Below are 113,063 nucleotides of genomic sequence, written 5' to 3' on the forward strand. Positions count from 1 at the left end.
GTCTGCTGGCCCAGGAAGTAGGGCACGAACTGCACCATGCCCGCGTTGATGAACAGCAGGTTCGGGTCGCTGATGGCGGGCAGCGGAGCGGACGGCACCACGGTGTGCCCGTTCGCCTCGAAGTGGGCGAGGAACCGCCGCTTGATCTCCGCCGTCTTCATCGCTGGTGGTCCTCCGGGAAAATCTCTCGATCACCGATCCGCGGGTCCTCCCGCAGCTCGGCGAACTGGTCGTCGTACACCTCGCCGCGGGCGAAGGCCTCGTGGATCTCCTGCTCACGCTCGGCCATGCCGACCCGGACGTCGTCCACGAACGCCCGGAGCGACTCGACCAGACCGCCGGCGGACTCGGACAGCCCGCTGGCGATGCCGGCCGGGGTGTACGCCTGCGCGGTCCGGGTGGCCTTGCGCACCACCAGGACGCCCACGGCCAGCCCGATGCCCAGCCAGAACAACCGCCTCATGTTCTCATCCTTCCCGCGTACGCCGGTCGGGGTCAGCGGTTGCCGCGCTTGGCGGCGCGACGCTGCTGCTTGATGGTGTCGCGCACCTCGCGCTCGGTCTCGGCGTGCCGGCGGGCGGAGGCGGCCCGGCGCACGCCGTAGCCGAACGCCGCCACCTTGACCAGCGGGTTCGCGGCGGCGGCGGAGACCACGGTGGCCAGGTTCGCCACGTTCGCGGTGACGTTCTGCGCGTGGCTGGTCATGGTGTCCACCTTGGCGAGCTGGAGGTTCACCCCGTCCAGCGAGGTCTGCACCTGCTCCAGCGCCACGTTGACGTTCTTCACCGTGGTGTTCACGTCACCGAGCAGCGGCGCGGTGCGCTCGTTCACGTCGGTGATCATGCGGGTCGTCGCGTCCACGGTGTGCCGCAGCCGCAGGATCGGCACCGCCAGCACGAGCACCAGCATCAGGAACGCGCCGGCCGCGATCAGCGCAGCGATCTCTCCACCACTCACGCGAAAGTCCTCCTCAAGCAGTGTCCCGGAACCCGACGCCCCGGAACGCGCGACCGTACCTACCCACTTCGCGCCACGCCGACCCGGTCACCGGGCACGGACGGGCGTGCCAGCCCCAGACCCTACCGTCCGTGATGGAAGTCGGCTCACGACGGTGAGGGGGTCACCTCGCCCAGCGGGTCGTCGGTCAGCGTCGGGTACGGATCCTCACCGGTGAGTGACGGATCGGTGGTCGGTGTCGGTCCGGTGCGCTCGTCGTCGATCGCGTTGCGCACCTTCACCGACACCAACGAGCCGGTGCAGTCCGCCGCTGCGGGCGCGGCCGGTGCGGTCGGCGCGGGCGCGCCGTCCACCGGTGGGGGCGTGCAGGTGCGGTCGCGTACCCACAGGTCGAGCGTCAGTTCGTCCCGGCGCCAGCAGGTGTAGCTGCCAGGGACCTTCTCGTCCGGGCAACGGTCGACCTTCCAGCGCCGCCACCCGTCCCCGGCCAGCGCCTTCTCGTAGACCGCGACGGTCTCCTTCCACCCCTGCTCCGACTCGACGGACCGTTCCCGCAGGCGGCAGTCCTGCAGGCACCAGCGGCTGCCGCTGACGTTGTCCACCGCGTTGCTCTGCGCCCAGGCGGGCACCGAGAGCTCGTCGAGGGTGTCGAAGACCGGGTCGCGGCTGAGCGTCCGCATCCCGAAGTAGAGCGGCACCGCACCCAGCAGCACGAGGCTGACCAGGGCGAGGATGCCCAGCCGCAGCCGGCTGCGCTCGCGCATCTGCCGGCGCAGCTCGGACCGCGCACCACGCAGCCCACCGGCCTCCGCGCCGCTGTCGGCCGGTCCGGGACCGCCGGGCCGTGGCCCCGCCGGCTCCCCCGGGGGTACGACCACAGCCGCCCGGGCCGCCGCCGGTGTCGCCGGGCCACCCGGTCCGGGCCGGACCGTTTCCGGTCCGGGTGGTGTCGCCCGCCCGGCGGACCGCTCGTCCGGCGCGACCGGGCGGGCCACACCCGCCGCCGCGCGGGCGGTCACCGGGGCGCCGGGCAGCACCGGGGTGTCGCCCGCCGGCCCTCGGGCGCCGGGAGGCACCGGCGGTCGGGGTCCGGCACCGGGCCGGGAGATCTCGTCGGGGCGGGCCACCCCACGGCCGTCGCCACCGGGCCCGGCCGGGCCGGCCGGTCCGCCACCGGGGCGAGCACCGCCCACCGGAATCCCGCCCGTGCGCTCGGTATCGCCACGCGGGCCAGGCCCGGCCGGGCCGGCCGGAGCACCACCGGGACGGCCACCGCCGGCCGGAATCCCGCCCGTGCGATCGAGGTCGCCACGCGGGCCAGGCTCGACCGGGCCGGCCGGTCCGCCACCGGGGCGCCCACCGACCGGAGTTCCGCCCGTGCGGTCGAGGTCACCGCGCGGGCCGGGCCCGGCCGGGGCGCCACCGGGGACGGCGGCGACACCGGGACGGGCAGCGCCGCGGGCCGGGCCGGGCCGGGTGGACGCCGGGTCGGACGGCTGAGGCCGGGCCGGGGGCATGCCCTGGCCGGACTGGTCGGGGCGGACCGCCGGTTCGGCGCGCGCCGGCACATCGGGGCCGGGCTGCCCCTGTCGCCGGGACGGCGTACCCGGTTCGGGACGCACCGGCGGCACGGCGACACCGGCCCGGCCGGCGGGGCCACCGGAACGGCCGGGCGGCTCCTCGGCGGGTGGGCCGGCCGGACGGCGGGTGACCGGCATGGCGGGGTCGGTGTGCGGCGAACGACCGGCCTGCCGCAGCCAGTCGGCGGGCCGTTCGGGCCGTTGCGGCCGCTGCTCACCGGCATCGTCACGGGCGGCCCGTCGGCCGGGCGTCTCGGCGGCGGCACCGGGGCCACCCGGCTCGTCGGACGCGGCCCGCCGGGCGCCGGGTAGCTCGGGTGCGGCCCGTCGACCGCCTGCCGCGTCGGGTGCGCCGCTGCGGCCGCCGGCCGTGTCGGGCGCGGAGCCGCGGCCGGCGGGCGCGCCGCGACGGCCGGTGGGCGGCGTCGGGCCGGTCGCCGGGCTGCCGGACACGGGCGCGCCCGGCACGTCCGGTGCGTTGCCGCTGCGCGGCACGACCGGGGAGCGATCCGGGGTGGCCCGCCGGCCGGGCGTGGCTGCGGGTTCGGCGCCGGGAGCGGCCAGGTGGTGACCGCCGGTGGGCTCGTCGTGCCGGGCACGGCGCCCGCCACCGGAGACCGGGGCGGCGTCCGGAACGGCTCGCCCGGCCGGCGCGCCGGGCGCGACGCCTTCCGGCGCGGCGCGGCGGCCGGCACCGGAGACGGGCCGGGTGCCGGGCGGAACGCCGTCGGCACGCGCCCGGCGGCCCGCACCCGACACCGGCTGGGTACCGGGTGGCATGTCGTCGGGTCGCGCCCGGCGCGCTCCACCGGGGACCTGCTGGACGGCGCCGGTGTCCTCGGTGCGGGCTCGGCGGGCGGCACCGGAGACCGGCTGGATGCCGGCGGTGTCGTCGGGGCGGGCCCGTCGTCCGGCGGGCGGCGGGGTCGCCGATTCGGCCGGGTGCGGGCCCTCAGGTCCGGCGCCGTGCCGGCCGCGGGGCGCCGGCGGTACGCGGGTGTCGCCGTCCGCGGAGGGCCGGCCCGCGTCGGCGGGTACGCGGCCGGGCGACGGCGCCCCGGACGGCGTGCGGGTGCCGGTGACCGGTGGCTGCTGACCGGTGGGTCCGTCCGCGCGGCGGCGGTACGGCGCATCCGGCGGACGCGGCGCCTCGGGCACACCGGGCCACGGACCGTCGACCGGGCGGCGCGGGGCGGCGGCTTCGGGGCCGCCGGGCCACGGACCGTCGGCGGCCCGGCGCGGGGCACCCGGCTCGGGACCGCCGGGGCGTACCGGCGGGGCGGCGGGACCGGGCGCGTCGGGGCGGCGCATGACCGGGGGACGCGGACCGGGGCGGCCGCCGGGCGGCGTCTCCGGGCCGGGACGGCCGGCAGGCGCGTCCTCGACCGGCGGGCGGGCTCCCGGCGGCATCGCCGCCGCCGGACGCCCGGCGGCCGGGGGCGTGTCCATGCCGGGCCGGCCGGCCGGTGCGGCGATGTCCGCACCGGACCGTCGCGGCGGAGGAGGGGTGTCCACGCCCGGACGGCCGGGGGCCGGAGGGAGGTCGTTACCGGGTCCGCCGGTACGGCCCCCGGCCGGGGGCGCCGCCGGTCCGGCACGGCCGGTCACGGGCGGCATCGTCGGGTCGGTGCGGCCGCCCGGAGCGGGCCCGCTCGGATGAGGCCGGCCGGGAGCCTGGGGCGCGGCGGCCGGTGGCGGCACGGGACGGCCTGGGGCCTGCGGTGCGCCGGCCGATGGCGGAACGGGACGGCCGGGAGCCTGGGGCGCGCCTGCCTGTGGCGGCACGGGACGGCCGGGCGCCTGCGGGCCTGCCGGCGGCGGACCGGACCGGCCTGCGGGCGGCGGCGCAACCGGTTGACCGGCCGAGGGCGGCTGCGGGCCCGGTGCCGAGGGCGGCGAAGCCGGTCGGCCGGCGGGCGGCATGCCGAGGGCGGGACCCGGAGCGGCGGCCGGATGGCGCGGCTCGGCGGCCGGCCAGGACGGGTCGGGGCCGGGGTGCGGCGCCGGGACGTCACCGTCCGGCCCGAGTTCACCGCCCTGGTGCTTGGCGGTGCGCAGGTCGTCGATCCAGCCGAGTTCCTCGCCGACGACAGTCGGGTCCAGCTCGGGCTCGGCCCGGCCGCGTCCCCACCGGCGGCCCTTGCCCCGCGGGTCGCGCCGCTCGTCGGGGCCGTCCGCCGGCCGCTCCGGACCACGCGCCATCACTACTGACCCCCCTCGGCGGCGTCGCTGCCGCCCTCACTCGCCCCGCTGGCCTGCTCGCCGCCCCCCGCCCGGGCCCCGTTCGCGGCGGCCGGGGCGCCGGCCTCCGCCCGGGTCGCCGGAGCCGGCAGCCCGCGTACGATCCGGCGCAGCAGCGGCAGCCGGGTGGCCACCGCCCGCTCCGCGCCGTGCCCGCTGGGCTGGTAGTAGTCGGTGCCGACGAGGTCGTCCGGAGCGTACTGCTGGGTGACCACCCCCCGGTGGTCGTCGTGCGGGTAGCGGTAGCCGCGGCCGTGACCGAGGCCCCGCGCGCCGGAGTAGTGGGCGTCGCGCAGCCCGCGCGGCACCGGACCGCCCCGACCCGCGCGTACGTCGGCGACGGCGGCGCCGATCGCTGTGGTGGCCGAGTTCGACTTCGGCGCGGTGGCCAGGTGGATGACCGCCTGGGCCAGGTTGAGCTGCGCCTCGGGCAGGCCCACGTACTCGACCGCGTGGGCGGCCGCGGTGGCCACTGTCAGCGCGGTGGGATCGGCCATGCCGACGTCCTCACTGGCGAAGATCACCAACCGGCGGGCGATGAACCGGGCGTCCTCACCGGCCACCAGCATCCGGGCCAGCCAGTGCAGTGACGCGTCCACGTCCGAGCCGCGCATGCTCTTGATGAACGCGCTCGTCACGTCGTAGTGGGCGTCGCCGTCGCGGTCGTATCGCACCGCCGCCACGTCGACCGCCTGTTCGGCCACTGCGAGGTCGATCCGGCCGGTGCCGAGCGCGGTCGCGGTGGCCGCGGCCGCCTCCAGCGCGGTGAGCGCCTTGCGCACGTCGCCTCCGGCGAGCCGGACCAGGTGGTTCTCCGCCTCCTCGGCCAGGACCAGCGCGCCGCCGAGTCCGCGCTCGTCGGCGACCGCGCGGCGCAGCAGGCCGCGGACGTCGTCGTCGTCGAGGGCCTGGAGGGTGAGCAGCACGCAGCGCGACAGCAAGGGCGAGATGACCGAGAAGTGCGGGTTCTCCGTGGTCGCCGCCAGCAGCGTGACCGTACGGTCCTCGACCGCGGCGAGAAGCGAGTCCTGCTGGGTCTTGCTGAACCGGTGCACCTCGTCGATGAACAGCACCGTCGGCGGGCCGCCGGACCGGCGTTGCCGGCGGGCGGTGTCGATCACGGCGCGGACGTCCTTCACGCCCGCGGTCAGCGCGGACATCGCCACGAACCGACGGTCGGTGGCCCGGGCCACGAGGTGGGCGATGGTGGTCTTGCCGCTGCCCGGCGGACCCCAGAGGATCACCGACATCGGCGCCGCGCCCTCGACGAGCTGACGCAGCGGCGCTCCCGGCGCGAGCAGGTGTTCCTGCCCGACCAGCTCGTCGATGCCGGCCGGCCGCATCCGCACCGGCAGGGGCGAGTCCGCCCGGGCGTCGGTGAAGCCGTCGGCGCCGCCCGCGCCCGCGGGTGCGCCGGCCGGCTCGCCGAGGCTGAAGAGGGCGTCCGATTCCATCACGAAGACAGTACCGGGCCGGGCCGACGACGCCGGAATCGCGCCGCCGCCCCGGCCCGGGGTGGTCTTTTCCGGTCAGCCGCGACCCGGCCGCCGGCCCCGGTACCACCGGCCGCCACCGCCGCCGCGGGGGCCGGAGCCGACCCCGGCCAGGTAGAGCGAGAGCAGCAGGAAGCCGATGAGCATGAGGGTCGAGGTGCTGAACAGATCGGGGGCGCCGAGGTCGGTGTTCATGAAGTCGAGCAGCAGCGCGAAACCGAACACGATGGCCGCGAGAATGGCGAGCATGTCGTTCCTCCGGTGGGGGTTCCCAGCAGGTCGGCGACGGATGTACCCAATCGGTCTGTTCGTCAATCTCCACCGTGGAACAGGCGGTGCCTCGGCCCTCGGTACCAGCGGGGATGCTCGTACGCTGGCGGAATGATCACTGTCGACGAGGCGCTGACCGGGCGGGACGCGCTGCTCGACGCGACCGGCGGCCACCCGTACGCCCGGCACGCGCTGCGGCGCGACCAGGCCGCGCGCGGATGGCGGCACGGCGGCGCGGTCGGATGGCTGCTCCCGCCGGGCGAGTGGTCGGCCGGCGGCGCGGTCGGCGAACCCGGCCCGGCGCTCGACGTCTTCGCCGCCCACCGGGCGGACGGGACGCTGCGAGCCGGTCACTCGATCAACGTGTCGCACGCCGATCCGGACGAGGTGGCCGCGCGGCTGCCGGTGGCCCGGCTGATCGAGTGGGACTTCCTCTGGACCACCGCGCCGCCGCCGCACCAGCCGGAGCAGGAGCGGGTGGTACGCCTCACCGCCGCCGACCACCCCGCGCTGGCCGCGCTGATCGAGGAGGCGTTCCCGGCCACCACCTCGCGGCCGGGCGAGCCGGGCATCGTCGACTGGTACGGCATCCGCGACGGTGACCGCCTGCTCGCCTGCGGAGCCGATCGCAGCCGCGGCGACATCGGCTTCCTGGCCGGGTTGACAGTCGCACCGGGGCATCGCGGGCGTGGGCTGGGCGCGGCGCTGACCGCCGGGATGACGTGCGCCCTGTTCGGCAGGTACGACGCCGTGGCGCTGGGTGTCTACCCGGACAACGTGGGCGCGATCCGGCTGTACCGCCGGCTCGGCTTCACCGCCGCCGAACGCCGCACCTCCGTCAAGCTCGCCTGACACGCGGCGCCCCGACCGCGTGGGTGGAACGCCATGGGTGTCAAACGACGTCCGAGACACCCATGACGTTCCACCCGGCCGGTCGGCTCAGTCGCGGCCGGCGGGAGCGGGCGCGGCCACCGCGGGGGCGGGGTCGAGGGGCGGGCCGGCGTGGCCGGGGCCGCCCACCGCCGACTCCGGTTCCACGGTGACGTCCTGCGGGGCGCGGCGGGCGGCGCGCCAGGCCGGCAGGTAGAGCGGCGCGGCCACGGCGAGCACCACCCCGCCGACGATCATGGCGAGGCTGACGCTCGTGGCGTCGGCCAGCGCGGTGAGCGCGACCGCGCCGAGCGCGCCGGCCGGCTGGGCGGCCATCGAGTTCAGCGAGAGCACGCTGGTCCGGTACGGGCCGTCGACCTGCCGGTGCAGCAGTCCCATGTGCAGCGGGTTCGACGCGCCGTGCACGGCGTAGCAGGCGAGGTACGCGATGAGGATGCCGACCGGGCCGGCCAGCAGGCCCATGCCGACCACAGTCACGCCCTGGAGGATCCGCATCAGCGCGGCGGCCGGGGCGGCACCGAGGCGGCGCAGCAGGAACGGGGTGAGCGCGGCGCCGGCGGCGTTCGCGAGCCAGGCCGCCGTACCGGCGGGGCCGAGCAGCGCCGCGGCGCGGGCCGGGTCGTCGAGCACCTCGGCGAGGCGTACCGGGAGCAGCGACTCGAAGGTGACCATGCCGAAGCCCCAGAACAGCTCGACGGCGACCAGGGCCGCCAGCACCCGGTTGCGGCGCAGCAGCCCGACGGCCTGCCCGACCATGCGGGGCGCGTCGATGACCGAGGCGCGCAGCGCGGCCGGGCCGGATGCCGGCCGCCGCTCCGCCATCAGCGCGAGCAGCGCCACGATGGAGACGGCCTGGAGCACGGCGGCGACGATCACCGGCAGGGCCAGTGCGCTGACCGGGCCGACCGGGCCGAGCGCGACCAGGCCGCCGCTGATCAGCGCGCCCGCACCGATCGCGACACCGATCACGGTGCCGGCCCAGCCGAGGCCGCGCTCGTACTCGGCCTTCGGGTCGACGGCGAGCGTGGCGTCGACGTACCAGGATTCCATCGGGCCGCTGTCGAGCGCCCGGTAGACGCCCTGCAGCGCCCAGACCAGGAAGAACATCCAGAACGAGTCGGCCACCGCCATCAGTGCCAGCGAGCCCAGGCCGAGCACCCAGGCGACGACCAGCACCGGTTTGCGGCCGAGCGCGTCGGCGAAGCCGCCGGTGGGCAGTTCCAGCGCCAGCACGACGAGGCCCTGCGCGGTGGCGACCAGGCCGATCTGGGACAGCGTGAGCCCGCGCTCCTGCATCAGCAGGATCATCACCGGCATGAGCAGGCCGCTGGGTAGCCAGCGCAGGCCGTACAGCGTGAGGTAGCGGATCCGGATCTGGCGTACGGACAGCGCGGTCACGGCTTCTCCTCGGTGGGGTCGGGAGCCAGCGGCACGACCGGTGCCAGCGGGAAGGCGGCGAGGTAGAGCTGCACCATCTCGGCGTCGGGATCGTCGGGGTCGGTCTCGTCGCGGTGCCGCTCGAAGACCGCGAAGACCTCCTCCTTGATCGCCTCCAGGCGGTCGACCGGGATGCGCATGAAGAAGTCACCCATGCCGAACGCGTCGCGCCAGGCGGGCGCCCACTGGTGCCGCTGGGCGAACCAGCGGTCGGCGTGGTGGGCGAAGAAGCGGACGTAGTCCGCCTCGATCCACTCGATCGCGGCGCGCGCGTCCGGGTCGTCGTCGAAGTCGCTTGATTCCCAGTTGGTGACGTCGTGCGCGGCCCGCCAGTAGCGCTGCCGCCCGGTGCCGAGGTCGGGGTCCTCGACCACGAGACCGACCTCGGCGAGCTGCCGCAGGTGGTAGCTGGTCGCGCCGCTGTTGGTGCCGAGCAGCTCGGCGAGGGCGGTGGCGGTGGCCGGGCCGCCCACGCGCAGCGCCCCGATCAGCCGCATGCGCAGCGGTTGGGCCAGGGCACGAACCTGGCGGTGGTCGATGCGTACAGTGCGCTCCTTCTTCTCCTCCATGAGATGCACAATATCTGTGCACACTTTCCATGCACAAGATGCTTGCAAAGATTCTGTGCAACTAGCCGTACAGCTCGGTGATCCCGCGCAGCCGGGTCCGCAGCAGCCCCGCGGCGCGGGTGGAGTCCAGCACCACCTCGCCCGGCCGGTGCAGCCCGGCGGCGGCGATCGTGGTCGTCCGCAGCCCGGAGGCGTCCACCCCGTCGTGCCGGGCCACCAGCAGCCCCAGCTCGGCGCGGCTCACCGCGTCCGGCCCGGCCACGTTGAGCAGCCCGGCGTAGTCGCCCGGCACCAGCTCCAGCACCGCGGCGGCGAGGTCGGCGACGTGCACCGGGCAGCGCAGCTCGTCGGTGAACAGCGTCGCCCGCCCGGCCAGCGCGTCCCGGCAGAGCTGGATCTGCTTGCTGCCCTCCCCCACGATCAGCGAGGTGCGCACCAGCGCCGCGCCCGGATCGACCGCCCGCACTGCCGTCTCCGCCGCCGCCTTCGCCGCCCCGTACGGGTGCAGCGGTGTGGGCACGTCCTCGTCCGCGTACGGCTTCGGACGCCCGGCGTGCAGCGCGTCGCTGGACAGGTGCACCAGCCGGCCACCCACCTCGGCGGCGGCGACCGCGATGTGGGCCGCCCCGTCCGCCGTGACCGCCCAGTCGTCGTACCGATAGGGGGTGGCGACGACCGCATCGGGGCGTACCCGGATCAGCAGCTCACGCACGGCGGCGCGGTCGGTCACGTCGAGCCGGTGCGGCGCGACGCCCGGCACCGCGACGGCGGTGGAGTGGTACGTGCCGGCCACCCGGTGCCCGGCGACGACCGCCTGCCGGCACACCTCGGCGCCGAGGAAGCCGCTGGCTCCCACCACGAGCAGACGCATCAGTCCCCCTGAAGATCGAAAAGGCCCGCGTCATCATGACGCGGGCCTTTCGACGAGGCGAGGATCAGGTCGGGTCGGCCACCGGTGCGGCCGGACCGGCGGTGCCGGCGTGCGGGCCGGTCGGCGCCTTCGGCTTGGCGTCGATGCCGGCCTCGGCGCGCTGCTGCCCGGTGATCGGGGTGGGCGCGCCGGTCAGCGGGTCGAAGCCGCCCCGGGTCTTCGGGAACGCGATGACCTCGCGGATCGAGTCCGCGCCGGCGAGCAGCATGCAGACCCGGTCCCAGCCGAACGCGATGCCGCCGTGCGGCGGGGCGCCGTACTTGAACGCCTCCAGCAGGAAGCCGAACTTGTCCTGCGCCTCGTCGGCGGTGATGCCGAGCAGGTCGAACACCCGCTGCTGCACGTCGCCGCGGTGGATACGGATCGAGCCGCCGCCGATCTCGTTGCCGTTGCAGACGATGTCGTACGCGTAGGCGAGCGCCCGGTCCGGTGCGTCCTCGAACCGGTCCACCCACTCGGCGTTCGGCGAGGTGAACGGGTGGTGCACGGCGGTCCAGCCACCTTCGTCCGTGCGCTCGAACATCGGCGCGTCGACCACCCAGCAGAACGCCCAGGCGCTCTCGTCGATCAGGTTCGCCCGCTTGGCGATCTCGATCCGGGCCGCGCCGAGCAGCTCCTGCGCCTCGCGGGTGTTCGTGCTCGCGGCGAAGAAGACCGCGTCGCCGGGCTTCGCGCCGACCGCGTCGGCCAGGCCGGCCAGGTGCGCCTCGGACAGGTTCTTCGCCACCGGGCCGCGCGCCTCGCCGGTCTCGGCGTCCAGCACCACGTATGCCAGGCCGCGCGCGCCGCGCGCCTTGGCCCAGTCCTGCCAGCCGTCCAGTTCCTTGCGGGTCTGCGAGGCGCCGCCGGGCATGACCACCGCGCCGACGTAGCCGCCCGCGTCGATCGCGCCGGCGAACACCCGGAACTCGGTGCCGCGCAGGTAGTCGGTCAGCTCGGTCAGCTCCACGCCGTAGCGCAGGTCCGGCTTGTCCGAGCCGTAGCGGGACATGGCGTCGTGCCAGGTGATGCGCGGGATCGGCCGGGCGATCTCGTAGCCGGCGAGGTCCTTCCACAGCGCCGAGACGATCGCCTCGCCGAGGTCGATCACGTCGTCCTCGGTGACGAACGACATCTCGATGTCGAGCTGGGTGAACTCCGGCTGCCGGTCGGCGCGGAAGTCCTCGTCGCGGTAGCAGCGGGCGATCTGGTAGTACCGCTCCATGCCGCCGACCATCAGCAGCTGCTTGAACAGCTGCGGCGACTGCGGCAGCGCGTACCAGCTACCCGGCTGCAGCCGCACCGGCACCAGGAAGTCGCGGGCGCCCTCCGGGGTGGAGCGGGTCAGCGTCGGCGTCTCGATCTCCAGGAAGTCCCGCTCGTGCAGCACGCCGCGGGCGATCTGGTTGGCCCGCGAGCGCAGCCGCATGGCCTTGGCCGGGCCGCCCCGGCGCAGGTCCAGGTAGCGGTACTTGAGCCGGATGTCGTCGCCGGCCTCGATCTGGTCGTCCACCGGAAGCGGCAGCGGCGCGGCCTCGGAGAGCACCTCCAGCTCGGACGCGGTCACCTCGACCTCACCGGTGGGCAGGTCCGGGTTCTCGTTGCCCTCCGGGCGGCGGGTCACCTCGCCGGTGACCTTGACGCAGAACTCGTTGCGCAGCGCGTGCGCGTCCTCCTCGCGGAAGACCACCTGCACGACGCCGGAGGCGTCGCGCAGGTCGACGAAGATGACACCGCCGTGGTCGCGCCGGCGGGCCACCCACCCGGCGAGCGTCACCGTCGAGCCGGCGTCCGCGGCGCGCAGGCTTCCGGCATTGTGGGTACGGATCACGGCTGGCGTCTCCTCAATCTGGTCCACTCACTGCTCCCCCGCATTCTGTCAGGACGGGCGGGCCCGCTCCCCGGCACCCGTCGAGCCGGGCCACCCCGGGTGCGTGGCGAAAGCGCGGTGCGGGCCGGGTCCGGCGGTCTACCGTGGCCGGGTGCGTGCCGTACCGAGCTGGGCCGTCGCCACCGCGGCCGCCGCGCCCGCGCTGCTGGTGGCGGGTTGGACGGTGGCGGGTGCCCGCCAGGGGCCGGGGTACGACCCGGTGCGGGACACGATCAGCGAGCTGGCCGGCGAGGGCGCCACCGATCCGTGGCTGATGGGCGGCGCGCTGGTGCTGCTCGGCTGCTGCTACTGCGCCACCGCCGCCGCGCTGCACGCCGCCGGGCTGCCGAGCCGCTTCCTGCTCGCGGTGGGTGGGATGGCCACCGTCGCGCTCATCGCGTTCCCCCGGCCGCAGGTGGGTGGCTCCCCGGCGCACGGCGTGGTGGCCACCGTGGCGGTGCTCGCGCTGGCGCTGTGGCCGGCCGGGACGGCGCTGCGTTTGCCCCGCAGGGTGCCGCGCGAGGTGGCCGCCTCCCCGGCGGGCCGGCCGCCGTGGGCGTTCCGCCGGCCGGTGGCGCTGGCCGTCACGGCGGTGCTGCTGGCGTTGTTCGGCTGGTCGGTGGCCGAGGTGACCGGCGGCTCCCGGACCGGGCTGGCCGAGCGGGTGGCGGCGCTCGCGGTGACGCTCTGGCCGCTGGCGGCGGTGCTGTCCGCGCGGCGGGCCCACCGGCACTGGACGGCCCGGCCGACCGAGCCGCCGCGCCCGGACGGCCCGCCGGTCGGTCCGGGCCGCCTCGGAGCGGGCGCCTGAGCCGGTACGCGGAACGGGCCGCCGGTCGCCCGGCGGCCCGTTCACTGCGGTGCGCGGATCAGAAGACGCTCACGCCGTAGCGGCTGAGGGCCTCGGTGACCGGCTGGAAGTAGGTGGTGCCACCGGTGCGGCAGTTGCCGCTGCCACCGGAGGTGAGGCCGAGCGCGACGGTGCCGGCGAACAGCGAGCCGCCGCTGTCGCCCGGCTCGGCGCAGACGTTGGTGCGGATGAGGCCGGAGACGCTGCCCTCGGCGTAGTTCACGGTCGCGTTCAGGGCGCTGACGCTGCCGCTGCGCAGGCCGGTGGTGCTGCCGGAACGGCGGACGGACTGGCCGACGTACGCGTTGCCGGCCGAGGTGATGTCCTGGAAGCTGCCGTTGTAGAGCGACACGTTGCCGGCCGCGTTGGCCGAGTTGTTGTGCCGGACGATGCCGTAGTCGTTGCCCGGGAAGCTGGTGCCGGTCCGGGTGCCGAGCAGGCTGGTCTGCGCGGAGTTGCTGTACCAGCTCGACGAGATGTTGGTGCAGTGACCCGCGGTGAGGAAGTAGTAGGTCGAGCCGCTGCGGACGTTGAACCCGAGCGAGCAACGGCCACCGCCGCCGGCGTAGATCGCCTGGCCGCCGGAGATCCGGGTGCTCAGCGTGCCGGCCTCGGCCTCGATGCGGATCGCGCCGTTGTGGCGGGCGGCGGCGGCCTTGACCCGCTCCAGCTTGGCGCCGGTGACGGTGCTGTCGACGGAGACGACGACCTGGTTCGTGGCCGGGTCGGTCCACCAGGCGGTGCCGGGGATCTTCGCGGAGCGCTCCAGCTCGCTGGTGGCGGCGTTGAGCTTGTCCGCGCCGCGCGCCACGATCTTCGGGATGGCACCGGCGTTGCGCACCTGGCGGGCGGTGGCGGTGTCGGTCACCGTGACGACCATCTTGCCGCTGGCGTCGGCGTACGTGCCGGCCGCGCGGTCGCCGAGCTTCTCGACGAGGGTGGCGGCGGCGTCCGGCGAGAGGGCCGTGGGGGCGGCCTGCGCGGGTGCGCCGAGCAGCGAGCCGGTGACCAGGGTGCCGGCGACGGCTACTGCGGCGGCGCGGCGGAGCGTGGACCTCGTGGGTCGCATGTAACAACCTCCGAATGGGGGTGAACGGGCGCTGTCATGGGGGCGCGCCCGAGGACAACCCGGGCGACCTGGGGAAACCGTCCGGGTGACCAAAGTATTCACACATTTAAGATCGTAAACAAGACATGGCTTTGCCCGGATTCGCACCGGCGCCCGATGTAACGCCGAAGCAACAACATCGACACCATCTGTCAGAGTCGGTCAGGGGTTGCGGCGGCGGGCCCCCGGACCCGGACGGGGCAGCACGTCGCGCGCCTCGGTGATCTCGTGCCCCTCGGCGCAGCGCAACGCGACCCGGACCTCGGCGCCGCAGTCGCGGTGCGCGACGCTCAGCGGCGAGCCCTCCGGGTCGGCCAGGTAGCGATCACCCCAGCCGAGCACCGCGACGAGCACGGGCCACAGGTCCAGGCCCATCTCGGTGAGCCGGTACTCGTGGCGCGGCCGGCTGCCCGGCTCCCGGTACGGCTCCCGGCGCAGCACACCACGCTCGACGAGCATGGCGAGCCGGTTCGTGAGCACCTGACGCGGGATGCCGGTGCGCACCCGCATGTCGTCGAACCGGCGTACGCCGTTGAAGACCTCACGGAGCACGACGAGGGTCCACCGCTCGCCGAGGATCTCCATGGCGCGCGCGATGGTGCAGTTCTCCACCGACCAGTCCAGTGCCGCGGGTCTCATGCCGACAGGCTAGGTCTGATTGACAGACTCAGCAATGCGCTGCGAGGCTGAGTCCATGACACAGACGCAGGAGCGCACCCGCACGTTCACCTGGTCCGACCCGGCGGCCGGCGCCGCGCACCTGGGCCGCCGCAGCGGCCTGGACCTGATGCGGGCGATGATCGCCGGCGAGCTGGACGCGCCACCGATCATGCACCTCGTCGACATGTCCCGGATGGAGGCCGAGGAGGGGCGCGTCGCTGTCGAACTGCTGCCGCAGGAGTTCCACTACAACCCGCTCGGCACCGTGCACGGCGGCGTCATCTCCACGCTGCTGGACACCGCCGCGGCGTGCGCCGTGCACACCACGCTCCCGGCCGGCGTCGGCTACACGTCGCTGGACCTCAGCGTGAAGTTCCTGCGCCCGGTGACAGTCGACACCGGCACGCTGCGCTGCGAGGGCACCGTGGTGCAGCGGGGCCGCCGTACCGCCCTGGCCGAGGCCCGCCTGACGGACCCGGCCGACCGCCTGGTGGCCCACGCCACCTCGACCTGCCTCATCTTCCCCCTCCCCTGACCCCCCTTGTGCTCGGCGGGAGCGGGAGGAGGGGCGGGCGTCAGGCCTTGGCGGCGGTGCGGGCGGCTCGGGCGGCTCGGCGCTCCTCGAAGCGGGACGCCTGGGTCTCCAGGGTGTCCAGGTGGGCGGCGATCTGGTCGCGGGCGGTCTCGCCGTCGGCGTTCAGCCCGGTCACGTCGAACAGGTTCCACTGGCGCAGCACCGGCATCACCACCTCGTCACGGTGCTGGCGCAGGTCGTAGATCCCGGCCAGCGCGATCGCCACCGACTTACGGGCGAAGCCGTCGATGCCCACACCCGGCATCTGGAAGTTGGCGAGCACGTCCGCGACGGCGCGCATCGCCTGCGACGGCGCCAGCTCGAACGCCGCGCCGAGCAGGTTGCGGTAGAAGACCATGTGCAGGTTCTCGTCCGCCGCGACCCGGGCCAGCAGCGCCTCGCACGTCGGGTCGCCGGTGGCCCGGCCGGTGTTGCGGTGCGAGATGCGGGTCGCCAACTCCTGGAACGACACGTACGCCAGCGAGTGCAGCATCTCCTGGTCGTGGACGTTCTGGTAGCCCGCCGACATGTGCACCATGCGGGCCCGCTCCAGCGCCACCGGGTCCACCGCCCGGGTCACCGTGAGGTAGTCGCGGATCGCCGTGCCGTGCCGCCCCTCCTCGGCGGTCCACCGGTGCACCCAGGTACCCCACGCGCCGTCGCGCCCGAACAGGGTGGCGATCTCGTGGTGGTACGAGGGCAGGTTGTCCTCGGTGAGCAGGTTGACGATCAGCGCGGTCCGCGCCACCTCGGGCAGCGTCGAGTCCTCCGGCGACCAGGCCTCGCCGCCCAGCGGGCCGTCGAAGGTGCGGCCCTCGCTCCACGGCACGTACTCGTGCGGGAACCACTCCTTGGCCAGCGACAGGTGGCGGTCGAGGTTCTTCTCGACCACCGGCTCGAGTTCGGTGAGCAGAGCGGTCTGGCTGAGCACGGTCACGACGTTCTCCCTACGGTGGCGTAACTTACGCCACCGTAGGTCGAAACGCCGTCAGACGCCAGTGCCGGCCGGGCCGACCAGCGGCTTCAGGTCCGCCCGGGGCGGCGTCCACTCGCCCGCCGCGGCCGGCACCTGCTCGCCGGAACGGATGTCCTTGACCTCGTCGCCGTCCGCGCCGGGGAACCAGACGTACGGGATGCCGCGCCGCTCGGCGTACCGGATCTGCTTGCCGAACTTGGCCGCCGACGGGGACACCTCGGTCGGCACACCGCGCGAGCGCAGCGCCGCCGCTACCGCGTCGCTGGCCGCCCGGTCCTCCTCGGCGGTGACCGCCACCAGCACGCAGGTCGGCACCGAGCGGGACACCGACAGCGCCTCGGCGCCGAACAGCAGGCCGAGCAGCCGGGTCACCCCGATCGAGATGCCCACGCCGGGGAACCGGACGTTGCCCGAGCTGGCCAGGTTGTCGTACCGGCCGCCGGAGCAGATCGAGCCGAACCGCTCGTAGCCGATCATCTGCGTCTCGTAGACCGTACCCGTGTAGTAGTCCAGGCCCCGCGCGATGCGCAGGTCGGCCGCGCAGAGGCCGGGCGCGTGCGCGGCCGCGGTCTCCACCACCGCGGTCAACTCAGCGACGCCCTCGTCAAGCAGCGGGTCGCTCACCCCGAGGCCGCGCACCGCGTCGGCGAAGGAGGCGTCCGGCGCGGAGATCTCGGCCAGCGACAGCACGGCCTTGGCCTGTGCCTCGCTCGCCCCGGCGGTGCTCGCCAGCAGCTCCGTCACCCCGGCCGGACCGATCTTGTCGAGCTTGTCCACGGCACGTAGCGCCGCCTCCGTGTCGGTCAGCCCGATGCCCCGGTAGAACCCCTCGCAGATCTTGCGGTTGTTGACCTGGATGCGCACCGGCGGGATCGGCAGCGACCGCAGCGCGTCGCCGATGACCAGCGGCATCTCGGCCTCGTAGTGCGCCGGCAGCGTGTCCCGGTCGACGATGTCGATGTCGGCCTGGAGAAACTCGCGGTACCGGCCCTCCTGCGGGCGCTCGCCCCGCCAGACCTTCTGGATCTGGTAGCGGCGGAACGGGAACTGCAGCTTGCCGGCGTTCTCCAGCACGTACCGCGCGAACGGGACGGTCAGGTCGAAGTGCAGGCCGAGCGCGTCGTCACCGGCCGGGCCGTCGGCGTCGGCCTGCAACCGGCGCAGCAGGTAGACCTCCTTTGCGGTATCCCCCTTCCGCAGCAACTGATCCAGCGGCTCGACCGAGCGGGTCTCCAGTGGCGCGAAGCCGTACAGCTCGAACGTGGCGCGGATGCGATCGAGAACGAACTGCTCGATCATCCGCTGGGCGGTGGTCCACTCCGGGAAGCCGGAAATGGGCGTGGGCTTGCTCATCACGAACTCCTTGAGAACCCGCGCGGGCGCGGGCGAGGGTCTAGAGGCCTCGGGTGGGCGCGGCCGGGCGCGCGCCGCCGGTGCCCGCCACCTCGACGAGGAACGGGTTTGTCGCGCGCTCGCGGCCGATCGTGGTCGCGGGGCCGTGGCCGGGCAGGACGACCGTGTCGTCGGCCAGCGGGAGCACCTTGTCCCGCAGGCTGGACAGCATCCGGGGCATGCTGCCGCCCGGCAGGTCGGTACGGCCGATCGAGCCGGCGAACAGCACGTCACCGGAGAGGCAGATCTGCTCCGCCTCCCAGGGCGAGCCGGCGCCGGGCAACCGGAACAGCACCGACCCGCCGGTATGGCCGGGGGCGTGGTCGACGGTGATCTCCAACCCGGCCAGCGACAGCGTCGCGCCGTCGGTCAGCTCGGCCACGTCGTCCGGCTCGGCGTACGGCAGCCGGCCGCCGAACAGCTGGGTCAGGTCCATCGACAGCGCCTTGCTCGGGTCGGCCAGCAGCTCCCGGTCGTCCGGGTGGACGTAGGCGGGGATGCCCCGCGCGTCGCAGACCGGGGCGACGGAGAACGTGTGGTCGAGGTGGCCGTGGGTGAGCAGCACGGCGGCCGGGTGCAGGCGGTGCTCGGCGAGCACGGCGTCGAGCCGGTCGAGCACCCCGATGCCGGGGTCGACCACCACGCACTGCTCCCCCGGAGCGGTCGCCACCACGTAGCAGTTGGTGCCGAAGGCGTCCGCGGGAAAGCCGGCCACGAGCACGTCGCTCCCCTTTCCGTCCGGTCGTCGTCCCTCTGCAGCCTAGTCGCAGGGGCCAGCGGGTTCCGTCCGCCACCGGCCCGTCCGCCCCGGCCGGTCTGAGACGGCGGGACCTCGTACACCACATTCACAGTCGCTACCCGTACACTCTGGCGGGCGTGTGGCGTGGCGCACCCCGATCGGAACGGCGGACGGCGCCCGGCGCCGGCGGCGATCAGGCAGAGGAAGGGGAGCGCGCGTGGCTTCCAGCAGGGACCGGCAGCGCAAACTGGCGCGCGCCAAGCTCGACCGGCAGCTCGCCCGGCGGGCGGCGGCCGCGAAGCGGCGCCGGCAGATCCGGGCCGGCGTGGGCGCCGCGGTGGTGCTCGTGCTGATCGTGGCCGGCTCCGCCTGGGCGCTCGGCGCGTTCGACTCCGAGCCGGAGAAGAAGGCCGCCGACGACGTCTGCCTCTGGACCGCACAGGACGGCGCCGTCAACACCAACCTCAAGGACGTCGGCGAGCCGCCCACCACCGGCCTGCCCACCTCCGGCACCCGCCCGATGACGATCACCACCAACCAGGGTGGGCCGATCACCGTCGAGCTGGACCAGACCGACGCGCCGTGCGGCGCGGCGAGCCTGAGCTACCTGGCCGGCCGGTCGTTCTTCGACAACACCACCTGCCACGAGATCACCGCCGAGGGCGCGCTGCGCTGCGGTGACCCGACCGGTACCGGCCTCGGCGGCCCGACCTACTCGTTCTACGACGAGAACGTCCCGGCCGCGGCGGAGCCCAGCCCGTCGGCCTCGCCGGCGCCCGGGCAGCCGGCGACGTACCCGAAGGGCACGGTCGCCATGATCGGCAACCCGCCCGGCAGCAACGGCAGCCAGTTCCTGATCTTCTTCAAGGACGCCAGCCCGGCCAAGCCGGCCTACTCGGTGGTCGGCAAGGTCACCGGCGGGCTCGACGTGGTGGAGAAGATCGGCGCCATGCCGACGGTGGACAATGGCAACGGCGCCAAGGTCAAGCCGAAGACGCAGGTGCTGGTCCAGAGCGTCACCGTCGGCGAGCCCGGTGCGGCGCCGGCCGGCAGTCCCGCGCCGTCGCCCAGCGCCAGCGCGGGCTGAGAACACAGGCGAGCAGGCGGCGGGCCGTCGGCTGACCCGGCGGCGCGCGTGCCGAACCCATATGCAGCAGGTGAGGAGTGACCGTGACGTCCACCAGAGACCGCCAGCGCGCGGCGGCGCGGGCCAAGCTCGAGCGGGAGATGGCGGAACGGGCCGGCCGGGCCCGCAAGCGCCGGCAGACCCAGGCGATCGTCGGGGCCGCGGCGGTGCTGGTGCTCGTCGTAGCAGGCACGGTCTGGCTCGTCGCCGCGCTCGGTGACGACGACGACAAGCAGGGCACCACCGCCGCCGCCGGGGCCGTCCAGTGCGCGTACACGGAGGTGCCCAAGGAGGGCCGTCCGGCGCAGATCAAGGACGTCGGCCTGCCGCCGGCCCAGCAGTCGGGCAAGGGCACCCAGACGATGACCATCGACACCAACCTGGGCCCGATCACCGCCAAGATCGACCGCGCCAAGGTGCCCTGCACCGCCGGCAGCTTCACGCACCTGGCGAGCAGGGGCTTCTTCGACAACACCAAGTGCCACCGGCTCGTCACCGAGGGCATCAAGGTGCTCCAGTGCGGCGACCCGAGCGCCACCGGCAAGGGCTGGCGGGACACCGACGGCACCGGCGGCCCGTCGTACAACCTGGCCGAGGAGAACCTCCCCACCGACAAGCGCCCGCCGTACCCGGAGGGTGTCATCGCGATGGCCAACTCCGGCCAGCCGGGCAGCACGGGCAGCCAGTTCTTCATCGTGTACGGCGACTCGCCGCTCGACCCGAACTACACGGTGCTGGGCACCATCACCGGTGGCATGGACGTGGTGAAGCAGGTCGCCGCGGCCGGTGACGACGGCGCGTTCGCCAAGCAGGCCGGCGGTGGTCACCCGAAGAAGGAGATCACCATGACCAAGGTGACGATGAGCCCGGTCGAGGGCGGCTGACCGCACCCGCACGACGACGAAGCGCCCGCCGGCTGCGATCAGCCAGCGGGCGCTTTCGCGTGCGTCGGTGGTTCAGGCTCCCGAGGTGACCCGGTACGCGTCGAACACGCCGTCGACCTTGCGGACTGCGGCCAGCAGGTGCCCGAGGTGCTTCGGGTCGGCCATCTCGAAGCTGAACCGGCTGACCGCCACCCGGTCGCGGGTGGTGGTGACGGTCGCGGAGAGGATGTTGACCCGCTCCTCGGACAGCACCCGCGTCACGTCGGCGAGCAGCTTGTGCCGGTCCAGCGCCTCGACCTGGATGGCGACCAGGAACGTGGAGGCGGACGTGAGCTTCCAGCTCACCTCGACCACCCGCTCCGGCTGGGCGCGCAGGTCCTCGGCGTTGGCGCAGTCGTCCCGGTGCACGCTGACCCCGCCGGAGCGGGTGACGAACCCGAACACCGAGTCCGGCGGTACGGGCGTGCAGCAGCGGGCCAGCTTGATCCAGACGTCGCTGACGCCGCGGACCACCACACCCGGGTCGGCGCTGCTCTGCCGGCTGCGCGGCGGCCGGGTGGCGACGGCGGTCTCGGCGATGTCCTCCGCCGCGCCCTCCTCGCCGCCGTAGGACGCCATCAGCTTCTGCACCACCGACTGCGCGGAGACCTGGCTGTCGCCGACCGCCGCGTAGAGCGAGGCCACGTCGGCCAGGTGCAGGTCCCGGGCGATCGCCATCAGCGCGTCCGAGGTGAGCATCCGCTGCAACGGCATGCCCTGCTTGCGCATCGCCTTGACGATCGAGTCCTTGCCGGCCTCGATCGCCTCCTCGCGCCGCTCCTTGTTGAAGTACTGGCGGATCTTGGTGCGCGCCCGCGGGCTCTTGACGAAGCCGAGCCAGTCCTGCGTCGGGCCGGCCGTGTCGGACTTCGACGTGAAGATCTCGATCACGTCGCCGTTCGACAGCGTCGACTCCAGCGGCACCAGCTTGCCGTTCACCCGCGCGCCGATGCACTTGTGCCCGACCTCGGTGTGCACCGCGTACGCGAAGTCCACAGGCGTCGACCCGGTCGGCAGCGGGATGACGTCACCCTTCGGGGTGAAGACGTACACCTCCTGGCTGGACAGGTCGAACCGCAGCGCGTCCAGGAACTCGCTCGGGTCGGCCGCCTCACGCTGCCAGTCCAGCAGCTGCCGCAGCCACGTCATCTCGTCGATGTGCGCCGGCGGGCCCACCACCGGGGTGCCCTTGTGCTCCTTGTACTTCCAGTGCGCGGCGATGCCGAACTCGGCGGTGCGGTGCATCGCGTACGTGCGGATCTGCATCTCCACCGGCTTGCCGGTGGGCCCGATGACAGTCGTGTGCAACGACTGGTACATGTTGAACTTGGGCATGGCGATGTAGTCCTTGAACCGGCCCGGCACCGGCTGCCAGTTGGCGTGGATGACCCCCAGCGCCGCGTAGCAGTCCCGCACCGTGTCGACCAGGATCCGCACACCCACCAGGTCGTAGATGTCGTTGAAGTCGCGCCCCCGCACGATCATCTTCTGGTAGATCGAGTAGAGGTGCTTCGGCCGGCCGGTCGTCTCCGCCTTGATCTTGGCGGCCTTCAGGTCGGTGGACACCTTCTGCGTCACCTGACGCAGCAGCGCCTCGCGCTGCGGCTGGTGCTCCCCGATCAGCCGGTTGATCTCCTCGAACCGCTTCGGGAACAGCGTGCCGAAGGCCAGATCCTCCAGCTCCCACTTGATCGTGTTCATACCGAGGCGGTGCGCCAGCGGGGCCAGGATCTCCAGCGTCTCCTTGGCCTTCTGCTCCTGCTTGGGGCGGGGCAGGAAGGTGAGGGTCCGCATGTTGTGCAGCCGGTCGGCCAGCTTGATCACCAGAACCCGCGGGTCCTTCGCCATCGCCACGACCATCTTGCGGATGGTCTCGGCCTTGGCCGCGTCGCCGAGCTTGACCTTGTCGAGCTTGGTGACGCCGTCGACGAGCAGCGCGACCTCACCGCCGAAGTCGGCGCGCATCGCATCGAGCGTGTATTCGGTGTCCTCGATGGTGTCGTGCAGCAGCGCCGCGACCAGCGTGGTGGTGTCCATGCCCAGGTTCGCCAGGATGGTCGCCACGGCGAGCGGGTGCGTGATGTAGGGGTCGCCGGACTTGCGGTACTGCCCCGAGTGCCACCGCGCGGCCGTGTCGAAGGCGCGCTGCAGCAGCCGCGCGTCGGCCTTGGGGTGGTTCTCCCGGTGCGTCGCGATCAGCGGCTCCAGCACCTCGCTCACCTGCGAGGTCTGCCAGGGCGCGTTGAACCGGGCCAGCCGGGCGCGTACCCGTCGGCCGGTGGGTGCGTTGGAGAGGGCGAAGCCGCTGCCGGGCGTGGATTCGGTGGAACCCTCGGTGGGGAACGGCACCACGACCGCCCCGCCGTCGGCCGTCGCGTCGGACGCGCCGCCGGTGGCGCCGGTCGCCCGGGCCGGCGGGTTGCCGCTGCGCTCGGTCACCGAGCCGTCCGCGTCGCCTGTCGGGTGCACCGTGCCCTCCACCGGAGGGACGACATCGTGGGACACCGGCCTCCTCACCGCTCGCCGGGATGCGCCGGCCGTCCGGCCGACGTCTGGTTCAACCGGCCCGGAGGCCGGTCTTGTTCCACGCGGTCACCGGGGCCGGGCCCCGGCGCCTTCGCCGCCCCGGACAGCTCGGCCGGGGCGGGCAAAGGGCAATGCTACCCGTACGCAGGGTACGCCACCGCTCCCCCGGACGGTCGGCGCCGACCGGCCCGACCGGGCCGGCCTGGTCAAACGGTCAACAGGGCATGGACCGGACGCTGGGCCAGCCGCTTACGGCCCTCGAGGAAGCCCAGTTCCAGCAGCACGGTGAAACCGGCGACCGTTCCGCCGGCGCGTTCCACCAGGTCGAGCGTGGCCTCGGCGGTGCCGCCGGTGGCGAGCACGTCGTCGAGCACCAGCACCCGGTGGCCGGCGGTGAAGGCGTCCTGGTGCACCTCCAGCGTCGCCTCGCCGTATTCGAGGGCGTAGGACGCCGAGTGCGTGGCCCGGGGCAGCTTGCCGGCCTTGCGCACCGGCACCACGCCCACGCCGGTGGCGTACGCGACTGCTGCCGCCAGCACGAACCCGCGCGCCTCGATGCCGGCGACGGTGTCGAACGAGTCCGGCCCGTGGTACGCGATGATGCCGTCGATCACCGCCCGGAACGCCTCACCGTCGGCGAACAGGGGCATCAGGTCCTTGAACACGACACCCGGCTTGGGGAAGTCCGGCACGTCCAGCAGCCGGCTGGCGACGAGCTGGGCGACCTCCGGGCCGCTGTCTCCCCGTACCCCTGTGGTGTGGGTCTCCGTCACGGTGCGTCCCATGTCCTCTCGAAACGACGACGGCGTCCGTCATGCCGTGACAACAGCATGACGGACGCCGTCGGACCGATTCCGTCCGGCCCTGCGGTCAGCGGCGCTTGCCGCCGGGCCGGTTGCCGCCGCCCCCGGCGGGACGGCCGCCGCGGGCGCCGCTGGGGCGCTTGCCCGCGGGCCGGGCGCCCACCTTGGGCGCGGCACCGGCCAGCGCGGCCGCCTCCGGGTCGATCGGCGCGTCGGCGTCCGGCGCGGTGGCCGGCCGGCCCTTCGGCGTGATCTCGCCCTTGGCGATCGCGGCCCGGCGGGACAGCACGCGCTTGTTGTGCGCGCTGATCCGCGGGTCCATGTTCTTCAGCAGCACCAGCAGCGGCGTGGCCAGCAGGATCGAGGTCAGGAACGCCACCGCCATACCGACGAACAGCACCAGGCCGAGGTCCTTCAGCGTGCCCGCGCCGAGCAGGCCGGCGCCGATGAAGAGCAGACCGCCGACCGGCAGCAGCGCCACGACCGAGGTGTTCAGCGACCGCATGAGGCTCTGGTTGAGCGCCAGGTTGGACGCCTCGCCGTAGGTGACGTTGTTGTTCGCGGTGATGCCGCGTGTGTTCTCCTGCACCTTGTCGAAGACCACCACCACGTCGTAGAGCGCGAAGCCCAGGATCGTGAGGAAGCCGATGATCGTCGACGGGGTGACCTCGAAGCCGACGAGCGAGTAGATACCCGCGGTGAGGACCAGGTTGGTCAGCAGCGAGACGATCGCGGCGACCGCCATCCGCCACTCGAAGCGCAGCACCAGGTAGATCGACACCACCGCGATGAAGATCACCAGACCGAGGAAGGCGCGCGAGGTGACCTGGCTGCCCCAGGCCTCGGAGACCTGGCTGCCGCTGATCTGGTCGGCCTGGATGCCGAACTCCTGCGCCATCGCGGTCTTGGCCGCGTTGGCCTGCTCCGCGGAGAGCTGGCCGGTCCGCATCTCGTAGAACTCGCCGCTGGTGCCGCCGACCTTCTGCGCGCTGACCACCTCGACGCCGGGCGCCTCGTCGGCCAGCACCTCGTCGACGACCTGCTCGGCGCGGTCCAGGGTGCCGACGCTCGCAGGCACCTGGAACGAGTTGCCGCCCGCGAACTCGATGCCCAGCTTGAAGCCGCTGATCGCGAAGCTCAGCACGGCGATCAGCATGAGCACGCCGGCTACGCCGAACCACAGCTTGCGCCGCCCGACGATGTTGAGATCCGCCTCGCCCCGGTAGAGCCGGGCGGCCAGACCGCTCTTAGCCATCTCAGGCCTCCTTCACACGCGGGTTGCGGGCGGTGCCCGGCTCGGCCGACCGGGCCGGCAGCGCCCGGCCCAGACCGCTGACCCGCGGCGACAGGAACGCCCGGGTCCGGGCGAACATCGTCATGATCGGGTGGCGGAAGAGGAACACGACGACCAGGTCGAGCACTGTGGCCAGGCCGAGCGCGAAGGCGAAGCCCTTCACCGCGCCGACGGACACGATGTAGAGCACCACCGCCGACATCAGCGTGATGGCGTTCGCCGAGATGATCGTCCGGCGGGCCCGGATCCAGGCGCGCGGCACCGCGCTGCGTGGACTGCGGCCCTCCCGGATCTCGTCCTTCAATCGTTCGAAGTAGATGACGAACGAGTCCGCCGCGACGCCCAGCGAGACGATCATGCCGGCGATGCCGGCGAGCGTGAGCGTGAAGCCGATCGACCGGCCGAGCACCACCAGCGCGCCGAACACCAGCAGCGCGGAGAGCACCAGGCTCAGGAAGATGACCGAGCCGAGCAGCCGGTAGTAGAAGAACGAGTAGATGATGACCAGCAGCATGCCGATGCCTGCGGCCAGCAGACCCGCCTTGAGGTGGCTGTCGCCGAGCGTCGCGGTGACGTTCTGCTGCTCCTGCGGCTCGAACGTCACCGGCAGCGCGCCGTAGCGCAGCTGGCTGGCGAGCGCGTTCGCGGCCTTGTTGTCGAAGCTGCCGGTGATCTGCGAGTCGCCGGTCAGCACGCCCTGGATCTCCGGGGACGAGACGATCTTGTTGTCCAGCACCACGGCGACCCGGCACTTGCCGTCCTGGCCGAGCGCGGTCTGGTCGCAGGCCTGGCCCTCGTTGGTGAAGGCCTCGCGGGTCAGCGCGGTCCACTTCTCCTGGCCGCTGCCGGTGAAGTTCAGGCTGACCACCCAGGAGCTGGTCTGGTCGAGCTGGGCGGAGGCGTTCTTGACGTCGGTGCCGAGCACCTTCGCCACGTCGAGCAGGTATTTCGCGCCGGACTCGCAGGCGACCGCCTTCTGCTTCTCGTCCTTGATCGAGGCGGCGGGCCGCGCGTCGAGCTGGGTGCAGGTGATGGTCGGGACGTTGAACTGCATCTCCACCGGCAGGACGGCGATCTCCTGCGGGGTGAGCGTGCCGAACGGCTTGAGCTTGTCGGCCAGCGACGGGTCGGTGGTCAGGTCCGCCGGGGCCTGCAGGCCCGAGGCGGCGGCCCAGGCGGCCGCGCCGACCTTCTGCTCGACGGCCTTGCGCTGCTGCTCGATGCTCTGCGGCACCGGCTCGGCGCTGGCGCTCGGGCTCGGCGCGGCGGCGCTCGGGCTCGCGCTCGGCGCGGCGGCGCTCGGCGTCGCCGACGGGGAGGCCGGGGCCATGCCGCCCTGGCCGCCGGCGCTCGGCGATCCGCTCACCTTGGGGCTGGCGCTCGCCTTCGGCGACGCGCTGCCCGACGGCGTCGGGCTGGCGGCACCGGACGGGGTCGCGCTCGGGACCGGCGCGGGCGCGGCGGCGGCACCGCTGCCGTCGGTGGCCTTGAGCACCTTGCGGAAGCGCAGCTCGGCGGCCTCACCGACATCGGTCAGGTCGCGGTTCTGGCCGGGCAGGGAGATCACGATGTTGCGGTTGCCCTCGGTGACCACCTCGGCCTCGGCCACGCCGTAGGCGTTGACCCGGCTCTCGATGATCTGGCGGGCCTCCTCGAGGTTGTCGGCGGTCGGGGGCTTGCCGTCCACCGTGTTGGTGGCCTCGAGCGTCAGCCGGGTGCCGCCGACGAGGTCCAGGCCGAGCCGTGGCTCCAGCCGGTCCTTCCAGCCACCGCTGGCGCCGCCCGAGAAGAACACCAATAGATAGAGGACGACGAAGATGAGCCCGAGCACGGCGAGCTGCCGTCCGGGCCGCATCTGTCCCTGAGGTGGTGCCACGGCTGTCCTGTCTCCCTGTACGGTCGCGCCGCTTCCACGGCGGCGACAACTGTCGGGCCGGGGGTGTCCGCCCGACTGCTCCGGCGGGTCGGCACCGGAGGACGGCACGCCGACTGGTGCGCGGCGCGGGGGCGCCGCACGGCCCGGCCGGATGCCGGCGCCGCGCGCCGACCCCAACTATCCACTTGTACGGATGAATCCGCTGCCCCGTCCGGGACGGGTGGTCACTCCTTGACCGGCTCGGCTTCCTCGGTGATCGTCTCGGCCGCCGGCGCCTCGGCGCGCTTGATCACCCGCGCGACGGCGGGGCGGGCGTACCGGGTCTGCACGCCCGGGGCGACCTCGAGCAGAACCGTCTCGTCCTCGACCGCGGTGACCGTGCCGTGCAGGCCGCCGATGGTGACCACCTCGTCGCCCGGGGAGAGGGCGGCCTGCATCTGCTCGGCCTCGCGGCGGCGCTTCTGCTGCGGACGGATCATCATGAAGTACATGACGACGAAGAGCAGAGCGATCATGAGGATCGGCGTCAGACTGCCGGCTCCCCCGCCACTCGCTGCTGCGTAAAGCACGGTGTAGACCTTCCGGTTGGCGTCCGCCCCGGCGCCGGAGGGCGCCGCAGCGGAAGCGGATTCTCACGTCCTGTACAAACCGCGGCGAAGTCTAGTCCCTGCTCCTGAGAAGACCGAATGCGGCACAGATCACGAACGGATCACGGCTGATCGGGCTGCACCGAGAACAGATCGGGCCCCGGAGGGGCATCCGCACCAAATGTACCATTCGGGGGCGTACGGCCCAGATGGCGCCAGGCGGCCTCGGTCGCCACCCGCCCGCGGGGCGTCCGGGCCAACAGCCCGGCCCGGACCAGGAACGGCTCGCAGACCTCCTCGACCGTGTCCGGCTGCTCACCCACCGCCACGGCGAGCGTGGACAGGCCCACCGGGCCGCCCCGGAACGAGTCGACGAGCGCGGTCAGCACCGCCCGGTCGAGCCGGTCCAGGCCGAGCGCGTCCACGTCGTAGACGGTCAGCGCGGCCCGTGCGGTCTCCAGCGTGACCACGCCGTCGGCGCGCACCTCCGCGTAGTCGCGGACCCGGCGCAGCAGCCGGTTCGCGATACGCGGGGTGCCCCGGGACCGGCCGGCGATCTCCGCCGCCCCCTCGGCGGTGATCGGCACGCCGAGGATCCGGGCCGACCGGTGCAGCAGCGTCTCCAGGTCGGCCGGCGCGTAGAAGTCGAGGTGCGCGACGAAGCCGAACCGGTCGCGCATCGGGCCGGTCAGCAGGCCGGAGCGGGTGGTGGCGCCGACGAGCGTGAACGGCTCCACGTCGAGCGGGATGGCGGTGGCACCCGGGCCCTTGCCCACCACCACGTCGACGCGGAAGTCCTCCATGGCGCTGTAGAGCAGTTCCTCGGCCGGCTTGGCGATCCGGTGGATCTCGTCGATGAACAGCACGTCGCCCTCGGCGAGGCCGGTCAGGATCGCGGCCAGGTCGCCGGAGCGCTCGATGGCCGGGCCGCTGGTCACCCGGATCCCGGTGCCCAGCTCGGCGGCGACGATGTTGGCCAGGCTGGTCTTGCCGAGGCCGGGCGGACCGGAGAGCAGGATGTGGTCGGGCGGGGAGCCGCGCCGCATCGCGCCCTGCAACAGCAGGTCGAGCTGGTCGCGGACGCGGTCCTGGGCGATGAACTCGTCCAGCCGCTTCGGCCGGACGCTGGCCTCCGCGTCCAGCTCGGCGTCGCTGACGTACGCCGAGACCAGGTTCTCCCCGCTCATCGGCTGCGGCCCAGGAGGCGGATCGCCTGCTTGAGCAGCACCGGCACCGGCGGGGTCTCGCCGTCGACGGTCTCCGCCACCGCGGCCACCGCCTGCTCGGCCTGACCGGCCGTCCAGCCGAGCCCGACGAGGGCCTGGCGGACCTGCTCCGGCCAGGCACCCGCGGTCACCCCGGCCGCGCCGTCGGCGCCCACCGGCACCGGGCCGACCCGGTCGCGCAGCTCCAGCACCAGCCGCTCGGCGCCCTTCTTGCCGATGCCGGGCACCCGGGTCAGCGCGGCGGTGTCGGCGTTCGCGATGGCCTTGCGGACCGCGTCCGGCGTGTGCACGGCGAGTACCGCCTGGGCCAGCCGGGGACCGACCCCGCTGGCGGTCTGGAGCAGCTCGAACAACTGCTTGGCGTCGTCGTCGGCGAAGCCGTAGAGGGTGAGCGAGTCCTCCCGGACCACAAGGCTGGTGGCGAGCCGGGCGGGCTGGCCCACGCGCAGGTCGGCGATCGTGCCGGGGGCGCACTGCACGGCCAGGCCGATGCCGCCCACCTCCACCACCGCGTGATCCGGGCCGGTGGCGGTCACCGTGCCGCGTACGCTCGCGATCATCGCGTCCCTCCTCGTCGGGCCCGTTGCGCGGCCTCGGCCAGCTTGGACCGGGTGCCGCCGCGCCACACGTGACAGATGGCCAGCGCCAGCGCGTCGGCGGCGTCGGCCGGCTTCGGCGGCTCGGGCAGCCGCAGCAGCCGGGTGACCATGGTGGTCATCTGCTTCTTGTCCGCCTGCCCCGACCCGGTCACCGCGGCCTTGACCTCGCTCGGCGTGTACGTCGTCACCGGCAGCCCGGCCCGGGCCCCGGCGAGCACCGCGACGCCGCTGGCCTGCGCGGTGCCCATCACGGTGCGGACGTTGTGCTGGCTGAACACGCGCTCCACCGCGACCGCGTCCGGCCGGTGCTCGGCGACCAGGTCGGTCAGCGAGCGGTCCAGGTGCAGCAGGCGCAGCGCGAGGTCGTCCTCCGGGTCGGTGTAGACCACGTAGTAGGCCACGAGCGTGCAGGGACGGCCCGGCACGCCCTCGACCACGCCGACCCCGCACCGGGTCAGCCCCGGGTCGACGCCCAGCACGCGCACGCCGCCTCCTCCCCGAGCCGCCAGCAGTACGTGTGTTCGACACACCCTACTGGTGCCCGCCGACGCCGGGACCGCCGGACACGCCGGGTGCGGGCGGTGACGCGGCGCACCACACAGGCGGGCGGTGGAGTATGTGTCGCCGCCCCATGTGCCAGGGGGCAACCGGCTCGTACGTTCATGCGCCATGACGGCAGAACCCGTGGCGGTCCCCCACGTCGTACACGTCGACCTGACCGGTCGCACCGCGCTGGTCACAGGTGGTGGCGGCGGCATCGGACGGGCCTGTGCCCTGCGCCTGGCGGCGGCCGGCGCGACGGTCGTGGTGCTGGACCGCGACGTGACGGCGGCCGAGGCGGTGGCCGCCGAGGCCGGCGGCCGGGCGGTCGGGATCGACCTGGCCGACCCGGCGGCGGTGGACCGGCTCGGCGTCGACGCCGACATCGTGGTCAACAACGCCGGGCTGCAGCACGTCGCACCGGTGCAGGACTTCCCGGTCGAGCGCTTCGAGTACATCCAGCGGGTGATGGTGGAGGCGCCGTTCCTGCTGATCCGCCGCGCGCTGCCCCGGATGTACGCGAACGGCTGGGGCCGGATCGTGAACATCTCCTCGGTGCACGGGCTGCGCGCCTCGCCGTTCAAGGCCGCGTACGTCTCGGCCAAGCACGCGCTGGAGGGCCTGTCCAAGGTGGTCGCGCTGGAGGGCGCCGCGCACGGCGTCACGGCCAACTGCATCAACCCGGCGTACGTGCGCACCGCGCTGGTGGAGAGCCAGATCGCCGACCAGGCGGCCACCCACGGCATCGGCGAGGACGAGGTGGTCGAGAAGATCATGCTGGCCCGGGCGGCGATCAAGCGGCTGATCGAGCCGGAGGAGGTGGCCGAACTGGTGGCGTACCTGTGCTCCCCGCCCGCCGCGTTCCTCACCGGCACCTCGATCGCCCTCGACGGGGGCTGGACGGCGAACTAGTGGGCCCGCGCACAATGTCGGTCATGTCGTCGCCGGTGGAGTTCCTGGAGCTGCTGGCGCGCGAGGCCGCCGCGGTCGAGTTCGAGGGCCCGCTGGTGGCCGCGCGCGCCGCCGGCCTGCCCGCCGAACGGCTCGCCGAGCTGGAGCAGGCGAAGGTGGTGGCGCTGCGGGTACGGGCGCTGCTGGCGCGCCGCCGGCGCCGGGAGACCGAGCTGTCCGGCCTGTACGACACCGCGAGCGACCTGGCCGGGCTGCGCGACCTGGACGACGTGCTGCGCGCCATCGTGCACCGGGCGCGGATCCTGCTCGGCACCGACGTGGCGTACATGACGCTCAACGACGACGAGCGCGGCGACACGTACATGCGGGTCACCGACGGCTCGATCTCGGCCCGGTTCCAGCGGCTGCGGCTGGAACTGGGCGACGGCCTGGGCGGGCTGGTCGCGCAGACCGGCACCCCGTACGTCACCTCGAACTATCAGGAGGACGAGCGGTTCCGGCACACCGGGGAGATCGACGGCGGTGTGGGCGAGGAGGGCCTGGTGGCCATCCTCGGCGTGCCGCTGCGGCTCGGGTCCAGCGTGATCGGCGTGCTGTACGCGGCCAACCGCTCGGCCCGGCCGTTCGCCCGCGAGGAGGTGTCGCTGCTGGTGTCGCTGGCGGCGCACGCGGCGGTGGCGATCGACACCGCGCGGCTGCTCGCCGAGACCCGGGCGGCCCTGGCGGAGCTGTCGGCGGCGAACAGCACCATCCGGGCGCACAGCAGCTCGGTGGAGCGCGCCGCCGCGGCGCACGACCGGATGACCGCGCTGGTGGTGCGCGGCGGCGGGATGGAGGACGTGGCGGCGGCGGTCACCGAGGTGCTCGGCGGCGCGCTGCTGGCGCTTGATGCCGAGGGCCGGCGGCTGGCCCGGGTCGGTGAGATCGAGGAGCCGGACCGGGCGGACATCGTGGAGGCGGTGGCCGCGTCCCGCACCGAGGGGCGCAGCGTGCGCCGGGGTCCGCTCTGGTACGCCGCGGTGGTGGCCGGCGCGGAGAACCTGGGCGCGCTGGTGCTGCGCCCGGACGACGAGCTGGTCGACGCCGACCAGCGCATCCTGGAGCGGGCGGCGCTGGTGACCGCGTTGCTGCTGCTGTTCCGCCGTACCGTGGCCGAGGCGGAGGGGCGGGTCCGCGGCGAGCTGCTGGACGACCTGATCGCCCGGCCGCTGCGCGACGCGGACGCGCTGCGCGCGCGGGCCCGCCGGATCGCTGTGGACCTGGACGCGCCGCACGTGCTGGTGGCGGTCGGCGACGACGCGTTCGCCGAGACCGGCTCGGCCCGGCAGCGGGTGCTGTCCTGGGCCACCACGTACGCCTCGACCCGGGGTGGCCTGGCCGCGGCGCGTGACGGACGGGTGGTGCTGATGCTGCCCGGCCGGGACGCGGGCGGCGCGGCCCGCGCGGTGGCCCGGGACCTGTCCCGGGTGACCGGCCGTCCGGTGACCGCCGGGGCGAGCGGGCCGTCCACCGGGCCGGCGTCGCTCGCGGTCACGTTCGCCGAGGCGGAGCGCTGCCTGTCCGCGCTGGGTGCGCTGGGGCGGGCCGGGCAGGGGGCGAGCACCACCGAGCTGGGTTTCGTCGGGTTGCTGCTGGGCGCGGTCGGTGACGCCGGGGACCGGGACGTGGCCCGGTTCCTCGCCACCACTGTGGGACCGGTGCTGGACTACGACGCCCGGCGGGGCACCGCGCTGGTGAAGACGCTGGAGGCGTACTTCGGGGTGGGCGGCAGCCTGGCCCGGGCCGCCGAACAGCTGCACGTGCACGTCAACACGGTCACCCAGCGGCTGGAGCGGGTCGGTCACCTGCTCGGCGCGGACTGGCAGCGGCCGGAGCGGGCGCTGGAGGTGCAGCTCGCGCTGCGCCTGCACCGGCTGCGCACGCCCGGCCGATGAGCGGCCGGGCACGGCGACCCGGGATCAGCGCACGCGCAGGCCGTCCAGGACCGTGTCCACGATCCGCTCGGGCAGCAGCCGCTCGTCGCGCTCAGGGTGCCAGCGCAGCATCCGCTGGGTGAGCATCGGCGCGGTGAGCAGCGCCATCGCCACCTCGATGTCGAGGTCCGCGCGCAGCTCGCCCCGGTCGATCGCGCGGAGCAGCACCTCGCGCATCGCCGCCCGCCGGGGCTCGATGATCGCCTCGTACGCCTGCCGGTGCGCCGAGCTGCGGTTCACCTCCGGCACCAGGCAGGGCATGATCTTGCGGGCGCGGGCATCGGCGTGCTGGCCCACCGCGCCGACGAGCACCACCAGGTCGTCGCGGACGGAGCGCCCGTCGGTGCGCGGCGCGGGCCCCTTGAGCGTGCGCAACGCGTCCAGCAGCAGCGCGTCCTTGCCCGGCCAGCGGCGGTAGATGGTGGCCTTGCCGACTCCGGCGCGGTTCGCGATCGCCTCGATCGACAGCGACTCGACGGTGCTGCCCTCGGCCAGCAGGTCGAGGGTGGCGTCGACGATCGCCTCGTCCGCGCGGGTGCTCCGCGGTCGCCCGGGCGACCGCGGAGCATCCGCCGTGGAAGTCATGTCAGACATTGTCCACGAACCTATGCGGTACCGGCCAATTCCCGGTCGGTGACCGGCGCCGCGTCGGGGGCGACGACCGGCCGGCCCGGCATCCACCGCAGCACGATCACGATGCCGAGCGCGGCCACCACCGCGGAGGCGCCCGCCGCCCAGTGCATGGCCGAGACGAACGAGTCGTTCGCCGCGTCGATCAGTCGCGGCCCGTCGGGGCCGAGCCGGCCGGCGACCGCGTACGCCCCGGACACCGACTCGCGGGCCGCGTCGCGCACCGGGGCGGGCAGGGCGGCCACCGCCGGGCCGACCTGGTCGCGGTAGACGGCGGAGAGCACCGATCCGAGCACAGCCACGCCGAGCGCGCCGGCCACCTGCCGCACGGTGTTGCTCACCGCGGAACCGACGCCGGCCTTCTCCCGGGGCAGCGACGACATGATCGACTCGGTGGCCGGCGGCATGATGTTCGCCATTCCGGCGCCCTGGAGGAAGCCCAGCGCCGAGAAGATCCAGATCGGGGTGTCCGCGTCGATGAAGACGAACGCGGCGAGCGCCACGGTGGTGAGCAGCAGCCCGGCGGCCGCGACCGCCCGGCCGCCGTAGCGGCGGACCATCGCCGCGCTGCGCGGCGCGAAGATCAGCTGGGCCGCGGCGAACGGCAGGAACAGCAGGCCGCTCTCCAGCGGGCTGTAGCCGCGCACGAGCTGCAGATAGAACGCCCCGAAGAACATCACGCCCATGGCGGCGAAGAAGACCAGCCCGACCAGGGCCACCGGCGCGGCGAACCGGGGCACCCGGAACAGCCGTACGTCAAGCGACGGGTGGTCGCTGCGCAGTTCGTGGGCGACGAACCAGCCGAGGACCGCGAGGCCGCCGAGCACCGCGACCCACACCTGCGGGCGGCCGAAGCCGTGCTCGCCGCCGTCGATGATGCCGTAGGTGAGCGCGACCAGGCCGACCACCGAGAGCAGCACGCCGAGCAGGTCCACCCGGCCGGGCTTGGGGTCGCGGGACTCGGGCACCAGCGCCGCGACGAGCACCACGCCGAGCACCACCACCGGCACGTTGATCAGGAAGACCGAGCCCCACCAGAAGTGCTCCAGCAACGCGCCGCCGAGCACCGGGCCGATCGCCACCGCGAGGCCGACCGCGCCGGCCCAGACGCCGATCGCCTTGGCACGCTCGCGCGGGTCGAAGACGTTGGAGATGATCGAGAGCGTCACCGGCATGATGGCCGCGCCGCCGACGCCCATCAGCGCGCGGGCCGCGATCAGCTGGCCCGGGTCCTGCGCGTACGCGGACAGCAGCGAGGACAGCCCGAACAGCGCCAGCCCGAGGATCAGGAAGCGGCGACGGCCGAGCCGGTCACCGAGCACGCCGAAGGTGAACAGCAGCCCGGCGAAGACGAGCGTGTAGGAGTTGATCGCCCATTCCAGCTCGCCCTGGGTGGCGCCGAGGCCGTGCACCGGGTCGGCCAGCGTGCGCAGCGCGACGTTGAGGATGGTGTTGTCGAGGACGACCACGAGGAGGCTGATCACCAGCACCCCGAGGATCGCCCACCTCCTCGGGTGTCCGGTGTTCTCGTGTGGTTCCACGTCCGTGCTCCCCCCGGTTTCCCCGCGTCGGAATACGATACGGGTCAGACTCGTAACGGAGCCGAGCGTAGGTGAGCGGGTTTCGATACGGAACCGGTTCGTATCGAATGTGTCTCAGGTCACGCGGGCGGCCCGGCGGCCAGGGCCAGCCGCAGCACCGCGTCCCGCACCGGCAGCAGCCGGCGCACGCCGGACAGCCGCCCCGCCCACCGCGCGCCGGCCGCGATCCGCTGCGTCGGCCGCCGGCGCCTCCCGTCGTACGTGCGCAGCGCGGCCGGCAGGTCGCCTGCTTCGCGTACGCAGGCGGCGAGCGCGACCGCGTCGATCAGTGCCTGGCAGGCGCCCTGCCCGAGGTCCGGGGTCATCGCGTGCGCGGCGTCGCCGAGCAGCGCGGTCCGGCCGGCCACGTACGACGGCAGCGGTGTGAGGTCGTGGATCTCGTGCCGCAGGATGCCGTCCGGGGTGAGCGCGTCGAGTACCCGCGGCACCGGCGGATGCCAGTCGCCGAAGAGTCGGCGCAGCTCGGCGCGGTCGTCCGGCGGCGCCGGGTGCCCCTCGGGCAGCCGCACCGCGGCGTACCAGTTGGTGCGGCCCGGCCCGGCCGGGGTCAGCCCGAACTTGCGCCCCCGGCCCCAGGTCTCGCCGCCCTCGGCCAGATCCAGGTCGACCACGCCGCGCCAGGCCACCGCGCCCGCGTACCGCAGCGGGTACCGCCGCCCGTACATCTGCGCGCGCACCACGCTGTTGATCCCGTCCGCGCCGACCACCAGGTCGTACGCGTCGCGCAGCGACCCCGGATCGGTCACCGGGGCACCGAGGCGCAGCGCCGGTCCGGGCAGCGCGCCGGCCAGGACGGCGAGCAGCACCGGCCGGGTGACCAGGTGCACCGGCTCGCCGTGCCGGCGCTCCATCCGGTCGACGTCGATGGTGGCGATCCGGCTGCCGTCGGGGCGCCGGATCGACCCGCCGGCCTGACGGCTGCCCCGGCGGCGCACCTCGTCGCCGACGCCCAGGGCGTCCAGGGCGCGCATCGCAGCGGGCCAGATGCCGAGCCCGGTACCGGTCTGCGGCAGTGCGGCCGACCGCTCCAGGACGGTCACCTCCCAGCCCGCCGCCCGCAGGCCGATGCCCGCCGCGAGCCCGCCTATCCCGCCCCCGACCACCACCGCCCGTCCGCCCATGCCGTCACCGTACTACAGATGTAGTCGGCCGCACTACGCCTGTAGTCTGGCCGGGTGACCGATCGCCGGCGACTCCTGCTCGACGCCGCCATCCGGGTGCTCGGCACCGGCGGGCCGCGACAGCTGACCCACCGGGCCGTGGACGCCGAGGCGGGCCTGCCCGAGGGCTCCGCCTCCAACCGGTTCCGCACCCGGGAGGCGCTGGTCACCGGCGTCTTCGACCGGCTGGTGGAGGTGGAGACGGCGGCCTGGCAACGGCTCGCCGCGGACCTGCCGCCGGGCGACGTCACCGCGTTCGCCGCAGTGGTCGGCCGGCTGGTCCGGGAGTTCACCGACCGGCAGCGGGTGGTCACGCTCGCCCGGTACGCGTTGTTCGTCGAGGCGGCCGTGCGGCCCGACCTGCGCCCGGCGATCGAGGCCGCCCGGGCACGGCTGGCCGGCTGGGGGGAGCCGCTGCTCGCCACGCTCGGCTCGACCGATCCGCCGGCCCACTTCCGGATGCTGCTCGCGCTCGTCGACGGACTGCTGAGCAACCAGCTCGCCGCCCCGGACGACGACGTCGACCCGGAGGCCGCCGTCGCCACGTTGCTGCACGGCTTCCGCGCCGGCCCGTCCGCCTAGCTAGCTCCGGCGGCGCGGCGCCCGGCCGCGGCGCGGCAGGTGCGCAGCGCGTCGGACAGGGTCGTCAGGTGCCCGTCCGGTGGCATGATCCAGCCCGGTCCGGCGCTGTGCACCCACACCGACGGGAACTCCCGCGCGAACCGGGCCATCCGGTACGCCCGGCCGGTCACCGGGGTCTGCGACCACACCACCACCGTGTGCGGCCGGCTGCGGCGCACGGCGCTGGCCAGCGCCGGCCAGGGCAGGGCGGCGCCCAGGAGCAGGCTGCCGAGGTCCGCCTCCCGCAGCGCGGCGGCGAGCGCGTGCAGGCCGAGACAGTGCAGTTCCTGTTCCGCCGCGGCGAGCAGGATGCCGCCGCCCGGCGACGTCCGCCCCGGCTCGCGCACCAGTGCGTCCAGGCCGGACCGGATCCCCTCGGAGAAGGCGTGCTCCACCGCCACCTCGACGGCGCTGTGCCCCGGAAGCGCGGCCAGCATCGGCGCGCAGACCCGCTCCCACACCGCCGTCACGCCCCACCGTCCCGCGGCCTCGACGACGAGCGCGGCGACCCGATTGCCGTCCAGGTCCTCCGCGGCGAGCGTGAGGTGCTTGCGGATGTCCTCGACGGCGTCGCCGGGCATCGCCTCGGTCACCAGAAGCACCTCCCGGGTAGACGGTCACTACCCGGGGTTCGGCCCGACGGCACGGTTTGGATGCGCTCGGACCGGACCGGTCCGGCTCGGATGCGATCCCGGCACCGGGCCGGTGGGCCGGATCACACCGGCTCGCGCTCCGCCGGGACGGGCTCCGCCGCGGCCACGGGGCGACGACGACGGCGCAGCGACAGCCACACCGCAGCGATCAGGCCCAGGGCAAGCACCGTCAGCAGGTACGCGTCGACCGCCAGCGTCTTCGCCGTCCCCTCCAGGTGGGCCGCCTTCCAGATCAGGCCGCGCGGGACCGTCGCGCCGGTGCGGTCGCGGCCGGGCCACAGCAGGAACGGCAGCACGGCGGCCACCGCGAGGGCGGCTGCGGGCACCCGGGCCGGGCCGCGGGCACGCCGCGCCAGATCGATCAGGACCAGCGCCGCCGGGCCGATCCAGAGCCAGTAGTGCGACCAGCTCACCGGGGAGACGGCGAGCGTGGTGAACCCGACCACCACCATGGCGGCCGCCTCCTCGCCCTGCCGGTGCAGCGCGACGGCGAGCGCCAGGCCGGCCATCCCGGCGAGCGCCGCGGCCAGCATCCACGGCCGGCTGTTCAGTTCGTCGCTGCCGAGCAGGCGCGCCACGAAACCCTGGAGGGACTGGTTGGCGGCGTACCGCGGGCCGGAGGTCGCGAGCGGCCGGGACGAGTCGAACGCGCGACCGGCGATCCAGTAGTCGTACGAGCCGCCCGGCTGGATGATCGCGCCCAGCACGGTGAGCCCGGCGAACGTCGCCCCGGCCACCAGGGCGGCCCGGATCCGGCGGGTCAGCAGCAGGTAGACCACGAACAGGCCGGGAAGCAGCTTGACCGAGGTGGCGACGCCGATGCCGACACCCTTGAACCGGCTCCGGTCCGGCCGCGCCAGGTCCGCCACCACCAGCAGAAGGACGAAGACGTTGATCTGGCCGAGGTAGAAGGTGCGGTGCAGCGGCTCGGTCCACACGAGCACGGCGAGTACCGCCGCGGCGAGGCCGAGCCGGCCCGGCGCGCCCCGGTATCCGAGCATCCGGGTGGTGAACCACAGCGTCGCGAGCATCGCCAGCAGGCCCGCCACGGTCCACACGTACAGGGCGGCCCGGTCGTCGAGCAGCGTCAGCGGCGTCAGGAACGGCAGCGTGATCGGCGGATAGGTGTAGGGCAGGTTCAGCGTGGTGTAGCCGAGCCGGTAGACCGGCTCACCGTGCAGGAAGGACCGCGCACCACCGATGTACATCGACAGGTCGGTGCCGCGCAGCGGGTCGTGGTCCAGGAAGACGGCGTACGCGGCGAGGGACCCGGCCAACGCCAACAGACCGGGCAGGAGCAACCAGGACGGCAGGGTGACCGGCGGTGGCGCCGGCCGGTCGGCGGGGACCATGGTGGTGAGCGCACGCAGACGCGAGACGGCCATGAATCGGGAAGCGTAGCGTCGCTCCGCGTCACGTGGGGGGCGCTGCCGCCCGCCCGCACCACGGCCACCGCCGTGCCGGAGGGGTCATTCGGGGAACGTGACCACCCAGCGGGCACCCTCGCCGCGGGCCAGCCGTTCCAGCGCCGCGGGCGCCTCGGTCAGCGGCACCGTGCCGCTCACCAGCGGGCCCAGGTCCAGGTCACCGGCGGCGAGCGCGACGGCCAGTTCCGGCACCTCCCGGTCCGGGTCGGTCGAGCCGTACACCGAGGAGCGCAGCGTCCGCGCGGAGTGGAAGATGTCCAGCGCGGAAAGGCTGAGCATGTCGTCACGGGCGCCCATGCCGACCACGGTGACCGCTCCCCCGCGCCGCGTCGCCCGCCAGGCGGCGCGGATGGTGGCGGACCGGCCGACGCACTCGAACGCGTGGTCCACGCCGCGCCCGTCGGTGCGGGCCCGGATCTCCTTGCCCAGCCGGTCGTCGGAGCGCAGGAAGTCGGTGGCCCCGGCGGCGAGTGCGAGATCCCGCTTGGCCTCCACCACGTCCACGGCGAGGATCGGCGACGCGCCGGCCCGCCGCGCGGCGGTCAGCACGGCCAGGCCCACCCCGCCGAGCCCGATCACCGCGACCGACTCGCCGGGTGCGACCCGCGCGGTGTTGCGGACCGCGCCGACGCCGGTGAGCACCGCGCAGCCCAGCACCGCGGCCTGCTCCGGCGGCAGTCCGGCGGGCACCGGTACGGCGGCGCGCTGCGGCACCACCACCTCCTCGGCGAGCGCGCCGAGCCCGAGTGTGACCTCCAGCGGCTCACCGGCGGCCGTCTCGCCCCGTGGCGTGGACGGGTTGGGGTTGGCCGCGCAGAGCCACGGCTCGCCGTGCCGGCAGTGCCAGCAGTCCCGGCAGGCGGGCGCCCAGTTCAGCACCACAGGCGTGCCGACCGCGATCGTGGTGCCGGGCCCGGCCTCGGCCACCACGCCGGTCGCCTCGTGCCCGAGCACCAGCGGGTACGCGGGCGCCAGCGTGCCGTCCACCATGGCCAGGTCGGAGTGGCAGATGCCGGCGGCGCGGATGCGGACCAGCAGCTCACCCGGGCCGGGCGCGGGCAGGCGTACGTCCTCGACCGCCGGTGTCTCGCCCCGGCCGCGCACCACGAGCGCCCTCATCGCTGGATCGCCTTCAGCTCGGTGAACTCCTCCACGCCGTACGCGCCGAGTTCCCGGCCGAGGCCGGACTGCTTGTAGCCGCCGAACGGGGCGAGCGGGTTGAACGCGCCGCCGTTGACGTCCACCTGGCCGGTACGCATCCGCCGGGCCACCGCCAGCGCCGCGTCGGAATCGGCGGACCAGACCGCGCCGGCCAGCCCGTACCGGGAGTTGTTGGCGATGGCGACCGCCTCGTCGGTGTCGGCGAACGGGATGACCGCGAGCACCGGACCGAACACCTCCTCCTGGGCCAGGGCGCTGTCCGGGTGGACGTCGGCGAAGACGGTGGGCGCCACGAAGTGGCCCCGCGGCGGCAGTGGCGCGTCCGGGCCACCGGCGACGAGCCGGGCGCCGTCGGCGAGCGCGCGGTCCACGTGGTCGCGTACCCGTTGGGCCTGCGCGGCGGAGGCCAGCGGGCCGAGCCGGGTGCCCGGGTCGAAGGGGTCGCCGAGCCGGTAGCCGGCCACCGCCGCCGCGACCAGGTCCAGCGCCTCGGCGTAGCGGTCGCGGTGCACGAGCATCCGGGTCCAGGCTGTGCAGGTCTGCCCGGAGTTGAGCAGCGCGTTGCCGACGCCGACCTTGACCGCGGTGGGCAGGTCGGCGTCGGCCAGGACGACGTTCGCCGACTTGCCGCCGAGTTCCAGCGACACCCGGGCGATCCGCTCGGCGGCCAGGTGGGCGATGCGGCGGCCGGTGGCGGTGGAGCCGGTGAACGAGACCAGGTCGACGTCGGGGTGCGCGGCGAGCGCCTCACCGACCACCGGGCCGGTGCCGGGCACCAGGTTCACCACGCCGGGCGGCAGGCCGGCGTCGGTGATCGCGTCGAACAGCAGGTACGCCGTCAGCGGCGTCAGCTCGCTGGGCTTGAGCACCACCGTGCACCCGGCGGCGAGTGCGGGCGCGACCTTGGCGACCACCTGGTGCAGCGGGTAGTTCCACGGGGTGATCGCGCCGACCACGCCGACCGGCTCCCGGACGACGAGGGAGTTGCCGACCGTGTGCTCGGTGGCCGGGCGGGCGGCCAGGTCGACCATGCTCCGCAGCACTGTCAGCGGCAGGCCGGTCTGGACGCGGGTGGCGAGCTTGAGCGGCGTGCCCAGTTCGGTCGCCACGGTGCGGGCGATCTCGTCGGCGCGGGCGGCGAGCGCGGTGTGCAGCCGGTCCAGGTGCGCGGCCCGCTGCTCGGGGGCGGTGGCGGCCCAGCCGGGGAACGCGGCGCGGGCGGCGGCGACCGCGCGGTCCACATCGGCCGGTGTGCCGGCGGGCACCTCGCCGACGACGCTGCCGGTGGCGGGGTTCTCCACCGGGACGGTGTCGCCCGAGGTCGGGTCGGCCCAGTCACCGGCGACGTACAGGTGGCGGCGCGTCAGCAGGGCGGGAGGGGCGGCGGCGAGATCCATGGCGTCCTTCGGGGGCGGCGGAAACTAGCGGTGGGAGTTTTGACGCTACTCCGGACGGCCGGTCCGTTCCAGCGGGGCGACGGTGGCGGCGTACTCGGCGGCGAGCCCGTGCAGCAGCGCGTCCAGGCCGAGCGCGAACGCGCCCTCGTCCACGCTGCGCTGGTGGCCGGCGAGCCGGTGCGCCTGGTTGAGGTGCGGGTGCGCGGCATAGAGCGAGGGGTCCTCGACGAAGCCGCGGGCGAACGAGCCGAGTGCGGACCCGGCCACGAAGTAGCGCATCGCGGCGCCGATGTGGGTGGCGCGCGCGGGCGGCCAGCCGGCCCGGACCAGCGCGCCGTAGACCGCGTCGGCCATGGCGAGCGCGGCCGGACGGCGGCCCGGCCCCTGCGCCAGGTACGGCACGATGTTCGGGTGCGCGGCCAGCGCGGCGCGGTACGAGCGCGCCCAGCGGCCGAGTGCGTCGAGCCACTCGTACTCGTCGAAGACGCTGATGTCGACTGTCGCCGCGACGCCGTCGGCCACCGCGTCGAGGATCTCCTCCTTGGTGGCGAAGTGGTTGTAGAGCGACGGGCCGCGGACGCCGAGCGCGGCGGCGAGTCGCCGGGTCGAGAGCGCGTCCAGCCCGTCGGCGTCGATCAGCGCCAGCGCGGTCTCGACGATCCGGTCGCGGGTGAGCAGGGCCTGTCGGGGTCGGGGCACCTGGTCATCATCCTCCCTTCGACATCGGGTCTGGACGCGGTAAAACTTACAGCGCTAGTTTAGAGGCAGTCGACCTGAGGGGGCACCGTGGACTTCGCACTGTCCGACGAGGAACGCGCGATCCGGGACACCGTTCGCACGTTCGTCACCCGTGAGGTGATGCCGCTGGAGGCGGAGGTGCTGCGCCGCGAGCGCGCCCACCAGCCCGGCCTGGACCGCTCCGAGCTGCGCGAACTCCAGCTCAAGGCGAAGAAGTTCGGCTTCTGGGGGCTGGCCACGCCGGAGGAGTACGGCGGGATGGCCCTGCCGGCGGTCATGCAGTCGCTGATCTGGACCGAGCTGGGCCGCAGCTTCGTGCCGTTCCGCTTCGGCGGCGAAGCCGACAACATCCTGTTCCACGCCACCGAGGAGCAGAAGCGCGAGTTCCTGATCCCCACCATCGAGGGGGAACGGATCTCCTGCTTCGCCATCACCGAGCCCGGCGCGGGCTCCGACGCGGCGAACATCAAGCTGCGCGCCCGTCGCGACGGCGACGACTGGGTCCTCGACGGCGAGAAGACGTTCATCACCAACGGCAACGACGCCGACTTCGCCATCGTGGTCGCGGTGACCGACCCGGAGAAGGGCGCCCGCCGCGGCGGCGCCACCGCGTTCCTGGTGGACCGCGCGATGGGCTGGCGCTCGGAGTTCATCCAGACCATGGGCGAGGGCGGCCCCGCCTCGCTGATCTTCGACGGCGTACGGGTGCCGCACCGCAACATCCTCGGCGAGATCGGGCAGGGCTTCACGCTCGGCATGGAGTGGATCGGCAAGGGCCGCTACACCATCCCGTCGCACGCCGTCGGCATCGCCGAACGAGTCCTGCAGATGGCGATCGACCACGCCAACACGCGGGAGACGTTCGGCGCGCCGATCGCCACCAACCAGGCCATCCAGTGGATGATCGCCGACTCGGAGACCGAGCTGGAGGCGGCCCGCTGGCTGATCCTGCGCTCGGCCTGGACGGTCGACCAGGGCCTCGACCCCCGGCACGCCTCCTCGATGGGCAAGCTCTACGGCGCCGGCATGGTCAACCGGGTGGTGGACCGGGCGCTGCAGATCCACGGCGGCATGGGCTACACCCGGGAACTGCCGATCGAACGCTGGTACCGGCAGGTCCGGCTGTACCGGATCTTCGAGGGCACCGACGAGATGCAGCGGCTGATCATCTCCCGGGATCTGCTGCGCGGCTACACGAAGATCGGCGGCCACCTGGCCTGAGCGGAGCGGTCAGCCGGTCAGCGCCTCGACCGCCCGGTCCACGTCCGCCTCGGTCGTGTAGAGGTGGAACGAGGCGCGGACCCGGCCCGCCCGTACCGCCGCGCGCACCCCGGCGCGGGCCAGCCGCTCCTGCGCGTCCGGCACGTCCACGCTGACGATCGCGCTGTCGCCCGGCGGCCGGCCCAGCCCGGTCAGGAACCGGTTGGCCAGCCCCACGTCGTACGCGCGCACCGCCTCCGGGTCGAGGTCGGCGAGCAGCTCCAGCGCCGGCGCCGCCCCGACGTAGCACAGCCAGGACGGGGAGATGTCGAACCGCCGGGCGTCCTCGGCCAGGCGCAGCGGCGTCCCGTAGTAGGAGGCGTGCGGGTCCCGGCCGGCGTACCACCCGGCCGCGTCCGGGCGTATCCGCTCGCGCAGCGCCGGCGCCAGGTAGGCGAAGGACGCGCCGCGCGGCGCCATCAGCCACTTGTACGCCCCCACCACCACCGCGTCCGCGCGGTCCGCCGCGAACGGCAGCCAGCCGCACGCCTGCGTGGCGTCGACCACCACGACGGCGCCGTGCGCCCGGGCCGCCGCGACGATCTCGTCGTACGGGGTCACGGTGCCGTCGGCGGACTGCACCACGCTGAACGCCACCAGGTCGGTGTCGGCGTCGATCGCGTCGACCAGGCCGTCCAGCGGCACGGTGCGGACCCGCACGCCCCGCTCCCGCTGCACCAGCCAGGGGAACAGGATCGAGGTGAACTCGCTCTCGGGCACCACCACCGTCGCGCCCGCCGGCAGGCTCGCCGCGATCGGCGCGACCAGCTGCGACACGGCGGAGCCGACGCTCACGTCGGCGACGTCCACACCGGTCAGCCGGGCGAACGCGGCCCGGGACCGGTCCACCGACTCGTCCCACACCTCGAACGACACCCGCCCGGTCCGCCAGTCGGCGAGCACCTGCTGCACGGCGTCCCACACCGGCTCGGGCGGCAGCCCGTAGGTGGCGGTGTTCAACCAGCCCGGTTCCGGCTGCCACAACTTCTGCGCCTGCTCCAGCTCCATGCCACCGACGCTAACCACCCCCACCCCACCCCCGACACCGCCAATCCCACCCCCGTGGCCCACCCCAACCCCGACCCCGGCCCCGGCCCCGGCCCCGGCCCCGGCCCCGGCCCCGGCGATCTTGCACTTTCCGCCCCGGCAAATGGTGCAAAGCCCCGAATCGCAGGGCCGAAACTGCAAGATCGCGCAGCGGGGAGCAGGGGGGGCGCGGGGCGGGCGGGGCGGGGCGGGGCGGGGCGGGAAGTGCAAGATCGCGGGGGTCGGGGCGGTGAACCGGGGCGCGGGTGTCCGCGCCACCGCACCCGCCCCGCCGATCATGAAGTTGGCGGTGCCTACGGTCCGATTTGTCCGCCGCTAACTTCATGATCGCCAGGCCGGGGGGGGGGGGGGAGGTGAGGTGGGGCGGAGGGGCGGGGGTCAGGGTGGTGGGGGGAGGTCGGTCAGGGCGGCGGCGATCTCTGTGCGGACGCGGGGCAGGGGCCAGGTGGCCAGGTCCGGCAGGGTGTGGTGGCGGCGCAGGTGTCGTACCGCGGTCAGGCCGACCAGGTAGCCGCAACGCTTCGGCAGGCCACCGGCCAGCGGCGAGTCCCGCATCAGGAAGTACGGGGCGTGGTGCTCGGCGTCCGTGGCGTCGAGGTCGGCGCGGACCCGGCGCAGGATCTCCGGCCACCGGCGGCGGCACTCGTCGAGCCACCGCCGGTGGCCGGGGCGGCCGAACCAGAGGTACTCCTCGTCCGTCCGGCCGGAGTCCAGCTCCGCCGTGACCTGGGTGGCGAGCCCTTCGGTGAACAGGGCGTTCGCCACCCCGTACTCGGGCCAGTCGCGGATCGCGGCGCCGCGGTCGTGCACCACGTGCGCGGCCTCGTGCCGCACCAGCAGCTCGAGGTCCTCCGGCGGCCCGAGCTGTTCCACGGCGAGGAAGAGCGCGTACCTGCCGTTCAGCTCGCCGGCCCAGCCGTTGGCCTGGTTCAGCCCGACCAGCACCACGCACTCGACCGGCCCGCCGTCGCCGGACCAGCCCAGCGCGTCCGCCACCGCCGCGACGCCGCCGGGCAGCAGCGCGCGTACCGTCTCGGCTCGTGCCGCCAGGTCCGCGGCGCGGTCGCGGAGCCCGTCCAGGGTGGCGGCCACGCCCGCGGCGTCGGACCAGTCGCCGTCGCGGCGCAGCGCCCGGACCACGTCCGGATGACCGGCCAGATACCGGGAGGACCACGGTTCCGGCGGCGCGGACCGCTCGGCGCAGGCCAGGAAGTCGGGCACCAGGTCACGGACGCGCAGCAGGTCGGTGGGCGGCATCCGCCCGATACTGCCCGGCCGTGGCCCGCCGGGCAACACCGCGACGGTACGGGGGCAGCTCCGCATCTGAAGGAAGTCTTCAGCATTGAGCCCGTCGATGCAAGCTATCGACATAGACGAACGTCACGCTATAGGGTGCGGCGAACCGGCGACGTGAGCCCCGTCGCCCCGTGTAGTGGACGAGGAGTGCCTGTGACGATTCGGAGACCCTCGCGTCGGGTGAGCCACCTGCTCGGCGGCGCCATGATCCTCATGATCGGCCTGACCGGCCAGCCGGCCCAGGCCGCGCCTGCGCACGGCGCGCAGCCGCTCGCCGCGGCCTTCGACCGGGCCGCCGCCGACTCCGACGTGCCGCGCGACGTGCTCGCCGCGCTCGGCTACGCCGAGACCCGCCTGGACGGCCACGGCGGCGAGCCCAGCGTCTCCGGCGGCTACGGCGTGATGCACCTGACCAGCAACCCGAAGGTACGGACCCTCGACGAGGCCGCGCGCCGGACCCGGCTGGACCGCGCCGACCTGCGTACCCGGGACGCGGCGAACGTGGCCGGCGCGGCGGCGGTGCTGCGCTCCTACGCCGACGAGGCCGGGCTCACCGCGGCGCAGCGCGACGACGTCAACCAGTGGTACGGCCCGATCGCCCGCTACGGCGGCTCGGCGGACGCGGCCACCGCCCGGCTGTACGCCGACTCCGTGTACGACCTGCTCGCCAGGGGCTTCATCGCCACCACGGCCGGCGGCGAGGTCAGCGTGGACGGCCGTCCGGTCGCGCCGCAGCGGGGCCGGTACACCGACGTGGCGCCGCTGGGCACCGGCGACTTCGGCACCCTGAGCACCGACTACGGCCCGGCGGCCTGGGTGCCGGCCAACTCGTCCAACTACACGGTCTCCAGCCGCGAGTCGGCGTACCCGATCAACTACATCGTCATCCACACCATGCAGGGCAGCTACGCCGGCTCGATCAGCTGGTTCCAGAACGCCGCCGCCGGCACCAGCGCGCACTACCTGCTCCGCTCCTCCGACGGCGCGGTGACCCAGATGGTGCGCGACAAGGACATCGCCTGGCACGCCGGCAACTGGACCTACAACACCCAGTCGATCGGCATCGAGCACGAGGGGTACGTCGACAACGCCTCCTGGTACACCGACGCGATGTACCGGTCGTCGGCGGCGCTGACCCGGTACCTGTGCGACAAGTACGGCATCCCGAAGACCCGCACCAACATCATCGGGCACAACCAGGTGCCGGGTGCCACGCACACCGACCCGGGTCCGAACTGGAACTGGACCTACTACATGCAGCTCGTCACCGGCGGCACCACGCCCCCGCCGACCGCGTGGTCGACGATCGTGGACAACACCACCGCCGGGCGGTTCACCGCGAGCGCCAACTGGAGCACCTCGACGTACTCGGCGCAGCGCTACGGCGCCGACTACCGGTACGCCAACCCCGTCGCGGCCAGCGACACCGCCTGGTACAAGGTGAACATCCCGGCGACCGCCACCTACCGGGTGGAGGTCTGGTATCCGGCCGTGGCCGGCTACAACACCTCCACGCCGTACATCGTCGCGACCACCAGCGGCAACCAGACGGTCTCGGTGAACCAGAGCGCCAACGGCGGTGCGTGGCGGTCGCTGGGCACCTTCACCCTGGCCGCCGGTGACGCCAACAAGGTGGGTGTCAGCAGGTGGTCCGGCAGCACCGGGTACGTGATCGCCGACGCCATCCGCGTCACCCGCGTCTAGCTCGCTGCGCCGGAGGCGCGCCCGGCCCGGTCAGCTCACGTTGGCCGGGCCGAGCACGCTCTTCAGGTCACCCATCAGCGCGGTGGTCGGCGCGACCCGGAACGGGCCGAGGCGCAGCGTGGTGACCTTGCCGCCGTTGAGCAGCTTGACGTGCACCTCGGTGTCGCCGGGGTGCAGCACGAGCGTCTCCTTGAGCCGTTCCACGAGCGGCGGCGTGCACCTGTGCACCGGGATGGTCAGCGTGACCGGCTTGTTCGCCGGGTTGCTGGTGACGTCCGGCATGGACATGTCCATCGCCATGATGCGCGGGGTGTCGTCGCGCCGGTCGACCCGGCCCTTGACCACCACGATGGCGTCCTCGGCGATGTACTGCCCGATCACCTCGTACGTGTTCGGGAAGAACAGCGTCTCCACGCCGCCGGCGAGGTCTTCCAGCGTCGCCGACGCCCAGGCCCGGCCCTGCTTGGTGACCCGGCGCTGCACGCCGGAGAGGATGCCGGCCAGGGTGACCACCGCACCGTCGGGCACCGTGCCCTCCTCGGACAGCGCGGCGATAGTGGTGTCCGCAGCAGCGCCGAGCACGTGTTCCAGGCCGAACAGCGGGTGGTCGGAGACGTACAGGCCGAGCATCTCGCGCTCGAACGCGAGCTTGTCGCGCTTGTCCCACTCCCCCTCGCCGATGACCGGCATGACCGTGGTGGTGCCGCCGGTCTCCGCCTCGCCGAAGCCGGCGCCGAACAGGTCGTACTGGCCGACCGCCTCCTTGCGCTTGACGTCGGCGTACGCGTCGATGGCGTCGGCGTGCACTGCGAGCAGGCCCTTGCGCGGGTGGCCGAGCGCGTCGAACGCACCGGCCTTGATCAGCGATTCGATCGTCTTCTTGTTGCAGACCACGGCGTCGACCTTGGACAGGAAGTCGTAGAAGTCGGTGTAGTCGCCCTTCTCCTCACGGCACCGCATGATCGAGGCGACCACGTTCGCGCCGACGTTGCGTACCGCGCCGAGACCGAAGCGGATCTCCTTGCCGACCGGCGTGAACGGCCCGGCCGAGGTGTTGACGTCCGGCGGGAGCACCTGGATGCGCATCCGGCGGCACTCGGACAGGTACATGGCCATCTTGTCCTTGTCGTCACCGACGGAGGTGAGCAAGGCGGCCATGTACTCGGCCGGGTAGTGCGCCTTGAGGTATGCGGTCCAGTAGGAGACCAGGCCGTACGCGGCGGAGTGGGCCTTGTTGAACGCGTAGCCGGCGAACGGCACCAGCACGTCCCACACGGCCTGGATGGCCTCGTCGGAGTAGCCGCGCTCGCGGCAGCCGTCCCGGAACGGGATGAACTCCTTGTCGAGGATCTCCTTCTTCTTCTTACCCATCGCCCGGCGCAGCAGGTCGGCCTGGCCGAGCGTGTAGCCGGCGAGGATCTGCGCGGCGCGCTGCACCTGCTCCTGGTAGACGATCAGGCCGTACGTGGGCGCGAGGATCTCGCGTAGCGGCTCCTCCAGCTCCGGGTGGATCGGGGTGATCTCCTGGAGGCCGTTCTTGCGCAGCGCGTAGTTGGTGTGCGAGTCCACGCCCATCGGGCCGGGCCGGTAGAGCGCCAGGACGGCGGAGATGTCCTCGAAGTTGTCCGGCTTCATCAGCCGCAGCAGCGAGCGCATCGGCCCGCCGTCGAGCTGGAACACGCCGAGCGTGTCACCGCGGGCCAGCAGTTCGTACGCCGGCTTGTCATCAAGCGGCAGGCCGAGCAGGTCCAGCTCCCGGCCGTGGTTGAGCTGGATGTTCTTCACCGCGTCGTCGATGATCGTCAGGTTCCGCAGGCCGAGGAAGTCCATCTTCAGCAGCCCGAGCGACTCGCAGGTCGGGTAGTCGAACTGCGTGATGATGACGCCGTCGGAGTCGCGCCGCATCAGCGGGATGTGCTCGATGATCGGCTCGGCGGACATGATGACGCCGGCGGCGTGCACACCGGTCTGCCGGATCAGGCCCTCGATGCCCTTGGCGGTCTCGATGACCTTCTTGACGTCCGGGTCGGACTCGTAGAGGCCGCGGATCTCGCCCGCCTCGGCGTAGCGGGGGTGCTTCGGGTCGAAGATGCCGGACAGCGGGATGTCCTTGCCCATCACCGCCGGGGGCATGGCCTTGGTGATCCGGTCGCCGACCGCGTACGGGAAGCCGAGCACGCGGGCCGAGTCCTTGATCGCGGCCTTCGCCTTGATCGTGCCGAACGTGGCGATCTGCGCGACCTTGTCCTCGCCCCACTTGTCGGTCACGTACTTGATGACCTCGCCGCGCCGGCGCTCGTCGAAGTCGATGTCGACATCCGGCATGGAGACGCGCTCGGGGTTGAGGAACCGCTCGAAGATCAGGCCGTGCGGGATCGGGTCGAGGTCGGTGATGCCCAGCGCGTACGCCACGAGCGAGCCGGCCGCCGAGCCACGCCCCGGGCCGACCGCGATGCCCTGGCTCTTGGCCCACTGGATGAAGTCGGCGACCACGAGGAAGTACGACGGGAAGCCCATCTGGATGATGACGCCCAGCTCGTACTCGGCCTGGACGACGTGGCCCTCGGGGATGCCGTTGGGGAAGCGGCGCTTGAGCCCGGCGAAGGTCTCCTTGCGGAACCAGGACTCCTCGGTCTCACCCTCGGGGATCGGGAACCGCGGCATCAGGTTGTGGAACGTGAACATGCCGGCCGGGTCGACCTTCTCGGCCACCAGCAGCGTGTTGCGGCAGCCCTGCTGCCACAGCTCGGAGGAGTCGACGGCGCGCATCTGGTCGGCGGACTTGACGAAGTAGCCGCCGCCCTCGAACCGGAACCGGTTCGGGTCGGCCACGTTGCTGCCGGTCTGTACGCAGAGCAGCACGTCGTGCGCCTCGGCCTGCGCCTCGTGGGTGTAGTGCGAGTCGTTCGTGACCACCGGCGGGATGTCGAGCTTGCGGGCGATCTCGGTGAGCCCGTCGCGGACCCGGCGCTCGATGTCGAGGCCGTGGTCCATGATCTCCAGGAAGTAGTTGTCCTTGCCGAAGATGTCCTGGTACGCGGCGGCGACCTTGAGCGCCTCGTCGAACTGGCCCAGCCGCAGGCGGGTCTGCACCGCGCCGGAGGGGCAGCCGGTGGTGGCCATGATGCCCTCGGCGTGCTCGGCGATCAGCTCCATGTCCATCCGGGGCCACTTGACGTAGTGGCCCTCCATGGAGGCGCGGGAGTTGAGCTTGAACAGGTTGTGCAGGCCGTCGCGGTTCTTGGCCCACATGGTCATGTGGGTGATCGCGCCGTTGCCGGAGACGTCGTCGCTCTTCTGCTCGGGGCGCCCCCACTTCACCCGGGCCTTGTGGAAGCGCGACTCCGGTGCGACGTACGCCTCGACGCCGAGGATGGGCTTGACCCCGGCGTCCATGGCCTGCTTGTAGAAGTCGTTCGCGCCGTGCATGTTGCCGTGGTCGGTGATCGCCACCGCCGGCATGCCGAGCCGCGCCGCCTCGGCGAAGAGGTCCTTGAGCCGGGCCGCCCCGTCGAGCATCGAGTACTCGGTGTGTACGTGCAGATGCGCGAACGAATCGCCCATGCGTGGCGCCCCCCGGGTTGTGGATCAAGCTGCGTCGGAGTCGACCGACCCACCCTACCGAGGTGATCTCGCGGGCTCCACCGTCCACACCGAGGGTGGTCCGGGTCTCTCCGACCGGCCGGTGTGCGGCACGCGATGTCCCTGCCTGTTGCAATGGTGTGTGGCACACAGTATCGTGTTGGGCATGGTCAGCGAAGAGGTCCTCCGGACCCATCTCCAGGAGCTACGACGCGGCACTGTCGTGGTGGCCAGCCTGGTCGCCCTGCGCCGCCCCGACTACGGATACGCCCTGCTGCAACGGCTGGCCGCGCACGGCTTCGCGGTCGACGCCAACACGCTCTACCCGCTGCTGCGCCGGCTGGAGGACCAGGGCCTGCTGACCAGCGAGTGGAACACCGAGGAGAGCCGGCCGCGCAAGTTCTACCGGACCAGCGACGACGGCCAAGACCTCCTGAACCGCCTGCTCGACGACATGACCGCGGTGCGGACGTCCGTCACCGAACTGATCGAAGGAGCGGAACGATGAGTTCCCTGACCGACCGTTACGTCGCCGCCACGATGCGGGCCGTGCCCGCCCAGCGCCGCCTGGAACTCGCCGAGGAACTGCGCGGCTCCATCGCCGACATGATCGACGACCGGACCTCGGGCGGGCAGGACCACGCCTCCGCCGAACGCGAGGTGCTCACCGAGCTCGGCCACCCGGAGAAGCTCGCGGCCCGCTACAGCGACCGCACCCTGCAACTCATCGGCCCGCGCTACTACCTGACCTGGTGGCGGCTGCTGCGGCTGCTGCTCACCTGGATCCCGGCGATCGTCGGCGCGCTCTCCGGCGTCACGAAGGCGCTCGTCGACGGCGAGCCGGGCGCGGCGATCGGCACGGCGGTCGTGGCCGCGATGCAGACCGCGGTGCAGATCGCGTTCTGGGTCACGCTGGTGTTCGCCGTGCTGGAACGCACCCGAACCCCGCTCGGCCTGCCCGAGTGGACCGTCGACCAGCTCCCCGAGGAGACCCGGGAACGGCAGATCAGCCACTCCGACAGCATCGCCTCCGTGGTGTTCCTGCTCGCCACCATCGGCCTCCTGGTCGGCCAGCACTTCCAGCGCTGGACCACCGACGACGGCACCCGGCTGCCGGCACTCGACCCGGCGCTCTGGAGCTTCTGGCTGCCGGCCCTGATCGTGGTGCTGCTGGCCACCGTCGGCCTGGAGATCGCCAAGTACCGCTCCGGCCGGTGGACCTGGCCGCTGGTGGCGGTCAACGCGGTGCTCAACGTGGCGTTCGCCGCCCCGGTGCTCTGGCTGCTCGCCAACGACCGGCTGCTCAACCCGGAGCTGGTCGAGCGGTTCGCCTGGCTGCGCGACGGCGGGACCGTCGAGTTCGCCCGGGTGGCGGGCGCGGTGGTCGTGCTGGTCGCGATCTGGGACGTGGTCGACAGCGCGGTCAAGGCCCGCCGCGCCGCCTGAAGCCCCGCCCGGCCCGGCACGCCCCGTCGAGGGCGTGCCGGGCCCTTTCGGGTACGCGGACAGTCAGGCCGCCGCGCGCCACTCCCGGGCCAGCAGCGCGTAGACCACCTCGTCGGTCCACTCCCCCTTGACGAACTCGTTCTCCCGCAGGTGCGCCTCCCGGCGCATGCCCAGCCGTTCCAGCACCCGGGCCGACGCGGTGTTGCGCGCGTCCAGCCGGCCCACGATCCGGTGCAGCCCGAGCCCGTCGAAGCCGATCCGCAGCAGCTCCCGGGCCGCCTCGGTGACGTACCCGCGGCCGGTGTGCGCGGGGTGCGCCACGTACCCGATCTCGCCCTGCCGGTGCTCCCCGCTGGTCCAGCTCAGCAGCACGTCGCCGAGGAAATCCCCGGTGTCCACCAGCGTCACCGCCAGGTTGAGCACGTCGCCGGGGGCGCGCAGCGCGGTCCGCCGGACCAGCCGGTCGATCGCGGCTCGAGCGGCGGCGTCGTCGTACGGCCCGTGGTAGAGGTAGCGGGTCACCTCCGGGCGGCCCCGGTAGTCCCGGACCACGGCGAGGTCCTCGGCGGTGAAGGCGCGCAGCAGCAGGCGCTCGGTACGTAACGGCAGATCGGGCACGAACACCCCGGCAGGCTACGTCCCGGCTGTCGTCCGGCCCACCCGTTTACGCCCCGGGCACCGCATCGGCGGCAGCGGTGGCATGGTCGTACGGTGAGCACCGCACCCACCACCGCCTGGCGCCGGCCGGCTCCCACAGCCTCGCAGTTGCGCGCCGACCTCTGGGTCGGGCTCGCGGTCACCGTGCTGGCCCTGTTCGAGCTGACGCTGGCGCACAGCACCGGGGCCTTCCTGCTCGGGCCACCGCCGAGCGTCGCCGAGCAGATCTGGTGGACCGTGGCGGTGACCGCTCCGCTGGCCGTACGCCGGCGGTGGCCCGCCACCGTCGCCGTGCTCGTCTCGATCGCCTTCGTCGCGGGGCAGGCGCGGGCGGTCCCGCTCGCCCAGCTCCCGTCGGGCGCGCTGTTCGCCGCCCTCTTCACGCTCGGCGCGTGGGGCACCGACCGGCGGCTGGCCGGGCGGCTGCGGGCCGGCATCATCGTGGCGATGTTCGGCTGGCTCGCGCTGTCCCTCGCGCTGCGGGCCGACCAGATCACCGCCGCCTCCTTCGCCGACGCCGCCGGCCCGGTGCCGCCGGTGCTCGCCGCCGTCGTGAACGGCGTGCTCTACAACGTGCTGTTCTTCGGGTTCGCCTACTACTCCGGGCAGACCGCCTGGGTGGCCGCGCGCCGCAGGCACGAACTGCGCGAGCAGGCCGAGCAACTGCGCCGGTCACAGGTCGAGGCGCGCGAGCGCGCGGTGATGGGCGAGCGGGTCCGCATCGCCCGCGAACTGCACGACGTGGTCGCCCACCACGTGTCGGTGATGGGCGTTCAGGCCGCCGCGTGCCGGCGCGTGTTCGACAGGGACCGGGACAAGGCGCGTACCGCCCTGGCCGCGATCGAGGAGACGGCCCGCACCTCGGTCGACGAGCTGCGCCGGATGCTCGGCGTGCTGCGCGACCCGGACGCCGCTGCCGGCGCGGCCACCGCGCCGGAGGACACCGCCGGCATCGACGAGGTCCGCGCGCTCGTCGACCGGGCCCGGGAGACCGGCCTGCGGGCCGACGTCGGGGTGTACGGGGAACCGGTGCCGCTGCCGCGCTCGGTGTCGCAGGCGGCGTACCGGATCGTGCAGGAGGCGGTGACGAACGTGGTCAAGCACGCCCACGCCACCACGCTGGACGTGCGGATCCGCTATCTGGCGAGGGACCTGGAGATCGACGTGAGCGACGACGGACACGGCGCCGTGCCGGCTGCCGGGGCCGGGCTCGGCCTGATCGGCATGCGGGAGCGGGTCGCCGCGCACGGCGGTGAGGTGGAGGCCGGGCCACGTCCCGGCGGCGGGTTCCGGGTCCGGGCCCGCATGCCGCTGCCGGTCGAGGCCACCGGGCGGGCGGCGTGACCGCCCCGGTGCGGGTGCTGCTCGTCGACGACCAGCACCTGGTCCGGACCGGTTTCCGGGTGATCCTGGAGGTCGAGGACGACATCGAGGTGGTCGGCGAGGCCGCCGACGGGCAGCGCGCCGTGTCGATGGCGGCCGCGCTGCGTCCGGACGTGGTGCTGATGGACGTGGAGATGCCGGTGCTCGACGGGCTGGAGGCCACCCGCCGGATCACCGCCGACGCGACGCCGGGCGGCCCGGCGGTGCTGATCCTCACCACGTTCGACCACGACGACTACCTGTTCGCCGCGCTGCGCGCCGGGGCGAGCGGCTTCCTGCTCAAGAACGGCACCCCGGAGGACCTGATCGAGGCGGTCCGGGTGGTGGCGCGCGGCGAGGGACTGATCGCGCCGGCGCTCACCCGGCGGGTGATCTCCACGTTCGCCCGGCCCGGCGCGGTGCCGCCGGACCCGCGGCACGACGCGGCCACCGCGGACCTGACGCCGCGCGAGCGGGAGGTGCTGGAACTGGTGGCGCGCGGGGCCAGCAACGCCGAGATCGCGGACGTGCTGCACGTCGGCGAGGCGACGGTGAAGACCCACGTCAGCCGCGTACTGGCCAAGCTCGGGCTGCGCGACCGGGTGCAGGCGGTGGTGTTCGCGTACGAGCACGGGGTGGTCCGGCCCGGCGGATGAGGCCCGTCCGCCGTGCGACGGACCCGATGATCGCTCCGTGGTGGGACGACGGGAACGACGGCCGGCCGTAGCGTCGGGATCATGACCAGCGTGCTCCGCCTCGACGGCGTCGACCGCAGCTTCGGCGGCCGTCAGGTGCTCAAAGACGTCTCCTTCGACGTGACCGCCGGGCGCATGACCGGATTCGTCGGCGGCAACGGCGCCGGCAAGACCACCACCATGCGGATCGTCCTCGGCGTGCTCGCCCCCGACGCCGGGCAGGTGACGTGGCGGGGGCGACCGCTCACCCGCGAGGCCCGCGCCCGGTTCGGCTACATGCCCGAGGAACGCGGCCTCTACCCGAAGATGACACCCCGCGAACAGGTGGTCCACCTCGGCCGCCTGTACGGGCTGGACGCCGCCGGGGCGCGCCGGCGTACCGACGCGCTGCTGGAGCGGGTCGGTCTCGGCGAGCGGGCCGACGACCTGCTGGAGACGCTGTCGCTCGGTAACCAGCAGCGGGCGCAGATCGCCGCCGCGCTGGTGCACGACCCGGAGGTGCTGATCCTGGACGAGCCGTTCTCCGGGCTCGACCCGCTCGCCGTCGACATGGTGGTCGCCGTGCTGCGGGAACGCGCCGCCGCCGGAGCGCCGGTGCTGTTCTCCAGTCACCAGCTCGACGTGGTGGAGCGGCTCTGCGACGACCTGGTGCTCATCGCGGGCGGCACGATCCGGGCCGCCGGCGCCCGCGAGGAGCTGCGCGCCGCGTACACGCTGCCCCGGTTCTCGCTCGTGGTGGACGGCGACGCCGGCTGGCTGCGCGACCAGCCCGGCGTGCGGCTGGTCGACCTCGACGGCGCGCGCGCCGTGTTCGAGGTGGACCCGCCCGCCGACGACCAGTCGGTGCTGCGCGCGGCGCTGGACCGCGGCCCGGTGCGCGCGTTCGGCCCGGTCACCCCGTCCCTCGCCGAGATCTTCCGAGAGGTCAACCAGTGAACACGTTCCAGGCCACCAGGCTGGTCGCGGCCCGCGAGATCAAGGTCAAGGTCCGCGACAAGACGTTCCTCTACAGCACGCTGATCTTCCTGCTGCTCGCCGTCGTCGCCACAGTCGTGCCGGCGTTGATGAGCAGCGGTCCGTCCACTGTGGCGGTGACCGCGGCCGGCGCCGAACCGCTGCGCGCGGCCGGGCTGGACGTCATGCTCGTCGCCGACGACGGCGCCGCCGAACAGGCGGTACGCGACGGCGACGCGGACGCCGCGGTGGTGGCCGGTCCGCTGGTGGTCGCCGACGAGCGGGCCCCGGACGACGTGGTCGCCGCGCTCAGCGCGGCCCCGCAGGTGAAGCTGCTGGACCCGGACGCGGTGGATCCGTTCGTCGCGTACCTGGTGCCGTTCGCCTTCGCGTTCGTCTTCTTCTTCATGTCCCAGACGTTCGGGTTGCAGATCGCGCAGAGCGTCACCGAGGAGAAGCAGACCCGGATCGTGGAGATCCTGGTCGCCGCCGTGCCGGCCCGGGCACTGCTGGCCGGCAAGATCCTCGCCGCGGGCGCGCTGGCGCTCGGGCAGATCACGCTGATCGCGGCAGTCGCGCTGATCGGGATGCGCCTGACCGACGGCGGTGACCTGCTGGGCCTGATCGCGCCCGCAATCGGCTGGTTCGTACCGTTCTTCCTGTGCGGCTTCCTGCTGCTGGCGGCCATGTGGGCGGCCGCCGGTGCGCTGGTGAACCGGCAGGAGGACATCGCCGGGGCGTCCACCCCGGTGCAGCTCGCGGTGATGGCGCCGTTCTTCGCGGTGGTGTTCCTGCACGACAACGCCACCGCGATGCGGATCCTGTCGTACCTGCCGATCTCCGCGCCCACAGCGATGCCGGTACGGCTGTTCACCGGTGACGCGGCGGCGTGGGAGCCGTTCGTGTCGCTGGCGCTGCTGCTGCTCGCGGCGGCCGGCTTCCTGCTCGCCGGGGCCCGGGTCTACGAGGGCTCGCTGCTGCGCACCAACGGCCGGACCTCGGTACGGGCGGCGTGGCGGCAGCGGGAGCCGATCGGCTGACCGGGCGAGACGCCGAGCGCCGGCCACCCCGGGATCCGGGGGCCGGCGCTCGGCACGTCGGGCGGGTCAGCCGACGGCGGCCATGACCTCGTCGGAGACGTCGAAGTTGGCGTAGACGTTCTGCACGTCGTCGCAGTCCTCCAGCACGTCGATCAGCTTGAAGATCTTGCGCGCGCCCTCCTCGTCCAGCGGCACGTTCACGCTGGGGATGAGGGAGGACTCGGCCGACTCGTACTCGATGCCGGCGTCCTGCAGCGCGGTGCGGACCGCGATCAGGTCACCCGGCTCGGAGACCACCTCGTACGCCTCACCGAGGTCGTTGACCTCCTCCGCGCCCGCGTCGAGCACGGCCATCATCACGTCGTCCTCGCTGGTGTCGCCCTTGGGGACGATCACCACGCCCTTGCGGGAGAACATGTACGACACCGAACCCGCGTCGGCCAGCGAGCCGCCGTTGCGGGTCAGCGCGGTGCGCACCTCGGTGGCGGCACGGTTGCGGTTGTCGGTGAGGCACTCGATCAGCATCGCCACGCCGTTCGGGCCGTAACCCTCGTACATGATCGTCTGCCAGTCGGCGCCGCCGGCCTCCAGGCCGGAGCCGCGCTTGACCGCGCGGTCGATGTTGTCGTTCGGGACCGAGTTCTTCTTCGCCTTCTGGATGGCGTCGTAGAGAGTCGGGTTACCGGCCGGGTCACCGCCGCCGGTACGGGCGGCCACCTCGACGTTCTTGATCAGCTTGGCGAACATCTTGCCGCGCTTGGCGTCGATGACCGCCTTCTTGTGCTTGGTCGTCGCCCACTTTGAGTGGCCGGACATCTGTTACCTCCGTTGCTACCCGCCGTCTGCATCGACCGCACCGCACACGCCCCGCTCCCCCACCGGCGCACGTCGAGGTGCTGTGATCTTCGCTGGGAGCCGCGGCGGGCTGATGGCCCTGCCGAATCTCGGCAATCCTACCGGCGGCGGGCGGGTCACTGTCACGCGCCGCACGGCACCGGCCCGTCCCAGCCCACCCGAACCGGTACAACCAGGGACGGACCGGCCGCTCAGGAGGCGGCCCGGACCAGCTCCACGAAGTGCCGGTGCAGCCGCAGGTCGCCGGTCAGCTCGGGGTGGAACGACGTGGCCAGCAGGTTGCCCTGCCGCACCGCGACGATCCGGCCCGCGGCCGGGCCCCCGGTCACCCGGCCGAGCACGTCGACGTCCGGGCCGACCCGCTCCACCCAGGGCGCCCTGATGAACACCGCGTGGAACGGGCCGCCGTCGACGCCGGTGATCGACACCGGCGCCTCGAACGAGTCGACCTGGCGGCCGAACGCGTTGCGCCGCACCGTCATGTCGACGCCGGCGAAGCCGCGCTGGTCGGGGCGGCCGTCCAGCACCTCGGCGGCCAGCATGATCAGGCCGGCGCAGGAGCCGTAGACCGGCATGCCGGCGGCGATCCGCTTGTCGATCGGCTCGCGCATCTCGAAGATGTCCACCAGCTTGCTGATCGTCGTGGACTCACCGCCGGGCACCACCAGGCCGTCGACCGCGTCCAGCTCACCCGGGCGCCGCACCGGCCGGGCGTCGGCGCCCGCGCCGGTCAGCGCCGCGACGTGCTCGCGTACGTCGCCCTGGAGGGCGAGCACGCCGATCACCGGTACGGTCACGCCCGGCTCACCAGCCGCGCTCGGCGAGGCGGTGCGGCTGCGGGATCTCGTCGACGTTGATGCCGACCATCGCCTCGCCCAGCCCGCGGGAGACCTTGGCGAGCACGTCCGGGTCGTCGTGGAACGTGGTCGCCTTGACGATCGCGGCGGCCCGCTGGGCCGGGTTGCCGGACTTGAAGATGCCGGAACCGACGAAGACGCCCTCGGCGCCGAGCTGCATCATCATGGCCGCGTCGGCGGGGGTCGCGATGCCACCCGCGGTGAACAGCACGACCGGCAGCTTGCCCTGCTCGGCGACCTCCTTGACCAGCTCGTACGGGGCCTGCAACTCCTTGGCCGCGACGTACAGCTCGTCGGAGGGCAGCGTCTGGAGCCGGCGGATCTCCTGCCGGATCTTCCGCATGTGGGTGGTGGCGTTGGAGACGTCACCGGTGCCCGCCTCGCCCTTCGAGCGGATCATGGCGGCGCCCTCGGTGATCCGGCGCAGCGCCTCGCCCAGGTTCGTCGCCCCGCACACGAACGGGACGGTGAACGCCCACTTGTCGATGTGGTTGGCGTAGTCGGCCGGGGTGAGCACCTCGGACTCGTCGACGTAGTCGACGCCGAGCGCCTGGAGGATCCGCGCCTCGACGAAGTGGCCGATGCGGGCCTTTGCCATCACCGGGATCGACACGGCGGAGATGATGCCGTCGATCATGTCCGGGTCGCTCATCCGGGACACGCCGCCCTGCGCGCGGATGTCGGCCGGTACGCGCTCCAGGGCCATCACGGCCACCGCGCCGGCGTCCTCGGCGATCTTCGCCTGCTCGGGGGTGACCACGTCCATGATCACACCGCCCTTGAGCATCTCGGCCATGCCGCGCTTGACGCGGGCGGTGCCGACGGCGGTGGCGGGGGTCGGGGCTGCGGATTCAGACACGGGACATCGCTCCTCGGCGTGCTCGGGAGGTGACTGCGCAGGAATGCTACGACCGGCGCGACGCCGGTCCGAGCGCCAATCGAACCCCCGGTGGCCTGCCGTGTGGCCCCCGTCACGGCCGGTGCGTCAGCCGGTGGTCACGTCCGCGTGCGACGCCAGCGTCGGGTCGTCGATGTCGAAGTAACGCGGCCACTCCCGCCCGCGTCCCATCCGGAACAGCCGCACCACCGGACGCCCCCGCGCCGAACGGGCGTCCCGGACCAGGTCGGTGTGCACCTGCCGGGCCAGCGCCAGCCGCCGGCTCGCCGCGATCACCGCCGCGCAGGCCGCGTCGTCCGGGTCCAGCCGCACCGCCCGCAACTGCCGGGTCAGGTCGTTCTCGGCCGCCTCGCGCTCCTCCGGAGCGGCGTCCAGCGCGATCCGGGCGGCGGCGTACAGCTCCACGCCGTACCGCTGCTCGGCCAGGACCGCGGCGGCGGCCGCGCGGCGCAGCAGGTGCGCGTCCAGCGCGCGGGCCGCCGAGTCCGCGCGGACCTGCAGCCGCTGCACACGGCCGGAGGTCCAGATCAGGTACGCCGAGAGCAGCCCGAGCACCGCGACCGCGCCCACCACCCACCACATGCCCGGCATCGTAGTGCTGCTCCTCATCCCGGCCGGCCGGCGCTCGCACCGGCAGACGCGCTCGTCACAGCGGCCGCAGCGGCCACAGCGGTCAGCCCAGTCCCGCCCACTCCTGGTCCATGACCCGGCCGTCGGTGGCCTCGATCGCGGCTGCGTATACCTCCAGAACGCGGCGGGCAACCACGGGCCAGTCGAAATTCGCCACCACCTGGTCGCCGCAGGCGGTGAGCCCGGCGCGGCGGCCGTCGTCGTCGAGCAGCTCGGACAGCGCGGCCGCCAGCGCCGTCGCGTCGCCGGTGGGGAACAGCCGCCCGGCCCGTCCGCCGTCGAGCACCCGGCGGAACGCGTCCAGGTCGCTGGCGACCACGGTGGCCCCGGCGGCGAGCGCCTCGGTGAGGATCATCCCGAAGGACTCCCCTCCGGTGTTCGGTGCGACGTAGAGGTGCACGCTGCGCAGCATGCGTGCCTTGTCCGCCTCGGAGACCAGGCCGAGGAACGTGACCCGGTCGCGCAGCCCGGCCGGGAACCGCCCATACAGCTCGTCGGCGTCGCCCGGCCCGGCGACCAGCAGACGCAGCCCGGGGCGGTGCGGCGCCAGCGCGACGAACGCGTCCCGCAGGATCGGGAAGCCCTTGCGCGGCTCGGTGAAGCGGCCCAGGAACCCCAGCGTGCCGCCGGTGCCCGGGGCGCACTCCCCCGGCCAGCCCGGCAGCGGCGGCACCCCGGCGAACTTCGCCACCGCCACCCCGTTCGGGATCTCCACCGCGCCGCCGTCCATGTGCTCGACCTGCACCTTGCGGGCCAGCGCGCTGACCGCGATCCGGGCGGTGATCCGCTCCAGCACGATCTGGAGCACGCCCTGCGCGGCCGACATCACCCGGGAGCGGGTCATCGCGGTGTGGAACGTGGCCACCACCGGGCCGCGGGCGCAGAGCACCGCCAGCATCGACAGGCTCGGCGTGAGCGGCTCGTGCACGTGCAGCACGTCGAAGTCGCCGCGGGTGATCCAGCGCCGCACCCGGGCGGTGGAGACCGGGCCGAAGGCGATCCGGGCCACCGACCCGTTGTACGGCAGCGGCACCGCCCGCCCGGCCGACACCACGTACGGCGGCAGCGCCGATTCCTCGTCGGCGGGCGCCAGGACGCTCACCTCGTGGCCGAGCCCGAGCAGCGCCTCGGCCAGGTCCATGACGTGGTTCTGCACGCCGCCCGGCACGTCGAACGAGTACGGGCACACGATGCCGATACGCACTGCGCCCCCCCTAGACCGTCCCGGTGGTGGCCGGTGGCCGCGGCGACGTGGGCGTACCGTCCCGGTCCTGGTCCAGCCACATCCGCTGCAACATGTGCCAGTCTTGCGGATGCCGGGCGATGCCCGCCGCCAGACCGTCGGCAATCCGCTGCGTCACCGCGCGCACCCGCTCGTCGAGCGGGGCGCTGTCCGGGTCCGGCAGCGGCAGCGGGCCGTCGATGGACGCGCACGCCGCGTCCGGTTCGTACCACATCGAGGCCACGTAGAGCGGGGCGCCGGTGCGGATGGCCAGCAGCGCCGGCCCGGCCGGCATCCGGGTCCGGCCGCCGAAGAAGTCCACCTCCACGCCCCGGGCGGACAGGTCCCGGTCGGCGAGCAGGGGCACCACGTAACCGGCACGCAGCCGGTCCACCAGCACGTCGAACGCCGGACGCGGGCCACCGCGGTTGGGCAGGATCTCCATCCCCAGCCCCTCCCGGAACCCGACGAACCGCTCGTAGACGCCGTCCGGGAGCCGCTCCGCCACCGTGGTCATCGGCCAGCCGGTGGCCGCCACCCAGGCGCCCGCGGCGTCCCAGTTGCCGGCGTGCGGCAGCGCCACCACGGCGCCCCGCCCGGCCGCCACGTCGGCGGCGAGCAGTTCCTGCCCGTCCAGGCGGAACCCGGCGAGGATCTCCGCCCGGCTCAGGCCGGGCAGCCGGAACGCCTCCATCCAGTACCGGGCGTACGAGCGCAGCCCGTCGCGCACCAGCACGTCCAGCTCCGCGTCGGACATCTGCGGGCCGACCACCCGGCGCAGGTTGGCGCGCAGTCGACGCGTACCCCCGCCGTCCTTGCGGTGGGCGCGGTCGGCACCCGCCCGGAAGGCCGCGGCCGCGACGGGCCGGGGCAGCGCCCGGATCAGGCGCCAGCCCGCGACGAAGCCCGCCTCGGTGAGATTCACTCGACGCCGACCTGCTGGGCCTGGCGGTACACGTGGGCCATCCGCTGCCCCACTGTGAAGATCGAGACGGCGGCGAGCAGCCAGAGCGCGATCTCCAGCGCGGGACGCACGCCGACGCCGGTGAGCAGGCCGCCGACGCCGACGATGAGCAGCCGCTCGGTGCGTTCGGCGATGCCCACGTTGCAGGTCATCCCGAGCCCCTCGGCGCGGGCCTTGACGTAGGAGACCAGACCACCGGCGGCCAGGCAGATCAGCGCCGCCGCCACGCCCGAGTAGTCGTGCTCGGTGGCCAGCCAGTACGCGACCGCGCCGAACACCGCGCTGTCGGCGATCCGGTCCATGCTCGAGTCGAGGAACGCCCCGAACCGGGTGGACCCGCCGCTCATCCGCGCCATCGTGCCGTCGAGCAGGTCGGTGAGGGCGAAGACCGTGACGATCAGCGCACCGGCGACCAGATGGCCGCGCGCGCCGAAGCCGAGCGCGCCGACGAGCACGCCGGCGGTACCGGTCACGGTGACCGCATTGGGGGACACGCCCGCACGCAGCAGCGCGCGGGCGACCGGCTCCACGACGCGGGTCATGCCCGCGCGGGCCGTCACTTGGAAGATCTTCGCCATGGCGGTCCCACGATAACGGCCCGCAACCGCCGGGGACACAGCCGGGCGTACGACCCGCCCGGCGGCCCTTGTGCGGGCACCCGTGCGGGTGTGAGATCGAGCCAGGAGGTGAGCCAGTTCACCGGAGCACCGGTCCGCGTTCCCGTCCAGCAGGAGATCACCGGAAGATATCGCCGCGGCGCCCGTCCCGGGTCCGCTCCCCCGTCGCCCGCGGCGGTCGCCACCACCACCGGTTGAGGGAGGTGCGCCGCGATGGCGCAGAAGAACGAGAAGGGTGTCACCGGCGGCGCGCCGGTGGTGACCGAGCCCGGCAGGGTTCGCAACGTGGTGCTCGTCGGGCACTCCGGCGCCGGCAAGACGACGCTCGTCGAGGCGCTGCTGGCCGCCAGCGGCACGATCGGCCGGGCCGGCGCCGTCACCGAGGGCACCACCGTCTGCGACCACGACCCCGCCGCCGTACGCCAGCAACGCTCGGTGAGCCTGGCCTGCGCCCCGCTGACGCACCGCGACGTCAAGGTCAACCTGCTGGACACCCCGGGGTACGGCGACTTCGTCGGTGAGCTGCGCGCCGGGCTGCGCGCCGCCGACGCGGCGCTGTTCGTGGTCTCCGCCGTCGACGGCATGGACGCCGCCACCGCCGCCCTGTGGGAGGAGTGCGCCGCCGTCGACATGCCCCGGGCCGTGGCGGTCTCCCGGCTGGACCACCCGCGCGCCGACTTCGACGAGGCGGTCGCGCTGTGCCAGCGCGTCTTCGGCGACAACGTACTCCCGCTCTACCTGCCCATGCTCGGCGACGACGGCGAGTCGGTGGCCGGGCTGATGGGGCTGATCACCCGCCGGGTGTACGACTACTCCGACGGGCTGCCGGCGGCGGTGCGCGAACCGGACCCGCAGCACCTGCCGGCCATCCAGGAGTCCCGCGACGAGCTGATCGAGGGGATCATCGCGGAGAGCGAGGACGAGACCCTGATGGACCGCTACCTCGGCGGCGAGGAGATCGACCCCGAGGTGCTCATCACCGACCTGGAGACCGCCGTCGCCCGCGGCCACTTCTACCCCGTGGTGCCGGTGTGCGCGGAGACCGGCGTCGGCCTGGACGCGCTGCTCGACGGCCTGGTCGCGGCGTTCCCGTCGCCGCTGGAGCACGACCTGCCCGCGGTCACCGGCGTGGACGGCTCGCCCCGCCCGCCGCTGACCTGCGACCCGGACGGCCCGCTGGTCGCCGAGGTGGTCAAGACGACAGTCGACAGGCACGTCGGGCGGGTCTCGCTGGTGCGCGTCTTCTCCGGCACGCTCCGCCCCGACCAGGTGATCCACGTGTCGGGTCACGGAATGGCCGAGCGCGGCCACCCCGACCACGACGCCGACGAGCGGGTCGGTCACGTCTACAGCCCGCTCGGCGCGACGCTGCGCGAGGTGGCCGCCTGCGTCGCCGGTGACCTGTGCGCGATCACCAAGTCGGGCAGCGCGGAGACCGGCGACACCATCTCCGCCAAGGACGACCCGCTGCTGATCGCGCCGTGGGAGATGCCCGAGCCGCTGCTGCCGGTGGCGATCACGGCGCGCAGCCGGGCCGACGAGGACGCGCTGGCCCGCAACCTGTCCCGGCTGGTCGCCGGCGACCCGACGCTGCGGCTGGAACGCAACGCGGAGACCCACCAGCTGGTGCTCTGGTGCATGGGCGAGGCGCACGCCGACGTGGTGCTCGACCGGCTGCGCGGCGGCGGCGTCGAGCTGGACACCGAGCCGGTCCGGGTGCCGCTGCGCGAGACGTTCACCGCCGCCGCGCGCGGGCACGGCCGGCACGTCAAGCAGTCCGGCGGCCACGGCCAGTACGCGGTCTGCGACATCGAGGTGGAGCCGCTGCCCCGGGGCTCCGGCTTCGAGTTCGTCGACCGGGTGGTCGGCGGCGCGGTCCCGCACAACTACATCCCGTCGGTGGAGAAGGGCGTCCGGGCGCAGATGGAGCGCGGCCTGGTCGCCGGCTACCCGGTGGTGGACCTGCGAGTGACGCTGGTCGACGGCAAGGCGCACAGCGTCGACTCCTCCGACGCGGCGTTCCAGACCGCCGGCGCGCTGGCGCTGCGCGACGCCGCCGAGAAGGGCCAGCCGGCGCTGCTGGAGCCGGTCGACGAGATCACCGTACGGGTGCCCGACTCGTCGGTCGGCGCGGTGATGGGCGACCTGTCCGGGCGGCGCGGCCGGGTGCTCGGCACCGAGCCGGACCCGGACGCCGAGGGGCGGACGCTGGTCCGCGCCGAGGTGCCCGCTACGGAGCTGCTGCGATACGCGGTAGAGCTGCGCTCGATGACGGCGGGCACCGGCACGTTCCGGCGCGAGTTCGCCCGCCACGAGCCCATGCCGGCCCACTTGGCCGACCAGGCCCGCAAGGAGTCCACCACCCACTGACCCCGCCCCAGTCCCCGCCTCGGCCTTCACCCCGCCTCGGCCCCGCGATCTTGCACTTACGGCCCCCGCAAATGGGGCATTCCCGACATCAGGAGGGGTCAGGGGCGGACGGCGGGGACCGGGGGCATCGGCCAGTGGGGGCGGTCGGCGTCGCGGAGGGCGGCCGAGCGTACCGCCGCCAGTTGCCGCTCCACCTCGGCGAACTGGTCCGGCGCGAGCGGGCCCCGGGCCAGCGCGGCCGCGTTCTCCTCGACCTGGGCGACGGTACGGGCACCGGGGATCGGCACGGCCCGGTCGCTGCGCGCCCAGATCCACCCGATCGCCCCCTGCGCCAGGGTGCGCCCGTCGGCGGTCAGCGCGTCGCGCACGGCGGCGACCCGGCGCAGCCACTCCGGGGCGGGCCGGCCGCTGCGGAACCACTCCAGCCAGGTCGGCCCGAGTCCGCGTACGTCGTCGCGGGGCAGCGTGGACTCCGGCGTGTACTTGCCGGTGAGCAGACCCATCCCGAGCGGCCCCCGGGCCAGGCCGGCGAGATCGTGCTTGTCGCAGGCGTCGAGCATGGCCGGGGCGTCCCGCAGCACCGACAGCGCGTGCTGCACGGCGGCGGCACCGCGGGCGACCTGCGCGAACGCGGCGGCCCGGTCGGCCCGGTCGGTGCTCCACCCGTACGCCCGGATCAGGCCGGCGCCGACCAGGTCGTCGAGCGTGCCGATGAGCGCCTCGGCCCGGGGCAGGGGCAGGTCGCCCAGGTGCAGCTGGTAGAGGTCGATGCGGTCGGTGCCCAGCCGGCGCAGCGACTCGGTCACCGCCCGGCGCAGGTAGTGCGGCGAGGCGTTCTCGCCGGTGGCCTGCCGGGTGCGCTCGTCGAACGTGTAGCCGAACTTCGTGGCGATCACCGCCTCGTCACGCCGGCCGGCGAGCGCCCGTCCGAGCACCCGCTCGCCGTGGCCGGCGCCGTACGTGTCGGCGGTGTCGAACAGGGTGACGCCGAGGTCGAGCGCGCGGCGGATCGCGCGTACCGACTCGTCGTCGTCGACCCGGCCCCAGCCCAGCGGGCGGGCGCCCTCGGCCCACGGGCCGCCGATCGCCCAGCACCCCATGCCGAGGGCGCTCACCTCGATGCCGCTGCGCCCCAACTGTCGCTTGTCGACTGCCACCGCCGCATCCTGTCATCTCCCCGGCGACCGCGGGCCGGTTCGCAGCCGGAGAGTCCGGCCGCAATCACTCCGCGTGACGCCAAGCGGTGGACGATCGTGGCGAAGCGATATGCCTCAGAGTCATGAATATGCCTCTGAGGCATATCGGTGCGAGGCCGTCCCTTCGATCCGGCCTCCGACGCAGCAGGCCGCCCGGCGAGCCGTCAGGGCGCGTAGGCCAGCAGCACCGGCTCGTCCTGGCCCGACCAGGTGCCGGTGAGCCCGCCGGAGCCCGGCACCTCGGCCGGTACGGGCCGCCGGACCACCGCCAGCTCGACGTCCCCGAGCTGGACCACCGTCACGCCACCGTCACCCGAGCCGGCCGAAACCGGACCGGTCGAAACCGGACCGGCCGAAGCCGGACCGCTCGGCACCGGGCGGCCGGTACGGCTGCCGGCCAGCGTCATGCTCGCCGGGCGCACCTCGCGCTTCCCGTCGACCTCGAAGTACTCCTCGGCCTGCCCGGCGCCGGCGAGCACGGCGGCGGCCAGCAGCGGCGGGTACACCGGGTCGCCGCAGGCGTCGTACACCCAGCGGCGGCCGAGCACCGAATGCTCGACGAGGCCCACGAAGAAGTCGTCCGCCCCGGCCAGCGGCGCGCCCCGGTAGGTCAGCGGCACCTGGAGCACCGGGCCGTCACCGGCGCGCACGAGCAGCGTCTCGACGCCGACCTCGCCGGCCGGGTCGTCGAACCGGTACGCCGCGACGCGGGTGACCGGCGCGCCGGTCTCGCCGGCGAACCACTGCCGGCCGGGCAGCCAGCCGGCGAGCAGCTCCAGTTTCGAGGGGTGCAGTTCCGCGCGGTGCAGGAGAGCCATGCGCAAGATCGTACTGTCGGGGCGGCCCCCGTCAGACCGCCGCCCACGCCTTGGCGAGCAGTTCCCGGGTGTCGGCGAGCAGCTGCGGCAGCACCTTGGTGCGGCCGATCACCGGCATGAAGTTGGCGTCGCCGCCCCAGCGCGGCACCACGTGCTGGTGCAGGTGCGCGGCGATGCCCGCGCCGGCCACGCCGCCCTGGTTCATGCCCAGGTTGAAGCCGTGCGCGCTGGAGACGTGCCGGACCACCCGCATGGCGGCCTTGGTGAACGCGGCCAGCTCGACCGTCTCCGGCTCGTCCAGCTCGGTGTAGTCGGCCACGTGCCGGTAGGGGCAGACGAGCAGGTGCCCGGGGTTGTACGGGTAGAGGTTGAGCACCGCGAACACGTGCTCGCCCCGGGCCACCACCAGGGACTCCTCCGGCGGCAGGCCGGGCGCGAGGCAGAACGGGCAGCCGGCCGGCTTCTCGTATCCGCCCTCGGGCCGGTCCTCGCCGGAGATGTAGGTCATCCGGTGCGGCGTCCAGAGCCGGTCCAGCCCGTCCGCCAGACCGTTGTCGCCGCCGTACCCGGTGTCCCGCTCCGCCCCTGTCACACAGGCGATCCTACGATCCGGGCCGCTCGGCGGCAGGACCGGCGTTGGTGCGCGACTCCACCACCTCGCGGACGTGCGCCACCGCCTCGTCGATCGGTACGCCGTTGCGCTGCGAGCCGTCCCGGTAGCGGAACGAGACGGTACCGGCGGCCACGTCGTCGTCCCCGGCGATCACCATGAACGGGATCTTCTGCTGCTGCGCGTTGCGGATCTTCTTCTGCATGCGGTCGTCGCCCAGGTCGACCTCGGCCCGGATGCCGTGCCGGCGCAGCGTCGCGGCGAAGTCGACCAGGTAGTCGCCGTGCTCGTCGCGGATCGGGATGCCGACCACCTGCACCGGCGCCAGCCAGGCCGGGAACGCGCCCGCGTAGTGCTCGGTGAGCACGCCGATGAACCGCTCGATCGACCCGAACTTGGCGCAGTGGATCATCACCGGCTGCTGGCGGGTACCGTCGGCGGCCTGGTACTCCAGCCCGAAGCCCTTGGGCTGGTTGAAGTCGTACTGGATGGTCGACATCTGCCAGGTCCGGCCGATCGCGTCCTTGGCCTGCACGGAGATCTTCGGGCCGTAGAACGCCGCGCCGCCCGGGTCCGGCACCAGTTCCAGGCCGGTCTCCAGCGCGCACTGCTCCAGCACGGCGGTGGCGGTCGCCCAGTCGGAGTCGGAGCCGACGAACTTGTCCGGCTTCGACTCGTCGCGGGTCGACAGCTCCAGGTAGAAGTCGTCGATGCCGAAGTCGCGCAGCAGGCTGAGCACGAAGCCGAGCAGGTGCTTGATCTCCGACGGCGCCTGCTCGCGGGTGCAGTAGGAGTGCGAGTCGTCCTGGGTGAAACCGCGCACCCGGGTCAGGCCGTGGATGACGCCCGACTTCTCGTACCGGTAGACCGTCCCGAACTCGAACAGCCGCAGCGGCAGCTGCCGGTAGGAGCGCCCGCGCGAGGAGTAGATCAGGTTGTGCATCGGGCAGTTCATGGCCTTGAGGTAGTAGTCGCTGCCCTCCATCTCCATCGGCGGGAACATCGTGTCCTTGTAGTAGGGCAGGTGTCCCGAGGTGTGGAAGAGACCTTCCTTGGAGATGTGCGGCGTGCCGACGTAGTCGAAGCCCTCCTCGACGTGCCGCGCCCGGACGTAGTCCTCCATCACCCGCTTGAGCACGCCGCCCTTGGGGTGGAAGACCGGCAGGCCGGACCCGATCTCGTCGGGGAAGCTGAACAGGTCGAGGTCCGCGCCGAGCTTGCGGTGGTCGCGGCGGGCGGCCTCCTCCAACAGCTTCAGGTACGCCTTGAGCTCGTCCCGGGTCGGCCACGCGGTGCCGTAGACGCGCTGCAGCTGCGGATTCTTCTCCGACCCGCGCCAGTACGCGGCGGCCGAGCGCATCAGCTTGAACGCGCCGATCAGCCGGGTGTTCGGCAGGTGCGGGCCCCGGCACAGGTCCGACCAGCAGACCTTGTCCTCGTTCGCCGCGAGGTTGTCGTAGATGGTCAGCTCGCCGCCGCCCACCTCCATCACCTCGGAGGAGTCCAGCCCCTCCCCCTTGACCTCGATCAGCTCCAGCTTGTACGGCTCGGCGGCCAGTTCGGACCGCGCCTCGTCCAGGTCGGCGAACCGGCGGCGGCGGAACCGCTGGCCGGACTTGACGATCTCCTGCATGCGCTTCTCGAGCTTGGTCAGGTCGTCCGGCTGGAACGGCTTGTCCACGCCGAAGTCGTAGTAGAAGCCGTTCTCGATCGGCGGGCCGATGCCGAGCTTGGCGTCCGGGAAGACGTCCTGCACGGCCTGGGCCAGCACGTGGGCGGTGGAGTGGCGCAGCACGTTCAGCCCGTCCGGGCTGTCCAGCGTGACCGGCTCGACCGCGACCTCCTCGGCCGGGCGCCAGTCCAGGTCGCGGAGCTGGCCCTGCGGATCGCGGACCACCACGATCGCCTTCGGCCCGCTCATCGGCAGGCCGGCCGCGGCCACCGCGTCGGCCGCCGTGGTCCCGGCGGCGACGACGACGGGGTCGGCCACGACGGGGGTACGGGGTGCGGACACGGTGACTCCTGTCGTCGACGGTACGGAAGGGCCGGTGACCGGCCCCTGCGATGCTATCGGTCGCCCGGACCCGGACCGCCGCCGACGCCGGTGCCCGCCTCCGGCGAGTTCCGTGCCGGGTTGAACCTTTTCGCCCCGCCGCCCGAACTACCAGGTGGGGCCGGAGCCGGTACCGGCCCCTGTCGAGAAGGATGGGGACGACCATGAGGATGACCCGTCAGGGCCGGTGGGCGGCGGCGTCGCTGGCGGCCGTACTCGCCGGGGCGGTGGGCTGGCCCGCCGCGGCGAACGCGGCCGGGGTGACCGTCACGACCTCGCCCGCCCAGGTACGCCAGGGCGACGCGATCGAACTGTCCGTGCTGGTGCCGGCGGACAAACCCGGCACCCGGACCATCCGGATCGAGCTGACCATGCCCGCGGACGCCCCGATCGGCGAGGTGTACCCGCTGTCGGTGCCGGACTGGGCGCCCACCATCACCACCCGCACGCTCGACCAGCCGGTCCCCGGCATGCACGCGGCCGAACTGAACCAGGTGACCCACTCGGTGAGCTGGCTGCGGATGCCCGGCACCGGCACCGGGGCGGCCCGGCTGCCGCTGGGCATGGGACCGATGCCCGCCACCGACCGGCTCACGTTCACCGTGACGCAGACGTACGACGACGGCAGTGTGGTCCGGTGGGCGGACCCGGCAGGTGGCGCGCACCCCGCGCCGACCGTCGACCTGCTGCCGCCGCTGCCGGGCACCGTGACGCACGACGACGGCGCCGGTACGAACGGCGGCGCGCACGGCGGTCACGGCGCGCCGGGCGCCCTCGGCCGGGCGCAGGATGGCGCGCAGGACGGCACGGCACCGGCGGCCGGGGCTGCCGACGACGGGCCGAGCGCCGACCTGCTGCTCGGCGGTGGCCTGCTCGCCGGGCTGGCCGGTGGCGCGGCGATCGGCTGGCTGCTGAGTCGCCGCCGGCGCGACACCATGACCCTGCCGCCCGACGACAGCCCTACCCCGGACGACAGCCTTTCCCCCGACGCGCCCGCCGCCACCGAGCGCCCGGACGCGGACAACCGCTCCGACTCCCCCGAGCGTGCCCCCGCTCCCGCCGCCGACACCCCGGCACCCGATTCGCCCACTGGAGACCCGGCACCGGATTCCCCGGATTCGGGGAGCGCCGCGGACCCGCTCGGCGAGCCCGTCCCCGCTGGTGGTGCACGCCGGAGCGCATGATCGACTCCACTTCGCCGAGGTGGCTGCATCCCACCCCCGCCGACCCCGCCACCTCGCCGAGCTGGCGCGCACCCTGGTCACCACCGACCGTGATCCACACCTGCTCGGGGAGGTTGCGGCATCACGCACCCTCGACCCCGCCACCTCCCCGAAGTGGCCCGCGTGCCGGTCGAAACGAACGGAAGTACGGGCGGTCAGGCGGGGGCGGTCAGCCAGCCGGGGAGTGGCTCGCGGGCGGTCAGCCAGCCCTCCGGCACGCCGCCCGGCGCGCCCACCCCGGTGTACGCGGCCACGATCCCGCCCACGATCGCGGCGGTGGTGTCCACGTCGCCGCCCGCCTCCACGCAGACGCGGATCGCGGCGGGGTAGTCGTGCAGCAGCGTGGCGGCGACCCAGAGCGTGAACGGCACGGTGTCCTGCGCGGTGACCCGGGAGCCGTTGCCGAGCGCGTCGGCCGCCGCGGCGGCGGAGTGACCGAGCAGCGCGGCGGCCCGGCGTACCCCGCGGTGCACCTGACCGGCCGGGTCGAGCGTCCCGGCGACGGCGGTGAGCAGCCGGGCCGGGTCGGGCCGGCCGCCGTCGAGGCGGGCGCGGGCGGCGAGCGAGGCGGCGACCGCGACGGCCACCGCACCGGCGACGCCCTCCGGGTGGGCGTGTGTCACCTCGGCGGAGGCGCGGGCCTGCTCGGCGGCGCGGCGGGTGGAGTCGGCGTGCCAGGCGCCGAGCGGCGCGACGCGCATCGCGGCGCCGTTGCCGCAGGAGCCCTGCCCGTCGAACGCGGACGCGGCGGCCACCGGCCAGGGCGTGCCGGTGCGGATCAGCCGCAGCACCGTCACCGCGCCCGGCCCGTACCCCCGGTACGGCTCGCAGCGCTGCGCGAACGCCAGCGCCAGCCGGTCCCGGTCGATGCGGCCGCCGGCGGCCAGCTCGGCCACCACCGAGCACGCCATCTCGGTGTCGTCGGTCCACTCCCAGGGTGGTTCGGGCAGCCGCCCGGCGGCGAGGTCGTCCGGGTGCCGGCCGGGGACGAAGAACTGGGAGCCGAGGGCGTCGCCCACCGACAGGCCGGCCAGCGCGTCGCGGGCGAGCGTGAGGCGGGTGTCGGGGAAGAGCGTGAACGTCATCGCCGTCCCAGCTTGCCCGCTTCCCCGGACCGCCGCAACGCGACCGGCTTGCCACGCCGAGTACGGTGCTGACGTGGCAACCGTCCTGCTGGTCGAAGACGACCACGTCGTGCGCGGCGCCATGCTGCGGTCGCTGACCGACCGGGGGCACGCGGTGCACGCCGTCGGCACCGCGCTGGACGCGCTGCGCCGGGTCGCCGCGGAGATACCGGACCTGGTGGTGCTCGACCTCGGTCTGCCCGACCTGGACGGCTCGGACGCGCTGCGCATGCTGCGCGGCATCACCGACGTGCCGATCATCATCGCCACCGCGCGCGACGACGAGCAGTCGGTGGTGCGGCTGCTGCGCGCCGGCGCGGACGACTACATGGTCAAGCCGTTCACCGGGGCGCACCTGGACGCCCGGATCACCACCGTGCTGCGCCGGGCCGGCCGGGCCAGCCGTACCGTCGCGCCGGCCGTGCACACGGTCGGCGGCCTGCGCGTCGACGTGGGCGAGCGCAGCGCGGTGCTGGACGGGGAGGCGCTGGCGCTGACCCGCAAGGAATTCGACCTGCTGGCGTATCTCGCCGCGCGTCCCGGCCGGGTAGTGTCCCGGCGGGAACTCTTGGAGGAGGTATGGCGGCAGCCATCGGTCGGCGAGGACCAGACCATCGACGTTCACCTGTACTGGCTCCGCCGCAAAATGGGCGAGTCCGCGGCGAAGCCGCGCTACCTGCGCACCGTGCGGGGGGTCGGCTTCCGGCTGGTGGCGCCGGACTGAGGTTCAGCCTCGCCGGGCTCACCGCGGGGCTGTGCGGCCTGATCGCGCTCGCCTTCCTCATCCCGCTCGGGCTGACCCTCGCCGACCGGACCCGGGAGGCGGAGCTGGCCGACGCCGCCCGCCGGGCCGCGCTGGTGACCGGCGCGCTGGCGGTCAGCACCGACACCGCGACGATCGAACGGGCGGTGGCCGCCGCGGCCGGTGACGATCCGGCCATGCGCCCGGTCGTGCACGGCATCGGCGCGGACGAGTCCGCCGGTCGCGCCGACCCGCGGGTGCTCGCCGAGACGGCCGCGCGGCGGCAGTCGGTGGTGACCGAGGTGGACGGCGGGGTGCTGCGGCTGGACCCGGTGGTGCTCGGTGACCGGGTCGCCGTGGTGGAGGTGTTCGTCCCCGACGAAGTGCTCGACTCCGGGGGCGGCGGGCGGTGGCTGCTGCTGTTCGCGATCGGCCTGGCGCTTGTCGGCGCGGCGGTCGCAGTGGTCGACCGGGTGGCGGCGAGGGCCGTGGACGCCACCGGCGACCTGGTCAAGGCGGCGCTCGCGGTGGGCGACGGCGAGCTGGGGCTACGGGTCGAGCCGACCGGCCCGCGTGAGCTGGCCGAGGCCGGGCACGCGTTCAACCGGATGACGGAACGGCTGGTGGCGCTGCGTGCCGACGAGCACGAACTGGTCGCCGACCTGTCGCACCGGCTGCGTACGCCGCTGACCGCGCTGCGGCTGGACGCCGAGGCGCTGGAGTCCGACGACACGAGCATCGGCACGTTCAGCGAGGCGGAGCTGGACCGGCGACGCGGCATCCGGCGGATCCGGCAGGCGATCGTCACGCTGGAGGGCGAGGTCGACCAGCTCATCAAGACGACCCGCAAGGCGGTCGCCCAGGAGTCGGCGCCGGCGTCGTGCGACGTGAGCGAGGTGGTCCGGGACCGGATGGTCTTCTGGTCGGCGCTGGCCGGTGACCAGAACCGGCCGCACCGGGTGGTCGGGGCGCAGTTCCGCATCCCGGCGCCGGTGCCCCGCGCCGAACTGGCCGCCGCGCTGGACGCGGTGATCGGCAACGTGTTCCGGTACACGCCGCAGGGCACCGCGTTCGAGGTGGCGGTGAGCCGCCGGGACGGCTGGGTGGCGATCCGCATCGACGACGCCGGGCCGGGCATCGCCGACCCGGACCGGGCGCTGCGCCGGGGTGAGAGCGACAAGGGCTCGACCGGGCTCGGGCTGGACATCGCCAAGCGGGTCGCGTTGCAGGCGAACGGTTCGGTGAGCATCGACCGGGCCCGGCTCGGCGGGGCGAGCGTGGTGATGCTGCTGGCCGACCCGGATGCGGCACCCCGGCAGGTGAACCGGTTCGGGCTGGTCGGGCGGATGGCCCGGGAGGCCCGCGAGCCGCGTGCCGGGCGGCGCTGGCCGCGCCCGCGCTGACCCGTGGCTGTGTACGGGCGCAAGTTCTCCTTAAAGGTGGTTTAACGACGGCCGGAAAACCGGCGTGAACTGCCAGGATCGCTGACAGAACCCATCAGTTCCGTCGGCCGGGACGCCCCGTAAGACCTTCCGGCCGACGGATCATGCGCGCGGCGGGAGTCCGGTCCCCCCACACCTCGCTCCCGTCGCGCGCGCTCTCCCGTCGATCCCGGGCGCGAGGTGACCGTCATGCCACCGGCCGTCAGTCGTCTGCTCCGCTGGGCCGCCGTCATCGGCCTGGGCATCGCGCTCACGCTCGCGGTCTGGCAGGACCCGGTGCTCGCGCACGGGCCCGTCCGGCCCGCGCCCGCCGCTCCCGGTCCCACCGTCGCGCTCACCGTGCTCGCGCTGTCCGCGATGCTGCTGACCGCGCGGCGCCGGCCGCCCCGGGGATCCCGGCGGCCGGCACCGGTACGGCCGCTCAGCGCGCCGCGCTCCCCAGGTACGCGTCGATCTCGGCGGTGATCCGGGCCTGCTCGGCCGGCGTCAGGAACGCGGCGGCCACGGCGTCGCGGGCCAGCGCGGCGACCCCGTCGGGGCCGAGGCGCAGCAGCCGGGCGGCCACCGCGTACTCGTCGTTGAGCGTGGTGCCGAACATCGGCGGGTCGTCGGAGTTGATGCTGACCGGCACGCCGGCCTCGACGATCCGGGGCAGCGGGTGCGCGTCCAGGCTGGGCACGGCCCGGGTGCGCACGTTGGACGTCGGGGAGATCTCCAGCGGGATCCGCCGCTCGGCGAGGTAGGTCAGCAGCGCCGGGTCCTGCGCGGCGGAGATGCCGTGGCCGATCCGCTCGGCGCCCAGCTCGCGCAGCGCGTCCCAGATCGTCTCCGGGCCGGTGGTCTCGCCGGCGTGCGGCACCGAGCGCAGCCCGGCGGCCCGCGCCTGGTCGAACCAGGGCTTGAACTGCGGCCGGGGCACCCCGATCTCGGGGCCGCCGAGGCCGAAGCTGACCAGCCCGTCGGGTCGTTCGTCGAGCGCGATCCGCAGCGTCTGCTCGGCGGCGGGCAGGCCGGCCTCGCCGGGGATGTCGAAGCACCAGCGCAACGCGATGCCGAAGTCGGCCTCGGCGCGCTTGCGGGCGTCCTCGATCGCCTCGCAGAACGCCGGCGCCGGGATGCCGCGGTTGACGTGCGAGTACGGCGTGACGGTCAGCTCGGCGTAGCGGACCTGCTGGCGGGCCAGTTCCCGGGCGACCTCGTGGGTGAGCAGCCAGACGTCGTCGGCGTCGCGGATGAGGTCCACCACGCTGAGGTAGACCTCGATGAAGTGGGCGAAGTCGCGGAACGCGAAGTAGTCGGCGAGCGCCTCCGGGTCGGCCGGGACGGGGCTGCGCCCCTCGTGCCGGGCGGCCAGCTCGGCGACGATCCGGGGCGAGGCCGAGCCGACGTGGTGCACGTGCAGCTCCACCTTGGGCAGTCCGGCGATGAAGGTGGGCAGGTCGGTCACGAGTTCTCCTCTGCGCGGGCGCCGGTGCGGGCCACCATGAAGATCCGGCGGAACGGGAAGTACACCTGACCCTGCCGCACCGGGTACGCCTGCGCGAGCCGTACCCCCAGCTCGGCGCGGAAGGCGGCCCGGCCGGCGGCGTCCAGCGCGGCGCGGACCGGGCGCAGCGCGGTGCCCTCCATCCAGGCCAGCACCGGGTGGTCGGCGCCGGAGGCGGGCAGCAGATGCACGTACGTAGTCTCCCAGGCGTCGACCGCGCAGCCCGCGTCGGTCAGCAGCGTGGCGTACCCGACCGGCTCGTCGACAGGGGCCTCGCGCAGCTTCCCGGCGAGCGCGTCGCGCCACCGGTCCTGCGCGGCGACGGAGCGCAGCAGCCGGTGTGACGGTGCGTCGAAGTTGCCGGGTACCTGGAACGCCAGCCAGGCGCCGGCCGGCAGCGCGCCCGCCCAGCGGCGGAGCAGGTCGCGGTGTTCCGGCACCCACTGGAGCACGGCGTTGCCGACCAGCACGTCCACGTCGGGCTCCGGCTGCCAGTCGCGGACGTCGGCGACCGCGTAGCCGACCGGTCCGCCCTCGGCGGTCGCCCGGGCGATCATCTCCGGGGAGGAGTCCAGGCCGGTGACTCGGCTGCCGGGCCAGCGGGCGGCGAGCGTGGCGGTGAGGGTGCCGGGGCCGCAGCCGAGGTCGACCACGGCGCGCGGGTGCTCGGCGCCGACGCGGGCCAGCAGGTCGTGGAACGGCCGGGAGCGCTCGTCGCCGTAGCGCAGGTAGGTACGCGGATCCCACATGGCAGCCTCCAAACCGTACGTACGTCTTGTTAGACGGTACGGCCCGGCGCGCGCCACGGCAAGCCGCTCACTAGGCTCGACCGGGTGGAACAGCGCAGCTTCGACCGGCTCGGCCGGCACGTCGGCATCATCGGACTCGGCGCGTGGCAGCTCGGCGCGGACTGGGGCGAGGTCAGCGAGGACGAGGCGCTCGCCGTCCTGGCCGCCGCCGTCGACGCGGGCGTCACCTTCCTGGACACCGCCGACGTGTACGGCGACGGCCGCAGCGAGGCCCTGATCGGCCGGTTCCTGCGCGCCCGCCCCGGGCACGGGCTCACCGTCGCCACCAAGATGGGCCGCCGGGTGGAGCAGACGCCCGAGGCGTACACCCTGGACAACTTCCGGGCCTGGACCGACAGGTCCCGGGCCAACCTCGGCGTCGACACGCTCGACCTGGTGCAGCTGCACTGCCCGCCCACCGCCGTCTTCGCCGACGACCGGGTCTTCGACGCGCTCGACACGCTCGTCGCCGAGGGCCGCGTGGCCGGGTACGGCGTCAGCGTGGAGACCTGCGACCAGGCGCTCACCGCCATCGCCCGGCCCGGTGTGGCGAGCGTGCAGATCATCCTCAACGCGATCCGGCACAAGCCGCTGGAGCGGGTGCTGCCCGCCGCCGCTGCCGCCGGGGTCGGGATCATCGCCCGGGTGCCGCTGGCCAGCGGCCTGCTCTCCGGGCGGTACGACGAGAACACCACCTTCCCGGCGAACGACCACCGCACGTTCAACCGGCACGGCGAGTCGTTCGACGTCGGCGAGACGTTCTCCGGCGTGGACTACGACAGCGGCCTGGAGGCGGTACGCCGGCTCGCGCCGCTGGTCGGCGACGACCGCACGATGGCGCAGTTCGCGCTGCGGTGGGTCCTCGACCAGCCCGGCGTGACCGTGGTGATCCCCGGCGCCCGCTCCCCCGAGCAGGCACGGCGCAACGCCGAGGCGGCCGGGCAGCCGGCACTGACCGAGGTGGAGCTGGCCGCGGTGCGGGCCACATACGACGAGCTGATCCGCCCGCAGGTGCACGACCGGTGGTGAACCGGCCGCGCGGCGCGGCGTCGCCGGGCGCCGGCGGCGGGCATGCTGGAGCGGGACTGTCGTCGGAGGGGGAACGATGAGGGGTTGGTTCCGGCTCACCCTGGGGCTGCTCGCCGTGGTGATCGGTGCGTTGTGGACGGTGCTCGGCCTCGGCTACGTCGAGGGCAGCGTCATGAGCGACCAGCGGATCTGGGCGATGGTCGGCCCGGTGCTGGTCCTGTTCGGACTGGCCGGGCTCTGGTGGGGCATGCGGGCGCGACGCCGCTGAGGCGCGGCAAGGCGAAGCCCCGCCTCCCGTACGGGATGCGGGGCTTCCGGCACCGGCCGGCGCGGCCGGTGCGGTCAGCTCAGATGGGGCGGACCTGCTCGGCCTGCGGACCCTTCTGACCCTGGGCGATCTCGAACTCCACCCGCTGGTTCTCCTCCAGCGTGCGGTAGCCGCTGGTCTGGATGGCCGAGAAGTGGACGAACACGTCAGCACCCCCGCCGTCGACGGTGATGAAGCCGAAGCCCTTGTCAGCGTTGAACCACTTCACGGTTCCCTGCGCCATGTGTATCTCCTTCTAAAACTGGCGGCCGAGCACGCCGTGCGGCCGATTGGCCGTTTTCGAGCAGCGGTGCCTGAGGCGGCCCCCAATGCAGGAGACTTCTCTCAACCCACGCGTCTCTCAACAGCGTGAGAAAGCAAACCACGTACGCAAAAACTTCGCACAGCCTAGCGGACGAAATTCTCCGACATGTGACCTGAAGGTCGCGCGGACGGCGCTGCGCGGCCCCGCCGGAGCCATGCGAAAGGCCCCCTCCCCGCGCTCGGGAAAGGGGCCTTTCCGGCCTTTTCGTCAGTCCGGCCAGCGACCGGTCAGCCGGCGTACACCCACCGCCCCGCCCCGGTCGACGGCGGCCCGCACCACCGAGAAGATGGCCCCCTGCAGGGCCGCGGCGGCCAGCACCTCGCCCCAGCGGCGGTCCTCGTCGGTGGCGCTCGGCGCCTCGCCGTCGCCCGCCGTCACCTTCCAGACCTGACGGAAGATCGCCCCGGCGACGGCACCGGCGGCCAGGCCGAGCAGCACCCCCACCGGCTTGTACGCCGCCTTGCCGACCCTGCCGCTCACCTGCGCCTCCCTCGGACGATCACCAACACCACCGCGGTCACCAGCGCGCCGGCCGCGATGGCCGCCCACGGCAACGGGTTGCGCCCGACCGCCTCACCCTTCTCGTACGCCTGCGCCCGGACCAGCCGGGCCCGCTGGGCCGCCCGTCCGCGCACCCGGGCCGCGGTCAGCGACGCCTGCTCGCGCATCCGCGCCTTCGCCGCCTCGGCGGAGTGCCGCACCAGCGCCTTCGGATCGGCCCTGGCCGCGAGCAGCTCCATCGTCTCACCGAGCTCCACCCGGGTCCGGCGGATCTCCTCCCGGAGCGCCGCCACGTCCCCGGTCCCGTTACCGGTCATGCCCGCCTCCCGTCCTTCACCGCGGCGGTGACCGTGTCGACGTCCGCCCGCACGCTGCGGACCGCCGCCTCAGGCACCGGCGGGACGGCACGGCTGACCTGCTTCTTGCCCACCAGCGCCAGGATCCCGGCGAGCAGGAACAGCGCCACCGCCACGATCAGGGCGGCCAGCCACGCCGGCATGACAAGCGCCAGCAGCAGGATCACGGTGGCGACCAGGGCGCCGGCGCCGTAGAGCGCCATCACCCCGCCGCCGCCGAACAGACCGATCCCGATCCCGGCGTGCTTGCCCTTCTGGGTCAGCTCCGCACGGGCCAGGGCCAGTTCGTCCCGCACCAGGCGGGTGACCTGCTCCGTGGCGCGCTGTACCAGTTCGGCGGTGGACGGCTCGCTCCCGGTCCGCGACGTGCTGCGACTCGCGACGTCAGCCATGCTGTCCTCCTTTCGTCATCACCGCGCTGTATGCCCGGAGTCGCCGCCCGTCAATCCTGCGCGGAGCAGCCGGTCCGCCCGGCCACGCGCCGCCGGAATCGGGTGCCGGGCACCGGATCCGGGGCGTGCGCACCACGTCCCCCGCAACCGCCCGGCCAAACCCGTCCGGCCGCAAAGCCGCCCGGACGCGGGAACCCCCGGCGCCGCGGGCGGCCGGGGGCTCCGATCGGGTACGGGGTCAGCGACGCGCCTCGGCGTGCTCCTCCCGGCCCACGAACGCCTCACTGCGGGCCTCGCCGTCGTCGCTGCCGCCGAAGACACGCGCGTCGTCGGGCGCCTCGGTGTCGACCGCGCGGCGTACCGGGCGGCGCGGCGGCACCGCCTGCCAGGGCAGCGGGCCGGCGGTGTCGCCCACCTCGGCGCGCAGCCGGGGCAGGGCGGTCGGGCGCTGGTCGCGTACCCAGGTCACCAGGTGCTCGCGGACCAGGCACCGCAGGTCCCACAGGCTGCCCGCGTCGGCGGCGCTGACCAGCGCGCGGACCTTGACCATGCCGCCCGTCGCGTCGGTCACCTGGAGCACGCAGACCCGGCCGTCCCACAGCTCGGTGCCCTCGCACAGGCGGCGCAGCTCCTCCCGCATCGCCTGCACCGGGACGGCCCAGTCCAGCTCGAACTCGGCGGTGCCGAGCACCGCCGCCTCGGTCCGGGTCCAGTTCTGGAACGGCCGGCTGGTGAAGTACGAGGTGGGCAGGATCAGCCGGCGGTCGTCCCAGATCTGCACCACCACGTAGCTGAGCGTCAGCTCCTCGATCCGGCCCCACTCCCCCTCGACCACCACCACGTCGTCCAGGCGTACCGCGTCGCTGAACGCGAGCTGGAGACCGGCGAAGACGTTGGCGAGCAGGCTCTGCGCGGCCAGCGCGGCGACCGCGGCGATCACACCGGCGGAGGTCAGCACACCGGCGCCGACCCCGCGTACGGCCGGGAACGTCATCAGCATCACGCCGACCGTGAGGATCACGATCACCGCGATGGTCAGCCGGCGCAGCAGCACCACCTGCGTACGCACCCGGCGGGCGTGCCTGTTGTTCGGCACGTCGACCCGGAACCGGGCCAGCGCGGTGTCCTCCGCCACCACCAGCAGCGAGGCCACCAGCCAGGCGGTGGCGGCGATCGTCGCGAGCACCAGCGTGTGCAGGACGAACTGCCGCCACGGGCTGCCGACCGCGTACGCGGTGGTGAACCGGACCGCGAACTGCACCGCGGCCACGGTGAGGGCGAGCTGGAACGCGCGGTGCGCGTGCTCGGTCAGCTCGGTCATCAGCAGCGAGCGGCGGCCGAGGCGGCGGATGACGCGGTGCACCACCTGGGCCAGCACCAACGCGATCGCCGCCGCGGCGAGCGCGGCGGCGACTGTCACGACGTAACTCTGCACGAACTCTCTCTCCCTCCGACCGGGCGGGAATCGGGCAAAGGCCCAATGGTGCCCGGCGGCCCGGGTATCGACCAGGATCAGACCTTGCGGTACCGGGACTGGAAGAAGCAGTAGACACCGAACGCGGCGATGCCGAGCGCCATGAGCGCCAGCAGCCACGGCCCGTACGACTGGTCGCGCAGCGTCCGCAGGGCGGCGTCGAGGCCACGCGCCTTCTCCGGGTCGTAGTTCACCGCGGCGACGACGACAAGCACGCCGGCGACGGCGAACACGGCGCCTCGGGAGGCGTACCCGGCCATGCCGAGCCGACGGGTGAGCTGGCGGGTCTTCGGGCTCATCTCGCCGGTCTTGAGGTTGCGCTCGAACTTCTTCTTCAGGCCGTAGATCACCATGCCGACGCCGAGCGCGGCGAGCGCGAGCCCGGCCAGCCCGACCAGCCACCGGCCGCCGTCGGAGGCCATCAGCTTCTCGGAGAGCTGCTGCTGCTGGTCGGAGGCGTTGGAGCTGGCGTCCTGGAAGACCTTGATCGCGGTCCAGCCCAGCCAGACGAACACGACGACCCGGACCGCCGAGGCGATCCGTTCGAACAGTCGTTCCTTGCCGGTCCTGGACACGTGGCCGGAGATCGCCTCGAAGGCCTGCCAGATCGCCATGGCGAACAGGCCGACCGCCATCGCGATCAGGAGGAACTTCCCGAGCGGCTGTTCACCGAGGGTGCGCAGCGCGCCGTTCTGGTTACCCTCCTCGCCCGAGTTCCCGAAGGCGATCTGCAGCGCCAGCCAGGCGAGGAGCAGGTGCACGATTCCATATCCGATGAAGCCGCCACGGGTCAACAGTTCGAGCCACCGGCTGTTTCGAGCCTGGGCGGCGGTGGCTCCGGCGTTCCGGGTGAGAGACATGAGCCCTCAATCTCCCGGCGGGCGATTTTCCAAACGTCGCCGCCCGCCGGGACGGCCGAAACGGATCAGGCGCTCAGGTCGCGGGCGACCCGCACCACCACCTGCTGATCGTCGACGCTGTCCAGGCTGACCTGGAAGCCGGCGACCTCGGTGGCCTGCTGACCCACGGTGAGCGAGAGCTGTTCCCCGGCGACCTCGACGGTCACCTGGTCGCCCTGGGCGCCGATCAGCTTCGCCTCGACGCCGAGGATCCGGGCGCTGGCCTCCACGCCACGGTCGAAGGTGATCGTGCAGGCGTCCAGACCGCAGTCGGTCTCGGCACCTTCGGAACTGCATCCGGCGAGCAGTGCGGCGCCGAGGGCGAGACCGGCGAGCAGACCGGCGGCGCGGCGGGCGGGGGCGGAGGTGGCGCGTCGGATCGTCACCCGTCCAAGGATAGGCGGCGAACGCCACAGCGGCCTCGCGGGCGGGCGCGGGACGGCCACGCGGGCGGGGCGTCCGGGGTGCGCGCTAGGGTGCCGGAATGGCTTTCGACGTCGCCCGGGTCCGGGCCGCCTACCCTGCCCTGAGCGAGGGGTTCGCCCACTTCGACGGCGCCGGGGGCACCCAGACCTCCGCCGCCGTCGTCGAGGCGGTGGCCGGGGCGATGCGCGCCGCGACGGGCAACCGCAGCACCGCCTTCCTGCCCGGCCGCCGGGCGCTGGACCTGGTCGCCGGGGCGCGGGCGGCGGTCGCCGACCTGCTCGGCGCGCAGCCGTCGGGCGTGGTGCTCGGGCCGAGCGCCACAGCGCTGACGTACACGCTGGCCCGGACGCTCGGCGCCGGCTGGCGTCCGGGCGACGAGGTGGTCGTCTCCCGGCTGGACCACGACGCGAACGTCCGCCCGTGGGTGCAGGCCGCGCAGGCGTCCGGCGCCACGGTGCGCTGGGCCGAGTTCGACCCGGCGACCGGTGAGCTGCCCGCCGGCCAGTACGCCGACCTGGTCACCGAGCGGACCCGGCTGGTCGCGGTGACCGCCGGCAGCAACGCGATCGGCACCGTGCCGGACGTGGCGGCGATCGCCAAGACCGCGCACGCCGCCGGCGCGCTGGTGTGCGTGGACGGCGTGCACTCGGTGCCGCACGGCCCGACCGACCTGGCCTCGCTCGGCGCGGACTTCCTGGTGACCAGCGCGTACAAGTGGTCCGGGCCGCACCTGGCGGCGATGGTCGCCGACCCGGCGCGGTGGGAGGCGCTGCGCCCGGCGAAGCTCGTGCCCTCCGCCGACGCGGTGCCGGACCGGTTCGAGTACGGCACGCCGAGCTTCCCGCTGCTGGCCGGGGTGACCGCCGCGGTGGACCACCTGGCCGGCCTGGACCCGGAGGCGACCGGCGACCGGCGGGAGCGGGTACGCGCCGGGCTGGCCGCCGCGCAGGCGCACGAGGAGGCGGTCTTCGACCGGCTGCTCGCCGGGCTGGCCGACCGCCCGTTCGTGACCGTGTACGCCGCACCCGCCCGGCGCTGCCCGACGGTGTCGTTCCGGGTGGCCGGAGCGAGCCCGGCGCAGACCGCGGCGGCGCTGGGCGAGGCGGGCCTGTGCCTGTCGCACGGCGACTACTACGCCTACGAGTACTTCGAGGGCATGGGCCTGCGGGACAGCGGCGGGGCCGTGCGGGCGAGCGTCTACCACTACAACACCGTCGACGAGGTGGACCGGCTGCTGGCCGAACTGGACCGGCTGGCCGGGCCCGGAGGGAGAATGATCCGGTGAGTTTTCTGGTCGAGGAGAACACCGCCGAGCGTCGCTTCGAGATCCTGGTGGACGACGCGCTGGCCGGGTTCACCGCGTACACGCCCCGGGGCGAGACGCTCGTGTTCACGCACACCGAGGTCGACGACCGGTTCCAGGGTCAGGGCGTCGGGGCCGCGCTGGTCCGGGGCGCGCTGGACCAGGTCCGCGCGCGGGGCGGCCGGATCGTGCCGCAGTGCCCGTTCGTGGCCTCGTTCATCGAGCGCCACCCGGAGTACGCCGACCTGGTGGCCGGCAAGCAGTGAGGCCCGGCCCGGCCGGGGGACCTCCCCACCCGGCCGGACCGGGAGTCAGCGTGCCCCGGTCAGCACCTCGGCGGCGGCCCGCGCCGCCGCGGCGGTGGCGCCGTGGGTGGCCAGGTGCACCGCGCCGGTGACCAGCTCGGGCACGCCCAGCTCGACCACCACCGCGTCGGGGCGTACGGCCAGCGCCCGGCGTACCGCGTCCCGCATCCAGTCGTGCCGGTGCAGGTCGCGCACCACGAGCACCAGCGGCCGCCCGGCCGGCGTCGCGCCCGGGTCGGCCGGTACGGCGTCGGCGGCGTAGCGGGCGGTGGTGGTGCCGGGCGCCAGGTGCGCCAGCGGCACGGCGACGCCCCACGGCGTCTCCTCGCCGATGGCGATGTTGCGCGGCGGCGCGAACTCCACCACGTGCGCCGGACCGGCCAGCGGCAGCAGCGCGGCGTCGCCGGTGACCCGTACCGCCCGGCGGGCGGCGGCGAGCCCGATCGGTGAGCCGTCGGCCGACGGCGGGCCGGCGATCCGGCGGGCGCGGGCGGCGACGCTCCACGCGGCGAGCTGACCGACGCGCTTGGCCGCCTCGGCGAGCCGCTCCTCGGGCAGTTCCCCGCTGATCACCGCCGTCACGATCGCGTCACGCAGCTCGCGGGCGTCGGCCTCGGTGGCCCGTTCCCCGCCCACGCAGATCGCGTCCGCGCCGGCCACGAGCGCGCGCACCGCGGCGCCGGTGAAGCCGTACCGGTCGGCCACCGCGCGCATCTCGACCGCGTCGGTGACCACCACGCCGCCGAAGCCCATCTCCTCGCGCAGCAGGCCGCCGAGCACGCGCGGGCTGAGCGTGGCGGGCAGTTCCGGGTCCAGCGCCGGCACCAGCAGGTGGCCGGTCATCACCGCCTGCACCCCGGCGGCCACGGCGGCGCGGAACGGGGCCAGCTCGACCGCGTCGAGCCGGGCCCGGTCGCCGCCGATGCGGGGCAGGTCGTGGTGCGAGTCGACCCGGGTGTCGCCGTGCCCGGGGAAGTGCTTGGCGCAGGCGGCGACGCCGCCGGCCTGGAGGCCGCGTACCCAGGCGGCGGTGTGCCGGGCGACCAGCTCCGGGTCGGCGCCGAAGGAGCGCACCCCGATGACCGGGTTGGCCGGGTTGGAGTTGACGTCGGCGTCCGGGGCGTAGTCCAGCGTGACGCCGACGGCCGCGAGTTCGGCGCCGAGGTCGCGGGCGACCTCCTCGGTCAGCGCCGGGTCGTCGACAGCGCCGAGCGCGTAGTTGCCGGGACGGGAACTGCCCCGGGCGGACTCGATCCGGGTGACGTCGCCGGCCTCCTCGTCGATCGCCACGATGACGTCCGGCCGCTCGGCGCGCAGGTTCGCGGTGAGCGTGGCGACCTGCTCGTGGTCGACGACGTTGCGGGCGAACAGGACCACCGAGCCGAGGCCCTCGCCGAGCCAGCGGCACACCCACGGCGGCGGTGTGGTGCCGACGAACCCCGGTTGCAGGACGGCGGCGGCGAGCGCCGCCAGGTCTCCGGTCGATCCCTCGGTCCGCTCGCTCATGTGCTGTCGTACCCCCGTCTCCCCCACGGACCCGCCGGGGCCGGCGGGTGCTGACATGGTCACACCGCACCGCTAAATAGTCAACAATCCTTACTGTTAGCCGCTGGCGCCCCCGGACCTCGCGTGGGAGAGTTCCCACATGTCCGCTCTGCCGCTCGCCGACGCCACCAGCGCCGCCGACATCCCCGGCGTACGCCTGCTCGGCCTGGTGGTCGGCGGCCTGTTCCTGCTGATCGCGATCCGGGCCATGTTCCGCCGCTGATCCGCACCGGGCGGTGAGCGGCGGTGCCGGTTTCGCGCGGGATCGCCAGGGGTAGCTGAGGCGCTTGATGAAACTGACCACGCACTCCTCCAGCCTGCGCCGGGCGGCGCGGAACCTGTTCGGCTGGACCGCACTGCGGCCCAACCAGCTCGCCGCCATGCGCGCCGTGATGAAGCGCCGCGACGCCCTCGTGGTGCTGCCCACCGGCGCCGGCAAGTCGGCGATCTACCAGATCCCGGCCAGCCTGATCCCCGGCCCGACGGTGGTGATCTCCCCGCTGCTGGCGTTGCAGCAGGACCAGATCGCCGCGCTCAACGAACGGCAGCGCCCGGAGCTGCGCGCGGTGCGGATCAGCTCGGACGAGAGCGCCGCCCAGCAGGCCGAGGCGATCGAGGACATCCGGGCCGGGCGCGCCGAGTTCCTGTTCATCACGCCGGAGGCGCTGAGCAACCCGGACCGGCTCGCCGAGGTCCGCGAGCTGAAGCCGGCGCTGGTGGCGATCGACGAGGCGCACTGCATCTCCGCGTGGGGCCACGACTTCCGGCCGGACTACCTTGCGCTCGGTCACCTGATCGACGGCCTGGGCCGCCCGCCGGTGGTGGCGCTCACCGCTACCGCCTCCCCGCCGGTACGCGACGACATCATCGCCCGGCTGCGGCTGCGCGAGCCGGAGGTGGTGGTCTCCGGTCTGGACCGGCCCAACCTCTTCCTGGAGGTGGCCCACTGCCCGACCGACGACTACCGGTGGCGGCGACTGATCGCGCTGCTGCGCGATGACGAGCGGCCCGGCATCATCTACGTGCCGACCCGGCGGGCGGCCGAGGAACTGGCCGAGCGGCTCACCGGCGCCGGCTTCCCGGCCGAGTTCTACCACGGCGGCATGCCCACCGCGGCCCGGCACGAGCTGCACGAGGCGTTCCTCGCCGACCGGGTGCCGATCATGGTGGCCACGTCCGCGTTCGGCATGGGCATCGACAAGCCGAACATCGCCTGGGTGGTGCACATGGCGCTGCCCGACTCGCCGGACAGCTACTTCCAGGAGATCGGCCGGGCCGGTCGCGACGGCTCGCCGGCCCGGGTGCTGCTGCTGTGGCGCTCCGAGGACGTCGGCCTCCAGCGCTACTTCAGCGGCGGCCTGCCGGACTCCAAGGAACTGACCGAACTCGCCGCGGTGCTGCGCGGAAAGGCCCGCAACCGCAAGGAGCTGCGCGAGCTGACCGGTCTCGGTCCGCGCAAGCTGGGTCAGTACCTGTCCCTGCTGGAGCAGGTCGGCGCCGCCGAGCCACGCGCCAGGCAGCGCATCGGCGCGCCCCGGTACGCCCCGGCGGCCGCCGAGTCGGGCCGGGCCGCGCTGGCCGAGGCGGAACGGCAGCAGACGGTGACCCGGTCGCGTACCGACATGATGCGCGCGTTCGCCGAGACCACCGGCTGCCGGGGCCAGGCCCTGCTGGCGTACTTCGGTGAGCAGATGACCGAGGTCTGCGGGCACTGCGACAACTGCCACGCGGGCACCAGCGTCGCCGGTGACGGCGCGGTCGGGCCGTTCCCGGTGCACAGCCAGGTCCGCCACCCGGAGTGGGGCGCCGGCCTGGTGCTCAGCTACGAGGAGGACCGGATGACGGTGCTCTTCGACGAGGTGGGCTACAAGACGCTGTCCGTGCGCGTGGTGTCCGAACAGGGCCTGCTGGAGCTGGACTAGCCTGACCCGGGCGCCGCGGGGGCGCCCGTCGACAACGACGACCACGGCGAAAGGGGCCTGATCGTGATCGAGCAGCCGGCGTACACCCGGTTCGGCGTCTCCGACGAGGAGTGGGGGCTGCTGGTGGGGCTGCCGCAGTCGGTCCTCACCGCGGCGGCCGCCGCCGAGTCCGACGGCACCCGCCGCACCATGGCGGAGAACGCCGCCGGACTGGAGACCATCGCGGCCGGCCGCGAGTCGGCCAGTCCGCTGGTCGCCGCGGTGGCCGGTGAGGTCGTCGACCGGGTGGGCGACCCGGAGACCGGCGCGGAACTGCCGGTGATCACGCCGCAGGACCCGAAGGCGATGATCGAGGACGTGCTGGCCCGGGCCGGGCAGGCGTCCGCGCTGCTCACCGCGCGGGTGGACGAGGGGCAGGCCGGGGCGTACCGGCACTGGCTGGTGGAGATCGCCGAGCAGGTGGTGGGCGCGGCCTCCACCGGCGGCATCCTGGGTCTGGGCGGCGACGCGGTGACCGATTCCGAGCGCCGTTTCCGGGACCGGCTGTCCCAGGTGCTGAACGACTGAACGGACTCCTAACAGAAGGCTCACAGATCCGTCAATGACGGACGTCACGCCCCACGGGTGTCGCTTTTCGACCCCGTGGGGCGTCCTGCTTAGAGCAGGAGTGGTGAGCCACGGGGGTCGTTGATGGACGGGAAGCTGCGACGTCAGGTGTTCGACACGGAGGCGCTGCCGCCGCCGGAGCGGTTCGGCATGTGGCTGGACATGATGGCGGGCACGCCGACGCCGCTGCGGGTGCACAGCGCGCACGCCGACGACTTCGTCGCCCGGGCCGAGTTCATCGACCTGGGCCGGATGCAGCTCATCCGCTACCGCTACCCGTCGGTGGAGTGCGTGCGCACCTCGAAGCTGATCCAGCGTTCCGACCCCGACTACTACCTGCTGGCGCTGACGCTCACCGGGACCAGCCAGGCCGACCAGGCGGGGCAGCGCGCCTGCTGCCGCCCCGGCGACCTCACCTTCTACGACTGCTCCCGCCCGCATGAGGTCAGCCACCACGCCGACACCGCCGGGCCGGCGTACGCCCGCTCGATCGTGGCGCTGATGCCGTACGACGCGCTGCCGTTGCCGCCCCGCCGGCTCGCTCCCCTGTTCGCCGGCCGGATGTCCGGCTCCGAGGGCGTCGGCGGGCTGGTCGCCGACTTCCTCATCCGGATCACCGCCCACCCCGAGCAGTACCACGCGGCCGACGCGGAGCGGCTCGGCGCCGTCGGGCTCGACCTGATCGCCACGCTGCTCGGCCGCAACCTGGTGTCCGAGGACGAGGTGCCCACCGAGGTCCGGCGCCGCGCCCTCCAGGCCCAGGTGCGCGCGTACGTGCGCCAGCACCTCGGTGACGCCTCGCTGGACCCGGGCGCGATCGCCGACGCGCACCACATCTCGGTGCGCTCGCTGCACCGGCTCTTCGAGGACGAGGAGACCACTGTGGCCGCGTACATCAGGGACGAGCGACTGGCCCGGTGCCGCCGCGACCTGGCCGACCCGGCGCTGAGCGACCGCTCGATCCAGGTCATCGCCGCCCGCTGGGGTTTCCGCGACAAGGCGCACTTCAGCCGGGTCTTCCGGGCCGCGCAGGGTGAGACACCCCAGGCGTACCGGGCTCGTCACCTGGAACCGGCACGGATCGTCAACAGCGAGGCATCCGCCGTCAACCTGTCCCGTACATACTGAAACCTGGGCTACCGCTCGCGGTGAGCCCACGGATATCGGGGGGCCGGGCGTGGCGCCCGCGGCGGTCCCGGCCGCGGGCGGCCCGCCCGGTGATGGCTCCCCGGGACCGCACCGGCGGCCGAGATTCCCGGCCCCGTCGCGCTTCCCCCCAGGACCGACGGGGCCGGTCGGCGGTCAGCCGGCCTCCTCCTCCAGCAGCGCCAGCACCGACTTCTCCACCGCCTCGCGCGGCATCTCCGGCTGCACCGGCGCCAGCACCCCGTCGTGGTAGAGGTCGACCACACGCGGGTCCACGTACGAGGTGCGGGCCACCGTCGGGGTGTTGCCGAGCAGTTCGGCCACCGAGCGCATCACCCCGGCCACGGCACGCTTGCGGGCGGTGGCGGACCGCTGCGGGCCCACGGTGGCCAGTTCGGCGGCGGCCAGCACCGTCGCGTGCCAGGTACGGAAGTCCTTCGCGGTCATCTCGCCGCCGCTGGCGTCGCGCAGGTAGTCGTTGACCTCGTCGCTGCGCACGTCACGCCAGGAGCGGCCGTCCCAGTAGCCGAACAGCCGCTCCTGGGCACGCCGGCGACGGCGCAGGTCGAACAGCACCCGGCACAGTTCGGCGTCCTCGATCCGGCGGACCTGGTCGATGCCGCCCTTGGCCGGGAACTCGAACACCACGCACCCGCCCCGGGAGCGGGCGTGCTCGGGGCGCAGCGTGGCCACCCCGAACGTCGGGTCGTCCCCGGTGGCGTACTGGTCGCTGCCGACCCGGAACGCGCCCATGTCGAGCAGCCGGGCGACGGTGGCGAGCACCCGTTCCCGGCGCAGGCCGCGCAGCGCCAGGTCGTGCGTGACCCGGTCGCGCAGCGTGGGCAGCCGGTGCGCCACCTCCAGCACGTGGTCGAACTTGGCCTCGTCGCGCTTGCGCCGCCAGCCCGGGTGGTAGAGGTACTGCTTGCGGCCCGCCGCGTCGATGCCGGTGGCCTGGATGTGGCCGTTCGGGTACGGCGAGATCCACACGTCCTGCCAGGCGGGCGGGATGACCAGCTCACGCAGCCGGGTCAGCTCCCCGGCGTCGCGTACCGGCTCGCCGGCCGGGTCGAGGAACAGCCAGCCCTTGCCGCGGCGCCGGCGCGCGTACCCCGGCCGGCCCGGATCGCTACGCCGCAACCGCACCGGAGACCCGTTCCACGTCGGCCACCGCAGCCACCACCTCGTCGATCCCGATGGCATCCAATGTCGGGTGGGTTCCTACCCCGCCCGACCCGGTCGAATCCGGGTTGACGGGCGTGGGCTCGATCGCACCCAGCGCCCGGTGCCGGGGGCGGTCCGGCGGTGGGCCCCAGTGTGCCGCCGGCACCGGGCCGAACAGCACCACCGAGGCGGTGCCGTAGCCGGTGGCGAGGTGCGCCACGCCGGTGTCCCCGCTGACCACCAGCCGCGCGCCCGCGACGAGCGCGGCCATCTCGGCCAGTCCGGTCCGGCCGGCCAGCACCGCCTGCGGCGGCAGCCCGGCGTCGCGGGCGACCCGCTCGGCCAGCGCCCGTTCGTCCGGCGAGCCGGTCACCGCCACCCGGTGCCCGCGCGCGGCCAGCTCCCGGGCCAGCCCGGCGAACCGGTCCGCCGGCCAGCGCTTCGCCGGGATCTTGCCGCCCGGGTGCAGCAGCGTCACCCCGGCCGGTACGCCGGCCGCCGCCGGACGCCGCAGCGCCAGGTCCCCGGGGTCGGCCGGCAGCCCGTACGCGTGCAGCAGCCGGCACCAGCGGCGGACCTCGTGCTCGTCGTCGTCCCAGGCTGGGCCGTCCGGGTGCCCGGCGCCCGGGTTGCGGTAGGCCAGCACGCGGCCGGGGCGGACGGCGGCCAGCGCCCGGTGCGACTGCGGTCCGCGGCCGTGCAGGTTGACCGCCACCTCCGGCGGCTGTCCGGTCCACCCGATCCGGTCCGGCCCGGTGGTGGGCAGCACCCGGTCGACCGCCCCGGTCAGCTCCGCCAGCGGCGCCAGCCAGGCCGGCGCGGCGAGCACCAGCTCCCGGCCCGGCAGGCCGGCGCGCAGGCCGCGCAGCGCCGGCACGGCGGTCGCCAGGTCACCGACCCCGAGCGCGCGCAGCACCAGGATCACGGGTACGAGGACTCCTGCGCGGCGCAGACCACCATCTCGCGTACCGCGCAGCCGGCCGGCTGGGACAACGCGAACATGACCGCGGCGGCGGTGTCGGCGGGCTCGTTGAGCACCGCGTCCGGGCCGGGGCGGTACTGCGCGTCCCGCTCGTCGAAGAACGCGGTCCGCATCCCGCCCGGGATCAGCAGCGTCACGCCGACCGCTCCGGCGAGTTCGGCGGCGAGCGCCCGGGTGAACCCGACCACCCCGAACTTCGCCGCGCAGTACGCCGTCGCGTCGCTGACCGCCTTCACGCCGAGCGTGGAGGCGACGGTGACGATGCTGCCCCGGGAGGCCTCCAGCCAGGGCAGCGCGGCCCGGATCACCGCGGCGGTGGCGAGCAGGTCGACGGTGACGATCCGTTCCCAGGTCTCGGCCGGGATGTCGGCGAGCTTCCCGGGCACGTCCATGCCGGCGGCGGTGACCACGGCGTCCAGCCCGCCGGAGCGTTCCGCGAGGTCGCGGGTGGCGGCCTCGGCGGCGCGGGTGTCGGCCAGGTCGCACTCGACCCAGGGCACCCCGTCGGCGGGGCGCTGCCGGTCCAGCACCAGCGGGCGTCCCCCGGCGCGGGCCACCGCGGCGACCACCGCCGCGCCGAGCCCGCTGGAGCCGCCGGTGACCAGGACGGTCGGCCCGGCTCCGGGCGCGCCGGCGCTCACGCCGCCACCGTCGGACCGGCGGGCGCGACCGCGCCGGGTCGGATGCGTCGCTCGTTCATCGTGCTCCCTTCGCCGTGGACCGGACCTGCGCGACGGCCTCGGCCGGGTCGACCGACGCGGCCGGCCAGCCGCCGCTGCCCCGCCCGGCCCGTGCCGCCGCGATCATGTCGGTGGTCGAGCGCCCGTCGAGGTACGGCACGACCACCGTGTGGCCGCCCCAGCGGGCCAGGATCTCCGTCTCGGGCAGCGTCTCCGGGCCGCCACCGCTGGCGTAGTCGCCGCCCTTGACCCAGATGTCCGGGCGCAGCCAGGACAGCGCCGCCTCCGGGGTCGGCTCGTCGAAGATCAGCACCGCGTCGACGCAGCCGAGTGCGGCGAGCAGCCGGCCCCGGTCGCCCTGCGGCACGACCGGGCGTTCCGGGCCCTTGAGCCCGGCGACGCTGGCGTCGGAGTTGAGGCAGACGACAAGGCAGTCGCCGAGTTGCCGGGCCGCCTGGAGCGTCGCCACGTGCCCGGCGTGCAGCAGGTCGAAGCAGCCGCCGGTGGCGACCACGGTGCCGCCGGCCGCGCGTACCCGGGCCACCACCTCGCCGGCCGCCCCGGCGCCGATCCGGTCCCCGCCGCCGGTGACCACCTCCGGGGCCACCGCGCGCACCGGCGCGGGCAGCGCGGCCGCGACACCGCCACCGGCCACGTACGCGGACGCCTCGGTGACCGCCTCCTGCACCGCCTCGGACACCAGCGCCCCACGGGCCAGGGCGAGGGTCGCGGTGGACGCGAACCGGTCGCCCGCCCCGCACGTGTCCCCCTCGGCGGGCGGCGCCGGCACCACAAGGGGCGTGGACCCGGCGTGGCTGAGCAACGCGCCGTCCCCGCCGAGCGTCACCGCGACCGCGCGCGCCTGCCAGCGGCGGCGCAACGTGTGCGCGCTGCGGGACGCGACGGCCAGGCGGGAACCGCCCGGCGGCGTCTTTGCCAGCTCGCGGGCCTCCGGCTCGTTCGGGGTCGCCAGGTGCACACCGGGTACGGCGGCCGGTCCACGCGGATGCGGGTCCCAGACCACAGGTGCCCGGGTGGCGGTCAGCGCGGCGCGCAGCGCCGGATGAGCTGCCACGCCCCGGCCGTAGTCGCTGACCAGTACGGCGGACGCACCGGCGATCAGCCGCAGCACGGCGTCGCTCGGCTGCCCCGGGGTACCGGCGCTCCCGCCCCGGTCGTGACGCAGCAGCACCCGCCCGCGCGCCCGCAGCCGGATCTTCTCCGGGGTGGCACCGGCCAGCGGAAGCGCGTACAGCCGGACCCCGGCGGCGGCGAGCAGCGTGCCCAGCCGGGCCCCGCCCGCGTCGTCGGCGACGGCGGTGACCAGCGCGACCTCGGCGCCCTGCGCGGCGGCGAAGACGGCGGCCAGCCCGGCGCCACCCGGCCGGTCGGCGGAGACGGTCTCGTCGAGCACCGGCACCGGGGAGTCCGGGCAGAGCCGGTTCACCAGACCTTCGACGTCGCGGTCCAGCAGCGTGTCACCGAGCACCACCACCGGTCCCCTCATGCCACGCCTCCCCGTCCGGCCGGCGCCGCCGGGTCCGGCTCACCGACGACGACCTCGACGCCGGCGCGTACCGGCCCGGCCGCGGGCTGGGCGGCGAGCGCGGCGGGCAGCGCCAGTTCGACGTACTCGCAGAGCACGTGCGAGGCCACCAGGTGCAGTTCCTGCACGACCTGCCCGTCCGGCGAGTCGATCGCCAGGTGTTCGTGACAGATGTCGGCGAGGGGGTTGGGTGCGGGTCCGGTGAAGGCCCAGCAGCGCATGCCGGTCTGGTGGGCGGCGCGGGCGGCGGTGAGGAGGTTGGTGCTGGTGCCGCTGGTGGACAGGAGCAGGAGGATGTCGTGGGGCCGGCCGTGGGCGCGGACCTGCCGGGCGAAGGCCTCGTCGTATCCGTAGTCGTTGGCGATGGCGCTGAGGGCGCTGGTTTCGGCGTGCAGGGCGATGGCGGACAGGGGCTGGCGGTCGTGGCGGAGCTTGCCGACGAGTTCGGCGGTGAGGTGCTGGGCTTCGGCGGCGCTGCCGCCGTTGCCCGCGACCAGCAGGCGGCCACCGGCAGCGAGCCGCTGCGCCAGTTCCTCACCCCAGCGGGCCAGCATCTGTTCCGCCTCCCGCAGCGGCAGCAGCGCGGCGGCCAGCAGGCTCAGGTGGTCCTCCAGCACCGTCGCGCCGGCGGCCGGCGTCCCGGCCGTCATCAGGCGACCACCCGGGTCGGGCGGCGCACGGTGGCCACCTCGCCGTACAGCTCGGTGAGGCGGTCCGCGGTGGTGGCCCAGGAGTAGCGGGTGCGGGCCCGTTCCAGCGCGGCGGTGGCGTAGGCGAAGCGGCGGATCCGGTCGCCGAGCAGGCCCCGGAGCGCCGCGCCGAGGGCGGCCGGCTCCCGGGGCGGCACCAGGTCGCCGGTGCGTCCGGCCACCACCGTGTCGATCAGCCCGCCGACCGCAGTCGCGACCACCGGTACGCCGCAGGCCATCGCCTCCAGCGGGGTGAGCCCGAACGGCTCGTACCAGGGTGCGGCCACGAGCACGTCGGCCGACCGGTACCAGCGGCCCATCTCCTCCCGGGGGACCGCGCCGACCAGCCGGACCCGGTCGGCGACGCCGAGGGAGTGGGCCAGCGCGCGCAGGCGCAGCGCGTACGGGTCGGTCTCCAGGAGTCCGGCCGGTGGCCCGCCCACGACGACGCACTCGGCGTCCGGCACCTCGGCGACGGCCCGGATGACGTCCTGGAAGCCCTTGCGCTCGACCAGGCGGCCGACGGTGAGGATGCGGGCCCGGCCGCCGTCGCGGTCGGCGGCCGGGCCGAGCGGGGAGAACGTCGTGAGGTTCACCCCCGACGGCACCACTGTCATCCGGGACCGGGGCACGCCCATCCGGACCAGTTCGGCGACCTCGTCCTGGCACTGGGCGACCACCCGGTCCACCGAGCGGCCCAGCTTCCGCTCGTGTTCGACCCGGCCCGGCGGGCTGGTGTCCTGCACGCCCTGGTGGCGGCGCTTGACGGTGCCGAGCGCGTGGTACGTCTGCACCATCGGCACGCCCGCGCGGCGGGCCGCGGCGAGACCCGCCAGCCCGCTCATCCAGAAGTGCGCGTGCACCACCTCGGGCTGCCAGTCGCTGGTGCGCCACCGGTCGGCAAGCCACTGCCCGAACGACGGCATGTACGGCAGCAGGTCGTCCTTGGCCACCGGTTCGGCCGGCCCGGCCGGTACGTGCACCACCTCGTACCCGTCCGGGGTGCGGACGCTCACCGGCAGGTCCACCGCGTCGAGCCGGGTGTAGACGCGCACGTCGTGACCGGCGGCCGCGAGCGCGGCGGAGAGCTCCGCGACATGCGTGTTCTGGCCACCGGCGTCCTCCCCGCCGAGGACGGCGAGCGGGCTGGCATGCTCCGAGATCATCGCGATGCGCATACTTCCTCCTCCAGCAGCCGGTCCCAGTCGGCGAGGAATCGATCCAGGCCGTAGCGGTCCCGGGCGGCGGCCCGGGCCACGGCGCCCGCCCGGCGGGCGGACTCCCTGTCGTCCAGCAGCCCACGGGCGGCGTCGACGAGCGTGTCGACGCGTGTGGACAGCGCTCCCGCGGCCGGCGGCACCGCCTCCACCGCCTCGGTGGTCGCCAGTGCCACCACGGGCATGCCCATGGTCATGGCCTCGATGAGGCTGAGGCCGAGTGAGGTCCAGCGGCACAGGTGCAGGTACGCGCGCCGTTTGGCGAGTTCGGCGTGCATGGCGTGCTGGGGTACGTCGTCGTGGCTGGTCAGCCGGTCCTCGGGCAGGCCGAGGTGGGCGGCGAGACCGTCCACCTTCATCCCGTAGACGTCCAGCGGCGCCAGCGCGGCGAACCGGGCGAGCAGGTCGGTGCCGGTGACCCGCCAGCGGCGTACCGGCTCGTTGATGACCACGGCGAGGCGGTCGAGTTCCCCGGTCCACTCGACGTCCGGTGGTACGACGCCGTGGTCGACGACAGTGGTGCGGGTGGCGCCGTTGTCCCAGAACAGCTCGTTGAACGCGGTGACGTGGGTGAGCAGCAGGTCGTCGCGGTCGGCCATCGGGTGCCGGGTGTTCGGCACGTCGCCTTTCGGCGTGTTGTGCTCGACGTAGATGGCCGGCACGTCCCGCCCGGGCCGGCGGCCGAGCCACTCGGCGGCGAGGTCGACTTCCTCGGGGCGTTGCAGGATCACCAGGTCGACGTCGGTGTCACGCAGCTCGTCGGGGGTGACCTCGACGGCGCTGTCCGGCCACGGGTAGGTGCGCGCCCGGCCCAGCCCGTACGGGCCCCGGTCCGGCGTCACCGGCACCAGGTAGCGGTGCTTGCCGTGCACGAAGGAGGTCGTCCACGACCCGTGGACGTGCCACACCAGGATGTTCATCCGGCCACCCCGCCCGCCACCGGCGCCGGCACGCCGAGCAGCCGCAACGCCTCCAGCACCCGTCCCGGCTCGACAGCCGACAGGCACGGGTGACCGGGCACCGGGCAGACGGTGGCGCGGGTGTCCCGGCACGCCGCCCCCGCGTCGCCGAGCCGCACCGTCGGCACCCGGTACGGCCCCCACTGTCCGAACGGCACCGTCGGGGCGAACAGGCTCACCACCGGCACGCCGAGCGCGGCGGCGAGGTGCGCCGGACCGGTGTTGCCCACGACCAGCGCCCCGGCGCAGGCGATCACCGCCGCCAGGTCGTCCAGCCCGGTCCGCCCGCCCAGGTCGACGCCGCCCGCCGCGGCCACGCGCTCGGTCAGCTCCCGCTCGTCCGGTCCGCCGGTGACCACGACCCGGTAACCGGCCGCGCCGAGCACGCGGACCACGCGGGTGGCCAGCTCCTCCGGGCAGGCGCGGGTCTCCACCGACGAGCCGGGGTGCAGGACCACGTAGCCGGGTTCGCCGGCGTCGGCCGCGCGCGGCGGAAGCCGGTCGGTGCGGATGCGCAGCGCCGGTTCGTCGTGGCCGGGCAGCGCGAAGCCGGCGGCGGCCGCGAGGGACAGAGCACGTTCCGGTTCGGGTACGCCTGCCGGAACGCGGTGGCGGACGTCGAGCAGGCTGCCCGGGTAGTCGTCGCTGATCGCGCTGATCCGCGGTATCCCGGCCAGGCGCAGCAGCAGCGCGAGGGGCAGAGCGGACTGGTGGAAGGAGGTGAACACGACGGCCTCGTCGGCGCGTACCTCCGACAGCCGGTCGGTGAGCGCGCGCACGGCACCGGGGTCGACGGGTGGGGCGGGCGCGTCGATCCACGGCAGTGGCGCCTCGATGATCTCGTCCACGCCGGGGAGCAGGTCGGCGGCGGCCCGGCCGCGTGGCCCGCACAGCAGCACCACCCGCTGCGCTCCGGCCGCTACCGCCCGGATGCCCGGCCCGGTCACCAGCACGTCGCCCGCCGCGTCGCTGCGGACCACCAGCACTGTCCCGCGACGCGACCGGCGCGCGGGGTGCGGCGCGGCCGTCAGGCGCATCCGGGCCAGCACGATGCCCACCGCGTCCGGCAGGTCGGCGGCGACAGTGGGCGCGGCGGCGACCTCGGCGGCCCGGGTCGCCGGCGTGGGCACCATGATCGCGGCGGCGCCCGCAGCCGCGGCGGCTGCCGTGTCCGCGCCGATGTCACCGATCAGCACGCACCGGGTGGGCCTGGTGCCGAGCGCGCGGGCCGCCTCGTGGACGAGGCCGGGCGCGGGCTTGCGGCAGGCGCACCCGTCAGCTTCCGCGTGCGGGCAGATCACCCAGTGGTCGAAGGGCCCGAGCAGCTCCTCCACCCGGGCGTTGACCAGGCGCAGGTCGTGCGCGGTGAAGTACCCCCGGGCCAGGCCGGACTGGTTGGTGACCACCGCCAGCCGCAACCCGGCAGCCCGCAACCGGTCCAGCGCCTCCCGGGCGCCGGGCACCGGCCGTACCTTCTCGGGGTCGCCGTTGTACGGCACGTCCTCCACCAGCGTGCCGTCCCGGTCCAGCAGGACCGCGTCGTACAGGCCGGACGGGAACCGGTCAGCACCCGGGTCAACCCGGGCTGACCTGCACTGATCCCGCTCCTGGTCCCGTCGCACGGGCGGCGGGTTCCCGAGGCCCCGAGGAGTAAACGTCGGCGTCGGCGCCAGGCCGCCCCGCCGGTGCCGCACAGCCGGGTGCACACCTGCCACGACCGGCCCGGTCCGGCGATACCCGCCGCCCCGGAGAAGCTAACCCGGATCGCCGTTAGCGACCGCCCGCGCGGGGGTACCGCTCGGTGATGGCGGTTGTGGAGAAGGTTGTCGACGCGCCCCCGGAGCAGGTCTTCGAGGTGCTCGCGGACGGGTGGACGTACAGCGACTGGGTGGTGGGCACCGCGCACGTGCGGGACGTGGACGACACGTGGCCGCGCGTCGGCAGCCGGCTGCATCACCGGGCCGGGCCGTGGCCGTTCTCGCTCCAGGACAAGTCGACGGTGCTGGAGTGCCAGGCGCCGCACCGCCTGGTCCTGCGCGCCGGGCTGTGGCCGGCCGGGGAGGCGGTCGTGGCGTTCGTGCTGGAGCCGCTCGACGACGGCAGGACCCGGGTGACGCTCGGCGAGGACTTCGCCGCCGGGCCGTTGCGGTGGATCCGGACCAAGCTCAACGACCTGGTGCTGCATCTTCGTAACCGGGAGACGCTTGCCCGGCTGTCCGACATCGCGACGCGGCAGAAGCCGGAGCGGTGATCGATCGCCGGCGGGGCGTCTGTGCGGCCGCCGTGCGAGGGACTGGCTACCCTCTCAGGTGAACCTGTCGGCTGACCGAGGATGTCCGTGATGATCGAACCCGTGCAGTTACCCTCCCCGTGGGGGGATGCGCGCCTGACCGTCGTCGTTCCGACCTACAACGAGGCGGGCAACCTCCCGGTGCTGGTCGAGCGCCTCCTCGCGCTGCCGCTGCCGGGGCTGAAGGTGCTGGTCGCCGACGACAACTCCCCGGACGGAACCGGCGAGGTCGCCGACAAGCTGGCCATCGAGCACCCGGACCGGGTGATGGTGGTGCACCGCCCGGGCAAGGAGGGCCTCGGCCGGGCGTACGTGGACGGCATCGGCCGGGCGCTCGACGACGGTGCGGACTTCGTCGCGCAGATGGACGCCGACCTGTCGCACCCGCCGGAGGCGCTGCCCGGCATGCTCGGCGCGCTGCTGTCCACCCAGGCTTCGGTGGTCATCGGCTCCCGTTACGTGCCCGGCGGTGAGCTGGACGAGAACTGGCCGCTGTACCGGCGCGCGCTCAGCGGCTGGGCGAACCTGTACGTGCACACGCTGCTGCGGGTCCGCATCCGCGACCTGACCGCCGGCTTCAAGATCTGGCGGGCGGACGCGCTGCGCGCGATCGGGCTGGACCGGGTCCAGTCGAACGGCTACAGCTTCCAGGTGGAGATGCACTATCTCGCCACCAAGCTGGGCCACACGATCCTCGAGGTGCCGATCCGCTTCGAGGAGCGCCGCGACGGCGACTCGAAGATGACCACCGCCACGAAGATCGAGAGCGCGCTGATGCCGTTCAAGCTACGCAGCCGGCACCGCAACCTCGACTCCTGACCCGCTCTCCCGCACCTCCACCGCGCCCTCACGCTGCGTTATTGTCACCGCGCGTGAGGGCGCGGTCGTCCGGCCACATTCCCTCGCCGGCCCCTTTGCTCTGCAGCCATCGGCGCAGCACCGCCCTGAGCAGGGGCGCCTTCCGGAGCACCGTTTCGCCGGGCGCCCGGCTGCGGACACGGTGCGTGACCGATGCGTATGCGGCTGCAGAGCAAAGGCGGCGGTGCGGTCACGCCTCGTCCCGGGAAGCCCGCAGATCTTGGTGGGAAACGGCCCCCATAGGGGCACTTTCTTACCAAGATCTACCGCGACTCCCAGGATGCGGGCTGCCGATCTCGTTTTCCGGGATCGCTCGGCCCGTGGGCGGGGCAGCCGGTGGGGGCGCGGGCGGGTCAGCGGTAGATGGTGCGGTGGGCGGCGGCGATCGTGCGGGCGTACACCTCGCCGGTGACCGCCCGGTCGCGTGCGAGCGCGGCGCGTGCCGCGTTCGCCCCCGGCGCGCCGTGCACGCCACCGCCCGGGTGGGCGGAGGCGCTGGCCAGGTAGAGCCGGTCCACCGGGGTGTCGGCGCGGCCCAGGCCGGGGATCGGCCGCAGGAACAACTGCTGGTACGCCGCGGCGGTGCCCCCGCCCAGCGCTCCCCCGACCAGGCTCGGCTCGGCGTCCTCCAGGTCGGCCGGGCCGGCCACGTGCCGCCCGACGATCGACGACCGGAACCCGGGTGCCGCCGCCTCCAGCACCTCCTCCATCCGCTCCACGTGCCCCGCCACCTCCTCGGCCCGCCAGTCGCGGCGGAACGGCAGGTGGGTGTAGGACCAGAGCGACTCGGTGCCGGGCGGTGAATGGCTCGGGTCGGCCACCGACATCTGCCCCACCAGCAGGAACGGATCCCGTGGCAGCTCGCCGCGGGCCAGCTCGGCCGCGTACGTGGTGAGCCCGTCGAGGTCGGCGCCCAGGTGCACGGTGCCGGCGCCGGCCAGGTCGCGGTTCTTCCACGGCACCGGCGCGGACAGCGCCCAGTCGACCTTGAGCGTGGAGCCGTCCCACCTGAAGTGCGCCAGGTCCTCCACCATCCGGGGCGGCAGCGCCGCCGCGCCGACCAGGTCGAGGAAGAGCGCCGGGGCGGGCACGTCGGCGAGCACCGCGCGCCGGGCCCGCCAGTCGGTGCCACCGGCGGTGCGGACGCCCATCGCCCGGCCCCGGGCGGTGAGCACCCGCTCGACCCGGGCGCCGTACGTGATCCGCCCGCCCCGCTCGACCAGCCGCGCGACGAGCGCGTCGGTGATCTTCTGGGCGCCGCCCACCGGTACCGGCCAGCCCACCTGCTGGCCGAGCATGGCGAGCAGCCAGCCGTACACCCCGGAGCCGGCGTCCTCCGGGGACAGGTCGGTGTGCAGGGCGCAGCCGGCCAGCAGCACCGTGCCGCCCTCGCCCTCGAACAGTTCCGCGCCGAGCTTGCGGACCGGCAGCACGAGGCGGCGGGCCAGGCGGAGCGCGCCGCCGACCCGGAGTTGCCGCAGCAGGCCCAGCCCGCCGCGTACCGGCGGGAACGGGGTGGTGATGGTCTGCAGCATCGGCTCGGCCACCTGGCACCAGTCGGCGTACGCGTGCCGCCAGCGCTCCCCGTCGCCGGGGGCGAACGCCTCCAGCGAGGCGGCGGTGGTGTCCAGGTCGCGGTTGACCACTGCGGCGCGGCCGTCCGGGAGCAGGTGCGCCAGCACGTCCGGCGCGTGCGTCCAGGACAGGCCGTGCCGTTCCAGGTCCAGCCCGTCGAGCACCGGGGAGGCGTAGCCGAGCGGGTAGAAGGAGCTGTAGAGGTCGCTGAGGTAACCGGGCGCGGTCACGTACGCGGAGCGCACGGCTCCGCCGGGCGCCTCGGTGGCCTCCAGGACCTCGACGTCCCAGCCGGCGTCCACCAGCAGGTTCGCGGCCACCAGCCCGTTGTGCCCGGCCCCGATGACGACGGCGTCTGCGGTGGAGGTCATCGGATCCGGCTACCCGGCCGGTCACCGGGCGAAACGCGTTTGTCCCGCCCACGCCGGGGCAAGCACGGCCGCATGTACACGGTTGCGCAGCTCATTGGTGGGGTGTGGGGCGCCGGCGGCGAGGGCGGCGAGCTGGTCGTCCACGATCCGGCGGACGGGTCGCCGGTGACGCGGACGCCCGTCGCGACGGCCGACGAGGTGGCCAAGGCGGTGGAGGCGGCCCGGGGCGTGGCGGCGGAGTGGGCCGCGACCGCACCGGCGGAACGGGCCGCGGCGCTGCACCGGGCGGCGGACGCGGTCGAGGCGGCGGCAGACGAGCTGGCCGAGGCGACCACGGCGGAGATGGGCAAGCCGCTCGACGACGCGCGGGGCGGGGTGGCGGCGGGCGTCGGCACCCTCCGACAGTACGCCGAACTGGCCCCCGTCCGGGGCGGCCGGACGCTGCGCGGCGCGCACGACGCGCTGGACTTCATGGCCCCCGAGCCACGCGGCGTCGTCGCCGCGATCACCCCGTGGAACGACCCGGTGGCGGTGTCCTGCGGCCTGCTCGGCGCCGCGCTGGTCACCGGCAACGTGGTGGTCTACAAGCCGAGCGAGCGGACCCCCGCCACCGGCTGGCTGCTGGCCCGCGCGCTGGACTCGGCGCTGCCGGCCGGGGTGCTGTCGCTTCTCACCGGCGGTGGCGAGGTGGGCGCCGCGCTGGCCGGGCACGAACTGGACGTGATCGCCCACGTCGGCTCCACTGCCACCGGCCGGGCGATCGCCGCCGCGGGCGCGCGTACCGGGGCGAAGGTGCTGCTGGAGAACGGTGGCAGCGACCCGCTCGTGGTGGACGCGGACGTCGACCCGGTCTGGGCGGCCGACCAGGCGGCGCTCGGGTGCTTCGCCAACGCCGGTCAGATCTGCGTGGCGGTGGAACGGATCTACGCGCACCGCGACGTCGCCGAAGGCTTCCTGGACGCGCTCGTGGCGCGCGCCGAGGCGCTCACCGTGGGCCCCGGCCGTGACCCGGGCACGCAGCTCGCGCCGCTGGTGGACCGGCGGCACCGGGACCACGTGCACGGGCAGGTCACCGCCGCGCTCGCCGACGGCGCCCGGGTACGCGCCGGCGGGGTGCTGCCGGACGGGCCGGGCGCGTTCTACCCGGCGACGGTGATCGAGGGCTGCCGGCACGACATGGCGCTGGTTCGCGAGGAGACGTTCGGGCCGGTCGCCCCGGTGGTGGTGGTCGACTCGTTCAGCGAGGGACTGCGCTGCGCGGCCGACTCCCCGTACGGCCTGGCCGCCACCGTGCTGACCGGCTCGATGAGCCACGCCCAGCGCGCCTGGCGGGAACTGCCGGTCGGCACCGTGAAGATCAATTCGGTGTTCGGCGGGGCGCCCGGCGGCGCGGCCCAGCCGCGCCGGGGCAGCGGTCAGGGCTTCGGGTACGGCCCGGAACTGCTGGACGAGTTCAGCACCGTGAAGGCGGTGCACCTGGAGGCGCCGGGCGGCGGCCACTGGTGAGACGGCACGACACGAGCCCGGGACCGAGGCGGTCCCGGGCTCGACGCGTACCCCCAGGGGTCAGCGACCCCCGCGGGCCTTGCGGGTCGCGTTGTTGTTCGCCTTCTCGATCGCCTCGACCAGTTCCGGCTTGGTCATCCGGGACCGGCCGCGCACGTCCAGTTTCTTCGCCACCTCCATGAGGTGATCCTTGCTGGCGTTGGCGTCCACCCCACCGGCCGTCGGCGCGCGCCGCGCCGGGCCGCCGCCTTCGGCCTGCTTGTCGCTGGGCCCCTTGCGGCCCTTGGGCTCCCAGTGGTCGCCCACCTTCTCGAACTCGTGCTTGACCGCGGCGAAGGCGGTGCGGTGCGCCCGCTCCCCCTCGCCGTACGTCTCGACTGCCGAGTCGTGCGTCTTCTCCCAGGTCCGCTGCGCCTTCGCCGGCGAGCGCCGCAGCGTGCTGGGCAGTACCTCGCGCCCGGGCATCTCGTCCTCCTGGAGTCTCGATCGGCTGTCTGGTGTGGTTCCCGCCCGCCCGGCGGGCAAACCGGCACCCGGTTTGTCGATTTCCCGCCGGGGGTACCGCCCGGCCACGCCCGACGGCGGGGCCTGGAGGAGGCGGACATGACCGTGACGACACCACAGACGGTCGGCGGCCGGACACGGTCCCGCTTCCCCCGCCGGATCCGCCAGCTCAACTGGCGCACCTGGCGCGGTGTGCTGGTGCGCAGCGGCAAGGGTTTCGTCACCGACAACTGCGCCGACTGGGCCGCGGCGCTCACCTACTACGGCGTGCTGGCCCTGTTCCCGTCCACGATCGTGGTGGTGGCTCTGGTCGGCCTGGTCTCCGACGGCCCGCGCACCGTCGACACCGTGATCGACCTGGCCCGGGAGATCGGCGCCGGCTCGGTGGTCGGCAACGACGCGTTCGTGGGTGTGGTGCGCAACGTGGTCGAGCAGCAGGGCTCGGCGAAGGTGCTGCTCAGCTTCGGTCTGCTCGGCGCGCTCTGGTCCGCGTCCGGGTTCATCGGCGCGTTCACCCGCGCCTCCAACGCGATCTACGGGGTGCGGGAGGGCCGGCCGTTCTACCGGCTGCGCCCGTTGCAGATCGGCATGGCCGCGGTGACGATCGTGCTGCTCGCGGTGGTGGCCACCGGGCTGATCGTCAGCGGCCCGGTCACCGACGCGGTGGGTGACCTGCTGCACGCCGGGGCGGTGGCCCGCACCACCTGGTCGGTGGCGAAGTGGCCGCTGCTCGCCGTGGTCGCGATGACGCTGCTGTCGCTGCTGTTCTGGATCGCGCCGAACGTCCGCCAGCCGCGGTTCCGCTGGCTCACCCCGGGCGGCGCCCTGGCACTCGTGGCCTGGGTGCTCGCGTCCTTCGGCTTCGGCCTGTACGTGGCGAACTTCGGCTCGTACGACGTCACGTACGGCAGTCTCGGCGCGGTCATCGCGTTCCTGGTGTGGCTCTACCTGTCCAACTGCGCGTTGATGCTCGGCGTTCAGGTGAACGCCGAGCTGCAACGCGGGCGGGCGATGCAGGCCGGGGTCGAGGAGCCGGACGACCCGGTGCTGCCGCCCCGTGCCCCGGCCGAGGACGAGAAGACGGACGGGGAGAAGACGGCCGACCGGTTGCCGCCCGGATGACCGGCTCTCCCGGGCGGCGCCGGTTTACCGGCGGTCCCCCGGGGCATCTCCCAAGGCATGGAACGTGGCAGCAGCAAGCACTCGCCCAGGGTCGACGACCAGATGAGCAGCGAGGTCAGCGGTCTCGTCCAGAGCGCCGGCACCGGCGGTTCGCGGGCCGAGGAGTTCCGGATCCCGGAGCCGGCCGGCGAGGACCAGCCGGAGGCCACCACGGCGCCGGCCGGGGAGCTGCGCAGCGGCACGCCGCAGGGCATGAGCTCCGAGGACGTCGAGGCGCGCAGCCGTCTGGGGCGGTTCATCACGATGACCGCCCTGCCCGGTGACCGGGAGGCGCTGCTGGCGAACGCGCGGGAGAACGAGGCGCCGACGGACATCGTCGCCGCCCTGGAGACCCTGCCCGCGGGCGCCCACTACCAGACGATCTCCGAGGTGTGGGCCGCACTCGGGCACAGGAACGAGACGACGCGCTGGTGAGCGGGCCGGCCCACGGCCCGTACGAGACACACACCGGCGGAACAGGAGGAACCCCGACATGAGTGGCGTTACCGAGCACGTGGACGTGGACGTCCCGATCCGGACCGCGTACGACCAGTGGACCCAGTTCGAGGAGTTCCCGCACTTCATGGACGGCGTGCAGGAGGTGCGGCAGCTCTCCGACACGATGACCCACTGGACCGTCGAGATCGCGGGCGTGAAGCGCGAGTTCGACGCCGAGATCACCGAGCAGCTGCCGGACGAGCGGGTGGCCTGGCGCTCCACCGGGGGCACCCAGCAGGCGGGCGTGGTGACCTTCCACCGGCTCGACGAGGGGCACACCCGGGTCACGCTGCAGATGGAGTTCGAGCCGCACGGCGTGGTCGAGCAGGCCGGCGACAAGCTGGGCGTGGTCGACCGGCGCGCCAAGGGCGACCTGGAGCGGTTCAAGCAGTTCATCGAGCGGCGCGGTCAGGAGACCGGCGCCTGGCGCGGCGCCGTCGACCGCCCCACCCCCTGAGCCACCTCCCCCGTACCCGAGTCTGGATGGCCGCCGGCGGTGCCGGCGGCCATCGCCGTGTCCGGCCGTTTGCGATCATCCGGTCCGGGTACCGCAGGGGAATGACCGACAACGACCGCCGCGTGTGGCGCGACGAGGACCGCACTCCCCTGCACGAGCTGGACCAGGCCATCGCCCGGTCGGCCACGGACGGCCAGGGCGACGACGTCACCGCCAACGACGCCGGCGAGGAGGCCGCGTTCGGCCACGGCCCGGAGGCGGTGGACCGGGGCGCCGGCCCGGAGGCCGAGCGGCGTGAGATGACCGATGCGGACCGGGCCTACCGGCCGTCGACGATCGGGCGGACCGGCCCGGACGGCGGGTGATCCCGGGCGGCTGCGGACACCCCGTGCCGGTGCCCGCGGCCGCCGGATTCATGCTCGGCCGAAACGACAAAAAGTGCGGTACGGACGGCCGGGAAAACGGACAGCCCATCTAGAATCGGCCGAACGGCTGACGGCACTCCCCCTGATGCGCGCAAGACTTTCGGGATGCAACAGGGCTCCGGTTTCCTCTCCAACCGTCAGCGCAAGCTCGCGTGGCTGGGCTTCCTGCTCGCCGCGATCCAGGCTCCGGTCTCCGCCCGGTTCACCGAGGACAGCTCCTGGCTGTTCAGCCTGGTGGTGGCGCTGATGGTCGCGACCGTGATCATCGCCGACGACGGCGCCCGTCGCCGCCCGGCCGAAGCACGCTCCTCCGACTGAGTCAGCACGTGCCGGGGCGCGCCTCGTGCCCCGGCATCCCCCGGCTGCGGCGGCGCTCCTTCATCTCCGCCTCGTAGAGGTGCCGCCGGCCCTCGACCAGCTCGTCGCGGGCCTGCCGGTCCAGCTCCCGGAAGAGCGCGTAGTAGCCGTCGTCGAAGTCCTCGACGATCTGGAACGTCCACCGCCCGGCGATGACGTTGCGGCCGAGCAGTTCCCTGTCGATCCGCTCGGCGAGCGCCGGGTGACCGGCGGCGCGGAACATGTCCACCGCGTCGTCGAGCATCAGGTCGGCGTGCCCGATGAGCTGGTGCAGCTCGTACAGGTGGCCGCGGGCCCGCTCGACGCACTCCAGGGCCTCGCTGAGCTTGCCCAGCGCCTCGACCGTGGCGTCACTCACTCCTTCCGGGCGCCGGTGTGCCCGGTCCGGTCCGTCGGCCCGCTGTCCCATCGTGTCCCTCCGTGACCCCGATCGTGTGCTCTGCGTAGCGGACTTCTGCCCCCGCACGGGCGACTCAATCCCGCCGGACGACACGACGGCTCCCCCGGACGACCCGGGCATCCCCCGCTCGGCCGAGGCCGGCCCCCGGCGGGCGGCGTTAGCCTCGGACACCATGCGCGTGCCGAACAACCGGGTCGCGACCCGCCGCTCCGCGGCCGTGGCCGCGCGGACGACCCTCACCTCGCTGATCGCCGCCGTCGGCACCGCCGGCCTCGCCGCGGCCCACGCGAACCCCGGGCTGCTCGCCGAGGTCGACCAGCACGCCGCCGGGGTACGCGACACCCTCGACGGCGACCGCCGCCCGCTCACCGTGGCGGCGCTCGCCGGGTACGCCGAGGGGCTGCGCGACGCGGCGGCCGAGCACGGCTGGACGCCGCCGGCCGAGCCGGACTGGTCCGCGCCCGACTGGACGCTCACCCGCCTGCTCGCGGTGTGCCTGCTGACCCGTGGACTGGACCCGCGCCACCTCGCCTGACCCGGACACGGCTACGGGGTGCCCGCGATCACCCCGCGGACACCCCGTCACCCGTTGCCGTCAGCCGTTCGGCCGGCGGAACTGCTGTGTCTCGTCGCCCATCTCGCCGGAGCGGTACGTGCCCGCGCCCGACATGGACGACTGCGGCGCCGCCGGTGCCGGTTGCCCGCCCCGGTCGGCCATCCGCCGCTCGTAGTCGCCGCGGCCGGCCTGCTGCGCCTGCCGCTGCTGCCGGATCGCCCGGGACTCCTCGGCGGCCCGGTGCAGCCAGCCGTCCCAGCGGTCCTGCATCGGCTTGACCAGACCACCACCGACACCGACGATCAGGATGCCGGCCACTGTGGCGAGGAACGCCACGAGCACCGGCGTGGTCACCGTGGTGGCGATGCCCACCTGGTTCAGCGCGGCGATGATGCCGAGCGCCAGGATGAAGATCGCCGTCACGTCGGCCAGCACCCGGCCGTACGAGAGCCCGCCGAGCGCACCCGAGACCAGGTCCCGGACGGCGTTGGCGATGGCGGCGGCGATCACCACGATCACGATCGCCACGAAGGCCCGCGGCAGCCAGGACACCACCCCACGGATCAGGTCGCTGATCGCGTTCGGTCCCCACACCCCGAAGGCGAACTGCAGGGTGAACAGCAGGACCGCGTAGTAGGCCAGTTTGGCCAGGATGTCGCTGGCGTCGTACTTGGTGCGTTCCAGGGCCCGTTTGACGCCGCCGCGTTCGACGGCGCGGTCGAAGCCCACCCGTTCCAGTGCCGCGTCCACGATTTTGAGGACGGCTCGGGCGATGAGCCAACCCACGACGAGGATCGCGATGAACGCGATCGCCCGCGGTACGAAGAGCAGCACCGACCTCCAGAAGTCGGTCCAGGCCGCACTGATGTCGACCTGTCCGACCGCGAGGGTTTTCGGCATGATGTCCCTCCTGTCGCGTGAACTGCGCCGCCCGCATACCCGGTGACCTGGGCAGCACGCCGGGCCGGACCGGGCCAATTTCCCGACATGACCCGCCGAACCGGCCGTGACCTGCCCGAACATCCGCGCCTGGCGGCACCCGTATCCGCCACGGACGCATGATCGGAACCGCCCGGCCACGCTCCGGTTAGGCTGCGGTCATGCCAGGCACCGTCGGTCGGGTTCCCACGCCGTCCGCTCCCGCACCGGGAGCGCCCACCGATCCCGTCGTCGGCGGGCAGGCGGCCGGGACCGCCCACCCGTGGGCCGGTACGCCGCTTGGTGCCCCGCACACCTGGGACCCCGCGGTCCGCGCCGTCGCGGACGTGGTGCTCGCCTCCCCGGTGCCGATGGCCCTGCTCCTCGGCGACGACCTGGTGGTCTTCTACAACGACGGGTACGCCGAGCTGATCGGCGACCGGCACCCGGAGGCGCTGGGGCGGCCGGCGGCCGAGGCGTTCGCCGAGGTGTGGCGCGACCCGGGTGCCGGCGAGGTGCTGGAGCGGGTCTACCGGCACGGTGAGCCGTTCCTGCAGCGGGAGGCGGTGCTGCCGGCCGACCGGCAGGGCCCGGCCGAGCCGGCCGTGTTCACCAGGGGCCACGGCCCGGTCCGTGACTCGGCCGGCCGCATCGTCGGCGTACTCACCGTCTCGGCGCAGACCACCCAGCTGACCCAGCAGTTGCAGAGCCTGAGCGACTTCGCGGCGGCGCTGGCCGGCACGCTCACGCTCGACGACGTCGCGCGGGTGGCGCTGCGCTACTGCCTGCACTCCTTCGACGCCGACCGGGTGTCGTTCGCGGTGGACGAGGGCAACGCGTGGCGGCTGGTCCGCCGCATCCGCGGTGAGCTGCTCGACGAGGCCGACGAGCGGCTGCCCCCGCTGTGGCGGCGGATGTCCGCCGAGTCGGCGCTGCCCGCGGTGGTGACCGCGCGAAGCGGGGTCGCCTCGTTCACCGCCGACGGGCAGCCGCTGCGCGGCGTCGCGGCGGACCGGCACGACGAGAAGATCCGGGCGCTGGCGGCGCTGCCGCTGCGGACGACTGTGGTGCGGGGCTCGCTGACAGTGGGCTACCGGACGCCGCGGCCCTGGTCGCCGGCGGAACGGGCGCTGCTGGCCGCGTCCGCCGAGCTTGTCGGCCAGGCCGCCGAGCGGGCCCGCCGCTTCGAGACCCAGCACGGCACCGCCCAGATGTTGCAGCGCAGCATGCTGCCGGAGCGGCTGCCGGACCTGCCCCGGCTGCGCATCGCCGCGCGCTACGACCCGGGCGTGGACGGCAACGCCGCGGGCGGCGACTTCTACGACGCGTTCCTGCTGCCCACCGGCGCGCTCGGTGTGGTGCTGGGCGACGTGGCCGGGCACGACGTGCAGGCCGCCGCCCGGATGGGCCAGGTACGCGCCGCGCTGCGCGCGCTCGCCCTGGTCGACTCCCGGCCGGACGCGGTGCTCGACGGGCTGGACCGGCTGGTCGCCAGCCTCGGCGTCGAGGGCGGCACCCAGGAGCTGTTCGTGACAGTGGTCTTCGGCGTGGTCGAGGCGGACCGGGAACTGGTCACGCTGGCCAGCGCCGGTCATCCCGCGCCGCTGATCCGGCGCGCCGGACCCGGCGCGGCGGTGGCCGAGTTCGTCGACGTGCCGCCCGCTCCTCCGCTGGGTCTGGGTGGGCGGGCGCGTACCACCACCGTGCCGTTCCGGCCCGGCGACACGCTGCTGCTCTACAGCGACGGCGTGGTGGAGCGGCGCTGGCAGGACCTGGCCGCCGGGATGGCCGGGCTGGGCGCGGCGGTGACCGGGGCGGCCGGCGGCGATCCGCGCGCGCTGTGCGCGGTGGCGACCGCGTCGGTGCCGGGCGCCACCGAGGACGACGTGGCGGTGCTCGCCGTCGAGTACGCGGTGCGCCCCAGCCGGTCGGCGAGCATGGAGGTGCCGGCCGAGCCGACCGCGCCGAGCCGGGTCCGGCACTGGATGACCGCGCAGCTCGGCGAGTGGCGGGTGCCGGAGGCGGTGATCGGCGCGGCGGTGCTGTGCACCAGCGAGCTGACCACGAACGCGCTGCTGCACGCCGGCACCGCCGCCCGGGTCGAGGTCGACCTGTCCGCGGAGCGGCTGCTGGTGTCGGTGGCCGACTCGGGCACCCGGGGTCAGGTCACCCGGGCGCAGACCGACACGCTCAGCAGCCGGGGCCGCGGGCTCGGCCTGATCGAGGAGCTGAGCGACGCGTGGGGCACCGACCCGACCGTACGCGGATCGACTGTGTGGTTCGAGATCCTCATTCCGGCGGGTGAGCCGCGCGTCGGCGACGCCCCGGCCGGGTAGGAGCCGGACATGGCCGACGACAAGCGACGCGGTGTCCTGTTCGACGTGGACGGCACCCTGGTCGACACGACGTACCTGCACACGGTGAGCTGGTGGGAGGCGCTGCGCCAGGCCGACCACCGGGTGCCGATGGCGCGGATCCACAGGTCCATCGGCATGGGCTCGGACAAGCTCCTCGACCACCTGCTCGGCGCGGAGCGGGACCGGGACGCCGACGGCCGGCTGCGCGACGCGCACGACGCGCTGTACGCGGAGTACTGGGAGCGGCTGGCGCCGCTGCCCGGGGCGCGGGAACTGCTGCGCGCCTGCGCGGAGCGCGGGCTGCGGGTGGTGCTGGCGACCTCGGCCGCCGAGCACGAGGTGACGGCGCTGCGGGCCGCGCTGGACGCGGACGACGTGATCGACTCGGTCACCTCGTCGGCCGACGCGCAGGAGAGCAAGCCGGCGCCGGACATCCTGGTCGCCGCGCTGGACCAGTCGGGGCTGGCCGCCGAGCGGGTGGTGTTCGTCGGCGACTCGGTCTGGGACGTGGCCGCCGCCGGCAAGCTGGACATCCCCTGCATCGGGCTGACCTGCGGTGGCACCGGCCGGGCGGAGCTGGCCGGCGCGGGCGCGGTGGCGGTCTACGACGACCCGGCGGCGCTGCTGGACGCCCTGCCGGACAGCGCCATCGCCACGCTCGGCTGACCGGCCCGTCCGATCGACGGGCACGCGCACGCTTAACCGGGCCCGCTTCGGGGCACTGCTGGACTCCGCCGCCCGGTCCACGGGCGACCGAAGGGTGGTGTCGTGGAACCGGTCGATGTCGCGTTCGCTCTGCTGGGCGTCGGTGCGCTGCTGGCCGGGGTGCTGCCCCGGATCCTGGAACGACGGCCGCTGTCGATGCCGATCGCGTTCCTCGGGCTCGGCATGCTCGTGTTCGTACTGCCCACCGGTCTGCCCACACCTGACCCGCTGCGCTGGCCGGAACTGACCACCCACCTCACCGAGGTCGGGGTGATCGTCGCGCTGATGGGCGCCGGCCTGAAGATCGACCGCCCGTTGAGCTGGGCCCGCTGGTCGTCGACGTGGCGGCTACTGGCGATCGCCATGCCGCTGTGCATCGCCGCGGTGGCGCTGCTCGGCTGGTGGTGGGCCGGTCTGGTGCCGGCCGCGGCGCTGCTGCTCGGCGCGGCGCTCGCGCCCACCGACCCGGTGCTCGCCTCCGACGTGCAGGTGGGCGAACCGACCGATGTGGAGGACTCGGAGGACGAGGTGCGCTTCGCGCTCACCTCGGAGGCGGGCCTGAACGACGGGCTCGCCTTCCCGTTCGTGTACGCGGCCATCGCGATCGCCACCACCGGGCTCGCGCCGTCCGGCTGGCTCGCCGAGTGGTTCGCCGTGGACGTGCTCTACAAGCTCGCCGCCGGGGTCGGTGGCGGGCTGCTCGTCGGCTGGCTGCTCGGCAAGCTGTTCTTCCGCGCCCCGAGCAAGCTGCGGCTGGCCAAGCACTCCGAGGGCTTCCTCGCGCTGGCCGCGACGTTCCTCGCGTACGGGCTGGTCGAGGTGATCGGCGGGTACGGCTTCCTGGCCGTGTTCGTGGCCGCCCGCGCGATCCGGGCCGCCGAGCGTACGCACGAGTTCCACTCCGTGCTGCACGACTTCGCCGAGCAGGTGGAGCGGCTGCTCACGGTGCTGTTGCTGCTGCTGTTCGGCGGCGCGGTGATCGGCGGGCTGCTCGCGCCGCTGACCTGGCCGGCGGCACTGGCCGGGCTGGCCCTGGTGCTGGTGATCCGGCCGCTGGCCGGGTGGCTGTCGCTGCGCGGTGCGCCGGGCAGACCGGCCGAGCACTGGGTGATCTCGCTGTTCGG

Annotated in this window: 110 protein-coding genes (2 of these 110 running past the window's edge); 41 read left to right on the forward strand and 69 right to left on the reverse strand. The window is 74.0% G+C overall.

The window, feature by feature from the left end; translation table 11 throughout:
* The 6 genes from alaS to SM452_RS09475 all read right to left on the reverse strand — a co-directional run.
* Window positions 1-161 carry the 5' end (the start) of an alanine--tRNA ligase gene (gene alaS / locus SM452_RS09450; RefSeq protein ID WP_262015737.1) on the reverse strand. The gene continues 2,521 nt to the left of window position 1, outside the view, so 161 of the gene's 2,682 nt are visible here — the first part of the coding sequence; it begins with the start codon at window positions 159-161; the stop codon falls past the left edge of the window.
* Window positions 158-463 carry a hypothetical protein gene (locus SM452_RS09455; RefSeq protein WP_013285491.1) on the reverse strand — a complete coding sequence of 102 codons (306 nt, stop codon included), beginning with the start codon at window positions 461-463 and terminating at the stop codon, window positions 158-160. Before SM452_RS09455 ends, alaS begins: the two co-directional genes overlap by 4 nt.
* Window positions 464-495: 32 nt before the next feature.
* The gene (locus SM452_RS09460) at window positions 496-957 is read right to left on the reverse strand and encodes a DUF948 domain-containing protein (RefSeq protein ID WP_013285490.1); all 462 of its coding nucleotides are present in this window, start codon (window positions 955-957) and stop codon (window positions 496-498) included.
* 146 nt (window positions 958-1,103) lie between these two features.
* Complete coding sequence (locus SM452_RS09465) at window positions 1,104-1,721, reverse strand: hypothetical protein (protein ID WP_463839892.1); 618 nt, start codon at window positions 1,719-1,721, stop codon at window positions 1,104-1,106.
* Window positions 1,722-4,741: 3,020 nt separating this feature from the next.
* Window positions 4,742-6,232: a replication-associated recombination protein A gene (locus SM452_RS09470; protein WP_463839736.1), complete on the reverse strand. Its 1,491-nt coding sequence runs from the start codon at window positions 6,230-6,232 to the stop codon at window positions 4,742-4,744.
* Between the two features lie 75 nt (window positions 6,233-6,307).
* Window positions 6,308-6,520: a hypothetical protein gene (locus SM452_RS09475; RefSeq protein ID WP_018785054.1), complete on the reverse strand. Its 213-nt coding sequence runs from the start codon at window positions 6,518-6,520 to the stop codon at window positions 6,308-6,310.
* A gap of 132 nt (window positions 6,521-6,652) precedes the next feature.
* Here SM452_RS09475 and SM452_RS09480 point away from each other — a divergent pair, with 132 nt between their 5' ends.
* Window positions 6,653-7,393, forward strand: coding sequence for a GNAT family N-acetyltransferase (locus tag SM452_RS09480; protein WP_262012395.1), 741 nt, complete (start codon window positions 6,653-6,655; stop codon window positions 7,391-7,393).
* 87 nt (window positions 7,394-7,480) lie between these two features.
* Here SM452_RS09480 and SM452_RS09485 read toward each other — a convergent pair whose 3' ends face one another.
* The 4 genes from SM452_RS09485 to aspS all read right to left on the reverse strand — a co-directional run bounded on the left by SM452_RS09485 (window position 7,481) and on the right by aspS (window position 12,179).
* On the reverse strand, window positions 7,481-8,830 hold the full coding sequence (locus SM452_RS09485) for an MFS transporter (protein ID WP_357210980.1): 1,350 nt from the start codon (window positions 8,828-8,830) through the stop codon (window positions 7,481-7,483).
* Window positions 8,827-9,438, reverse strand: coding sequence for an ArsR/SmtB family transcription factor (locus SM452_RS09490; RefSeq protein ID WP_262012393.1), 612 nt, complete (start codon window positions 9,436-9,438; stop codon window positions 8,827-8,829). The genes SM452_RS09485 and SM452_RS09490 overlap by 4 nt, the downstream gene beginning before the upstream one ends.
* A 61-nt stretch (window positions 9,439-9,499) precedes the next feature.
* The gene (locus SM452_RS09495; protein WP_463839737.1) at window positions 9,500-10,309 is read right to left on the reverse strand and encodes an SDR family oxidoreductase; all 810 of its coding nucleotides are present in this window, start codon (window positions 10,307-10,309) and stop codon (window positions 9,500-9,502) included.
* A 64-nt stretch (window positions 10,310-10,373) separates the two neighbouring features.
* Window positions 10,374-12,179 carry an aspartate--tRNA ligase gene (gene aspS, locus SM452_RS09500; protein ID WP_463839893.1) on the reverse strand — a complete coding sequence of 602 codons (1,806 nt, stop codon included), beginning with the start codon at window positions 12,177-12,179 and terminating at the stop codon, window positions 10,374-10,376.
* A 151-nt stretch (window positions 12,180-12,330) separates the two neighbouring features.
* Between aspS and SM452_RS09505 the strand changes: the two genes are divergently transcribed.
* Complete coding sequence (locus tag SM452_RS09505; protein ID WP_355510053.1) at window positions 12,331-13,029, forward strand: DUF998 domain-containing protein; 699 nt, start codon at window positions 12,331-12,333, stop codon at window positions 13,027-13,029.
* A 58-nt stretch (window positions 13,030-13,087) separates the two neighbouring features.
* Here the strand turns inward: SM452_RS09505 and SM452_RS09510 are convergent, their stop codons facing one another.
* Both SM452_RS09510 and SM452_RS09515 read right to left on the reverse strand, forming a co-directional pair.
* Window positions 13,088-14,137 (reverse strand): S1 family peptidase, encoded by a 1,050-nt coding sequence (locus SM452_RS09510; protein ID WP_262012390.1) that lies wholly within the window; start codon window positions 14,135-14,137, stop codon window positions 13,088-13,090.
* 201 nt (window positions 14,138-14,338) lie between these two features.
* A complete protein-coding gene (locus tag SM452_RS09515) occupies window positions 14,339-14,815 on the reverse strand; it encodes a winged helix-turn-helix transcriptional regulator (protein WP_262012389.1) in 477 nt (158 codons plus the stop codon).
* 55 nt (window positions 14,816-14,870) lie between these two features.
* Between SM452_RS09515 and SM452_RS09520 the strand changes: the two genes are divergently transcribed.
* Window positions 14,871-15,371: a PaaI family thioesterase gene (locus tag SM452_RS09520; RefSeq protein WP_463839738.1), complete on the forward strand. Its 501-nt coding sequence runs from the start codon at window positions 14,871-14,873 to the stop codon at window positions 15,369-15,371.
* A 40-nt stretch (window positions 15,372-15,411) separates the two neighbouring features.
* Here SM452_RS09520 and SM452_RS09525 read toward each other — a convergent pair whose 3' ends face one another.
* From SM452_RS09525 to SM452_RS09535, 3 genes are read right to left on the reverse strand one after another with little or no spacing between them, the layout of a single operon-like run.
* Window positions 15,412-16,347 (reverse strand): acyl-ACP desaturase, encoded by a 936-nt coding sequence (locus SM452_RS09525; RefSeq protein WP_357210973.1) that lies wholly within the window; start codon window positions 16,345-16,347, stop codon window positions 15,412-15,414.
* A gap of 51 nt (window positions 16,348-16,398) precedes the next feature.
* Window positions 16,399-17,739, reverse strand: coding sequence for a histidine--tRNA ligase (gene hisS, locus SM452_RS09530; RefSeq protein ID WP_463839739.1), 1,341 nt, complete (start codon window positions 17,737-17,739; stop codon window positions 16,399-16,401).
* 40 nt (window positions 17,740-17,779) lie between these two features.
* Window positions 17,780-18,499, reverse strand: a complete 720-nt coding sequence (locus SM452_RS09535) for an MBL fold metallo-hydrolase (RefSeq protein ID WP_463839740.1) — start codon at window positions 18,497-18,499, stop codon at window positions 17,780-17,782.
* A gap of 235 nt (window positions 18,500-18,734) precedes the next feature.
* Between SM452_RS09535 and SM452_RS09540 the strand changes: the two genes are divergently transcribed.
* Window positions 18,735-19,604 (forward strand): peptidylprolyl isomerase, encoded by an 870-nt coding sequence (locus SM452_RS09540; RefSeq protein WP_318333455.1) that lies wholly within the window; start codon window positions 18,735-18,737, stop codon window positions 19,602-19,604.
* Window positions 19,605-19,687: 83 nt separating this feature from the next.
* The gene (locus tag SM452_RS09545) at window positions 19,688-20,527 is read left to right on the forward strand and encodes a peptidylprolyl isomerase (protein WP_355510065.1); all 840 of its coding nucleotides are present in this window, start codon (window positions 19,688-19,690) and stop codon (window positions 20,525-20,527) included.
* A gap of 72 nt (window positions 20,528-20,599) precedes the next feature.
* Here the strand turns inward: SM452_RS09545 and SM452_RS09550 are convergent, their stop codons facing one another.
* From SM452_RS09550 to ruvC, 8 genes are all read right to left on the reverse strand, one after another.
* The gene (locus SM452_RS09550; protein WP_402808389.1) at window positions 20,600-23,071 is read right to left on the reverse strand and encodes a RelA/SpoT family protein; all 2,472 of its coding nucleotides are present in this window, start codon (window positions 23,069-23,071) and stop codon (window positions 20,600-20,602) included.
* A gap of 227 nt (window positions 23,072-23,298) precedes the next feature.
* On the reverse strand, window positions 23,299-23,865 hold the full coding sequence (locus SM452_RS09555; RefSeq protein WP_135239397.1) for an adenine phosphoribosyltransferase: 567 nt from the start codon (window positions 23,863-23,865) through the stop codon (window positions 23,299-23,301).
* Between the two features lie 97 nt (window positions 23,866-23,962).
* A complete protein-coding gene (gene secF / locus SM452_RS09560) occupies window positions 23,963-25,150 on the reverse strand; it encodes a protein translocase subunit SecF (RefSeq protein ID WP_262012383.1) in 1,188 nt (395 codons plus the stop codon).
* A 1-nt stretch (window position 25,151) separates the two neighbouring features.
* Window positions 25,152-27,065 carry a protein translocase subunit SecD gene (gene secD, locus SM452_RS09565; RefSeq protein WP_463839741.1) on the reverse strand — a complete coding sequence of 638 codons (1,914 nt, stop codon included), beginning with the start codon at window positions 27,063-27,065 and terminating at the stop codon, window positions 25,152-25,154.
* 224 nt (window positions 27,066-27,289) lie between these two features.
* The gene (yajC, locus tag SM452_RS09570; RefSeq protein ID WP_135239395.1) at window positions 27,290-27,634 is read right to left on the reverse strand and encodes a preprotein translocase subunit YajC; all 345 of its coding nucleotides are present in this window, start codon (window positions 27,632-27,634) and stop codon (window positions 27,290-27,292) included.
* Between the two features lie 140 nt (window positions 27,635-27,774).
* On the reverse strand, window positions 27,775-28,839 hold the full coding sequence (ruvB, locus tag SM452_RS09575; protein ID WP_262012380.1) for a Holliday junction branch migration DNA helicase RuvB: 1,065 nt from the start codon (window positions 28,837-28,839) through the stop codon (window positions 27,775-27,777).
* Entirely contained in the window at window positions 28,836-29,438 is a 603-nt protein-coding gene (gene ruvA, locus SM452_RS09580; RefSeq protein WP_262012379.1) for a Holliday junction branch migration protein RuvA, read from the reverse strand. The genes ruvB and ruvA overlap by 4 nt, the downstream gene beginning before the upstream one ends.
* Window positions 29,435-29,962: a crossover junction endodeoxyribonuclease RuvC gene (gene ruvC, locus SM452_RS09585; RefSeq protein ID WP_047892837.1), complete on the reverse strand. Its 528-nt coding sequence runs from the start codon at window positions 29,960-29,962 to the stop codon at window positions 29,435-29,437. The genes ruvA and ruvC overlap by 4 nt, the downstream gene beginning before the upstream one ends.
* Window positions 29,963-30,146: 184 nt before the next feature.
* Here ruvC and SM452_RS09590 point away from each other — a divergent pair, with 184 nt between their 5' ends.
* On the forward strand, window positions 30,147-30,929 hold the full coding sequence (locus SM452_RS09590; protein ID WP_194802905.1) for a 3-hydroxybutyrate dehydrogenase: 783 nt from the start codon (window positions 30,147-30,149) through the stop codon (window positions 30,927-30,929).
* A gap of 14 nt (window positions 30,930-30,943) precedes the next feature.
* Window positions 30,944-32,863 (forward strand): helix-turn-helix domain-containing protein, encoded by a 1,920-nt coding sequence (locus SM452_RS09595; protein WP_355507808.1) that lies wholly within the window; start codon window positions 30,944-30,946, stop codon window positions 32,861-32,863.
* A 24-nt stretch (window positions 32,864-32,887) separates the two neighbouring features.
* Here SM452_RS09595 and SM452_RS09600 read toward each other — a convergent pair whose 3' ends face one another.
* The 3 genes from SM452_RS09600 to SM452_RS09610 all read right to left on the reverse strand — a co-directional run bounded on the left by SM452_RS09600 (window position 32,888) and on the right by SM452_RS09610 (window position 36,254).
* Window positions 32,888-33,496, reverse strand: a complete 609-nt coding sequence (locus tag SM452_RS09600) for a TetR/AcrR family transcriptional regulator (RefSeq protein ID WP_262012377.1) — start codon at window positions 33,494-33,496, stop codon at window positions 32,888-32,890.
* A gap of 11 nt (window positions 33,497-33,507) precedes the next feature.
* A complete protein-coding gene (locus tag SM452_RS09605) occupies window positions 33,508-35,073 on the reverse strand; it encodes an MFS transporter (protein ID WP_262012376.1) in 1,566 nt (521 codons plus the stop codon).
* A gap of 119 nt (window positions 35,074-35,192) precedes the next feature.
* Window positions 35,193-36,254, reverse strand: a complete 1,062-nt coding sequence (locus SM452_RS09610) for an FAD-dependent monooxygenase (RefSeq protein ID WP_463839742.1) — start codon at window positions 36,252-36,254, stop codon at window positions 35,193-35,195.
* Between the two features lie 54 nt (window positions 36,255-36,308).
* Between SM452_RS09610 and SM452_RS09615 the strand changes: the two genes are divergently transcribed.
* Window positions 36,309-36,875 (forward strand): TetR/AcrR family transcriptional regulator, encoded by a 567-nt coding sequence (locus SM452_RS09615; RefSeq protein ID WP_262012374.1) that lies wholly within the window; start codon window positions 36,309-36,311, stop codon window positions 36,873-36,875.
* Here SM452_RS09615 and SM452_RS09620 read toward each other — a convergent pair.
* The 5 genes from SM452_RS09620 to SM452_RS09640 all read right to left on the reverse strand — a co-directional run bounded on the left by SM452_RS09620 (window position 36,872) and on the right by SM452_RS09640 (window position 42,251).
* Entirely contained in the window at window positions 36,872-37,507 is a 636-nt protein-coding gene (locus SM452_RS09620) for a transcriptional regulator (RefSeq protein ID WP_355507792.1), read from the reverse strand. The two genes, SM452_RS09615 and SM452_RS09620, sit on opposite strands and share 4 nt — an antisense overlap.
* 122 nt (window positions 37,508-37,629) lie before the next feature.
* Window positions 37,630-38,952 carry a glycosyltransferase 87 family protein gene (locus SM452_RS09625; protein ID WP_463839743.1) on the reverse strand — a complete coding sequence of 441 codons (1,323 nt, stop codon included), beginning with the start codon at window positions 38,950-38,952 and terminating at the stop codon, window positions 37,630-37,632.
* Window positions 38,953-39,036: 84 nt separating this feature from the next.
* Entirely contained in the window at window positions 39,037-40,113 is a 1,077-nt protein-coding gene (locus SM452_RS09630; RefSeq protein WP_463839744.1) for an alcohol dehydrogenase catalytic domain-containing protein, read from the reverse strand.
* Complete coding sequence (locus SM452_RS09635; protein WP_463839745.1) at window positions 40,110-41,552, reverse strand: aldehyde dehydrogenase family protein; 1,443 nt, start codon at window positions 41,550-41,552, stop codon at window positions 40,110-40,112. The genes SM452_RS09630 and SM452_RS09635 overlap by 4 nt, the downstream gene beginning before the upstream one ends.
* Window positions 41,553-41,597: 45 nt before the next feature.
* Window positions 41,598-42,251: a TetR/AcrR family transcriptional regulator gene (locus SM452_RS09640; protein ID WP_463839746.1), complete on the reverse strand. Its 654-nt coding sequence runs from the start codon at window positions 42,249-42,251 to the stop codon at window positions 41,598-41,600.
* 87 nt (window positions 42,252-42,338) lie between these two features.
* On the opposite strand from SM452_RS09640, the gene SM452_RS09645 reads away from it, so the two are divergent.
* Entirely contained in the window at window positions 42,339-43,511 is a 1,173-nt protein-coding gene (locus tag SM452_RS09645; protein ID WP_355507783.1) for an acyl-CoA dehydrogenase family protein, read from the forward strand.
* 9 nt (window positions 43,512-43,520) lie between these two features.
* Here SM452_RS09645 and SM452_RS09650 read toward each other — a convergent pair whose 3' ends face one another.
* A complete protein-coding gene (locus SM452_RS09650) occupies window positions 43,521-44,558 on the reverse strand; it encodes an aminotransferase class V-fold PLP-dependent enzyme (protein WP_463839747.1) in 1,038 nt (345 codons plus the stop codon).
* 417 nt (window positions 44,559-44,975) lie between these two features.
* A complete protein-coding gene (locus tag SM452_RS09655) occupies window positions 44,976-45,854 on the reverse strand; it encodes a DUF2268 domain-containing putative Zn-dependent protease (RefSeq protein WP_463839748.1) in 879 nt (292 codons plus the stop codon).
* A gap of 792 nt (window positions 45,855-46,646) precedes the next feature.
* Here SM452_RS09655 and SM452_RS09660 point away from each other — a divergent pair.
* A complete protein-coding gene (locus tag SM452_RS09660) occupies window positions 46,647-47,597 on the forward strand; it encodes a golvesin C-terminal-like domain-containing protein (protein WP_402808570.1) in 951 nt (316 codons plus the stop codon).
* A gap of 30 nt (window positions 47,598-47,627) precedes the next feature.
* Here the strand turns inward: SM452_RS09660 and dnaE are convergent, their stop codons facing one another.
* Window positions 47,628-51,161 (reverse strand): DNA polymerase III subunit alpha, encoded by a 3,534-nt coding sequence (dnaE, locus tag SM452_RS09665; protein WP_355507774.1) that lies wholly within the window; start codon window positions 51,159-51,161, stop codon window positions 47,628-47,630.
* Between the two features lie 184 nt (window positions 51,162-51,345).
* Here dnaE and SM452_RS09670 point away from each other — a divergent pair, with 184 nt between their 5' ends.
* A complete protein-coding gene (locus tag SM452_RS09670; RefSeq protein WP_350816001.1) occupies window positions 51,346-51,687 on the forward strand; it encodes a PadR family transcriptional regulator in 342 nt (113 codons plus the stop codon).
* Window positions 51,684-52,625, forward strand: a complete 942-nt coding sequence (locus SM452_RS09675; protein WP_355507772.1) for a permease prefix domain 1-containing protein — start codon at window positions 51,684-51,686, stop codon at window positions 52,623-52,625. The genes SM452_RS09670 and SM452_RS09675 overlap by 4 nt, the downstream gene beginning before the upstream one ends.
* 63 nt (window positions 52,626-52,688) lie before the next feature.
* On the opposite strand, the gene SM452_RS09680 is transcribed toward SM452_RS09675, so the two are convergent.
* Window positions 52,689-53,249, reverse strand: a complete 561-nt coding sequence (locus tag SM452_RS09680; protein WP_262012361.1) for a GNAT family N-acetyltransferase — start codon at window positions 53,247-53,249, stop codon at window positions 52,689-52,691.
* 87 nt (window positions 53,250-53,336) lie between these two features.
* On the opposite strand from SM452_RS09680, the gene SM452_RS09685 reads away from it, so the two are divergent.
* From SM452_RS09685 to SM452_RS09700, 4 genes are all read left to right on the forward strand, one after another.
* Entirely contained in the window at window positions 53,337-54,626 is a 1,290-nt protein-coding gene (locus SM452_RS09685) for a sensor histidine kinase (protein ID WP_262012360.1), read from the forward strand.
* Entirely contained in the window at window positions 54,623-55,300 is a 678-nt protein-coding gene (locus tag SM452_RS09690; protein ID WP_194802923.1) for a response regulator, read from the forward strand. The genes SM452_RS09685 and SM452_RS09690 overlap by 4 nt, the downstream gene beginning before the upstream one ends.
* Before the next feature lie 81 nt (window positions 55,301-55,381).
* Window positions 55,382-56,275 (forward strand): ABC transporter ATP-binding protein, encoded by an 894-nt coding sequence (locus SM452_RS09695; protein ID WP_135239376.1) that lies wholly within the window; start codon window positions 55,382-55,384, stop codon window positions 56,273-56,275.
* Window positions 56,272-57,333 carry an ABC transporter permease gene (locus SM452_RS09700; protein WP_463839749.1) on the forward strand — a complete coding sequence of 354 codons (1,062 nt, stop codon included), beginning with the start codon at window positions 56,272-56,274 and terminating at the stop codon, window positions 57,331-57,333. Before SM452_RS09695 ends, SM452_RS09700 begins: the two co-directional genes overlap by 4 nt.
* Before the next feature lie 66 nt (window positions 57,334-57,399).
* Here the strand turns inward: SM452_RS09700 and SM452_RS09705 are convergent, their stop codons facing one another.
* The 7 genes from SM452_RS09705 to pgsA all read right to left on the reverse strand — a co-directional run bounded on the left by SM452_RS09705 (window position 57,400) and on the right by pgsA (window position 63,337).
* A complete protein-coding gene (locus tag SM452_RS09705) occupies window positions 57,400-58,149 on the reverse strand; it encodes a YebC/PmpR family DNA-binding transcriptional regulator (RefSeq protein WP_463839750.1) in 750 nt (249 codons plus the stop codon).
* A 230-nt stretch (window positions 58,150-58,379) separates the two neighbouring features.
* Complete coding sequence (pdxT, locus tag SM452_RS09710; RefSeq protein WP_463839751.1) at window positions 58,380-58,985, reverse strand: pyridoxal 5'-phosphate synthase glutaminase subunit PdxT; 606 nt, start codon at window positions 58,983-58,985, stop codon at window positions 58,380-58,382.
* A 7-nt stretch (window positions 58,986-58,992) separates the two neighbouring features.
* The gene (pdxS, locus tag SM452_RS09715) at window positions 58,993-59,904 is read right to left on the reverse strand and encodes a pyridoxal 5'-phosphate synthase lyase subunit PdxS (RefSeq protein ID WP_262012356.1); all 912 of its coding nucleotides are present in this window, start codon (window positions 59,902-59,904) and stop codon (window positions 58,993-58,995) included.
* A gap of 126 nt (window positions 59,905-60,030) precedes the next feature.
* Window positions 60,031-60,534, reverse strand: a complete 504-nt coding sequence (locus tag SM452_RS09720) for a hypothetical protein (protein WP_135239369.1) — start codon at window positions 60,532-60,534, stop codon at window positions 60,031-60,033.
* Between the two features lie 82 nt (window positions 60,535-60,616).
* Entirely contained in the window at window positions 60,617-61,777 is a 1,161-nt protein-coding gene (locus tag SM452_RS09725; RefSeq protein WP_262012355.1) for a glycosyltransferase family 4 protein, read from the reverse strand.
* Between the two features lie 10 nt (window positions 61,778-61,787).
* Entirely contained in the window at window positions 61,788-62,720 is a 933-nt protein-coding gene (locus tag SM452_RS09730; protein WP_463839752.1) for a phosphatidylinositol mannoside acyltransferase, read from the reverse strand.
* Window positions 62,717-63,337 carry a phosphatidylinositol phosphate synthase gene (pgsA, locus tag SM452_RS09735; protein WP_262012353.1) on the reverse strand — a complete coding sequence of 207 codons (621 nt, stop codon included), beginning with the start codon at window positions 63,335-63,337 and terminating at the stop codon, window positions 62,717-62,719. Before pgsA ends, SM452_RS09730 begins: the two co-directional genes overlap by 4 nt.
* A 252-nt stretch (window positions 63,338-63,589) precedes the next feature.
* On the opposite strand from pgsA, the gene SM452_RS09740 reads away from it, so the two are divergent.
* Window positions 63,590-65,746, forward strand: a complete 2,157-nt coding sequence (locus SM452_RS09740) for an elongation factor G-like protein EF-G2 (RefSeq protein ID WP_262012352.1) — start codon at window positions 63,590-63,592, stop codon at window positions 65,744-65,746.
* Window positions 65,747-65,844: 98 nt separating this feature from the next.
* Here SM452_RS09740 and SM452_RS09745 read toward each other — a convergent pair whose 3' ends face one another.
* The 4 genes from SM452_RS09745 to thrS all read right to left on the reverse strand — a co-directional run bounded on the left by SM452_RS09745 (window position 65,845) and on the right by thrS (window position 70,384).
* Window positions 65,845-66,903 (reverse strand): aldo/keto reductase, encoded by a 1,059-nt coding sequence (locus tag SM452_RS09745; protein WP_355507758.1) that lies wholly within the window; start codon window positions 66,901-66,903, stop codon window positions 65,845-65,847.
* 203 nt (window positions 66,904-67,106) lie between these two features.
* Complete coding sequence (locus SM452_RS09750; protein ID WP_463839753.1) at window positions 67,107-67,760, reverse strand: CG0192-related protein; 654 nt, start codon at window positions 67,758-67,760, stop codon at window positions 67,107-67,109.
* Between the two features lie 31 nt (window positions 67,761-67,791).
* The gene (locus tag SM452_RS09755; RefSeq protein WP_463839754.1) at window positions 67,792-68,352 is read right to left on the reverse strand and encodes an HIT family protein; all 561 of its coding nucleotides are present in this window, start codon (window positions 68,350-68,352) and stop codon (window positions 67,792-67,794) included.
* Window positions 68,353-68,362: 10 nt separating this feature from the next.
* Window positions 68,363-70,384, reverse strand: coding sequence for a threonine--tRNA ligase (gene thrS, locus SM452_RS09760; RefSeq protein ID WP_355507754.1), 2,022 nt, complete (start codon window positions 70,382-70,384; stop codon window positions 68,363-68,365).
* Window positions 70,385-70,587: 203 nt separating this feature from the next.
* On the opposite strand from thrS, the gene SM452_RS09765 reads away from it, so the two are divergent.
* Window positions 70,588-71,607, forward strand: coding sequence for a YcnI family protein (locus SM452_RS09765; protein ID WP_463839755.1), 1,020 nt, complete (start codon window positions 70,588-70,590; stop codon window positions 71,605-71,607).
* A gap of 194 nt (window positions 71,608-71,801) precedes the next feature.
* Here the strand turns inward: SM452_RS09765 and SM452_RS09770 are convergent, their stop codons facing one another.
* Window positions 71,802-72,731: an ADP-ribosylglycohydrolase family protein gene (locus tag SM452_RS09770; RefSeq protein ID WP_463839756.1), complete on the reverse strand. Its 930-nt coding sequence runs from the start codon at window positions 72,729-72,731 to the stop codon at window positions 71,802-71,804.
* 73 nt (window positions 72,732-72,804) lie between these two features.
* Here SM452_RS09770 and SM452_RS09775 point away from each other — a divergent pair, with 73 nt between their 5' ends.
* The 3 genes from SM452_RS09775 (at window position 72,805) to SM452_RS09785 (ending at window position 75,419) form a co-directional block, all read left to right on the forward strand.
* Window positions 72,805-73,494 carry a response regulator transcription factor gene (locus SM452_RS09775; protein WP_355507748.1) on the forward strand — a complete coding sequence of 230 codons (690 nt, stop codon included), beginning with the start codon at window positions 72,805-72,807 and terminating at the stop codon, window positions 73,492-73,494.
* Window positions 73,495-73,523: 29 nt separating this feature from the next.
* Window positions 73,524-74,915 (forward strand): HAMP domain-containing sensor histidine kinase, encoded by a 1,392-nt coding sequence (locus SM452_RS09780; protein WP_355507806.1) that lies wholly within the window; start codon window positions 73,524-73,526, stop codon window positions 74,913-74,915.
* Window positions 74,916-75,143: 228 nt separating this feature from the next.
* Window positions 75,144-75,419 carry a hypothetical protein gene (locus SM452_RS09785; RefSeq protein WP_355507746.1) on the forward strand — a complete coding sequence of 92 codons (276 nt, stop codon included), beginning with the start codon at window positions 75,144-75,146 and terminating at the stop codon, window positions 75,417-75,419.
* On the opposite strand, the gene SM452_RS09790 is transcribed toward SM452_RS09785, so the two are convergent.
* Both SM452_RS09790 and SM452_RS09795 read right to left on the reverse strand, forming a co-directional pair.
* The gene (locus tag SM452_RS09790; protein WP_194801027.1) at window positions 75,376-76,401 is read right to left on the reverse strand and encodes an adenosine deaminase; all 1,026 of its coding nucleotides are present in this window, start codon (window positions 76,399-76,401) and stop codon (window positions 75,376-75,378) included. The two genes, SM452_RS09785 and SM452_RS09790, sit on opposite strands and share 44 nt — an antisense overlap.
* Window positions 76,398-77,189: a trans-aconitate 2-methyltransferase gene (locus tag SM452_RS09795; protein ID WP_463839757.1), complete on the reverse strand. Its 792-nt coding sequence runs from the start codon at window positions 77,187-77,189 to the stop codon at window positions 76,398-76,400. Before SM452_RS09795 ends, SM452_RS09790 begins: the two co-directional genes overlap by 4 nt.
* An 84-nt stretch (window positions 77,190-77,273) precedes the next feature.
* Between SM452_RS09795 and SM452_RS09800 the strand changes: the two genes are divergently transcribed.
* Entirely contained in the window at window positions 77,274-78,257 is a 984-nt protein-coding gene (locus tag SM452_RS09800) for an aldo/keto reductase (protein WP_355507742.1), read from the forward strand.
* Between the two features lie 76 nt (window positions 78,258-78,333).
* Window positions 78,334-78,525: a hypothetical protein gene (locus SM452_RS09805; protein ID WP_262012343.1), complete on the forward strand. Its 192-nt coding sequence runs from the start codon at window positions 78,334-78,336 to the stop codon at window positions 78,523-78,525.
* A gap of 79 nt (window positions 78,526-78,604) precedes the next feature.
* Here the strand turns inward: SM452_RS09805 and SM452_RS09810 are convergent, their stop codons facing one another.
* The 7 genes from SM452_RS09810 to SM452_RS09840 all read right to left on the reverse strand — a co-directional run bounded on the left by SM452_RS09810 (window position 78,605) and on the right by SM452_RS09840 (window position 82,897).
* Window positions 78,605-78,808 (reverse strand): cold-shock protein, encoded by a 204-nt coding sequence (locus tag SM452_RS09810; protein WP_007075740.1) that lies wholly within the window; start codon window positions 78,806-78,808, stop codon window positions 78,605-78,607.
* Between the two features lie 288 nt (window positions 78,809-79,096).
* Window positions 79,097-79,369, reverse strand: a complete 273-nt coding sequence (locus tag SM452_RS09815) for a DUF4235 domain-containing protein (protein ID WP_013285416.1) — start codon at window positions 79,367-79,369, stop codon at window positions 79,097-79,099.
* The gene (locus tag SM452_RS09820) at window positions 79,366-79,707 is read right to left on the reverse strand and encodes a DUF3618 domain-containing protein (RefSeq protein ID WP_355507738.1); all 342 of its coding nucleotides are present in this window, start codon (window positions 79,705-79,707) and stop codon (window positions 79,366-79,368) included. Before SM452_RS09820 ends, SM452_RS09815 begins: the two co-directional genes overlap by 4 nt.
* On the reverse strand, window positions 79,704-80,138 hold the full coding sequence (locus SM452_RS09825; RefSeq protein WP_013474843.1) for a phage holin family protein: 435 nt from the start codon (window positions 80,136-80,138) through the stop codon (window positions 79,704-79,706). Before SM452_RS09825 ends, SM452_RS09820 begins: the two co-directional genes overlap by 4 nt.
* A gap of 238 nt (window positions 80,139-80,376) precedes the next feature.
* Window positions 80,377-81,573: a mechanosensitive ion channel family protein gene (locus SM452_RS09830; RefSeq protein WP_262012341.1), complete on the reverse strand. Its 1,197-nt coding sequence runs from the start codon at window positions 81,571-81,573 to the stop codon at window positions 80,377-80,379.
* Between the two features lie 77 nt (window positions 81,574-81,650).
* Window positions 81,651-82,472: a DUF1206 domain-containing protein gene (locus SM452_RS09835; protein ID WP_355507735.1), complete on the reverse strand. Its 822-nt coding sequence runs from the start codon at window positions 82,470-82,472 to the stop codon at window positions 81,651-81,653.
* A 65-nt stretch (window positions 82,473-82,537) separates the two neighbouring features.
* Window positions 82,538-82,897, reverse strand: coding sequence for a hypothetical protein (locus SM452_RS09840; protein WP_262012339.1), 360 nt, complete (start codon window positions 82,895-82,897; stop codon window positions 82,538-82,540).
* A gap of 98 nt (window positions 82,898-82,995) precedes the next feature.
* Here SM452_RS09840 and SM452_RS09845 point away from each other — a divergent pair, with 98 nt between their 5' ends.
* Together SM452_RS09845 and SM452_RS09850 are read left to right on the forward strand one after the other, a co-directional pair.
* On the forward strand, window positions 82,996-84,222 hold the full coding sequence (locus SM452_RS09845) for a cysteine desulfurase-like protein (protein WP_355507733.1): 1,227 nt from the start codon (window positions 82,996-82,998) through the stop codon (window positions 84,220-84,222).
* A complete protein-coding gene (locus SM452_RS09850) occupies window positions 84,219-84,506 on the forward strand; it encodes a GNAT family N-acetyltransferase (RefSeq protein WP_318333419.1) in 288 nt (95 codons plus the stop codon). The genes SM452_RS09845 and SM452_RS09850 overlap by 4 nt, the downstream gene beginning before the upstream one ends.
* A 45-nt stretch (window positions 84,507-84,551) precedes the next feature.
* Here SM452_RS09850 and SM452_RS09855 read toward each other — a convergent pair whose 3' ends face one another.
* A complete protein-coding gene (locus SM452_RS09855; RefSeq protein WP_463839758.1) occupies window positions 84,552-86,051 on the reverse strand; it encodes a glycoside hydrolase family 3 protein in 1,500 nt (499 codons plus the stop codon).
* 139 nt (window positions 86,052-86,190) lie between these two features.
* On the opposite strand from SM452_RS09855, the gene SM452_RS09860 reads away from it, so the two are divergent.
* The 4 genes from SM452_RS09860 to SM452_RS09875 all read left to right on the forward strand — a co-directional run bounded on the left by SM452_RS09860 (window position 86,191) and on the right by SM452_RS09875 (window position 89,746).
* Window positions 86,191-86,313, forward strand: coding sequence for a hypothetical protein (locus SM452_RS09860; protein WP_013285408.1), 123 nt, complete (start codon window positions 86,191-86,193; stop codon window positions 86,311-86,313).
* A 67-nt stretch (window positions 86,314-86,380) separates the two neighbouring features.
* Window positions 86,381-88,012 carry a RecQ family ATP-dependent DNA helicase gene (locus tag SM452_RS09865; RefSeq protein WP_463839759.1) on the forward strand — a complete coding sequence of 544 codons (1,632 nt, stop codon included), beginning with the start codon at window positions 86,381-86,383 and terminating at the stop codon, window positions 88,010-88,012.
* Between the two features lie 63 nt (window positions 88,013-88,075).
* Entirely contained in the window at window positions 88,076-88,579 is a 504-nt protein-coding gene (locus SM452_RS09870) for a hypothetical protein (RefSeq protein ID WP_135239346.1), read from the forward strand.
* A gap of 123 nt (window positions 88,580-88,702) precedes the next feature.
* On the forward strand, window positions 88,703-89,746 hold the full coding sequence (locus tag SM452_RS09875; protein ID WP_262012334.1) for an AraC-like ligand-binding domain-containing protein: 1,044 nt from the start codon (window positions 88,703-88,705) through the stop codon (window positions 89,744-89,746).
* A 174-nt stretch (window positions 89,747-89,920) separates the two neighbouring features.
* Here SM452_RS09875 and SM452_RS09880 read toward each other — a convergent pair whose 3' ends face one another.
* Genes SM452_RS09880 through SM452_RS09915 form a run of 8 tightly spaced genes read right to left on the reverse strand, consistent with a single transcriptional unit; the run spans window position 89,921 to window position 98,623 of the window.
* Entirely contained in the window at window positions 89,921-90,910 is a 990-nt protein-coding gene (locus SM452_RS09880; RefSeq protein ID WP_262012333.1) for a DNA topoisomerase IB, read from the reverse strand.
* Entirely contained in the window at window positions 90,894-91,853 is a 960-nt protein-coding gene (locus SM452_RS09885) for a glycosyltransferase family 9 protein (protein ID WP_463839760.1), read from the reverse strand. The genes SM452_RS09880 and SM452_RS09885 overlap by 17 nt, the downstream gene beginning before the upstream one ends.
* On the reverse strand, window positions 91,850-92,551 hold the full coding sequence (locus tag SM452_RS09890) for an SDR family oxidoreductase (RefSeq protein ID WP_013285402.1): 702 nt from the start codon (window positions 92,549-92,551) through the stop codon (window positions 91,850-91,852). Before SM452_RS09890 ends, SM452_RS09885 begins: the two co-directional genes overlap by 4 nt.
* A 55-nt stretch (window positions 92,552-92,606) precedes the next feature.
* Window positions 92,607-94,097, reverse strand: a complete 1,491-nt coding sequence (locus SM452_RS09895) for a PfkB family carbohydrate kinase (RefSeq protein WP_463839761.1) — start codon at window positions 94,095-94,097, stop codon at window positions 92,607-92,609.
* Entirely contained in the window at window positions 94,094-94,786 is a 693-nt protein-coding gene (locus SM452_RS09900; RefSeq protein ID WP_262012329.1) for a D-sedoheptulose-7-phosphate isomerase, read from the reverse strand. Before SM452_RS09900 ends, SM452_RS09895 begins: the two co-directional genes overlap by 4 nt.
* Entirely contained in the window at window positions 94,786-96,003 is a 1,218-nt protein-coding gene (locus tag SM452_RS09905; protein WP_463839762.1) for a glycosyltransferase, read from the reverse strand. The genes SM452_RS09900 and SM452_RS09905 overlap by 1 nt, the downstream gene beginning before the upstream one ends.
* Window positions 95,988-96,962 (reverse strand): glycosyltransferase, encoded by a 975-nt coding sequence (locus tag SM452_RS09910; protein WP_463839763.1) that lies wholly within the window; start codon window positions 96,960-96,962, stop codon window positions 95,988-95,990. Before SM452_RS09910 ends, SM452_RS09905 begins: the two co-directional genes overlap by 16 nt.
* Window positions 96,959-98,623 (reverse strand): HAD-IIIA family hydrolase, encoded by a 1,665-nt coding sequence (locus SM452_RS09915; protein ID WP_463839764.1) that lies wholly within the window; start codon window positions 98,621-98,623, stop codon window positions 96,959-96,961. Before SM452_RS09915 ends, SM452_RS09910 begins: the two co-directional genes overlap by 4 nt.
* A gap of 182 nt (window positions 98,624-98,805) precedes the next feature.
* Between SM452_RS09915 and SM452_RS09920 the strand changes: the two genes are divergently transcribed.
* Together SM452_RS09920 and SM452_RS09925 are read left to right on the forward strand one after the other, a co-directional pair.
* Entirely contained in the window at window positions 98,806-99,252 is a 447-nt protein-coding gene (locus tag SM452_RS09920; RefSeq protein ID WP_355507717.1) for an SRPBCC family protein, read from the forward strand.
* Window positions 99,253-99,342: 90 nt separating this feature from the next.
* Entirely contained in the window at window positions 99,343-100,110 is a 768-nt protein-coding gene (locus SM452_RS09925) for a polyprenol monophosphomannose synthase (protein WP_194801004.1), read from the forward strand.
* Between the two features lie 392 nt (window positions 100,111-100,502).
* Here SM452_RS09925 and SM452_RS09930 read toward each other — a convergent pair whose 3' ends face one another.
* The gene (locus SM452_RS09930) at window positions 100,503-102,095 is read right to left on the reverse strand and encodes a phytoene desaturase family protein (RefSeq protein ID WP_463839765.1); all 1,593 of its coding nucleotides are present in this window, start codon (window positions 102,093-102,095) and stop codon (window positions 100,503-100,505) included.
* Window positions 102,096-102,167: 72 nt separating this feature from the next.
* Here SM452_RS09930 and SM452_RS09935 point away from each other — a divergent pair, with 72 nt between their 5' ends.
* Window positions 102,168-103,601, forward strand: coding sequence for an aldehyde dehydrogenase family protein (locus SM452_RS09935; RefSeq protein WP_463839766.1), 1,434 nt, complete (start codon window positions 102,168-102,170; stop codon window positions 103,599-103,601).
* Between the two features lie 60 nt (window positions 103,602-103,661).
* Here the strand turns inward: SM452_RS09935 and SM452_RS09940 are convergent, their stop codons facing one another.
* Window positions 103,662-104,066, reverse strand: a complete 405-nt coding sequence (locus SM452_RS09940; protein ID WP_262012323.1) for a ChaB family protein — start codon at window positions 104,064-104,066, stop codon at window positions 103,662-103,664.
* Between the two features lie 138 nt (window positions 104,067-104,204).
* Here SM452_RS09940 and SM452_RS09945 point away from each other — a divergent pair, with 138 nt between their 5' ends.
* From SM452_RS09945 to SM452_RS09965, 5 genes are all read left to right on the forward strand, one after another.
* Window positions 104,205-105,227 carry a YihY/virulence factor BrkB family protein gene (locus tag SM452_RS09945; protein WP_357208640.1) on the forward strand — a complete coding sequence of 341 codons (1,023 nt, stop codon included), beginning with the start codon at window positions 104,205-104,207 and terminating at the stop codon, window positions 105,225-105,227.
* 57 nt (window positions 105,228-105,284) lie between these two features.
* Complete coding sequence (locus tag SM452_RS09950; RefSeq protein ID WP_194800999.1) at window positions 105,285-105,701, forward strand: DUF2795 domain-containing protein; 417 nt, start codon at window positions 105,285-105,287, stop codon at window positions 105,699-105,701.
* A gap of 58 nt (window positions 105,702-105,759) precedes the next feature.
* Window positions 105,760-106,221: an SRPBCC family protein gene (locus tag SM452_RS09955; RefSeq protein WP_013285389.1), complete on the forward strand. Its 462-nt coding sequence runs from the start codon at window positions 105,760-105,762 to the stop codon at window positions 106,219-106,221.
* A gap of 101 nt (window positions 106,222-106,322) precedes the next feature.
* On the forward strand, window positions 106,323-106,586 hold the full coding sequence (locus SM452_RS09960; protein WP_463839767.1) for a hypothetical protein: 264 nt from the start codon (window positions 106,323-106,325) through the stop codon (window positions 106,584-106,586).
* 165 nt (window positions 106,587-106,751) lie between these two features.
* A complete protein-coding gene (locus tag SM452_RS09965; protein ID WP_018784964.1) occupies window positions 106,752-106,964 on the forward strand; it encodes a hypothetical protein in 213 nt (70 codons plus the stop codon).
* A gap of 1 nt (window position 106,965) precedes the next feature.
* On the opposite strand, the gene SM452_RS09970 is transcribed toward SM452_RS09965, so the two are convergent.
* Complete coding sequence (locus SM452_RS09970) at window positions 106,966-107,412, reverse strand: hypothetical protein (RefSeq protein WP_402808279.1); 447 nt, start codon at window positions 107,410-107,412, stop codon at window positions 106,966-106,968.
* A 163-nt stretch (window positions 107,413-107,575) separates the two neighbouring features.
* On the opposite strand from SM452_RS09970, the gene SM452_RS09975 reads away from it, so the two are divergent.
* Window positions 107,576-107,938, forward strand: a complete 363-nt coding sequence (locus SM452_RS09975; RefSeq protein WP_262012319.1) for a DUF6401 family natural product biosynthesis protein — start codon at window positions 107,576-107,578, stop codon at window positions 107,936-107,938.
* 60 nt (window positions 107,939-107,998) lie between these two features.
* Here SM452_RS09975 and SM452_RS09980 read toward each other — a convergent pair whose 3' ends face one another.
* Window positions 107,999-108,859, reverse strand: coding sequence for a mechanosensitive ion channel family protein (locus tag SM452_RS09980; protein WP_194800995.1), 861 nt, complete (start codon window positions 108,857-108,859; stop codon window positions 107,999-108,001).
* Window positions 108,860-109,059: 200 nt separating this feature from the next.
* Here SM452_RS09980 and SM452_RS09985 point away from each other — a divergent pair, with 200 nt between their 5' ends.
* The 3 genes from SM452_RS09985 to SM452_RS09995 form a co-directional block, all read left to right on the forward strand.
* Window positions 109,060-111,213 (forward strand): ATP-binding SpoIIE family protein phosphatase, encoded by a 2,154-nt coding sequence (locus SM452_RS09985; RefSeq protein WP_355507705.1) that lies wholly within the window; start codon window positions 109,060-109,062, stop codon window positions 111,211-111,213.
* Between the two features lie 9 nt (window positions 111,214-111,222).
* Window positions 111,223-111,900: an HAD family hydrolase gene (locus SM452_RS09990; protein ID WP_262012316.1), complete on the forward strand. Its 678-nt coding sequence runs from the start codon at window positions 111,223-111,225 to the stop codon at window positions 111,898-111,900.
* Window positions 111,901-112,002: 102 nt separating this feature from the next.
* Window positions 112,003-113,063, forward strand: partial view of a cation:proton antiporter gene (locus SM452_RS09995; RefSeq protein ID WP_262012315.1) — the 5' portion only. Its footprint extends 229 nt past the window's final position; the window shows 1,061 of its 1,290 coding nt (coding positions 1-1,061); it begins with the start codon at window positions 112,003-112,005; the stop codon falls past the right edge of the window.

It is taken from the genome of Micromonospora sp. SYSU B005 (genome assembly GCF_055362685.1).

Bases quoted from the DNA above. Each gene is read 5' to 3' on its own strand.
- SM452_RS09455 (WP_013285491.1), bottom strand. From the start codon at position 463: ATGAGGCGGTTGTTCTGGCTGGGCATCGGGCTGGCCGTGGGCGTCCTG.
- SM452_RS09465 (WP_463839892.1), bottom strand. From the start codon at position 1,721: ATGCGCGAGCGCAGCCGGCTGCGGCTGGGCATCCTCGCCCTGGTCAGC.
- SM452_RS09470 (WP_463839736.1), bottom strand. From the start codon at position 6,232: ATGGAATCGGACGCCCTCTTCAGCCTCGGCGAGCCGGCCGGCGCACCC.
- SM452_RS09475 (WP_018785054.1), bottom strand. From the start codon at position 6,520: ATGCTCGCCATTCTCGCGGCCATCGTGTTCGGTTTCGCGCTGCTGCTC.
- SM452_RS09480 (WP_262012395.1), top strand. From the start codon at position 6,653: ATGATCACTGTCGACGAGGCGCTGACCGGGCGGGACGCGCTGCTCGAC.
- SM452_RS09490 (WP_262012393.1), bottom strand. From the start codon at position 9,438: ATGGAGGAGAAGAAGGAGCGCACTGTACGCATCGACCACCGCCAGGTT.
- SM452_RS09495 (WP_463839737.1), bottom strand. From the start codon at position 10,309: ATGCGTCTGCTCGTGGTGGGAGCCAGCGGCTTCCTCGGCGCCGAGGTG.
- SM452_RS09510 (WP_262012390.1), bottom strand. From the start codon at position 14,137: ATGCGACCCACGAGGTCCACGCTCCGCCGCGCCGCCGCAGTAGCCGTC.
- SM452_RS09515 (WP_262012389.1), bottom strand. From the start codon at position 14,815: ATGAGACCCGCGGCACTGGACTGGTCGGTGGAGAACTGCACCATCGCG.
- SM452_RS09520 (WP_463839738.1), top strand. From the start codon at position 14,871: ATGACACAGACGCAGGAGCGCACCCGCACGTTCACCTGGTCCGACCCG.
- hisS (WP_463839739.1), bottom strand. From the start codon at position 17,739: ATGAGCAAGCCCACGCCCATTTCCGGCTTCCCGGAGTGGACCACCGCC.
- secF (WP_262012383.1), bottom strand. From the start codon at position 25,150: ATGGCTAAGAGCGGTCTGGCCGCCCGGCTCTACCGGGGCGAGGCGGAT.
- ruvB (WP_262012380.1), bottom strand. From the start codon at position 28,839: ATGAGCGGGGAGAACCTGGTCTCGGCGTACGTCAGCGACGCCGAGCTG.
- ruvA (WP_262012379.1), bottom strand. From the start codon at position 29,438: ATGATCGCGAGCGTACGCGGCACGGTGACCGCCACCGGCCCGGATCAC.
- SM452_RS09590 (WP_194802905.1), top strand. From the start codon at position 30,147: ATGACGGCAGAACCCGTGGCGGTCCCCCACGTCGTACACGTCGACCTG.
- SM452_RS09595 (WP_355507808.1), top strand. From the start codon at position 30,944: ATGTCGGTCATGTCGTCGCCGGTGGAGTTCCTGGAGCTGCTGGCGCGC.
- SM452_RS09600 (WP_262012377.1), bottom strand. From the start codon at position 33,496: ATGTCTGACATGACTTCCACGGCGGATGCTCCGCGGTCGCCCGGGCGA.
- SM452_RS09610 (WP_463839742.1), bottom strand. From the start codon at position 36,254: ATGGGCGGACGGGCGGTGGTGGTCGGGGGCGGGATAGGCGGGCTCGCG.
- SM452_RS09625 (WP_463839743.1), bottom strand. From the start codon at position 38,952: ATGGCCGTCTCGCGTCTGCGTGCGCTCACCACCATGGTCCCCGCCGAC.
- SM452_RS09630 (WP_463839744.1), bottom strand. From the start codon at position 40,113: ATGAGGGCGCTCGTGGTGCGCGGCCGGGGCGAGACACCGGCGGTCGAG.
- SM452_RS09635 (WP_463839745.1), bottom strand. From the start codon at position 41,552: ATGGATCTCGCCGCCGCCCCTCCCGCCCTGCTGACGCGCCGCCACCTG.
- SM452_RS09650 (WP_463839747.1), bottom strand. From the start codon at position 44,558: ATGGAGCTGGAGCAGGCGCAGAAGTTGTGGCAGCCGGAACCGGGCTGG.
- SM452_RS09655 (WP_463839748.1), bottom strand. From the start codon at position 45,854: ATGCCGCCCACCGACCTGCTGCGCGTCCGTGACCTGGTGCCCGACTTC.
- dnaE (WP_355507774.1), bottom strand. From the start codon at position 51,161: ATGGGCGATTCGTTCGCGCATCTGCACGTACACACCGAGTACTCGATG.
- SM452_RS09670 (WP_350816001.1), top strand. From the start codon at position 51,346: ATGGTCAGCGAAGAGGTCCTCCGGACCCATCTCCAGGAGCTACGACGC.
- SM452_RS09675 (WP_355507772.1), top strand. From the start codon at position 51,684: ATGAGTTCCCTGACCGACCGTTACGTCGCCGCCACGATGCGGGCCGTG.
- SM452_RS09695 (WP_135239376.1), top strand. From the start codon at position 55,382: ATGACCAGCGTGCTCCGCCTCGACGGCGTCGACCGCAGCTTCGGCGGC.
- SM452_RS09705 (WP_463839750.1), bottom strand. From the start codon at position 58,149: ATGTCCGGCCACTCAAAGTGGGCGACGACCAAGCACAAGAAGGCGGTC.
- SM452_RS09720 (WP_135239369.1), bottom strand. From the start codon at position 60,534: ATGCCGGGCATGTGGTGGGTGGTGGGCGCGGTCGCGGTGCTCGGGCTG.
- pgsA (WP_262012353.1), bottom strand. From the start codon at position 63,337: ATGGCGAAGATCTTCCAAGTGACGGCCCGCGCGGGCATGACCCGCGTC.
- SM452_RS09740 (WP_262012352.1), top strand. From the start codon at position 63,590: ATGGCGCAGAAGAACGAGAAGGGTGTCACCGGCGGCGCGCCGGTGGTG.
- SM452_RS09750 (WP_463839753.1), bottom strand. From the start codon at position 67,760: ATGGCTCTCCTGCACCGCGCGGAACTGCACCCCTCGAAACTGGAGCTG.
- SM452_RS09765 (WP_463839755.1), top strand. From the start codon at position 70,588: ATGAGGATGACCCGTCAGGGCCGGTGGGCGGCGGCGTCGCTGGCGGCC.
- SM452_RS09770 (WP_463839756.1), bottom strand. From the start codon at position 72,731: ATGACGTTCACGCTCTTCCCCGACACCCGCCTCACGCTCGCCCGCGAC.
- SM452_RS09785 (WP_355507746.1), top strand. From the start codon at position 75,144: ATGCCACCGGCCGTCAGTCGTCTGCTCCGCTGGGCCGCCGTCATCGGC.
- SM452_RS09795 (WP_463839757.1), bottom strand. From the start codon at position 77,189: ATGTGGGATCCGCGTACCTACCTGCGCTACGGCGACGAGCGCTCCCGG.
- SM452_RS09805 (WP_262012343.1), top strand. From the start codon at position 78,334: ATGAGGGGTTGGTTCCGGCTCACCCTGGGGCTGCTCGCCGTGGTGATC.
- SM452_RS09810 (WP_007075740.1), bottom strand. From the start codon at position 78,808: ATGGCGCAGGGAACCGTGAAGTGGTTCAACGCTGACAAGGGCTTCGGC.
- SM452_RS09820 (WP_355507738.1), bottom strand. From the start codon at position 79,707: ATGACCGGTAACGGGACCGGGGACGTGGCGGCGCTCCGGGAGGAGATC.
- SM452_RS09825 (WP_013474843.1), bottom strand. From the start codon at position 80,138: ATGGCTGACGTCGCGAGTCGCAGCACGTCGCGGACCGGGAGCGAGCCG.
- SM452_RS09835 (WP_355507735.1), bottom strand. From the start codon at position 82,472: ATGTCTCTCACCCGGAACGCCGGAGCCACCGCCGCCCAGGCTCGAAAC.
- SM452_RS09845 (WP_355507733.1), top strand. From the start codon at position 82,996: ATGGCTTTCGACGTCGCCCGGGTCCGGGCCGCCTACCCTGCCCTGAGC.
- SM452_RS09855 (WP_463839758.1), bottom strand. From the start codon at position 86,051: ATGAGCGAGCGGACCGAGGGATCGACCGGAGACCTGGCGGCGCTCGCC.
- SM452_RS09860 (WP_013285408.1), top strand. From the start codon at position 86,191: ATGTCCGCTCTGCCGCTCGCCGACGCCACCAGCGCCGCCGACATCCCC.
- SM452_RS09865 (WP_463839759.1), top strand. From the start codon at position 86,381: ATGAAACTGACCACGCACTCCTCCAGCCTGCGCCGGGCGGCGCGGAAC.
- SM452_RS09875 (WP_262012334.1), top strand. From the start codon at position 88,703: ATGGACGGGAAGCTGCGACGTCAGGTGTTCGACACGGAGGCGCTGCCG.
- SM452_RS09895 (WP_463839761.1), bottom strand. From the start codon at position 94,097: ATGAGGGGACCGGTGGTGGTGCTCGGTGACACGCTGCTGGACCGCGAC.
- SM452_RS09900 (WP_262012329.1), bottom strand. From the start codon at position 94,786: ATGACGGCCGGGACGCCGGCCGCCGGCGCGACGGTGCTGGAGGACCAC.
- SM452_RS09905 (WP_463839762.1), bottom strand. From the start codon at position 96,003: ATGCGCATCGCGATGATCTCGGAGCATGCCAGCCCGCTCGCCGTCCTC.
- SM452_RS09910 (WP_463839763.1), bottom strand. From the start codon at position 96,962: ATGAACATCCTGGTGTGGCACGTCCACGGGTCGTGGACGACCTCCTTC.
- SM452_RS09920 (WP_355507717.1), top strand. From the start codon at position 98,806: ATGGCGGTTGTGGAGAAGGTTGTCGACGCGCCCCCGGAGCAGGTCTTC.
- SM452_RS09925 (WP_194801004.1), top strand. From the start codon at position 99,343: ATGATCGAACCCGTGCAGTTACCCTCCCCGTGGGGGGATGCGCGCCTG.
- SM452_RS09930 (WP_463839765.1), bottom strand. From the start codon at position 102,095: ATGACCTCCACCGCAGACGCCGTCGTCATCGGGGCCGGGCACAACGGG.
- SM452_RS09935 (WP_463839766.1), top strand. From the start codon at position 102,168: ATGTACACGGTTGCGCAGCTCATTGGTGGGGTGTGGGGCGCCGGCGGC.
- SM452_RS09940 (WP_262012323.1), bottom strand. From the start codon at position 104,066: ATGCCCGGGCGCGAGGTACTGCCCAGCACGCTGCGGCGCTCGCCGGCG.
- SM452_RS09945 (WP_357208640.1), top strand. From the start codon at position 104,205: ATGACCGTGACGACACCACAGACGGTCGGCGGCCGGACACGGTCCCGC.
- SM452_RS09950 (WP_194800999.1), top strand. From the start codon at position 105,285: ATGGAACGTGGCAGCAGCAAGCACTCGCCCAGGGTCGACGACCAGATG.
- SM452_RS09955 (WP_013285389.1), top strand. From the start codon at position 105,760: ATGAGTGGCGTTACCGAGCACGTGGACGTGGACGTCCCGATCCGGACC.
- SM452_RS09960 (WP_463839767.1), top strand. From the start codon at position 106,323: ATGACCGACAACGACCGCCGCGTGTGGCGCGACGAGGACCGCACTCCC.
- SM452_RS09965 (WP_018784964.1), top strand. From the start codon at position 106,752: ATGCAACAGGGCTCCGGTTTCCTCTCCAACCGTCAGCGCAAGCTCGCG.
- SM452_RS09970 (WP_402808279.1), bottom strand. From the start codon at position 107,412: ATGGGACAGCGGGCCGACGGACCGGACCGGGCACACCGGCGCCCGGAA.
- SM452_RS09975 (WP_262012319.1), top strand. From the start codon at position 107,576: ATGCGCGTGCCGAACAACCGGGTCGCGACCCGCCGCTCCGCGGCCGTG.
- SM452_RS09980 (WP_194800995.1), bottom strand. From the start codon at position 108,859: ATGCCGAAAACCCTCGCGGTCGGACAGGTCGACATCAGTGCGGCCTGG.
- SM452_RS09985 (WP_355507705.1), top strand. From the start codon at position 109,060: ATGCCAGGCACCGTCGGTCGGGTTCCCACGCCGTCCGCTCCCGCACCG.
- SM452_RS09990 (WP_262012316.1), top strand. From the start codon at position 111,223: ATGGCCGACGACAAGCGACGCGGTGTCCTGTTCGACGTGGACGGCACC.